Annotated in this window: 101 protein-coding genes and 1 riboswitch (1 of these 102 running past the window's edge); of the genes, 38 read left to right on the top strand and 63 right to left on the bottom strand. The window is 63.6% G+C overall.

Annotated elements, in window-relative coordinates; genetic code table 11:
* The 8 genes from HPY64_02565 to HPY64_02530 all read right to left on the bottom strand — a co-directional run.
* Positions 1-652, bottom strand: partial view of a molybdopterin-dependent oxidoreductase gene (locus tag HPY64_02565; GenBank protein NPV66012.1) — the beginning only. The gene continues 953 nt to the left of window position 1, outside the view; 652 of the gene's 1605 nt are visible here — the first part of the coding sequence; its start codon is at positions 650-652; its stop codon lies beyond the left edge, outside the window.
* 48 nt (positions 653-700) lie between these two features.
* The gene (locus HPY64_02560) at positions 701-1159 is read right to left on the bottom strand and encodes a molybdopterin-dependent oxidoreductase (protein NPV66011.1); all 459 of its coding nucleotides are present in this window, start codon (positions 1157-1159) and stop codon (positions 701-703) included.
* Between the two features lie 200 nt (positions 1160-1359).
* Complete coding sequence (locus HPY64_02555) at positions 1360-2193, bottom strand: carbohydrate ABC transporter permease (GenBank protein NPV66010.1); 834 nt, start codon at positions 2191-2193, stop codon at positions 1360-1362.
* Positions 2193-3143, bottom strand: coding sequence for a sugar ABC transporter permease (locus HPY64_02550; GenBank protein ID NPV66009.1), 951 nt, complete (start codon positions 3141-3143; stop codon positions 2193-2195). The genes HPY64_02555 and HPY64_02550 overlap by 1 nt, the downstream gene beginning before the upstream one ends.
* Before the next feature lie 83 nt (positions 3144-3226).
* Complete coding sequence (locus tag HPY64_02545) at positions 3227-4516, bottom strand: carbohydrate ABC transporter substrate-binding protein (GenBank protein NPV66008.1); 1290 nt, start codon at positions 4514-4516, stop codon at positions 3227-3229.
* 120 nt (positions 4517-4636) lie between these two features.
* A complete protein-coding gene (locus HPY64_02540) occupies positions 4637-5398 on the bottom strand; it encodes a cytoplasmic protein (GenBank protein ID NPV66007.1) in 762 nt (253 codons plus the stop codon).
* A 46-nt stretch (positions 5399-5444) separates the two neighbouring features.
* The gene (locus HPY64_02535; GenBank protein ID NPV66006.1) at positions 5445-6407 is read right to left on the bottom strand and encodes an ROK family protein; all 963 of its coding nucleotides are present in this window, start codon (positions 6405-6407) and stop codon (positions 5445-5447) included.
* A 65-nt stretch (positions 6408-6472) separates the two neighbouring features.
* Positions 6473-7264 carry a GntR family transcriptional regulator gene (locus HPY64_02530; GenBank protein NPV66005.1) on the bottom strand — a complete coding sequence of 264 codons (792 nt, stop codon included), beginning with the start codon at positions 7262-7264 and terminating at the stop codon, positions 6473-6475.
* A 392-nt stretch (positions 7265-7656) separates the two neighbouring features.
* Between HPY64_02530 and HPY64_02525 the strand changes: the two genes are divergently transcribed.
* The 8 genes from HPY64_02525 (at position 7657) to HPY64_02490 (ending at position 15315) form a co-directional block, all read left to right on the top strand.
* Positions 7657-8802, top strand: a complete 1146-nt coding sequence (locus tag HPY64_02525) for an aminopeptidase P family protein (GenBank protein ID NPV66004.1) — start codon at positions 7657-7659, stop codon at positions 8800-8802.
* Positions 8803-8813: 11 nt separating this feature from the next.
* Positions 8814-9224 carry a RidA family protein gene (locus tag HPY64_02520; GenBank protein ID NPV66003.1) on the top strand — a complete coding sequence of 137 codons (411 nt, stop codon included), beginning with the start codon at positions 8814-8816 and terminating at the stop codon, positions 9222-9224.
* Positions 9221-10225: an LLM class flavin-dependent oxidoreductase gene (locus tag HPY64_02515; protein NPV66002.1), complete on the top strand. Its 1005-nt coding sequence runs from the start codon at positions 9221-9223 to the stop codon at positions 10223-10225. The genes HPY64_02520 and HPY64_02515 overlap by 4 nt, the downstream gene beginning before the upstream one ends.
* Positions 10222-10539 carry a TIGR04076 family protein gene (locus tag HPY64_02510; GenBank protein ID NPV66001.1) on the top strand — a complete coding sequence of 106 codons (318 nt, stop codon included), beginning with the start codon at positions 10222-10224 and terminating at the stop codon, positions 10537-10539. Before HPY64_02515 ends, HPY64_02510 begins: the two co-directional genes overlap by 4 nt.
* Positions 10539-11543, top strand: a complete 1005-nt coding sequence (locus HPY64_02505) for an LLM class flavin-dependent oxidoreductase (protein ID NPV66000.1) — start codon at positions 10539-10541, stop codon at positions 11541-11543. Before HPY64_02510 ends, HPY64_02505 begins: the two co-directional genes overlap by 1 nt.
* A gap of 156 nt (positions 11544-11699) precedes the next feature.
* Entirely contained in the window at positions 11700-13274 is a 1575-nt protein-coding gene (locus HPY64_02500) for an ABC transporter substrate-binding protein (protein ID NPV65999.1), read from the top strand.
* Positions 13275-13446: 172 nt separating this feature from the next.
* The gene (locus tag HPY64_02495) at positions 13447-14463 is read left to right on the top strand and encodes an ABC transporter permease (protein ID NPV65998.1); all 1017 of its coding nucleotides are present in this window, start codon (positions 13447-13449) and stop codon (positions 14461-14463) included.
* A gap of 12 nt (positions 14464-14475) precedes the next feature.
* A complete protein-coding gene (locus tag HPY64_02490) occupies positions 14476-15315 on the top strand; it encodes an ABC transporter permease (GenBank protein ID NPV65997.1) in 840 nt (279 codons plus the stop codon).
* Positions 15316-15385: 70 nt separating this feature from the next.
* Here HPY64_02490 and HPY64_02485 read toward each other — a convergent pair whose 3' ends face one another.
* Both HPY64_02485 and HPY64_02480 read right to left on the bottom strand, forming a co-directional pair.
* Entirely contained in the window at positions 15386-16612 is a 1227-nt protein-coding gene (locus tag HPY64_02485; GenBank protein ID NPV65996.1) for a DegT/DnrJ/EryC1/StrS family aminotransferase, read from the bottom strand.
* Positions 16613-16647: 35 nt separating this feature from the next.
* Complete coding sequence (locus HPY64_02480; GenBank protein NPV65995.1) at positions 16648-17631, bottom strand: D-glycerate dehydrogenase; 984 nt, start codon at positions 17629-17631, stop codon at positions 16648-16650.
* Positions 17632-17810: 179 nt separating this feature from the next.
* On the opposite strand from HPY64_02480, the gene hpnK reads away from it, so the two are divergent.
* Positions 17811-18629: a hopanoid biosynthesis-associated protein HpnK gene (hpnK, locus tag HPY64_02475; GenBank protein NPV65994.1), complete on the top strand. Its 819-nt coding sequence runs from the start codon at positions 17811-17813 to the stop codon at positions 18627-18629.
* On the opposite strand, the gene HPY64_02470 is transcribed toward hpnK, so the two are convergent.
* Together HPY64_02470 and HPY64_02465 are read right to left on the bottom strand one after the other, a co-directional pair.
* Entirely contained in the window at positions 18614-19804 is a 1191-nt protein-coding gene (locus tag HPY64_02470) for a glycosyltransferase (protein NPV65993.1), read from the bottom strand. The genes hpnK and HPY64_02470 overlap by 16 nt on opposite strands.
* Complete coding sequence (locus HPY64_02465) at positions 19801-20475, bottom strand: hypothetical protein (GenBank protein NPV65992.1); 675 nt, start codon at positions 20473-20475, stop codon at positions 19801-19803. Before HPY64_02465 ends, HPY64_02470 begins: the two co-directional genes overlap by 4 nt.
* 193 nt (positions 20476-20668) lie before the next feature.
* On the opposite strand from HPY64_02465, the gene HPY64_02460 reads away from it, so the two are divergent.
* Positions 20669-21226: a DUF4256 domain-containing protein gene (locus HPY64_02460; protein NPV65991.1), complete on the top strand. Its 558-nt coding sequence runs from the start codon at positions 20669-20671 to the stop codon at positions 21224-21226.
* Between the two features lie 184 nt (positions 21227-21410).
* Here the strand turns inward: HPY64_02460 and HPY64_02455 are convergent, their stop codons facing one another.
* The 6 genes from HPY64_02455 to HPY64_02430 all read right to left on the bottom strand — a co-directional run bounded on the left by HPY64_02455 (position 21411) and on the right by HPY64_02430 (position 27450).
* The gene (locus HPY64_02455; GenBank protein NPV65990.1) at positions 21411-22388 is read right to left on the bottom strand and encodes a phosphoglycerate dehydrogenase; all 978 of its coding nucleotides are present in this window, start codon (positions 22386-22388) and stop codon (positions 21411-21413) included.
* Positions 22389-22433: 45 nt separating this feature from the next.
* Entirely contained in the window at positions 22434-23000 is a 567-nt protein-coding gene (locus HPY64_02450) for a glucose-6-phosphate isomerase (protein ID NPV65989.1), read from the bottom strand.
* Between the two features lie 74 nt (positions 23001-23074).
* A complete protein-coding gene (locus tag HPY64_02445; GenBank protein ID NPV65988.1) occupies positions 23075-23935 on the bottom strand; it encodes a carbohydrate ABC transporter permease in 861 nt (286 codons plus the stop codon).
* A gap of 15 nt (positions 23936-23950) precedes the next feature.
* Positions 23951-24955: a sugar ABC transporter permease gene (locus tag HPY64_02440; protein NPV65987.1), complete on the bottom strand. Its 1005-nt coding sequence runs from the start codon at positions 24953-24955 to the stop codon at positions 23951-23953.
* Between the two features lie 125 nt (positions 24956-25080).
* On the bottom strand, positions 25081-26550 hold the full coding sequence (locus HPY64_02435) for an extracellular solute-binding protein (protein ID NPV65986.1): 1470 nt from the start codon (positions 26548-26550) through the stop codon (positions 25081-25083).
* A gap of 123 nt (positions 26551-26673) precedes the next feature.
* The gene (locus HPY64_02430; GenBank protein NPV65985.1) at positions 26674-27450 is read right to left on the bottom strand and encodes a GntR family transcriptional regulator; all 777 of its coding nucleotides are present in this window, start codon (positions 27448-27450) and stop codon (positions 26674-26676) included.
* Positions 27451-27803: 353 nt separating this feature from the next.
* On the opposite strand from HPY64_02430, the gene HPY64_02425 reads away from it, so the two are divergent.
* The 4 genes from HPY64_02425 (at position 27804) to HPY64_02410 (ending at position 31499) form a co-directional block, all read left to right on the top strand.
* A complete protein-coding gene (locus HPY64_02425; protein ID NPV65984.1) occupies positions 27804-28808 on the top strand; it encodes an aldo/keto reductase in 1005 nt (334 codons plus the stop codon).
* Between the two features lie 20 nt (positions 28809-28828).
* The gene (gene xylB / locus HPY64_02420; GenBank protein NPV65983.1) at positions 28829-30364 is read left to right on the top strand and encodes a xylulokinase; all 1536 of its coding nucleotides are present in this window, start codon (positions 28829-28831) and stop codon (positions 30362-30364) included.
* Between the two features lie 14 nt (positions 30365-30378).
* On the top strand, positions 30379-31056 hold the full coding sequence (locus HPY64_02415; GenBank protein NPV65982.1) for a bifunctional 4-hydroxy-2-oxoglutarate aldolase/2-dehydro-3-deoxy-phosphogluconate aldolase: 678 nt from the start codon (positions 30379-30381) through the stop codon (positions 31054-31056).
* A gap of 155 nt (positions 31057-31211) precedes the next feature.
* Positions 31212-31499 (top strand): hypothetical protein, encoded by a 288-nt coding sequence (locus tag HPY64_02410; GenBank protein NPV65981.1) that lies wholly within the window; start codon positions 31212-31214, stop codon positions 31497-31499.
* A 47-nt stretch (positions 31500-31546) separates the two neighbouring features.
* On the opposite strand, the gene HPY64_02405 is transcribed toward HPY64_02410, so the two are convergent.
* A complete protein-coding gene (locus HPY64_02405) occupies positions 31547-31966 on the bottom strand; it encodes an RbsD or FucU transport (GenBank protein ID NPV65980.1) in 420 nt (139 codons plus the stop codon).
* Positions 31967-32109: 143 nt separating this feature from the next.
* On the opposite strand from HPY64_02405, the gene HPY64_02400 reads away from it, so the two are divergent.
* Together HPY64_02400 and HPY64_02395 are read left to right on the top strand one after the other, a co-directional pair.
* Positions 32110-32778, top strand: a complete 669-nt coding sequence (locus tag HPY64_02400) for a fructose-6-phosphate aldolase (protein NPV65979.1) — start codon at positions 32110-32112, stop codon at positions 32776-32778.
* Positions 32779-32851: 73 nt separating this feature from the next.
* Positions 32852-34504 carry a fucose isomerase gene (locus HPY64_02395; GenBank protein NPV65978.1) on the top strand — a complete coding sequence of 551 codons (1653 nt, stop codon included), beginning with the start codon at positions 32852-32854 and terminating at the stop codon, positions 34502-34504.
* A gap of 128 nt (positions 34505-34632) precedes the next feature.
* On the opposite strand, the gene HPY64_02390 is transcribed toward HPY64_02395, so the two are convergent.
* Together HPY64_02390 and HPY64_02385 are read right to left on the bottom strand one after the other, a co-directional pair.
* A complete protein-coding gene (locus tag HPY64_02390; GenBank protein NPV65977.1) occupies positions 34633-35649 on the bottom strand; it encodes a zinc-dependent alcohol dehydrogenase family protein in 1017 nt (338 codons plus the stop codon).
* 35 nt (positions 35650-35684) lie between these two features.
* Positions 35685-36716, bottom strand: a complete 1032-nt coding sequence (locus tag HPY64_02385; protein ID NPV65976.1) for a sugar kinase — start codon at positions 36714-36716, stop codon at positions 35685-35687.
* A gap of 197 nt (positions 36717-36913) precedes the next feature.
* Here HPY64_02385 and HPY64_02380 point away from each other — a divergent pair, with 197 nt between their 5' ends.
* On the top strand, positions 36914-38014 hold the full coding sequence (locus tag HPY64_02380) for a GntR family transcriptional regulator (protein NPV65975.1): 1101 nt from the start codon (positions 36914-36916) through the stop codon (positions 38012-38014).
* A gap of 30 nt (positions 38015-38044) precedes the next feature.
* Positions 38045-40450, top strand: a complete 2406-nt coding sequence (locus tag HPY64_02375; protein ID NPV65974.1) for a DUF4968 domain-containing protein — start codon at positions 38045-38047, stop codon at positions 40448-40450.
* Between the two features lie 97 nt (positions 40451-40547).
* On the opposite strand, the gene HPY64_02370 is transcribed toward HPY64_02375, so the two are convergent.
* The 5 genes from HPY64_02370 to HPY64_02350 all read right to left on the bottom strand — a co-directional run bounded on the left by HPY64_02370 (position 40548) and on the right by HPY64_02350 (position 47776).
* Positions 40548-41396, bottom strand: a complete 849-nt coding sequence (locus HPY64_02370; protein NPV65973.1) for a carbohydrate ABC transporter permease — start codon at positions 41394-41396, stop codon at positions 40548-40550.
* A gap of 12 nt (positions 41397-41408) precedes the next feature.
* A complete protein-coding gene (locus HPY64_02365) occupies positions 41409-42335 on the bottom strand; it encodes a sugar ABC transporter permease (GenBank protein NPV65972.1) in 927 nt (308 codons plus the stop codon).
* Between the two features lie 99 nt (positions 42336-42434).
* On the bottom strand, positions 42435-43697 hold the full coding sequence (locus HPY64_02360; GenBank protein ID NPV65971.1) for an extracellular solute-binding protein: 1263 nt from the start codon (positions 43695-43697) through the stop codon (positions 42435-42437).
* 90 nt (positions 43698-43787) lie between these two features.
* Positions 43788-46565: a hypothetical protein gene (locus HPY64_02355; protein ID NPV65970.1), complete on the bottom strand. Its 2778-nt coding sequence runs from the start codon at positions 46563-46565 to the stop codon at positions 43788-43790.
* Positions 46566-46621: 56 nt separating this feature from the next.
* A complete protein-coding gene (locus HPY64_02350) occupies positions 46622-47776 on the bottom strand; it encodes a hypothetical protein (protein NPV65969.1) in 1155 nt (384 codons plus the stop codon).
* Positions 47777-48015: 239 nt separating this feature from the next.
* On the opposite strand from HPY64_02350, the gene HPY64_02345 reads away from it, so the two are divergent.
* Positions 48016-49230, top strand: coding sequence for a DUF455 family protein (locus tag HPY64_02345; GenBank protein NPV65968.1), 1215 nt, complete (start codon positions 48016-48018; stop codon positions 49228-49230).
* Positions 49231-49253: 23 nt separating this feature from the next.
* On the opposite strand, the gene HPY64_02340 is transcribed toward HPY64_02345, so the two are convergent.
* Positions 49254-50393, bottom strand: a complete 1140-nt coding sequence (locus HPY64_02340; protein NPV65967.1) for a hypothetical protein — start codon at positions 50391-50393, stop codon at positions 49254-49256.
* Between the two features lie 61 nt (positions 50394-50454).
* On the opposite strand from HPY64_02340, the gene HPY64_02335 reads away from it, so the two are divergent.
* The 6 genes from HPY64_02335 (at position 50455) to HPY64_02310 (ending at position 61316) form a co-directional block, all read left to right on the top strand.
* On the top strand, positions 50455-51141 hold the full coding sequence (locus HPY64_02335) for a D-lyxose/D-mannose family sugar isomerase (GenBank protein ID NPV65966.1): 687 nt from the start codon (positions 50455-50457) through the stop codon (positions 51139-51141).
* 231 nt (positions 51142-51372) lie between these two features.
* Positions 51373-52968: a hypothetical protein gene (locus HPY64_02330; protein ID NPV65965.1), complete on the top strand. Its 1596-nt coding sequence runs from the start codon at positions 51373-51375 to the stop codon at positions 52966-52968.
* 48 nt (positions 52969-53016) lie between these two features.
* Positions 53017-55704, top strand: a complete 2688-nt coding sequence (locus HPY64_02325) for a hypothetical protein (GenBank protein NPV65964.1) — start codon at positions 53017-53019, stop codon at positions 55702-55704.
* A gap of 11 nt (positions 55705-55715) precedes the next feature.
* Entirely contained in the window at positions 55716-57812 is a 2097-nt protein-coding gene (locus HPY64_02320; GenBank protein NPV65963.1) for a hypothetical protein, read from the top strand.
* Positions 57809-58972 (top strand): hypothetical protein, encoded by a 1164-nt coding sequence (locus HPY64_02315; protein ID NPV65962.1) that lies wholly within the window; start codon positions 57809-57811, stop codon positions 58970-58972. Before HPY64_02320 ends, HPY64_02315 begins: the two co-directional genes overlap by 4 nt.
* A 13-nt stretch (positions 58973-58985) precedes the next feature.
* A complete protein-coding gene (locus HPY64_02310) occupies positions 58986-61316 on the top strand; it encodes a glycoside hydrolase family 65 protein (protein NPV65961.1) in 2331 nt (776 codons plus the stop codon).
* On the opposite strand, the gene HPY64_02305 is transcribed toward HPY64_02310, so the two are convergent.
* Positions 61313-62431, bottom strand: coding sequence for a Gfo/Idh/MocA family oxidoreductase (locus HPY64_02305; GenBank protein NPV65960.1), 1119 nt, complete (start codon positions 62429-62431; stop codon positions 61313-61315). The two genes, HPY64_02310 and HPY64_02305, sit on opposite strands and share 4 nt — an antisense overlap.
* A gap of 122 nt (positions 62432-62553) precedes the next feature.
* Positions 62554-63654 carry a DUF2961 domain-containing protein gene (locus tag HPY64_02300; GenBank protein NPV65959.1) on the bottom strand — a complete coding sequence of 367 codons (1101 nt, stop codon included), beginning with the start codon at positions 63652-63654 and terminating at the stop codon, positions 62554-62556.
* A 207-nt stretch (positions 63655-63861) separates the two neighbouring features.
* On the opposite strand from HPY64_02300, the gene HPY64_02295 reads away from it, so the two are divergent.
* Both HPY64_02295 and HPY64_02290 read left to right on the top strand, forming a co-directional pair.
* Complete coding sequence (locus HPY64_02295) at positions 63862-65322, top strand: alpha-N-arabinofuranosidase (GenBank protein ID NPV65958.1); 1461 nt, start codon at positions 63862-63864, stop codon at positions 65320-65322.
* Between the two features lie 171 nt (positions 65323-65493).
* Positions 65494-65898 (top strand): YkgJ family cysteine cluster protein, encoded by a 405-nt coding sequence (locus HPY64_02290; GenBank protein ID NPV65957.1) that lies wholly within the window; start codon positions 65494-65496, stop codon positions 65896-65898.
* 95 nt (positions 65899-65993) lie between these two features.
* Here HPY64_02290 and iolG read toward each other — a convergent pair whose 3' ends face one another.
* The 8 genes from iolG to nagA form a co-directional block, all read right to left on the bottom strand.
* Positions 65994-67004 carry an inositol 2-dehydrogenase gene (iolG, locus tag HPY64_02285; GenBank protein ID NPV65956.1) on the bottom strand — a complete coding sequence of 337 codons (1011 nt, stop codon included), beginning with the start codon at positions 67002-67004 and terminating at the stop codon, positions 65994-65996.
* Positions 67005-67067: 63 nt separating this feature from the next.
* A complete protein-coding gene (locus HPY64_02280) occupies positions 67068-67979 on the bottom strand; it encodes a TIM barrel protein (protein ID NPV65955.1) in 912 nt (303 codons plus the stop codon).
* A gap of 29 nt (positions 67980-68008) precedes the next feature.
* Complete coding sequence (gene iolD / locus HPY64_02275) at positions 68009-69874, bottom strand: 3D-(3,5/4)-trihydroxycyclohexane-1,2-dione acylhydrolase (decyclizing) (GenBank protein NPV65954.1); 1866 nt, start codon at positions 69872-69874, stop codon at positions 68009-68011.
* A 10-nt stretch (positions 69875-69884) separates the two neighbouring features.
* Positions 69885-70775, bottom strand: coding sequence for a 5-deoxy-glucuronate isomerase (gene iolB / locus HPY64_02270; GenBank protein NPV65953.1), 891 nt, complete (start codon positions 70773-70775; stop codon positions 69885-69887).
* 15 nt (positions 70776-70790) lie between these two features.
* Positions 70791-71774, bottom strand: a complete 984-nt coding sequence (gene iolC, locus HPY64_02265; GenBank protein NPV65952.1) for a 5-dehydro-2-deoxygluconokinase — start codon at positions 71772-71774, stop codon at positions 70791-70793.
* A gap of 53 nt (positions 71775-71827) precedes the next feature.
* On the bottom strand, positions 71828-73306 hold the full coding sequence (locus HPY64_02260) for a CoA-acylating methylmalonate-semialdehyde dehydrogenase (protein ID NPV65951.1): 1479 nt from the start codon (positions 73304-73306) through the stop codon (positions 71828-71830).
* Positions 73307-73407: 101 nt separating this feature from the next.
* On the bottom strand, positions 73408-74133 hold the full coding sequence (locus HPY64_02255) for a hypothetical protein (protein ID NPV65950.1): 726 nt from the start codon (positions 74131-74133) through the stop codon (positions 73408-73410).
* A 16-nt stretch (positions 74134-74149) separates the two neighbouring features.
* Positions 74150-75289, bottom strand: a complete 1140-nt coding sequence (nagA, locus tag HPY64_02250; protein NPV65949.1) for an N-acetylglucosamine-6-phosphate deacetylase — start codon at positions 75287-75289, stop codon at positions 74150-74152.
* Between the two features lie 304 nt (positions 75290-75593).
* Between nagA and HPY64_02245 the strand changes: the two genes are divergently transcribed.
* From HPY64_02245 to HPY64_02235, 3 genes are all read left to right on the top strand, one after another.
* Positions 75594-75902: an antibiotic biosynthesis monooxygenase gene (locus tag HPY64_02245; GenBank protein ID NPV65948.1), complete on the top strand. Its 309-nt coding sequence runs from the start codon at positions 75594-75596 to the stop codon at positions 75900-75902.
* Between the two features lie 4 nt (positions 75903-75906).
* On the top strand, positions 75907-77058 hold the full coding sequence (locus tag HPY64_02240) for an iron-containing alcohol dehydrogenase (protein NPV65947.1): 1152 nt from the start codon (positions 75907-75909) through the stop codon (positions 77056-77058).
* Positions 77059-77135: 77 nt separating this feature from the next.
* Complete coding sequence (locus tag HPY64_02235) at positions 77136-77750, top strand: hypothetical protein (protein ID NPV65946.1); 615 nt, start codon at positions 77136-77138, stop codon at positions 77748-77750.
* A 53-nt stretch (positions 77751-77803) separates the two neighbouring features.
* Here HPY64_02235 and HPY64_02230 read toward each other — a convergent pair whose 3' ends face one another.
* From HPY64_02230 to HPY64_02190, 9 genes are all read right to left on the bottom strand, one after another.
* Positions 77804-78412 (bottom strand): hypothetical protein, encoded by a 609-nt coding sequence (locus HPY64_02230; protein ID NPV65945.1) that lies wholly within the window; start codon positions 78410-78412, stop codon positions 77804-77806.
* The gene (locus tag HPY64_02225; GenBank protein ID NPV65944.1) at positions 78409-78894 is read right to left on the bottom strand and encodes a molybdopterin-dependent oxidoreductase; all 486 of its coding nucleotides are present in this window, start codon (positions 78892-78894) and stop codon (positions 78409-78411) included. The genes HPY64_02230 and HPY64_02225 overlap by 4 nt, the downstream gene beginning before the upstream one ends.
* Before the next feature lie 38 nt (positions 78895-78932).
* A complete protein-coding gene (locus HPY64_02220; GenBank protein ID NPV65943.1) occupies positions 78933-79544 on the bottom strand; it encodes a hypothetical protein in 612 nt (203 codons plus the stop codon).
* Positions 79525-81069: an ATP-binding cassette domain-containing protein gene (locus HPY64_02215; protein ID NPV65942.1), complete on the bottom strand. Its 1545-nt coding sequence runs from the start codon at positions 81067-81069 to the stop codon at positions 79525-79527. The genes HPY64_02220 and HPY64_02215 overlap by 20 nt, the downstream gene beginning before the upstream one ends.
* Before the next feature lie 54 nt (positions 81070-81123).
* Positions 81124-81315: riboswitch (molybdenum cofactor riboswitch) on the bottom strand.
* A gap of 40 nt (positions 81316-81355) precedes the next feature.
* Positions 81356-82210 carry a hypothetical protein gene (locus HPY64_02210; GenBank protein ID NPV65941.1) on the bottom strand — a complete coding sequence of 285 codons (855 nt, stop codon included), beginning with the start codon at positions 82208-82210 and terminating at the stop codon, positions 81356-81358.
* A 26-nt stretch (positions 82211-82236) separates the two neighbouring features.
* Complete coding sequence (locus HPY64_02205; GenBank protein ID NPV65940.1) at positions 82237-82959, bottom strand: hypothetical protein; 723 nt, start codon at positions 82957-82959, stop codon at positions 82237-82239.
* A gap of 337 nt (positions 82960-83296) precedes the next feature.
* Positions 83297-84304: a dimethyl sulfoxide reductase anchor subunit gene (locus tag HPY64_02200; protein NPV65939.1), complete on the bottom strand. Its 1008-nt coding sequence runs from the start codon at positions 84302-84304 to the stop codon at positions 83297-83299.
* Positions 84305-84324: 20 nt separating this feature from the next.
* The gene (locus HPY64_02195; protein NPV65938.1) at positions 84325-84915 is read right to left on the bottom strand and encodes a hypothetical protein; all 591 of its coding nucleotides are present in this window, start codon (positions 84913-84915) and stop codon (positions 84325-84327) included.
* Between the two features lie 11 nt (positions 84916-84926).
* On the bottom strand, positions 84927-87347 hold the full coding sequence (locus tag HPY64_02190; GenBank protein ID NPV65937.1) for a molybdopterin-dependent oxidoreductase: 2421 nt from the start codon (positions 87345-87347) through the stop codon (positions 84927-84929).
* Between the two features lie 519 nt (positions 87348-87866).
* Between HPY64_02190 and HPY64_02185 the strand changes: the two genes are divergently transcribed.
* The 7 genes from HPY64_02185 to HPY64_02155 all read left to right on the top strand — a co-directional run bounded on the left by HPY64_02185 (position 87867) and on the right by HPY64_02155 (position 96645).
* Complete coding sequence (locus HPY64_02185; GenBank protein NPV65936.1) at positions 87867-88718, top strand: hypothetical protein; 852 nt, start codon at positions 87867-87869, stop codon at positions 88716-88718.
* Between the two features lie 5 nt (positions 88719-88723).
* Positions 88724-90583, top strand: a complete 1860-nt coding sequence (locus HPY64_02180) for a carboxypeptidase regulatory-like domain-containing protein (protein NPV65935.1) — start codon at positions 88724-88726, stop codon at positions 90581-90583.
* Between the two features lie 26 nt (positions 90584-90609).
* Positions 90610-92154, top strand: coding sequence for a GAF domain-containing sensor histidine kinase (locus tag HPY64_02175; GenBank protein NPV65934.1), 1545 nt, complete (start codon positions 90610-90612; stop codon positions 92152-92154).
* Between the two features lie 84 nt (positions 92155-92238).
* Positions 92239-92925 (top strand): hypothetical protein, encoded by a 687-nt coding sequence (locus HPY64_02170; GenBank protein ID NPV65933.1) that lies wholly within the window; start codon positions 92239-92241, stop codon positions 92923-92925.
* Positions 92922-93557: a response regulator transcription factor gene (locus HPY64_02165; protein NPV65932.1), complete on the top strand. Its 636-nt coding sequence runs from the start codon at positions 92922-92924 to the stop codon at positions 93555-93557. Before HPY64_02170 ends, HPY64_02165 begins: the two co-directional genes overlap by 4 nt.
* A 12-nt stretch (positions 93558-93569) precedes the next feature.
* Entirely contained in the window at positions 93570-94646 is a 1077-nt protein-coding gene (locus HPY64_02160) for a 4Fe-4S binding protein (GenBank protein NPV65931.1), read from the top strand.
* Positions 94647-94809: 163 nt separating this feature from the next.
* Positions 94810-96645, top strand: a complete 1836-nt coding sequence (locus HPY64_02155; protein NPV65930.1) for a beta-galactosidase — start codon at positions 94810-94812, stop codon at positions 96643-96645.
* Between the two features lie 76 nt (positions 96646-96721).
* Here the strand turns inward: HPY64_02155 and HPY64_02150 are convergent, their stop codons facing one another.
* From HPY64_02150 to HPY64_02140, 3 genes are all read right to left on the bottom strand, one after another.
* Positions 96722-98977 (bottom strand): SpoIIE family protein phosphatase, encoded by a 2256-nt coding sequence (locus HPY64_02150; protein ID NPV65929.1) that lies wholly within the window; start codon positions 98975-98977, stop codon positions 96722-96724.
* Positions 98978-99061: 84 nt separating this feature from the next.
* Entirely contained in the window at positions 99062-100135 is a 1074-nt protein-coding gene (locus HPY64_02145; protein ID NPV65928.1) for a hypothetical protein, read from the bottom strand.
* Between the two features lie 70 nt (positions 100136-100205).
* Positions 100206-100682 (bottom strand): transcriptional repressor, encoded by a 477-nt coding sequence (locus HPY64_02140; protein ID NPV65927.1) that lies wholly within the window; start codon positions 100680-100682, stop codon positions 100206-100208.
* Between the two features lie 114 nt (positions 100683-100796).
* Between HPY64_02140 and HPY64_02135 the strand changes: the two genes are divergently transcribed.
* Positions 100797-101939, top strand: coding sequence for a cation transporter (locus HPY64_02135; GenBank protein ID NPV65926.1), 1143 nt, complete (start codon positions 100797-100799; stop codon positions 101937-101939).
* A gap of 101 nt (positions 101940-102040) precedes the next feature.
* Here HPY64_02135 and HPY64_02130 read toward each other — a convergent pair whose 3' ends face one another.
* From HPY64_02130 to HPY64_02065, 14 genes are all read right to left on the bottom strand, one after another.
* Positions 102041-102787 carry a GlcNAc-PI de-N-acetylase gene (locus HPY64_02130; protein ID NPV65925.1) on the bottom strand — a complete coding sequence of 249 codons (747 nt, stop codon included), beginning with the start codon at positions 102785-102787 and terminating at the stop codon, positions 102041-102043.
* 48 nt (positions 102788-102835) lie between these two features.
* Positions 102836-103744 (bottom strand): ABC transporter permease, encoded by a 909-nt coding sequence (locus HPY64_02125; GenBank protein NPV65924.1) that lies wholly within the window; start codon positions 103742-103744, stop codon positions 102836-102838.
* Complete coding sequence (locus HPY64_02120) at positions 103741-104715, bottom strand: ABC transporter permease (GenBank protein ID NPV65923.1); 975 nt, start codon at positions 104713-104715, stop codon at positions 103741-103743. Before HPY64_02120 ends, HPY64_02125 begins: the two co-directional genes overlap by 4 nt.
* A gap of 22 nt (positions 104716-104737) precedes the next feature.
* Complete coding sequence (locus HPY64_02115; protein NPV65922.1) at positions 104738-106366, bottom strand: ABC transporter substrate-binding protein; 1629 nt, start codon at positions 106364-106366, stop codon at positions 104738-104740.
* Positions 106367-106765: 399 nt separating this feature from the next.
* On the bottom strand, positions 106766-107506 hold the full coding sequence (locus HPY64_02110) for an SIS domain-containing protein (GenBank protein NPV65921.1): 741 nt from the start codon (positions 107504-107506) through the stop codon (positions 106766-106768).
* 2 nt (positions 107507-107508) lie between these two features.
* Positions 107509-108519: a hypothetical protein gene (locus tag HPY64_02105; protein ID NPV65920.1), complete on the bottom strand. Its 1011-nt coding sequence runs from the start codon at positions 108517-108519 to the stop codon at positions 107509-107511.
* A gap of 8 nt (positions 108520-108527) precedes the next feature.
* Entirely contained in the window at positions 108528-109217 is a 690-nt protein-coding gene (locus tag HPY64_02100) for an N-acetylmannosamine-6-phosphate 2-epimerase (protein NPV65919.1), read from the bottom strand.
* A 55-nt stretch (positions 109218-109272) separates the two neighbouring features.
* Positions 109273-110100, bottom strand: coding sequence for a carbohydrate ABC transporter permease (locus HPY64_02095; protein NPV65918.1), 828 nt, complete (start codon positions 110098-110100; stop codon positions 109273-109275).
* A 55-nt stretch (positions 110101-110155) separates the two neighbouring features.
* Positions 110156-111034, bottom strand: a complete 879-nt coding sequence (locus HPY64_02090) for a sugar ABC transporter permease (protein NPV65917.1) — start codon at positions 111032-111034, stop codon at positions 110156-110158.
* 139 nt (positions 111035-111173) lie between these two features.
* A complete protein-coding gene (locus tag HPY64_02085) occupies positions 111174-112460 on the bottom strand; it encodes a sugar ABC transporter substrate-binding protein (protein NPV65916.1) in 1287 nt (428 codons plus the stop codon).
* A gap of 85 nt (positions 112461-112545) precedes the next feature.
* The gene (locus tag HPY64_02080; GenBank protein ID NPV65915.1) at positions 112546-113307 is read right to left on the bottom strand and encodes a GntR family transcriptional regulator; all 762 of its coding nucleotides are present in this window, start codon (positions 113305-113307) and stop codon (positions 112546-112548) included.
* Positions 113308-113455: 148 nt separating this feature from the next.
* On the bottom strand, positions 113456-113701 hold the full coding sequence (locus tag HPY64_02075) for a hypothetical protein (protein ID NPV65914.1): 246 nt from the start codon (positions 113699-113701) through the stop codon (positions 113456-113458).
* Positions 113691-114713 (bottom strand): ABC transporter ATP-binding protein, encoded by a 1023-nt coding sequence (locus tag HPY64_02070; protein NPV65913.1) that lies wholly within the window; start codon positions 114711-114713, stop codon positions 113691-113693. The genes HPY64_02075 and HPY64_02070 overlap by 11 nt, the downstream gene beginning before the upstream one ends.
* A gap of 42 nt (positions 114714-114755) precedes the next feature.
* Positions 114756-115343: ABC transporter ATP-binding protein (locus tag HPY64_02065; protein ID NPV65912.1), on the bottom strand; the 588-nt coding region annotated here is incomplete at its 5' end.

The following is a 115343-nucleotide window of genomic DNA, read 5'->3' as shown; positions in this document are numbered from 1 at the left end:
GGACGCCATAGAAGGCGGCCATCGCCGCGCGGATGCTTTCGTCGGCCACGGATTGATAGCCGGGGTAAACATTGGGCAGGCCACCGACATCGCAAGCCCCCTGGACGTTATTTTGGCCGCGCAGAGGGTTCACGCCGCCGCCAGGGATGCCAAGGTTACCGGTGAGCATGGCCAGGTTGGCTACGGCCAGGACATTCTGATGGCCGACAGTGTGCTGGGTGATGCCCATCGCGTAGAAGATAGCGGCTGGCTTGCGGCCCCCGTACAACCGCGCGGCCTGCTCCAGGTCGGCAACGGGCACACCCGTGATCTGGCTGACGCGCTCTGGGGTGTACTCCTCAACAACGGCCCGCCAGGTCTCAAAATTCTCCGTGCGGGCGGCGATGAACGCCTCATCGTGCAGACCTTCGCGTAAGATGATGTGGGCCAGGCCGTTGAGCAGGGCGATATCCGTCCCGCCTTCATGCTGGAGGAACAGGGTAGCGAACTCGGCCAGCTCGATCCGGCGGGGATCGGCGACGATCAATGCCGCGCCATGCTGGCGTACCGCCTTTTTGATCTGCAGGCTGATCACCGGGTGGTTGGCGGTGGTATTGGTGCCAATCAGCAGGATGGTCCGCGCCTGGGTGATGTCGGCGATACTGTTGGTCATCGCGCCGCTGCCGAAGGCCTGCACGAGGCCTGTTACGGTGCTGCTGTGTCAGAGGCGAGCGCAATGGTCGATGTTGTGCGTGCCGATGACCTGGCGGGCCAGCTTCTGCATCAGGTAGTTTTCTTCGTTGGTGCATTTGGCGCTGCACAGGAAGGCGATCGCGTCCGGGCCATGGGCGGCTTTGACCGCCGCCAGCCGGTTGGCGACCAGGTTCAGTGCCTCATCCCAGCTGGCGGGTCGCAATACGCCGTTGCGCCGGATGAGTGGTGTGGTCAGGCGGTCGCGGTGCCAGACGTAATCATGGCCAAAGCGGCCTTTGACGCACAGGTTGCCGTAGTTAGGGGCGGCGTCGAAAGGGGCGCTGACCCGGTAGATCACACCGTCTTTGACGTGCAACAGAATCTGGCAGCCAACACCGCAGTACTCGCACGTGGTGCGGACGACGCGATCGGGCTGAATGGCATTTGCCTGGTGGAGAGCGACGTGGTCGCTGCTGGCATGGGTCATCAGGTTCCTCCCGGCTGGTACAGCCCATCCCCGGTTACGATTCAGCGGTCGGGGGTCGCGTCCCGGCGCCCGGCCCGGTATGCCTGACCGGGGCGGGACGGCCCTATGCCTTCATTATAGGCCAGGATCAGGGGAGGCGCCGCCAGAGACCTGAAAGATCATGTCGCCGGATTGCCGGGGGAGGTGATGGTATCCCGGCGTCACTTGATGGCTCCGGCGGTCAGCCCGTCCACGAAGTTGCGGCCCACCATCCCGAACAGGATCAGCACCGGCAGCGTGGTCAGCGTGGCCCCGGCCAGCAGCAGCCCCCAGTCGACCTGATACTGGCCGATGATCCCGGCCAGGCCGACCGGCAGCGTCCGGTTGGCGTCGCTGATGATCAGCACCGAAGCCAGCATGTACTCCGTCCAGGAGGTGATGAAGGCGTAGATGGCGATGCTGGCGATGCCCGGCGCGGTCAGCGGCAGGGTGATACGCAGCATAACCCGCAGGCGGCCAGCGCCATCCAGTGCGGCGGCCTCCTCCAGTTCGTAGGGTACGGCGCGGAAGAAAGCCTGCAGCATCCACACAGCAAACGGCGCGGCGAAGGTGACATTGACGATCACCAGCGCCCACAGGCTATCGATCAGCCCGACCTGGCTCAACATGCCGTACAGGGGCACCAGCAGCAGGATACTGGGGAAGGCGTAGGTGACCAGGATGATCTTGAACAGGAACTGGCTGCCGGGGAAGCGCAGCCGGTAGATGCCATAGGCCGCCAGTGAGGCCAGCACGACCGTGATCACCATCGTCAGGGCGGCGATAATGGTGCTGTTGAGCAGGTAACGCGGGAAGGCCGACGACGCCAGCAGATGGTCATAGTGCTCCAGCGTGAACGACTGCGGGATCAGCGTCGGCACCTGGGCGATGATCTCCTGCGGCGCCTTGATCGACCCGGTGAAGATCCAGTAGAAGGGGGCGATGACCACGATCAACAGCACGGCCACGGACAGGTACACCCCCAGCGAGCGGCGCAATCCTGCCAGATCAGTCATCATCCCTGCTCCTCCTCAGCACGCGGGGCCATCAAGCGAGTGTACAGCATGGCGAAAGCCAGCAATGCCAGCCCCAGCACGACCGAAGCCGCCGCCGAGCGGCTGAGCCGGTACTTGAAGAAAGCGGTGTCGTAGATGAACACGGGCAGCGTGGTGGTGGCCGCAGATGGCCCGCCGCGAGTCAGCAGCCAGATGATGTCGAAGACATTGATCGACCATAGCATCCCGACCAGCCCCATGACGAACAGCACAGCCTGCAGGCCCGGCATGGTGATGTGCCAGAAGCGCTGCCAGGCTGACGCGCCATCCACCGAAGCCGCTTCGTACAGTTCCTCCGGGATGCTCTGCATCCCCGCCAGCAGGATCACGGCCATCAGCGGGAACCAACGCCAGGAGTTGATGAAGATGACTGAAGCGCGTGCGCTTGGCCCGGTGCCGAAGAAACCGATTGGCTGCGGCGTGATGCCCAGTGTTACCAACAGATAGTTGACAATCCCGCCGGAGGTGCCCAGCAACCAGCGCCAGATGATCACCACGACCACCGTCGGCACGATCCAGGACAGAATCACCCATACACGGGCCAGCCCCTGCCCGCGGAAGCGCTGCTTGAGGATCAGGGCGGTGAGGAAAGCAGCCAGGGTTTGCAGCACGGCGTTGGCGACCACCCACACCAGGCTGCGCCCGAAAGCTTCCCAGAAGTTATCGGAGCCGAGGACTTTACTGTAGTTCTCCAGGCCAACAAACTGGCCGCCGGTGCCGATAATCCCGACATCCAGGAAGCTCAGGCGCACCGCTGAAAGCAGCGGGTAGAGGATGGTCCCGGCCAGCCATAGAATCAGCGGGGCCACCAGCAGGTAGCCGAGCAGGGTATCCCCTGCTGGCCGACGAAAGCGCCCGGCGAGCAGGCCGGCCCTGGCTCGCCCGGTCGTGGTGGGGGTGGCGTTGGTCATGGGTATCCCTCATAGGTAAAGCCGGTGGGAAGGGAAGCCCCCTTCCCACCGGGTCAGGAAGTCCCCGCGGGGACAGCGGACGATCAGTCTTCGATCGCTTCTTCCATCAGGGCCTGGCCTTCGGCCACCGCTTCCGCCGGGTCCATATTGTCGATCACGACCTTCTGCAGGGTCTGGGCCAGCAGGTTCTGGGCCGAAATCTGGGCGATGCTGGGGAAGATGTTGCCGCCGGTGAAGCCGAACAGCATGCCGTTGCGGGAGTTCTCCAGCATGACTTCGATCTGGCTCTTGTACTTGACGACCATCGGGTCTTCCCAGTAGCTGGCAGCCTGGCTACCGCTTTCGGTGACCGGCAGGAACAGGCCCGGCTCCATGTTCAGGAAGCGGCCATAGTTCTCCGGCTCCAGCAGGAAGCGCAGGAAGGTGTAGATCGCTTCCTGCTTGGCAGGGTCATCGGTCAGGACCATGACGCCATTCACGTAGGCGATGGTGCCCGACTGCTCGACATCCGCCGCATGCGGGATGGCCATCACGCCCAGGTCTTCCGGATCGCCCTCAGCCTGGGTGTCGTAGGTGGTGATCACCGTGAACTGGAGGATGGAGGCGCAGGTACGGCTGGCAAAGCAGGCCTCGGCCTCGCCCCAGGTCCAGTTCGGGCTATCGGGCGGCGAGTACTGGTAGAGCTGCTTGTAGAAGTCGAAGGCGGCGACGGTCGCCTCATTGTTGAAGCGCAGCGTGCCATCAGGGTTGTAGATCTCCGAGGCGCCGGCGTTGATCATGAAGTCGTAGGTCGTCTGGTCGGTGTACAGATGGCGGTTAGCGGGTAGGCCGATGCCGTACTGGGTATCGGTGGTCAGGGTCTGGACGGCGGCCAGCCACTCGTCCCAGGTGGTCGGCGGCTCAACACCGGCCTCAGCAAAGACACTCTTGCGATACCACAGCGAATGGGCCATGTTCCACAGCGGCACCGCCCAGACGTGATCTTCGTAGCTATACGGCTCAATGGCCGCCGGGAAGAAGCCATGGGCCTCGTTCATCTCGGCTACGAAGTCATCGACCGGCTGCACCGCGCCCACCGCCCGGATGATCGGCGTGAAGTCCGGGATGGCAAAGAGCATATCTGGAGCATTGCCAGCGGCGACCGCAGCGGGCGCCTTGGTGTAAATCTCGCCCCAGTTCTGCGGCTCCTGGCGGACGACGATATCCGGGTGGGCGGCGTTGAATTCGTCGAGCAGTTCCTGCACGCGGGCAACACGATGCGGCGGTTGCTCCATGTGCCAGAAGACGATCTCAACCGGCCCCTGCGCGGCCACCGGGCCGATGGCGACGGTCAGAAAAACAGCGATTAGCAGCAAACGTGCGATCTTTGACATCTGCAACTTCTCCTCTTAGCAAAACCTTTCAAGAACGAACGGAGCGCGTGGTCATCGGTTATCCGCGCAACAAAAACTCAGGTCTTGGCGCTTTTCCCTCCTTTTCTCGCTGAGCAGGCTTTACGCTCCGCTGAGCCAGCGGATGGCCTGATCCCAGAATTGCTGATAGTGTGGCCAGCGAATGAAATCGCTGCCCCAGTGCGGCGCGACATCCGACGTAATAGCCAGCACGCGGCCCTTGCCGACCGTCCAGCAGGCCAGGAAGGGGTCGTCATCGTCGCCGATACGGGCCAGCAGGTCGGCGCCCTGGCGCGGGGCAGTCTTGTTGTAGCCCATGAACATGGGCATGGGATCGGTGGGGATACCGGCCAGGATCGGGTGATCGGGGCGCAGGATGCGCGGGCGTGCGCCTTCTGGCGTCTCGATCCGGTCGTCATGCATGGGCAGAATCTCCACCGGCAGGATACGGGCGACCGGCGTCCCATACCAGCGGCCCTGACCGTGATGCCCCTGGTAAGTGAAGTAGCCGCCGACATAAGCCAGCCCGCCGCCGTTTTCCACAAAGCGGACGATCTCCTTCAGGCGGTTCGGCCCCATTGGCACGGCGTTGCGGCGCGCGCCGGGGTAGAGCACCACCGTGTCGTGGCCGATGTCGCTGAGGATCAGCACGTCGTAGGCTGCCAGCGCCTCTGCCGTCTCCGGCAGATGGTAGTACGCTTCATGGGAGAGCATCCGGGTGACGGTGTGCCCGCTGCTTTCCAGCGCACTGCGCAGGTATGTCCCGGCGTCCCAGATTTGATCCAGCAGAGGGAAGACCTCGATGCCTTCCAGCCCCAGGACAGCCATGATGGCCGAGTCGCCAGCATACAGAACTTTGCTCATAACCCCTCTCCTGCGGTCGGTGACCGCTACCTGCTGCACTTCCCGCTCATGCCGCGCCCGCCCAGACCAGCGCGGCGGCGCCGATCTCGCCGGAATTGGCGCCCAGCCCGGCGGGCACAATGCGCACGGCTTCCACGTTAGAAGGCAGGGCGCGTACGGCAACCGTCTGGCGCACCGGCTCAAACAGCAGGTCGCCCGCTGCCGCTACGCCGCCGCCGATGATGATCCGCTCCGGATTGACCACATCCACGCACCAGGCCAGCACCATGCCCAGCCGTTGCCCGGCCAGGGTGATGATCTCACGAGCCAGGGCGTCGCCCCGCTGGGCTGCCTCAACCACGTCGACAGCGGTCAGCGTCTCGGGGGGGCGATCGGCCAGGATCGAAGGCCGCCCGGCGGCCAGTTGCTCCCGCGCCTGGCGGGCGATGGCCGGGCCGGAGGCCAGCGCCTCCACACAGCCGCGCTTGCCACAGCCACACAGCGGGCCGTCTGTCTCCACGATCAGGTGGCCCAGGTCAGCAGCGCCGCCGCTGACGCCGTGATACAGCTTACCTTCCAGCACCAGACCGCCGCCGATGCCCGTCCCGACGGTGACGTAGAGGATGGTCTGTGCGCCACGGCCTGCGCCGTAAAGCAGCTCGCCCAACGCAGCGGCGTTGGTATCCTTGGCGACGCTGATCGGCCCGGCCCAGGCATCGCCCAGGTGAGCCAGCAGGCGGTCGCGCAAAGGCACATTGACCCAGCGCAGATTGGACCCCATGATCACCACGCCGCGCACGTGATCGGTGGAACCGGCGGCCCCGATGCCGATCCCGACGATGCGATGGCCCGACCCGGCCTGGGCCTGTAAGGCCCGGATGCACTCCGCCATCCGTCCGATCACCGGCTCAACGCCTTCTTCCGGTCGGGTCGGCGTCCGGACTTCGGCGACGACTGTGCCCTCGCGGGTGACCAGCGCCCCGGCGATCTTGGTCCCGCCCAGGTCAATGCCCAACGCTAGCTCAGCCATATCGCAGCACTCCTCATGCTGTATGGGGTGACGCTGCCCGGCGCTGCCGGGGCGCGTCCCGTCCGCTACCCTGTGCCGGAATCGCCTGCCGGGGCCTGCACCACGCCACTGATCGCCGTCGTATCGGGGTGGCGGAGGATGGCCCGGAGCTGGTACTGGTCGCCACGGTAAACGGAATAGACGAATTCAACCGGCCGGTCATGCCGGGAGTAAGTTGTACGGCGGATGCCCAGCACCGGCGTCTGGCGGTCAATGTTCAACAGGCGGCGCTCGTGAGGCTGGGGCAGGCGGGCCTCGATGATCTGGTCCGCCCAGACCAGCACCCAGCCATATTCGCGGCGTAACACGCCATAGAGTGATTCGCGGCTAAAATCGTGCCCGTCCAGAATGCCGGGGCACATCTGATGATCGAGGTGGGTCGTTTCGATGGCTAGTGGTTTGCCATCGGCCAGACGGACGCGACTGAGGACGACAACCTCCGCCCCCGGCGCGATCTGTAGCCGCGCTGCGACTTCATCGTCAGCGGGTCGCAGTGTGGCCTCCAGCACGCGGCTGGAAGGTTCCACCCCGCGCTGGCGCATCTCTTCGGTAAAACTGCGCAGGGCATCCAGGTCCTGGTCAAACTTGGGCGGGGAAACATAGGTGCCCTTGCCGACGCGGGTGTAAGTCAGGCCCTCGCGGGCCAGCAGGAGCAGGGCCTGGCGGGCAGTCATCCGGCTGACATTGAACTGCTCGGCCAGTTCGCGCTCGGAAGGCAGCCGTGCGCCGACCGGGTAGGCGCCCGTCTGAATCTGCATCTGCAGGTAGTTCTTGATCTGGATGTAGAACGGCTCGGATGAATGCGGCTGCACGTTCACGGCGTGTCTCCCCCTGACGCGCTGCCCGGGCATTCGGACTTCTTTGGTCTATGGTGGTATATACCGCTACTTATCAGCATAGGGTAAAATCCATCTGGAGTCAATCCTGTTGGTCTGATCTGTGTCCCGGGCTGGAAAGTCAGCGAGCCGGGAGATAGGCGAAAGATGACCGCTGGCAGCACGGGCATGGTTCTGGCCGGCAGCCTGTTCTCACCCCTCTTTCGCCCGACGACTGGATCGCTGATGTTCTGTGCGTCATGACTGCGGCACAGCCGGGTTGCATCCCGGCGCGATTCGGTGACAATAAAGCGCGACCGGGCGCCCGGCTGCTGCTGGTTCATGCCGCCGGGTGTACCCGAATAGCTCGCTTACTGCTCCGGAGAGAGGTTTACATGAACTACAGCGAACGCCAGCAACGGTTTCAGGAGGCGCTTGGACACAGCGCTGATCTGGCCTTTCTGCCGGTTTCCGCCGATTTGCAGTATCTGACCGGTGTGCCCCGCGACTTCCCTAACTTCGGGGCGACGATCCACCCTGGCGCATGGCTGGAGGGGTTGTGGATGGCCCCACAGGGCGCGCCCCTGCTGGCCCTGCCGCGTATGACGGCGGAATTTGGCGGTCTGGCCGATTCCACCGGCGTTGAGCTGCGTATCCTGGGCGATCACGACGATCCGGCGGCGCTGGTGCGCGAGATTGCGGCGCGATTTGGTGTGCCGCCCGGGCCACGCATCGCCCTCGGTGACCGCGCACGGGCGGAGACCGCTTCCCGCCTGCACGCGATCTTCCCCGGCGCGACCTTTGTCTCCGCCACCGATCTGCTGCGCCCGCTGCGGGCGATCAAGAGCGAAGCAGAGATCGCCATCATGCGCCGGGCCGGGGCGATCACAGAGGCAGCTTTCGCCGATGTACTGCCCAGGCTTCGCCATGGCATCACCGAACTGGAGATCATGGCCGAGGTAGATTATCAACTGCGCCGTCATGGATCGCTGGGGCCATCCTTTACCACGGCGCTTTACAATACCGGCCCACACCACGAACTGATCTTCGGCAAGCACGAGCAAACCTGGCACCGTCCGCTCAAGCCGCCGGTGGCCATCCTGTTTGACTTCGGCGCGATCTACGAGGGTTACTGCTACGACTACGGGCGTACAGTCTACTTTGGCCAGCCGGATGAGGAAATGCAGCGTGTGCATGAACTGGTGATGGCTTCGCAGGCAGCGGGGATCGCCGCGCTGCGGGCCGGTCAGGCGACAGCGGCCCAGGCAGATGCTGCCGCGCGGCAGGTGATTGAAGAGGCCGGGTATGGCCCGAACTTCCGCCACCGGCTGGGGCATGGCATCGGCCTGGACGTGCATGAGCCGCCCTTCCTGACGGCGGGGGACGAGACCGTACTGGCGGAAGGGATGCTCTTCACGGTGGAGCCGAGTATCCTCGTCCCCTGGGGGCCGGCGGCGCGGGTGGAAGATGTTGTTATAGTCCGGCCCGGCGGCGGCGAGCCGCTGACCACCGGCTACCCATCGCTGATCGTGATCGATTGAGGGAGAGGTCCATGCAGCGCCAGAACATTGCTTCCGGCACGGTCTGGGAGGGAATCGCTGGCTACTCGCGGGCTGTACGTGTTGGCGATCTGGTGTTCGTCTCCGGTACAACGGCGACCGATGAGCAGGGGCGTCTGGTTGGGCCGGGCGATGTCTATGCTCAAACAGCTTACATCCTGAGCAAGATCGGGGCTGCGCTTGAAGCGGCGGGCGCGACGCTGGCCGATGTGGTACGGACGCGCATCTACGTCACCGATGTGACCCGCTGGGAGGAAGCGGCTCGCGCCCATGCCGAAGTCTTTGGCGCCATCCGCCCGGCCAACACGCTGATCGAGGTCAGCCGGCTGGTCGGCGACGGCTACCTGGTGGAAGTCGAAGCTGACGCGGTGATCGGGGCCAGCGGGCAGGGAGCCGACGCATGAAGTTCAGCCTGCGCTTCAACAATGATTTGCCGGTTACGGCGTATGTCCGGCTGGCGCGGGCAGCGGAGGCTGCTGGCTTTGACCAGTTCTGGGTTAGCGATGATCTGTTCCTGCGCAGTGGGGTGGTGATTCTGGCGGCTGTTGCGGCGGCGACGGAGCGGATCGAAATCGGGACGTGCATCCTCAATCCGTACACGATCCATCCCGCGGAGATCGCCATGATCGCGGCGACGCTGGACGAGCTATCCGGCGGGCGCTTCAACCTGGGCCTTTCCGCCGGGGCGGCGGACTTCCTGGCCTGGATCGGGATCGTGCCGGAAAAGCCGCGCACGGCTGTTGTGGAGACGGTCAACGCAATCAACCGCCTGCTTTCTGGCGAGCGCGTCCCCCTGGAAGGGCAGTTCCTGCGCTGGACGGAGGAGGCGTATCTGCGCTTTACCCCCCGGCGGCGTGTCCCGATCTATCTCGGCGCGCTCAGCCCCAATATGCTGCGGGCCATCGGGGAAGTGGCCGATGGCGGGTTGCCGTTGCTCTTCCCGCCGGAGCACTACGCGACGGTGCTGCCCTATATTCAGGAGGGCGCAGTGCGGGCCGGGCGCGATCTGGCCGCGCTGGATGTAGCGGCCTGCATCTGGTGCTCGGTCGCCGATGACCGGGCGGCGGCGGAAGACGCCCTGCGGGAGAAGATCGCCTACTATGGTCAGTCGCTCAGCCCGCTGATCTGGGAGCGGCTGGGGCTCACGCGGGACGACTTTGCGCCCATCGCCCAGGCGGTCATGGCGGAGCGCGACCTGGCGCGGGGTAAGGCGCTGGTCACGCCGGCCATGTTGCGCATCGGCGTAGCGGGCACGGCTGCCGCGCTGATCCCCCGCCTGGAAGGGTTGATCGCACTGGGCGCACGGCACATCAGCTTCGGGCCGCCGCTGGGGCCTGATCCGCTGGCGGCGATCGAGGTCATTGGGCGGGAAGTGCTGCCCTATCTGCGGAGGATTGCTCCATGAGCAGACTCTTCGGTCTGTACGATCTGCGGGTGACGGTGGTCGCCATCGAGGGGCGTTCGGTATGCGGGATGCAGGTTGGCGACTACTTCGAGTTGACCGAGAGCAGCAAGCTTCGCCTGCCGCCGGGCAAGCACTTTTGCATTTATGCGCTGGGCGCGGTCTTGCCCCTGCTGGCGGCCAAGCAGCGCCAGCTTGAGGCTGATGACTGGCTGGAGCGCGATACACTGGTGGCCTGCCCCGACCCGGAAGAGCGCCTGATCATGCGCATTGAGCGCATTGCTCGCCGGACACTGGACAGTGACGAGTTGACCTGATGGCCCGCGAGATCAGTATTGCCTTTCAGACGGATAAATCCCCGGCGCAGTACATCGCCCTGGCCCGGCTGGTCGACCGTTACGCCTTTGACGCGGTCAGTGTGTACTGCGATGCGCCATTTCAGCCGAGCTACGGCCCGCTGCTACTGATGGCTCCTCACCTGCGGCGGGCGCGGTTGGGACCGGCGGCAGTCTCGCCTTCGCGCATCCACCCGATCGACATTGCGGCGGAGACGGCCCTGCTGGCCGGGCTGGCGCGGGGCGGAGTCTATGTGGGTATCGCCCGCGGGGCCTGGCTGGCCGAGCATGGCATCCGCGAGCTAGAACCGCCGCTCACGGCCATCCGCGAGGCGGTGGCGGTGGTACGCTACTTGCTCGCCGGGGCGGAGGGCGGGCTTGACGGCGCCATCTTCCCGCTGGCGGCGCACGTACGCGCGCCGTACCCGCTGCCGCAGGGGCCGATCCCGATCCTGATCGGGACATGGGGCCGCCGCCTGGCGGCCCTGGCCGGAGAGATCGCCGATGAGGTCAAGGTAGGCGGCTCCGCCAACCCGGCGATGGTGCCGGTCATGCACGGCTGGATCGCTGCTGGCGAGCGGCAGGCCGGGCGTCCGGAAGGATCAGTCGGCGTGGTGATGGGGGCGGTGACGGTGGTCGACGAGGATCGGGGGCGGGCGCGGCAGGCGGCGCGCCGGGCGGCGGCGCTGTACCTGCCGGTGGTGCTGCCGCTGGACCCCACGATTCCGGCTGACCCGGAATTGATCGGGCGGCTGCAGGCGCTGGTCAACGCCGGGGAGTCTGATGCTGCCGCCGCGCTGATCTCCGACGATCTCCTGGATCGCTTCGCTTTCGCCGGGGCGCCCGCCGACCTGATCCGCCAGGCCGAGGCGCTCTTTGACGCCGGGGCGAGCCGGATCGAGTTCGGCACACCGCATGGACTCGACCCGACGACTGGCATCCACCTGCTGGGGGAGCGAGTCATCCCGGCGCTCAAGGGGAAGTAGCATAAAGCGGGGGCGGGATTAGCCAGAATGCCCCAGCATTTCTGTGGTTTTTGACCGGGAGAAACGTGCTGGCAGAATTGCGATTCGCAGTATAATTCTGCCAGTAGTGCCACTCAATAGTTGTTCATGCACCCACAAAGTAAGGAGTAGTGACCCATGCGACGCCTTTATGGACTTCTTGTAGTGGTGTCGCTCCTGAGCCTGCTGGCCTTTGGCGGCGCAGCAGCCCAGGAGGAAAAGGTACTGGTCGTTGGCCTCTCTGAGGACTACAACGGCCTGGACGTGCACCGCGCCTACGAGCCGGGCGGCTCCCTGATCCACAAGATTGTCTACGACACGCTGGTTACATTCCCGACTGATTCGGTGAGCGAAATCCTGCCCAACCTGGCCGAAAGCTGGACGATCAGCGACGATGGTCTGGTTTATACTTTCACCCTGCGGGGTGACGTGGTCTTCTCCAATGGCGACCCGCTGACTGCCGAGGATGTGGTCTTCAGCTTCAACCGCATGAAGAACCTCAAGGATAACCCGGCCTTCCTGGCGGACGGCATTGTCAGCGTCGAAGCTCCGGATGAGCGCACGGTCGTCCTGACCCTTGCTGCGCCGGACCCCGCCATCCTGGCCAAGCTGGTTTTTGACGCCTTCTCGGTGGTCAATGCCGACGTGGTTCGCGCTCAGGGTGGGACGGACGCTGAGAACGCCTCTGAGGCTGATACCGCCGAACTGTGGTTCAACGATAACTCCGCCGGGACCGGCCCGTACATGGTCGACTTCTACGAGCCGACCGTGCAAACCGTGCTGGTTCGCAATCCCAATTACTGGGGCGAGGCACCATACTTTGACCGGATCATCATCCGCAACATGCCGGAGGCTGCTACCCAGAAGCTGGCCCTGGAAGCTGGCGACATCCACATTGCCATGGACATCACCGCTGACCAGCTCCCCTCGCTGGAGGGCAACCCCAACATCTCCGTGTATTCCACCCAGAGCGACACGCTGATCTTCCTGCTGATGAACCAGGATCCAGAGATCGGCGGCCCGATGAGCGATCCGAAGGTACAGCTTGCTGTGCGCTATGCCCTGGATTACGAAGGCCTGAAGCTGCTGGGCGGTGCGGGTACCAACACGCCGGCGGCGATGGTCCCGTTGGGCTTCGCCGGGGCGCTGGACGCTTCGGAGGCGCTGCCACGCGATCTGGAGATGGCCCGCAGCCTGCTGACCGAGGCCGGTTACCCCGATGGCTTCACGGTTGACCTGCGCTACCCGGACTTCACCTACATCGGCACCCAGTTCTCCCTGGTCGCCCAGAAGGTCCAGGCGGACCTGGCCGAGGTGGGCATCACGGTGAACCTGGTGCCGGAAGAGCTGCAGGTCTCGCTGGAGGCCTACCGCGGTGGACGGCACGGTTTTGGCCTGTGGCTGTGGAACCCGGACTACTACGACACGCTGGACTATGTGGAGTTCCTGCCGGGCGGTGTGGTGGGCAAGCGCGCCAACTGGACGGACGAGAACGCCGACGCGACCATCCTGGAACTGCGCGACAAGGTTAAGGTGGAGACTGACCCGGAAGTCCGCAACCAGCTGTTCCGGGAAATCCAGCTCTACGAACAGCAGTCCGGGCCGTTCGCGCCGCTGTTCCAGCCGGGCGTGCACTTTGCCTATAATGCTACGCTCAAGGGCTTCAATTATAACGGTCAGTGGCGCGTGGACCTGTCTCTGCTGAGCTTTTAGCCCTGCTGCGTTGGCAGATGTAAGACGGTGGGGGCCGTGCCCCGGCGCGGCTCCCCCGTCTTTATATAGCGCCCTGGCGCTGTGTACACCTGAGTTGGTCAGGGGCTGGCCTTCTTCCTCGTGCTTTGTTTGCTCTGGCTCCTGGCTGCCTGCTCACATTGGTAGAACGCCTATGTCGTTATCCGCCTATTTTCTGCGACGTTTGCTGCTGGCCGTGCCGCTGGTGATCGGCATCTCGCTGGTTTCCTTCATCATCGCCAATCTGGTTCCCAGCGATCCGATGGCCGCCAACCTGGGCGAGCGCGCTGCCGCTGACCCGGAGATCGTGGCCGCCTTCCGGGCCAAGTGGGGGCTGGACGAGCCGTTTTTTGTCCAGTACTTCACGTACCTGCGCAACCTGCTCAGTGGTGATATGGGGACATCCATCCGTACGCGGCGGCCGGTGGCCGACGAACTGTTGCGCTACATGCCCGCGACGGTGGAACTGGCGACGGCGGGGATTATCGTGGCCCTGCTGGTTGGCGTCCCGCTGGGCGTGATCTCGGCGGTGTGGCGCAACCGCCCGATCGACTTTATCGCCCGGATCATCTCCCTGATCGGGGTCAGTGCGCCGGTGTTCTGGCTGGCGTTGGTGGCGCTGTTGCTGCTCTACCTGCGGTTGCGTATTCTGCCGGGGCCAGGGCGGCTGGACGCCGTGATCCCGCCGCCGCCAGCAGTGACCGGCCTGTATACGATCGACGCGCTGGTGGCCGGGCAGTGGCGCACACTGGGTAACGCCCTGGCGCACCTGATCCTGCCGGCGGTAGTGCTGGGGGCCTATTCCGCCGGGTTGATCACGCGCATCACCCGCTCGGCCATGCTGGATGTACTGTCAATGGATTACATTACAACGGCACGCAGCAAGGGTCTGCGGGAGCGGACGGTGATCCTGCGGCATGGCCTGCGCAACGCCCTGCTGCCTGTGGTGACTGTGATCGGGCTATCGTATGGCAACCTGTTGACCGGCGCGGTGCTGACGGAGACGATCTTCTCCTGGGGCGGCATCGGGCGCTTCGCCTATGATTCGGCCCGCAGCCTGGACTTCCCCTCGATCATGGGGGTGAGTATGCTGATCGCGCTGGTCTTTGTGCTCACCAACCTGATTGTGGACATGCTTTATTACATCCTCGATCCCCGGATTCGCTTATAGGAGCGGCCTGGCATGATGCGTACGCTGCGCATTCAGATCGCCCGCAACCCATTGATGGCAGTGGGGGTGGTGATCTGTCTGATCTGGTTCACGATCTCACTGGTGGCGCACCTGATTGCTCCTTACGGGCCGCTGGAGCAGAACATGGTCAACCGCCTGCACCCCCCCAGCCAGGAGAACCTGATGGGCACCGACCAGCTGGGCCGCGATGTGTTGACCCGCGTGCTGTATGGCGGGCGGATTTCCCTGCCGGCGGGGCTGCTGGTCATCATCATCTCGACGGTGATCGGGACGTTGGTCGGCGCGGTGGCCGGGTATGCGGGGGGCATGTGGGATGAGTTGCTGATGCGCGGGACAGAGATCTTCATGGCCTTCCCGACGATCATCCTGGCCATGGCCATCGCCGCCGCGTTGGGGCCGAGCGTGATCAACGCCGTGATCGCCATGGTGCTGGTCTGGTGGCCCAACTACGCCCGTATCGTGCGCAGTCTGGTGGTCAGTGTCAAATCCAACGACTATGTGGAGGCGGCCCGCGCCCTGGGAGCCTCCGACCGTCACATCCTCTTCCGGACGATCCTGCCGAACTGCCTGGCCCCGGCCATCGTCATGGCCACGCTGGACATCGGCAACGCCATCCTGCTCTTCGCCGGGCTGAGCTTTCTGGGCCTGGGTGCGGACCCTTCCACGCCGGAGTGGGGGCGCATGGTGGCCGACGGCGTCAGCAACTTCGACCAGTGGTGGCTGAGCACGTTCCCCGGCCTGGCGATCTTCACCGTGGTGATGGCTTTCAACTTCGTGGGGGATGGCCTGCGCGACCTGGCCGATCCGCGCGTGCGCAAGGCGCGGGGGTAGGACAAGCCATTCACGCGCACGAAAAGAGGCCGGGATCGCCCCGGCCTCTTTGATTCCCGTGCCCGGTACCCTACAGCAGATCGCGGGCCAGGTGCTGAATTTTGCGCACGGCCTCCACGATGCTGGCCGCGTCTTCCTCGCCGCCCAGCAGGGTGTAATGGGGCAGCCAGACCGTTTCCCAGGCGGCGCGGGCCGTGTTGGGGAAGCTCTGGTGCAGGAAGGGCGGCTCAACGTCCCGCTGATCGGGCGGCAGACGCTTGAGGTACTCACCGCTCTGGAAAAGAGCCAGTTGATGCAGGGGCGGGTAGCTGGCCTGGGTCGGGATGCCTTCCGCGTTGAGGGCCTGGATGAACCGTTCCGTTGGCGCGTTGGCGAAGGCGGCGCGATCGTAGTGGAAGATGTAGGCATAGTGCCCGTTGCGGGTGCAGCGCGGGTCAAGCGCCTGGGGGGTGATCCCTTCGATCCGGGCCAGGTGCTCGTTCAGGTAAGCGGCGGCCCGCGACCGTACAGCGGCCTGTTCATCCAGGCGAGCCAGTTGCTGGCTGAGGATCGCCGCCTGCCACTCGCTCAGGCGGTAATTGGAGCCGTAGACGAAGTGCGCGTAGAACCACTCGCCGGGCATCCGCCCGCAGTCGTGGGCAGCGCGGGCCTGGCGCTCGATGGCGTCGTCGTTGGTGATAACGATCCCGCCTTCGCCGGCGGTCATCAGTTTGCTCTGCTGGAAGCTGAACGTCCCGATGTCGCCGATCGCCCCGATCTTGCGCCCGCGCCACTCGGAGCCGTGGGCATGGGAGCTATCCTCAACCAGGTGCAGGTTGTGGCGGCGGGCGAGGGCGGTCAGACGATCCAGGTCGGCGGGATGCCCGCCCAGGTGCACGGCGATGATCGCTCTGGTGCGTTCGGTGATGGCTGCTTCTGCCAGGCCGGGGTCAAGGCAGTAGGTGCGCGGGTCGACATCCACAAAGACCGGGCGCGCCCCGGCGAACAGCACAGCGCTGGCAGTGGCCACAAACGTATAGTCTGGGACGATAACCTCGTCGCCGGGGCCGATCCCCAGGGCGGCCATAGCGACTTCCAGCGCGGCGGTGCCGTTGGTGACGGCGATACCGTGCCGGGCCTGGTGATAGGCGGCGAATTCCTGCTCAAAGCGCAGGGCGTGTGTGCCGGGCGTGCGCCACCACACGCGGCTCTCCAGCACTTCCAGCAGGGCCTGGCGCTCGCGCTCGTCGTATTGCGGCCAGACGGTGAACGGCGTGGCGCGGACGGGAGTTCCTCCCAGTAGGGCCAGCTTGCTCATTTTGGCTTCTCCTCCTGAATAACCGTAGCGCTGGATCAGCCCCGCCGGTCGAAGACTTCCGGGTTGACGGGGTGGGGCAGGCGTTCCCCGCGCAGTCCGGCCAGCAGATTTTCGGCGGCCATGACCGCCATTCGCCCCCGCGTAGCCACACTGGCGCTGGCGATGTGCGGTACGACCAGGCAGTTATCCAGCCTCAGCAGTGGAGAATCGGGCGGCAGCGGCTCTGGATCGGTCACGTCCAGAGCGGCAGCGGCGATCTGGCCGCCGGTCAGCGCATGATAGAGCGCCATGTGGTCGACAACCGGCCCGCGGGCGGTGTTGATCAGGATGGCGGTTGGCTGCATCAGGCTCAGCGCCCGTGCGTCGATCAGGTGGAACGTCTCCGGCGTGAGCGGGACGTGCAGACTGACGAAGTCGCTTTCGGCCAGCAGGGCGTCCAGCGGGCGGTATTCTGCGCCCAGGGCGGCGGCTTCTGGAACTTCGGCCCGGTCGGTGTAGAGGAGGCGCATCGCGAAGCCGCGCGCCCGACGGGCAACGGCCTGGCCGATCCGCCCCATGCCGATGATGCCCAGCGTCGCCCCATGGATGTCGCGGCCCAGCAGCAGGGTCGGCCCCCAGGTTTTCCAGCGCCCGGCGCGGGCATAGCGCTCCGCTTCCGGGATGCGCCGCGCCGCAGCCATGAGCAGGGCAAAAGCGAAGTCGGCGGTGGTTTCCGTCAGGACGCCGGGCGTATGGCCGACCGGCAGGCCGTGGGCGGTGCAGGCGGCGATGTCAATATTGTCGTAGCCGACGGCCATCTGGCTGATCACGCGCAGGCGCGGGGCGGCCTCCAGCAGGGCAGCGTCGATCCGGTCGGAGAGCAGGCAGAGCAGACCGTCAGCCTCAGCCGTCCGGCGCTGGAGGATGTCATAGGGCGGCGGCAGTTCGTCCTCCCACAGATCGATCATGCAGGCGTCGCGCAGCAGGGCCAGCCCTTCCTCAGGGATGACACGGGTGATGAAGACACGCGGTCGGGTCATGGCACTTCTTTCCGGTGACTGGTGGCGCAGGGATCGCGTCAAGGATAGCATGCTTTGCGCCGCTGGAGGAAGTGGTGTACGGCGTGGTACAGTTAGGTTAGCAGCGCTGACCACGCCTGCTCAGCGTAGTAGCGGGATCGGGGGGCGCTTCCTGGCGCTGGTCATAAAGAGAAGGAATCATGCCGCGTTTGATTGTCAACGGGGACGATTTTGGCGCTGCGCCAGCCGTCAACGCTGCCATTGCTGAGGCATTTCGGACGGGCATCCTGACCAGCGCCAGCCTGATGGTCACCGGCGAAGCGGTTGATGAAGCGGTCGCCCTGGCGCGGGAATTGCCCGGCCTGCGGGTTGGGCTGCACTTGGTGCTGCTCAGCGGGCGGTCATGCCTGCCGCCGGAGGAGGTGCCGCATCTGGTGGATACGCAGGGGTGCTTCCCGGAGAATCCGCTGGCGGCGGGGGTGCGCTGGATGTTCAGCGCGGCGGCGCGGCGCGAACTGCGGCGGGAGGTCGAGGCGCAGGTGACACGCTTTCAGGAGACAGGGCTACCGCCGGATCATCTGAACAGCCACCGTCATTTTCATGTCCATCCGCTGGTGTTTGACCTGCTGGTAGAGGCAGCCGACCGACTGGGCAGACCGCACATTCGCTTCCCGGCGGAGTCATGGCGGCTGGCGCTGGCGGCGGATCGCCGCTATGCCCGGCAGCAGATCGGCTATGCGCTGGTGTTTGGCCTGCTGGCTGCGGCCTACCGCCGTCGCAGGCGGGTTGTCTCGCCCGGCGTTGACGGGGTGTTTGGCCTGTTGCGCACCGGGACAATTGATGAGACCTACCTTATCCGGTTGTTGCAGCGCCTGCCGGAAGGTTGCTTTGAGCTTTACCTGCATCCGCGCCTGGATACTATGCAGGGTCGCCGTGAACTGGCCGCGCTATGCAGCACGCGCGTCCGGCAGGTGATCGCGGAGCGGCGGATTGTACTCACCACCTACGGCGATCGGTGAAGCATCCCCTCGCTCTCGGATACCCCTGCACGGGTCATGTATCCGTCGCGGCTGACCACGTATTCCCGCCCGGCCCAATGAACGCGGTTGCCGGTGAAGCTGAGGAACCATACCAGCATATAGAAGGCATCCTTGATTGGCATCAGCCAGGCTATCCGCCAGTATCCCCGCAGCCCGTTCAGGTTGTCGTTGAGGTAAGCCCCTTCCAGCAGACGGAAGACGACCGTCATGGCCAGCAGCCGCCAGCCAACCGCCGAAAAATCGCTGGTCGCCAGCCAGAGCGCCGCCCAGCCGGTCAGGAAACTGATGCAGCTGAATAGCCAGCCAACCGGCTGGTTCACCCGGATCGTCCGTGCCCAGCGCAGCTGGTGCCGATACAGGTCGCTCAGGCTCATCCGGGGCAGGTGATTCTGCACGATGTGGCGAGAGATGGCGATCCGGTAGCCGGCCCGGCATACCCGCAGGCCAAGCTGGTAATCGTCGGCCAGGTAGTCCGCCAGCGCCTCCAGACCGCCGACGGCTTCCAGCGTGGCGCGGCGGAGCGCGATGGTCGCACCGAGCGCGAATCGCGAACCAAACAGGTGGTGGGCCACCAGCACCGATGGGATGAAGTCTACATTGATGATCAGCGCTTCCACCGTCCCGGCCAGCGTTGAGGCTTCCGGCGTGGTGTAAAGGCAGGTTACCGCGCCGATCTGCGGATCGCGCAGGGGGGCGACAACCTGGGAGATGTAATCCGGTCCGACGCGAATGTCGGCGTCGCTCAGGATCAGGATGTCATGCCTGGCGCCGGGGTAGAGAGCCAGCAGTTCGCTGATCTTGGGGTTGGCGGTCAGTTCAGGATGGCAGACCTCCCAGCGCGCCCTGGAGTTACATGGCCCCGCCGCCAGCGCCGCCTGAGCGGTGTCCAGGGTTTCGCGGTGGGGGAGACCGATGATCATCTCATAGTCGGGGTAATGCTGCTGGCAGAAGGACAGCAGGTTGAGCCGCACCTGTTCCGTCCACTCTGTCAGCGGCTTGAGCAGGGTCACTGGCGGCTCGTAGGGCGTTGCTGGATCATCTTCCTGGCGGGTGAAGACGGCGACCTCGTACAGCAACACCAGATGATACGTGAACGAGATCACGATGATCAGGGAGAGGAGATCCAACACGGAAGTAGCGGTGAGATCGATCATGGCGTTCCGACCGTAATTGTCGTTTCACTGGCAAAGGGTACTTCAGGCGCGGTTAAAGGTGAGCCGTAACGCGCCAGCAGAGTCTGGCGGGACATCCAAAACTCGATCCGTGTGGCGCCCAGCACGCTCTTGTCACGGGCGCTGGGCGGCTGAAACGCCCAGATCACGGCCCGGTTGTAGGCGTGGTCAAGAAACCGCTTGAGCCGCCCGCCGGGGCCGGTTGGCCGGGGCAGCACGATGACATCAAAACCCAGTGCTTCCAGCAGGTCGGTCATGGACTGGCGTTCCAGCGACAGCAGGATCGACGCCTGCCCAACCACGGCTGTCAGCCCGGCAGGGGCGCGATCGGTCTGCACGTAGCGGGCCAGCTCCTCCAGCGAAAAGCGGATGCGGCGGTAGACAGCCCGCGCCCAGCGAAGATCAGGCCCGGCATCGTCCATGCGAGGGATGTGCTCGTTCCAGAGGTGGATCTCCAGGACGGGATCGCCAGCATGGACGACGACGCTATCGGATAGCCGGTGGGTGCGGTGGCTGACTCGCCGGGCCAGCCGGAGGATGCAATCGGGCGCCTGGCTGAACTCGGTGATGCCCAGGCAGTGGCGCAGCACGGCGTCGATGAACAGGATGGCGCGCCGCACAAGCGGGCTAAGCAGGTGGACAACATAAACCATAACCGGCCTCCATTTCGGTTAGCCGGATGCGGCCTTGTGGAGTCACTCCTGCTTTCATCTTAGCAGATTTACCCGGCGCTGTGTACGTTTCTGGGTCGGGGCGACTTGACTGCTGAAGTACCTTCTTGTACACTGCCTGGAACATAGATGTCATTTTCACTTATGCGCATAGGCGCATAAAGGGGTATCCTACATGGAGTTGTCAGCAGAACAGCGTCAAGAACTACTCAGGGTATTGAAAGCCCGTTTTGAGAAAAACATGAACCGCCATAAAGGTCTTGAATGGGCTAAAGTACAGGCAAAGCTGGAAGCTAATCTTGAAAAGCTACGGTCACTCAGTGAAATGGAAAGAACTGGCGGTGAACCGGATGTAGTTGGTTATGATGAAAAGACGGGCGAATACATTTTTTACGATTGTTCAGCGGAAAGTCCTAAAGGCCGCAGAAGTATCTGTTACGACCGTGAAGGACAGGAGGCCAGAGAAAAGCAGGGGGTGAAGCCAGAAGGCAACGCTATTGATATGGCAACCGCCATGGGCATTGAGCTGTTAACGGAAGAACAATATCGAGCGTTGCAGAACCTTGGAAATTTTGATACGAAAACGTCAAGCTGGCTGAAAACGCCCGCTGATATTAGAAAACTCGGCGGTGCTCTCTTTGCTGATCGCCGCTATGGCCATGTTTTCGTGTATCACAACAGTGCACCCTCTTTCTATAGTGCTAGGGGATTCCGGGGCTGGCTAAGGGTCTAAATTGTACAACTAGGCTTCTCTCCCGACAGGTGTAAGCGATAGTAGCAACAACAAAGCAGCAGTGGTCGGCTCTCTTGCAGCCAATCCGCCGCGAAAAGCCAATATCCGTTTGACGCCCCGCAAGCTCTCCCGTTCCAGCAGCGCTCTTGCACCCGGCGTGTCCACCACAACCGTCCAGGGTGGTTCAGTCGCGGCTGAAGACAGCCGGGTTAACCACGCCGTCCGGGCGTTCGCCCCGCAGCACGGCCAGCGCGTTTTCTGAAGCCATCAGCCCCATGCGCAGGGTCGTCTGAGCAGTAGCCGACCCTGCATGAGGGGAGGCGATGAAGTTGTCCAGCTTCAGCAGGGGGCTATCGCCGGGCGGCTCCTGGGCAAAGGCATCAAAGGCAGCTCCGGCCAGCCGTCCGCTGGCCAGCGCCTCGTAGAGGGCCTGCTCATCGACCAGCCCGCCGCGCGCCGTGTTGATCAGGTATGCGGACGGCTTCATGCGGGCCAGCGCTGCCGCGTCGATCAGGTTGCGTGTTTCTTCTGAAAGCGGCAGGTGCAGGCTGACGAAGTCGCTCCCGGCCAGCAGATCGTCCAGGCTACAGGCGCGGGCCGTGAAGCCAGCCATGGCCTCCAGCGGCGGGGGGAAGGGATCGTAGTAGCAGATCGCCATCCCGAAGGCATAGGCCCGCCGGGCGACATCGCGCCCGATACGCCCCAGACCGATCAGGCCCAGTGTCGCCCCGCTCAATTCCACGCCGGTCTTGCGGCCCCATTTTCCCTGGCGGACCTCCCGATCGGCGTAGGGGATATGGCGGGCAAGGGCCAGGATCAGGCCCATCGTCAGTTCGGCCACGGCCACGCTATTGGCTCCGGGGGTGACCGTCACCACAATGCCGCGGGCAGTCATGGCGGCGATGTCGATGCTATCCACCCCGACCCCATAGCGGGAGATGACGCGCAAGCGGCTCGCACCGGCGACCGACTCGGCGGTGACCTCGTCCAGGCCGAGGATCGCCGCATCAACATCCGCCAGCAGCGGGGCGATCTCGGCGGCGGTCAGCGGGCGGTCGTGCGGGCTTTCCACCAGTTCGTATCCGGCCTCGCGCAGGATATCCAGATGGCGGCCAGGGGTCTTGCGGAAGGAGCGCGCGGTGATCAGGATTTTGCCGTTCACAGTGCCGGGTGGTTCTCCTCTCCGGGCGGGATAAGCACTGGCTTTTCAGCGCCGCCAGTGCGGATTGTCCACAAAAGTCGGCTGCCCGTTGCGGTTGACCAGCAGGCGGGCGAAGCCGGTTTGCTCGATGGTGCCGTAGTCATGACCGGAATCGCCGGGCCAGGCAGCCAGAAAGGCGAAAGGCGTCGCGCCCGTGTTGACTGTACGGTGCGCCCACAGCGGCGGTACGTAAGCGATCGTCCCGCGCTGCATGGGCACGCCGCGCACCTCGCCCTCCTCAGTCTGGAGCACCAGATAGCCTTCCCCGGCCAGGCCGACATAGATTTCGGCGCGGGCGCGTTTCTCATGAAAGTGACCCTTGGTCATATGGAACTCATCGCCGATCTGACCGGGATAGATGATCGTGGTGCTGTGCAGAATCTGGCCCTCCTCTTCCGGCAGCGGGACGGCATACACCTCGTAGATCAGACGGTCGCCTTCCTCCGCCAGGATGTGCTCCACCGTCGCGCGATCGGCGAACATGGTGCGCATATTGCTCAGGGTGCGGCGGATGATCTGGGCCTGGGCAATAAGGCCCGTCTCCAGGTTAAGTTGGGAGCTGAAGGGTTCCATCAGCGCCTGAGACATGGTTTGTTGTCTGCTCCTTATCGCCAGCGAGGGCGGACGGCCCCGCGTGTTAGTATCGCCTAGCCTTTGATCGCCCCGGCCACCAGCCCGCGTGTGATGAACCGTTCCAGCAGTAAGCCAACCAGCACGACCGGCGCCACCGCTGTCAGGGTCAGGGCGGAAATGAACCACCACTGGATGCCACGGGTGTTGTTCTGGGCAGCAATGAGGACGGGCATGGTGATCGCCTGGAAGTTGGTCAGCATCAGGGCGTAGAGGAATTCGTTCCAGGAAAACACGAAGGAGAAAATCGCCACCGAAACCAGGCCGGGTGCGCTCAGGGGGAGTACGATGCGCACAAAGGCCTGCCAGCGTGTGGCGCCATCGACCAGGGCGCTTTCCTCCAGGTCGGTCGGCAGGGTGTTGAAGAAGTCCCGCATGATCCACACGGCGAAGGGGATGTTGAACATCGTGTACACGATGATCAGGCCGATGTGGGTATCCACCAGGCCGAGCGCGCTGTAAAGCATCAGGAAAGGCACGACGAATAGCGCCGGTGGTAAGAAGCGCTGGGAGATGATCCAGAAGGCGATGTCGTTGTTCTTCCAGCGTGGGATACGCCAGCTATACCGGAAGCGCGACAGGCCGTAGCCCGCCATCGAGCCGATCAGGACAGCCAGCACGGTGCTGCCGGAGGCGGCAATAAAGCTGTTCCGGAAGTGTCGGATGGTGGTTTCGCCCTGTTCGCGGAACAGGTATTGCCAGTGCTCAAGGGTCGGCTGGTAGTCGACGAAGGGGAAGTACTTGGGTCCCCGGCTGATATGCAGCGGCTGCTTCAGCGAAGTGGTGAAGAGCCAGTAGAAGGGGAAGAGGGTGATGAAACACCAGAAGATCACCACCGCATAGAGCAGGGCTGACTGCCACCATTTTCTGCGTGTCATGGCTGCCTCCCTCTTCTAGCTGCCAGCCTGCGGCGACAGGCGGCGGACAATGACCAGGAACACAGTCGCAAAGATGATGACCAGTACCAGCAACACGAAGGAGATCGCCGCAGCATAGCTGAAGTTGCCAAAGGTCAGGGCGGTCTTGAAGATGTACATGGTCAGCGATTCGGTGGCCGAGCCTGGCCCGCCGCCGGTGGCGACCACAACCACATCGATGATCTTGAAGATTTCCAGCCCGCGGATGAGGATCACCGTGGCGGAGAGTGGCAGGAGCAGAGGGAAGGTGATCTTGCGCAGAATCTGCAGGGCGTTGGCCCCGTCAACCCGCGCCGCTTCGTAGATCTCATCCGGGATGGCCTGCAGGCCGGAGAGCAGAATCAGGGTCACGAACGGAGTCCACTGCCAGCTATCGATCAGTACGATCGTCCAGGGGGCCACTGTGCCGCTGGTGAGCCAGGGCACAACAAGCGGTTTTTCCAGCCCCAGGATGGTGGAGATGGTGCGGAACAGCTGGGCCAGCGGCGACAGCGTCGAGTCGAAGAGCATCCGCCCGCTGTAGGCGGCGGCCACCGGCGTCATCATCATGGGCATCAGGAAGATCACGCGCACCACATTGCGGGCAAAGAATTCCTGGTTAAGGACCAGGGCCAGGCCAAACCCCAGCACGTACTGGATGATGACGCCCGCAAAGACGTAGAACAGGGTATTGGCGGCGGCGGTGATCAGGCGTTGGTCCTGGGGCATACGGGCGAAATTGCGCAGGGTCACTTCAAAGCCCAGGCCGGGGAGTGCAATCCCGCTGTCTGTGGCGGCGACTTCCGCCGCCGGCTGGCTGGCGGTTGCGCCGCGCTGGATGTTGGTGAAGCTGATCCCCAGTGACCAGAGCATAGGGAAGATCGATAGCAAGAGCAGCACAATGATGGCCGGCGAAAGGAACACGCGCCGCATGATGCGGTCTTCCCGCGTGCTCCCCTCACTTTGCTCGACATGAGCTGGACGGGCAGTAGTCGCTTCCAACGCGCCCTCCTTGAAAGAATAGTCGTCAATCAACAAAGAAACCTGGCACGGCAGGGTAATAAAAAGGCGCTATACCGCCTGATGGTATAGACAGTATAGCGCCTTGCCAGAACTAACGGAAAGGCTTACTCGCCGGTCCAGCCGACAGAAGCACGGTACTGAGCCAGCTGGCTGTCACGGCCATAGCGGTCGGTGATCTCGTTCCAGTGCGCAGCGACGTTGTCCAGCGCCTCCTGAGCGGAGATTTCACCTTCCACGGCGCGGGCGATCTCCACATCCAGTGTCTGCAGGTATTCCGCAGAACCACGGATGCGCAGGTCCAGCACCGCATTCGGATGGTTGATCGTGTTCAGGATAGCGTCGACGTAGTCAGCGGCGCTTTCCTCGTCAAAGCCAGCGTTGACCCACAGGTCGATGTTTTCCAGCTGGCTGTAGCGCGAGGGGTTGATGCCGGTGTCGGGCGTCACGGCCAGGACACGGACCAACTCCGGACGGGCCATGAAGGCGGCGAAGTCCAGGGCCGCTTCTTTGACGTCACTGCCAGCGGCGACGCCGATGATCCAGCCACCGAAGGCGATGAACGGCGCCTGGTTGTACTCATTCACCCATTCGCCCTTGACGTAGTCCCAGTACTGGACGCCGCCGGGCAGCGGGGCGAAGCCGGTCACGCCGCCGATCACCGACGCATTCGGGTTGATCGAGATCGGGCCAACATCACCCCAGTCGATGTTGAAGACAGAGACGCCAGCCGGGAACTGTACGCGGGTATCCGCCACGTCCCAGTTGATCATCTCCGGCGGGCCGTAGGAGCGGCTGGCCACGTACTCTTCCAGAGCGCGGACCCAGCCGGGGTTGTTGACCTGCGGGGTCATGTCGTCACAGCTGAAGAAGAAGCACGGATTACCGGGGATCTTGCCATAGCCGGCGGCATGGGAGAGGAAGACCCAGTAGCTCTGGGCGTCGCGGCGCATGGCTTCGGCCAAGCCATAGATGGGCGCAACTGTGCCCGCGGTCTCCACTTCCTTGCCGTTGAAGAACTCGGCCATGTCATAGTACTCATCCCAGCTCGCCGGCTCCTTCAGCGGATAGCCGTACTGGGCCTCAAATTCTGCCGAGTACTCTTCGTTGAAGATCAAGTCTTTGCGGTAATACAGCATGTGGGCGTCGCCGTCATATGGCAGGGCGTAGCGGGTCTCACCCCAGGCGGTGATGCGGTCGGCGTAGAGCGGGATGATGTCCTCTGGCTCCAGCTTGTCGAGGATCTCCTGGGGGATTGGTTCCAGGTAGCCGGGGGCCATGAAGTCGCCAGCCCAGTCCGCCGGGAAGATCAGCACGTCATAGTCGATCGCCCCGGTTTCGAAGGAAGCAATCATCTTCTCGTACAGCTCGCCGAACGCGAACTGCTGCAGCTCGACATTGCCGCCGGTGGCTGCTTCCCATTCCGGAGCATAGTCCTCAACCGGGCCGCCGATGGAACGGCCGGTCTGGGTGACGACCACGACCGTCTGGCCGGCGAACTGGCCGCCCTGGGCCGCGGCGGGCGCAAAGCCAACCGCCAGGGTCACAATCAGCATCAAGACCAGAAGCTTTTTCATACCTTCTCCTCCAACGGTTAAAGCAGGATAACGGGTCATTTTCCGTGACAGAGCATTTCAGTTGGCCTGGTTACCTCCTTTCTTTTCGGCTGGCCACAACTGGTGGGCCAGCACGGCACGATTTTATGATTCCGGTGGAAAGACAATCCGGCTGGGGATGGGCAGGTTAGGCGGGTGCCCGCCCAGGACCACCCGTTCCTCGCCATGCTCACGCACGCGCACCAGCTCAACCTCAAAGCGTGTGCGGTTGCCGCGGTGCAGTGCGTGATAGTACTCGACTGGTGTGCCATCCTCCAGGTAACTGACGCTGTCCAGCAGGATCAGCGGGGCTGCCCTGGGGACCTGCAGCAGTTCGGATTCATACTCATTGGCCGGGACGGCCTCAATGATGCGCCGCCCGCGCGCGATCACCAGCTGGCACTGTTGCTCCAGAAAGCCGTATAGTGACTGGTGGGTCAGGTCGGCCTGAAGCAGGCCAGGACACAGGGTATAAGGCACGTACGTCCAGACCAGCACAATCGGTTCCTCGTTGACCAGGCGCAGCCGCTCGATTTCGATCACGTCGGTCCCGACCGGAATCGCCAGATACTCTGCGATCCGGGGGCTGGCGGGGATAGTCTGTTGCTTGAGCACCCTGGAAACCGGCCGGTAGCCGTGGCTGAGCATATCCTCATAGAAACCGGTCAACCGTTGCACCAGGCCGCCGCTAATCTTCGGCTCGGCGACGAAGGTGCCTTTGCCCTTGTGACGAATGATCAGCCCTTCGTACATCAGCGCCTGCAACGCCTGACGGATCACCGTCCGGCTGACGTTGAAAACGCGGCAAAGGTCAGGCTCGCCGGGAAGCTGATGGCCGGGCTGCCAGTCCCCCTGCCGGATGCGCTCCCGGATGGCATCCATGACCTGAACGTAATAGGGGATATGACTGCTGCGGTCGATTGTGCCGCTCAATCTGTCATCCTGTTATCTTGTAATTACAGGCTTTCCTGATTATACTGTAGAAGCAAGCCCCTGTCAAACCAGCCGTGACAGGAGGCGTTTCCGATCCAGGCATGGGGTCAGAATCATCTGCCTGCCGGGGGCCTGTGATGGTACTGGCGGCGGAGCTGCCTCATGCTTAGGCAGGCGCCTCCACATGGCGTTCCGGGCGTACAGCCCCCCGGCGGCGCCAGATAGACGGCTGTGCTGCTTTCGCTCCGGCCTGATCAGTGCTTGCGCCCTTTGATCGGACAGAATCCAGCAGGAGGATGCCAATGGAGTATCGGTTCATGGGACGCACCGGCCTGAAGGTCTCCGAGCTGTGCATGGGCACACAGACCTTTGGCTGGGGTGCAGATGAGGCTGCTTCCCATGCCATGGCGGATCGTTTTGTGGAGGCTGGCGGTAACTTCTTTGACACCTCCAACATCTATAATGAGGGCCAGTCGGAGACTATCCTCGGCAGCTGGCTCAAACGGCGGGGAAACCGTTCGCAACTGGTGATTGCCACCAAGGTGTTCTTCCCGACCGGTAAAGGACCGAACGATACCGGCCTCTCCCGCAAGCATATCTTCGAACAGGTTGACATCAGCCTGCGCCGGCTGAACACGGATTATATCGACCTCTACCAGACTCACTGCTTTGACTCCTCGACCCCCCTGGATGAAACCCTGCAGGCGCTCAACGATCTGGTGCGGGCGGGCAAGGTGCGCTATATCGGGGCCTCCAATTACACCCCTGGCCAGCTGATGAAGGCGATCATGCTCAGCCAGCAGCGTGGCTGGGCGCGCTTTGACTGCATCCAGCCGGAGTACAGCCTGCTGGTGCGCAGCACAGAGTGGGAACTGCTGCCGATGTGCCAGGAGGAGGGCATCGGTGTGATTGCCTGGTCGCCGCTGGCGGGCGGCTGGCTGACCGGCAAGTATCACCGTAACGCGCCCCCGCCGCCGGATAGCCGGGTGGGTCGGGGCGACCGCTGGGATGACCTGCCTGAGCAGCGCGAGAACGAGCTGACCTGGCGCACGATCGACGTGCTGCGCGAGATCGCCCAGGAACGGGGCAAGACTCCCGCCCAGGTTGCGCTCAACTGGGTGCTACACAAACCCGGTGTGACCGCGCCCATCTTCGGCGCGCGCACCCTCGATCAGCTGGAGCAGAATCTGGGGTGCGTCGGCTGGAAGCTGACGCCGGAGGAAGTGGCCCGTCTGGACGAGGCCAGCGCCATTCCGTTGCCTTCGCCCTACAATTTCATTGCCCGTTACACGCGCCGGCGCAGCTAGCCGCCAGCGGGGGAGAACCTATGAAGCTCTACGTGCTGGCGCATGACCTGGGCACCACCGGCAACAAGGCAACGCTCTACGACCGTGAGGGCAGGCTGGTGGGCAGTGCATTTTACGCTTACGCCACTGAATACGCCCAGACCGGCTGGGCTGAGCAGAACCCGGAGGACTGGTGGCAGGCGGTATGCGCATCCACACGGGCGTTGCTGAGCCAGACCGGCGTGCGCGGAGACGAGATCGCCTGTATCACCTTCAGCGGGCAGATGATGGGCTGTGTACCGCTGGACCGCCGGGCACGTCCCCTGCGTAGCGCGATCATCTGGGCGGATGTCCGCTCGGTGGAACAGGCGGCCTGGGTGGGGGAGCGTGTCCCGTTTGAGGAGGTCTACCGCATCACCGGGCACCGCCTGAGCAGTTCTTATTCACTGACCAAAATCCTGTGGCTGCGCGACAACCAGCCGGATATTTACCGGGCTACCTACAAGTTCGTCCACGCCAAAGACTCCATGGTGGCCCGCCTGACCGGCGCTTTCGTGACCGACCCCTCTGATGCCTCCAGCATGAACCTGTACGATCTGGAGCGGGATGCCTGGTCGGCGCGTATCCTGGATGCGGTGGGGCTGAGCGAGGAGCAACTCCCGACCATCCGCCGCTCGATCGAAGTGGTGGGCGAAGTGCTGCCCGCTGTGGCGGAGGAGGTGGGTGTACCCGCCGGGACACCGGTTGTGATCGGTGGTGGGGATGGGGCCTGCGCGGCGGCAGGGGCAGGCGTGATCCGCGATGGTTCGGCCTATAACTACGTCGGCTCATCCTCCTGGATCGCCCTGACCACGCCGAAGCCGATCTACGATCCCGACTACAAGACCTTCACGTTCGGTCATGTGGTGCCGGGGATGGTCATGCCGACCGGTACAATGCAGGCCGCCGGTGCCTCTTACCAGTGGACGCGCGACCGGCTGTGCCAGCCGGAGGTGGAAGCCGCCGCCGCGCTGGGAGTCAGCCCGTACGAACTGATGAACCTGCAGGCCCAAAAGTCGCCACCGGGCGCCAACGGCCTGCTCTACCTGCCGTACCTGCTGGGCGAGCGCAGCCCGCGCTGGAATCCTCGCGCCCGCGGCGCGTTCATCGGCCTGACCGTCCGCCATACCCGCGCTGATATGATCCGTGCTGTGCTGGAAGGTGTGACCATGAACCTGCGGGTGATCCTGGACGCCTTCCGGGCGCAGGGCACGTCGATCGAGGCGATGCGCGTGATCGGGGGCGGAGCGCGTGGGCGCTTCTGGAACCAGATGATGGCCGATATCTACGGTATCCCGGTGCATCGGCTGGCGATCCTGGAGGAGGCCACATCAATGGGCGCGGCGCTGGCCGGGGGCGTCGGCGTTGGCCTGTACCCGGACTTCAGTATGATCGAGACGATGAACCGGGTGGTCGAGGTGTTCACGCCGGATCCGGCGGCGCAGGCAGTGTACGAGGAAATCTACCCGATCTTTGAGGCGGCGTACCAGGCGCTGGTGCCGGTTTATGACCGGATCGCTGAAGCTCACCTGGATTAGAAAGGACACATCCTGTGGCACGTTTTGATCGGTTGACGGTGTACAACACGGCCCTGGCCGATGGCATGGTTCCCCTCTTCTATCACGGGGATATCGAGGTTGCCAAGCAGGTGGTGGCGGCGCTGGCTGCTGGGGGTTGCCGGATGCTGGAATTCACCAACCGCGGCGACTTCGCCATCGAGGTCTTCAGTGCCCTGATCAAGCACTGCGCCAAAGCTCACCCGGAGATGATCATCGGGGTGGGGTCGGTGGAAGACGCGCCGACAGCGGCGCTGTACCTGGCGCACGGGGCCAACTTCGTCGTCGGCCCGGTCTTCAACGAAGAAGTAGCCCGGCTGTGCAACCGGCGCAAAGTGGCTTACTTCCCCGGCTGCAGCTCGCTCACCGAAGTGGCCCAGGCCGAAGAGTGGGGCGTGGAGATCGTCAAGCTGTTCCCCGGCAATACCGCCGGCGGGCCGGAGTTCGTCAAGGCGGTGCGCGCGCCGCGCCCCTGGACGCGGATCATGCCGACTGGCGGTGTCAGCCCGGACGAAGCCAACCTGCGCGGCTGGTTTGAGGCGGGTGTCGCCTGCGTGGGGATGGGCAGCCAGCTGGTGCGTAGCGACTGGATCGCCGCTGGCGATTACCAGAAAATCACGGAAGCCACCCGCGCGGCTCTGGAACTGATCCGGGCTATCCGGGCCAGGAAGTAAAGCGTTCTGGCGAGGGCCTGTTCCGGGATGGGGGCAGGCCCCCGGATGCCTGAATGCGGCCAGGGAGAAGGCGCTTGGAGCAACTCCTGACACCCGAAGTGTTCTTTTCCGGCAAGCCCCTGCCGGAAAAGCTTTTTCTGGCCATCCGGGCGGAGGTGGAGGCCCTCGGTGGGACGAGCATCCGCGTCACCAGGAGCGAGATCGCTTTCCGCCGACGGCGTGCTTTTGCCTGGGTCTGGATGCCCGACCGCTACCTGAAGGGCCGCACCGCGCCGGTGGTGCTGACCATCGCCCTGCCGTGGCGAGACTCTTCGCCGCGCTGGAAAGAGATCGTAGAGCCTGCGCCCGGGCGTTTCACCCATCACCTGGAGCTGTACGATCTCGCCGGGATTGATGAAGAGGTCCGCGGCTGGTTGCGGGCAGCCTGGGAAGCGGCGGCCTGAATCGGTGTTGTCCGCAGGCTGGGTATTCCGGCCTGGCCGGTGATCGCTCAGCCGGGCGGGACGACGCCGATGGTCAGCAGGATGTTGGCAAAGAGCCGCTGTTCGCCGGTGGCGATGACCAGGCACACATCAGGGTCGTGAGCCTTGCGGTAGAAGTCGGCCCGCTGGTTGGCTGTCAGCGCCAGACCGGGCAACAGGCGGCGGAAGTCGGCATAGATCTCCGGCTCCTGGCCGCTATCGGTGACCATCACATCTGCCGCCTCGATCGGGATCGCTCCCACCAGCACTTCCAGCACATCAGTCACGCTCAGTTTGCCGGGACACAGGTTGAGGTATACTCGACGGGCAGCGGCGTTGGCTCGCGTGCTGAAGGGGTAGTTGCCATCGGCGATCAGGATTTTGCCGCCATGACCAGAAGCGGCCAGCGCAGCAAGAATCTCCGGGTGGATCAGGCGGGAAGTGAGCATCGGGCGCTCCTTTGCGCAGGGCCGGCGGGATGCCCCCCGGTCTCATGGAACCTGCTCCCATTGTAAATCGAATCCGGTCCGGTTTGCGGGCTGATGAGGGCCGCGCCCAGCAATATTGTGGTGACGGCAGGAGGTTGAGCACTTTGGAACTGTGGATTTCCGGCACGATTGACGAAGTGGTGGCCGCGGTGGAAAGCGGCGTCGCCGCGGCGGTGGCCACCAATCCGATCATTATCGCGGACTGGACGGCGGGCGGGCGGACGCTGGAAGATGTGGTGGCGGAGACCTGCCGGCGGGTCAGCGTGCCCGTTTTCGTGCAATTGCATGGCCCGGATGTGGACGCCTACCTGCGCGAGATGGATGTGCTGCGTCGCATCTCGCCCCGCATCCTGCCCAAGCTGGTGGCCACGCCCGATGGCATCGCGGCGGCTAACCGCTTGGCGCAGGAGGGCGTCAGGCCGCTGGTCACAGCGGTGAGCAGCCTGAATCAGGCCTTTCTGGCGGCGGCGGCGGGGGCGGCGTATGTGGCCCCGTACTATGGCCGCATCGAGAGCGCCGGCCAGGATGCGGCTGGCCTGATCGAGGACATCGCCACACTCTACACCCTTCATGACATCCCCACACAGATCGTCGCCGCCAGCGTCCGCAATCCGGCCCAGGCGGAAGCCTGCCTGCTGGCCGGGGCACACGCCATTGTGGTGTTCTACGATGTCCTGCAACAGATGTTCAAGAGTGATCTGACCGACGCCTGGATCGAGGACTTTGAGCGCAGGTGGGATCGTATCCCGTTCGAAGGGCGGGTCCGGCGGTAGACTGGCCCGCAGATCGGTGGCGCTGGCTATCCCGGCGCGGGACTGCTGCCGCGGGAAGTGATAAGGAGGAGAAATGATGGCCTATGCCTTGCCACAGCTAGAGACTCCGGCGCCTGTCGGCGAAAAAGAGATCATCCTGGTTGCCAGCGGCGATCTGCGCCTCTCGGCCAACCAGATGTGCTGGCCGGCCCAGGAAGACATGGAACGGCGGGTGATCGCCGCGTTTGCGCGGGAAGGCTATACCGTGCGCCGCGGCCACCCCTACGATCCGGTTGAGAAGCATGGCTTTATCTCCAGCCAGCGGATGGGCATGGATGTCTTCAAGCACATTCACCCGGACGCACGCCTGATCGTGGCCGAATCGGTGTGGCAGTACAGCCACCATGTGCTGGCCGGGCTGCGCAGCCACCGGGGGCCAATCCTCACGGTAGCCAACTGGAGCGGTCAGTGGCCGGGGCTGGTCGGGTTGCTGAACCTGAACGGCTCGCTGACCAAGATGGGCGTCAACTACAGCACGATCTGGAGCGTTGACTTCACGGATGAGTATTTCCTCCGGGGCATCCGCCAGTGGTTGCGTGAAGGCAAGATCGATCACGATCTCAGCCATGTCCGCGATCTTGATCCCGCCCGGCTGCCGGCGGCGGAGGCGGCGCTGGGCCGCGCTCTGGCCCGTCAGATCGCCCATGATAAGGCCATCCTGGGCATCTTTGACGAAGGCTGCATGGGCATGTACAACGCTATCATCGACGATGAACTGCTCAACCCGGCTGGTCTGTACAAGGAGCGCCTGAGCCAGTCGGCGCTGGTGGCCGCCATGCGACAGGTTTCCGACGCGGAGGCGCAGGCCGTCCGTGACTGGCTGGACGCGCGGGGGATGACCTTCGTGACCGGGCCAAACGAGGAAACCGATCTCACCGACGGCCAGATTCTGGAACAGTGCAAGATGTACATCGCGGCGATGCGGATCGCCCATGACTTCGGCTGCGACGCGATCGGCATCCAGTACCAGCAGGGTCTCAAGGACATGGCCCCGGCTTCCGATCTGGCTGAAGGGCTGCTCAATAACGTCGAGCGTCCGCCGGTCTACGATCCCCGTACCGGCAAGGAACTGTACGCGGGTCGGCCCCTGCCGCACTTCAACGAGGTGGATGAAGGCGCAGCGGTCGATGCGCTGGTCACCAACCGCGTATGGACGGCAATGGGCTTTGACCCGGCGACTACCCTGCATGACGTGCGCTGGGGCGAGCACTACCGCGGCGACGGCGTGGATGACTTCGTGTGGGTCTTCATGATCTCCGGCGCGGTACCGCCTTCACATCTGGAGGGCGGCTACGCCGGGGCCAGCAGCGAGCGCCAGCCGCCGATGTACTTCCGCCTGGGCGGCGGCACGATCAAGGGCGTCAGCAAGCCCGGCGAGATCGTCTGGAGCCGGGTATATGTGATGGGCGGCGCGTTGCACGCCGACCTGGGGCGCGGGACGGCCGTCAGGTTGCCGCGTGAAGAAACAGAACGTCGCTGGCAGGCCACCACGCCGCAATGGCCGATCATGCACGCCGTGCTGCACGGGGTGAGCCGCGACCAGCTGATGGCCCGACACAAGGCCAATCACATCCAGGTCGCTTACGCGCCCTCAGCCGCCGATGCCGACCGGGCGCTGGCGGCCAAGGCGGCCATGTTTGACGCGATGGGCGTGCAGGTGCACCTGTGCGGGACGGTCAACCTGTAGCACATCCCCTTCAGAACACCGGCGCAACGGATCAGGAGCCTGCTCCCACACGGGCAGGCTCCTTGATTCCTGGCTCTTGCCGGGCCAGGGCGGACCAACCGGGCGAATACCGATCTGGCCGGACTGGCTCAGCCTGCCGGGCGGATGTGTACCTTAAGTGTTTCGCCTGCCGCAAAGCGGTGGAACACGTCAGCGAAGTCCTCCAGTGGCGCGATATCGCTGACCAGCCGCTCAACCCGGATGACGCCGTTTGCCAGCCAGTCGATGGCCGGCAGGAAGGTATAGCACAGGGCGAACGAGCCGATGATCGTCCAGTCGTTGTGGAACAGATCGTAGGGGCTGATCTGGATCCGGGCGTTCCGGGGGGTGACGCCGAACTGCAGGAAGCGCCCGCGCGGCCTGAGGTAGGCGAAGGCGCTTTCGATGACCGCCGGCACACCAGTGGCGTCGATCACGACGTCGTACCCATAAGGTGCCCGCGCCCGCAGCATCTCCGTCTGATCCTCGCCAGCGGGGATCAGGGCGTCCGCGCCCATCTCAGCGGCCAGTTGCAGCCGGGCGGGCTGCTTTTCCAGTACGGTGATGTCGGAGGCTCCGCCATGGCGCAGCGCCTGCACCAGCAGCAACCCCATCGGCCCCGCGCCAATGATCAGCACCCGATCAGCCGGGCTGACCGGCAGGCGCTTGAGGGCATGCACCACACAGGCCAGCGGCTCCACAAAAGCCGCCGCCGTGTCGTTGATGGACTCCGGCAGGCGGTAGCAGGCCCGCGCCGGGACGGCCACGTATTCAGCGAAGGCTCCATCCCGGGTGACTCCTACGCCCTGCCAGTTGCGGCAGTGGTTGGCCTGCTCGTTGCGGCAAAAGTCGCAGTGCATGCAGTACAGGTTGGGGTCAGCCGCCACGCGATCCCCGACCGCCAGGTCGCTGCCAGCTTCCTGCCCCATGGCGACCACCGTTCCCCCGAACTCGTGGCCGGGGATCAGCGGGAAGTCGGACAGGTATTCGTTGCGGTAGATGTGCACGTCTGTGCCGCAGATGCCTGCCTGGGCGACACGGATCACGACCTCATCCGGCGCAGGGGTGGGATCGGGCACGCGTGTGATGTTGATCTGCTCCGGGCCGGTGAAGACCACGGCTTTCATGCTTTTTCTCCTCGGTTCTGGGGCGGCGCGCCGCCTCAGCGGCTGACCCGCCCGGAGGCGTCACCCTTCATCAGCGTCTCAACTTCGGCTACGCTAACCAGGTTGAAGTCGCCGAAGATGGTGTGCTTGAGGCAGGAAGCGGCCACGGCGAAGTCCAGCGCTTTCTGCTTGCTCTCGTAGGTCTTGAGGCCGTAGATCAGACCGCCCATGAAACTATCGCCGCCGCCGACGCGGTCGACGATCGGGGTGATCTCATAGCCGGGCGTGGTGTAAACCTGACCGTCATGCCACAGGAGCGCGCTCCAGCGGTTATGGCTGGCCGAGATTGAGCCGCGCAGGGTGATGGCGATAGTCTGCAGGTTGGGGAAGCGAGCCTTGAGCTGCTCGCATACGCTGACGTAAGAGGCCGCTTCTACCCGGCCCGCCGTGACATCGGCATCGGGCGCTTTGATCCCGAAGACCTTGTCTGCATCTTCTTCGTTGCCGATCGCGATGTCGCACTGGCTGACCAGCTCCGGCATGACTTCGCTGGCCGTTCGTCCCCACTTCCACAGCTTCTTGCGGTAGTTGAGGTCGCAGGAGATGGTGAGTCCTCTGGCGCGGGCCGCGCTGATGGCTTCGCTCAGCGCCTCCGCTGCCCCGCGGGAGACCGCCGGGGTGATGCCCGTCCAGTGGAACCAGTCTGCATCGGCGAAGGCAGCATGCCAATCGATCATGCCCGGCTCGATGGTCGCAAAGGACGATCCGGCGCGGTCGTAGATGACCTTGCTGCCACGCTGCGCAGCGCCCATCTCCAGGAAATAGATGCCCAGCCGGTCGCCGCCGCGCACGATATGGGTTGTGCCGATGCCGTATCGGCGCAGGAAGTCCCGGCAGGCGTCGCCGATCTCGTGGGCGGGCAGGCGGGTGACGAATTCCGTGGGCAGGCCAAAGCCACTGAGCGAGGCGGCGACGTTGGCTTCGCCCCCGCCGAAGGTCACGTCAAAGCTGGAAGCCTGTACGAAACGCTGGAAGCCCGGCGGCGAGAGCCGGAGCATGATCTCCCCAAAACAAACGATCTTCTTCATTTTCTCTCCCCTCCACCAGTGATAATCGCCTAGCGCGCCACTGGTGGGACGCGCAGCGTTGATTATACCCCGGAAGGCACCGTGTAGACCTGCGGACGTCTATTTGACAGGGGCTGCAAACCGGCGGAAAATGGAATTTGTATAGACATGTCGAGGTTGCCCTCGAACATCTTTGACGGTTACAGGACGAGCCGCATATGACCCAACTGAAGCGTGACGCACGCGAGCCGCTCTACCTGCAGATCGCCGCCCTGCTCACGCAGCGCATCCTGAGTGGCGAGCTGAAGGCGGGGGATAGCCTGCCGCCGGAGCCGGAATTATGTAAAGAATTCGGCGTTGCGCGGGGAACCATCCGTCAGGCGCTGGCTGATCTGGAAGCGGACGGATACATCCGGCGCGAGCGCGGGCGGGGTACCTTTGTGCTCTGGGATGGCAAGCAGCCCCGAACCCAGGTCGATTCCACCCGCCAGATCGGTTTTGTCGTGCCTTATGTGCGTGATTCGTTTGTGTCGACGATCTTGCTAGGCGTGGAGGAAGCGGCTTCCCGGCGCGGGTTATCGGTGACCTTCAAGCATGTGGAAAACGACCCGGACCGCCAGGCCCAGGTGTTGAACGACCTGGTGGCTCATAACCTGGCCGGGGTGGTCATCTACCCGGTAGATTCGCTGCATGTGGAGCCGATCGCCAGCCTGGTGCGTTCCAGCTACCCCGTGGTGTTGATCGATCGTTACCTGCGCGGGGTGGTCACCGACTATGTCATGTCTGATCATTTCGGTGGGATGTTGCGAGCAGCGCAACATCTGTTGTATCTTGGCCATCGCCGAATCGGGTTCATCGCCTGGCGGGACCCGTCGATCAGCATCGAGCATCGCCTGGCTGGCTATCAGCGGGCGCTGACCGAGGCGGGCATCCCCCTTGATCCGGCGCTGGTGCTGGAAGTGGAAAGCTACCCGGCCATCGATCGCGAGCCGCTATGCCGCTTTCTGGAACAGGAGCCGCGCATCTCGGCGGTGCTGGCCGCTAACGATCAGACCGCGCTGGCAGTCTACGAGGCTGCCCGGCGTGTCGGTATGCGCATCCCGGAAGACCTGGCTGTGGTCGGTTTCGACAACCTGGATTTTACCTCTCACCTGGAAGTGCCCCTGACCACGGTCGCCCAGCCAGCGATCGATATTGGCCGGACGGCGGTTGAGATTCTGATAAACCGCATTCAGGGCGAGGCCATCGGGCCGCAGCAGATCATTCTGCCCACGCGCCTGATCGTCCGGCGCTCGTGTGGTGTCCATCTTCGCCGCTAACTGGCGTTTGTTCTCTGCTGAGGAGGGATGATGGTTTTCGACAACCCGCTGGTACCGTATGTCAGATTCCCGGCGGAATTACCGCCCCTGCCGATCCGCCGCCCGGATGATCCACAGGAACCGGCCTATGTTGTCCGCGCTGCGTTCAGTGCGGAGGAGGCGGCGGGCGTTGTTCTGAGCGGTCGGGCACAGACCGGCGATACCGTCCGTATCGCGGTGACTATCGTTGCGCCGGGCGTGGCCCGTGTCCTGCTGGAAGGGGCTGATTCCGCGCCGGAGCGGGTGACGCTGGCCCGCCTTCCTGCCACGCCGCCGCCGCTGGTGACGGTAACCCGGCGGCCCGGCCATGTGACGCTGACAGGGCAGGATCTGCGCGTAGAAATCGCGCTCGATCCCTTCCACATCGCGTTTTACAACGCCGATGGCCGGGCGCTGCTTTCCCAGGAATACAACGACCGTGATGTGACCGACCGCCTGACCGGCCTGCCTTTTGGTTTCAGCATGGTGGAGGGGCGGCGCGTCGCCTTCCATGATACGTTCACCGCCGAACCAGACGAGCACTTTTACGGTTTTGGGGAGAAGTTCACCGAATTCGACAAGCGCGGCCAGCGCCTGGCCATGTGGAATTACGACGCCTTCGGTGTCCACAGCGAGCGGGCTTACAAGAACGTGCCATTCTTCCTCAGCACCCGGCGTTACGGCCTGTTTGTCGATAGCGTCACGCCCATTCGCTTTGACATGGCTGCCAGCAGCCATTCGGTGTTTTCCGTGATCGTGCCGGATTCAGCGCTGGATTACTACGTCATCGCCGGTTCCGACCTCAAGACGATCATCACCCGTTACGCCGGGCTGGTCAGCCTGCCGATTCTGCCGCCTAAGTGGGCCTTTGGCCTGTGGATGTCGTCGGGCTTCAAAGCGGATAGCGCCGATGACGTGTTGCGCCGCGCCCGCGAATTGCGGGCGCGGGAAGTGCCCTGCGATGTGCTGCACCTGGATTGCTACTGGCAGCGCTTTGGCTGCTGGTCGGATATGGTCTGGGACACGGCCATGTTCCCCGACCCGGAGGGATTGCTGCGTCAGTTGCGCCAGGAAGGTTATCGGGTTTGTCTGTGGATGAATCCCTATTTAGGTATTCAGAGTGAGCGTTTTGCCGAGGCTGAAGCTAAAGGCTACCTGCTGAAGACGCGTGATGGCCGCGCCTGGGTGGGCGACCTGTGGAGCGGCGGTCATCCGCCGGTGGGAATCATCGACATGACCAACCCGGAGGCGGTGACCTGGTTCAAAGAACTACTTCGCCCTCACCTGCGGATGGGTGTGGATGTCTTCAAGACCGATTTTGGCGAGGGCGTCCCCGCTGATGTGGTGGCCTACAATGGCATGAGCGGCGAGACGCTGCACAACCTCTACCCGCTGCTCTATAACGACGCCGTGGCTGAAGTCACAGCGGAAGAGACCGGCCATGTCGGGCTGGTCTGGGGACGCAGCACGTATGCCGGTGGCCAGCGCCACGCGGCCCAATGGGGTGGCGATCCGGATTGCACCTACCCGGCGCTGGCTTCTACCCTGCGTGGTGGGTTGAGCCTGGGCCTGTGCGGGCATGCCTTCTGGAGCCACGATATCGGCGGCTTTCACAAGCAGCCGACGCCCGATCTGTATATCCGCTGGGCGCAATTCGGGCTGTTCTCCCCGCTGGCCCGCGCTCACGGGATGACCACGCGCCTGCCCTGGGACTACGGCGAACAGGTTGAGGCGATCTTCCGCCGCTATGTTGCCCTGCGCTACCGCCTGCTGCCCTATATTTACAGCTATGCGGCCCTGGCCGCGGAAACCAGCCTGCCGCTGTTGCGTCCGCTGGTGCTGGAATTCCTGGATGATCCGCTGACCTATGCGCTTGACCTGCAGTATTGCTTTGGCGCCGAACTGATGGTTGCCCCGATCTACAACCGCGAGGGGCGGCGCCCTGTGTACTTCCCCGCCGGGCGCTGGGTGGACTTCTGGATGCATGAGGTGATTGCCGGGCCAACGGTGCGTACAGTGGAAGCCCCGCTGGAAACCCTGCCGCTGTATGTGCGGGCTAACGCCCTGATCCCTACCGTGGAGCCAACGCTCTCCCTGAGTGATGAGCCGTTCCCGGTGGTCACCTTTGATGCATACCTGTTCGAATCGGCCGCCTTTGACCTGCGCGATACGGACGGGGTCACCCACCTGGAAGCGACCTTCGACGGCAGCAGGCTGCTTGTGACTCTCGACTCGCCCAAGGCCGCTGTCCTGCTGCGCGTCCTGCCGCTGGCTGGCGCGCCGCAGGTTGAGACGGTAATGGTCAACGGGCAGGCGCTGGCACGGGCTGAGAGTGTGGCAGCCGCGCCGGGTGCTGCACCGTGCTGGGCGCGTGGCGCGGACGGCGTGACCTTGTGCCTGCTGCAGAACCGCCTGTGATGATGGGTCTCCGCGCCCTGACCTGATTCCCGCCAGAACGCAGCGACCGGCCACATCCCATCTATGGCCGGTCGCTCGCTGATCGGGGGCAGAGGCGCTATTTGACTGCGCCGCGCGTCAGGCCGGAGACGATGGCCCGCTGCCCGAAGATGATCAGGATCACCACCGGGATGATCATCAACACGCTCATCGCGCTCATCCGGTCCCAGGGGCGGGAGGTGCCGATGGCCTCGCGCCCCAGCGAGATCAGGCCAACGCTGAGCGTCTTGGTGTCGTTGCGCGTGGCGAAGATCATCGGGTAGAGTAGCTCGTTCCAGGCATTGATGAAATTGATGATCAGCATCGTGGCCAGTGCCGGGCGCATGGTCGGCAGGACAATGCGGATGATCGTCTGCCACAGCGTTGCCCCGTCGATCAGGGCCGCTTCCTCGATCTCGACCGGAATCTGGTTGACGAAGGAGACCATGATCCACACCGTGAACGGCGTGACCAGGCTGGACATCAGGATGATCAACCCCAGATGGGTATTGTTCAGCCCCAGCACGTTGTACATTTCGCGGATGGGTACCAGCAGGGCGACCTGTGGCAGGGCAATGGACAGCACCAGCCCCAGGAAGACCAGATTACTGCCGGGGAACTTTAGCCGGGCCAATCCATACCCCGCCATCGCGCTGACCACCGTGGAGAGCAGCGAGCTGCCTATCGCAAAGATCAGGGAGTTGGCGTAGTACTGCCAGAATGGGATCGTCGCGATCATGTTCGGGTAATTTTCCAGCGTCAGGTTCTGTGGGAAGTAGCGCGGCGGTGTCTGGAAAATCTCGTAGCGTGGCGTGAAGGACGATACCACGATGAAGTAGAACGGGAACAGCATGATGAAGGCGAAGATCAGGAAGCCGATGTAGGTGACAATGCGCCCGCCGTGACGCCGCAAAAACTGGCCAACCATGCTATTTCCCCTTTACAGCGCGACCTGGACGCGCCGGAACGCGACCACGCCGATGATGCCGATAAGTCCTACGATGAGGAACATGACCACGCTGAGTGCTGAAGCATAGCCGTAATTCAGTGTGGCGACCTGCTGCTGGATCTGGTAGGCCAGCACGCTGGTGGCAAAGCCCGGCCCGCCGGAGGTCATGGCGTAGGGCAGGTCAAAAACGGCCAGCTGCCAGACCAGCATGAACATGCCGATGGTGACCGTCAGCGGCATGATCAGGGGCAGAGTGATGCTCCAGAACGATTGCCAGGCGTTGGCCCCGTCCACACGGGCGGCCTCATAGAGTTCCTCCGACACGCCCTGTAGCCCGGCCAGGATGGAGATGGCCACGAAGGGTGTGCTCTTCCATACGCTGACAATCAGGATGGCGATGCGCGCGCCAACCGGATCGATCAGCCAGCTGTAGTCGATTCCCAGCCGGTGCAGCAGGTCGGTGATCCAGCCGTAAGTGCCGTCGAACAGCCAGCGCCAGCCCACTGCCGCCACCACCATCGGGATGGCCCAGGGGATCAGGTTGATCGTGCGGGCCAGATTGCGCAGCCGGAAGCGGCTGTTGAGCAGCGAGGCAACCATGATCCCGAAGATCAGCTGGAACAGGGTTGAGCCAAAGACAAAGATCAGCGTGAATTCGACGCTGCTCCGCACCACGATATCCGAAGCGATCTTCTCGAAGTTGCCCAGTCCGACATACTGGCGCGGTGGAAAGGCCGGATTGTACTTCTCAAAGCTCAGGAAGATGGTCTGGACGAACGGGTAGAGGGTGGTAAACAGGCGCAGGAGGATCACCGGCGCCAGCAACAGTGCGGCTGCCACGTAGCGCCGCTGGTTAAGGCTCAGCCGCGATGTCTTGACGCGCGTAACAGCCCGCGAGTTTTCTGCGTTGGCGACCACGCCAACCTCCTTCCAGCCTGGACAAGATAGTGCAAGCCTCCCCCCTCCCGGCGGACTGAACCGGGAGGGGGGAACGGTCAACAGACGATGGAACCTACCCTAGGCGCTCAGGTCGGCCAGCAGCTGCTTGCCGAAGGCGAGCGCTTCCTGCAGGGTGGCCTGCTTGGTCAGGTACTGCAGCATCGCGTCGTCAACGGCGTACTGCGCCTCAGCAGCGCGTGGGTGGAACGGCCGTGGCTTGATCACATTGTTCTCGGCGTAGAGGCCCATGGCGTCCACGATCGGATTGCCGGTGCCGGCCATCGCGTTGAGGATGGAAGTACGCGGCATGATGAACCAGCTCTGGCCCTGGGCCAGCTTGGGGGCGACCTCATTGGAGGTGATGTACTTGATCAGCTCCTTGGCGCCATCGGGGTTAGGGGCCAGGGCCGGGACGCTGAAGCCCCAGCCACCCCACCAGCTGCCCGTCCCGGCGGGGCCAGCGGGCGGCAGGGCGATGGCGACCTTGTCCGGGCTGAACCATTCGGTGTTGCCCTCGGCCACGCTCTGGAAGAACGGCCACTGGCGCATGAACATGACCTTGTCGCTCATGTAGAGCTGGTTCTGCTGGTCGTAGTTCATGTTGAGCGCGTCGGGCGGCATGATCTTGTAGACATTGAGCATGTCATACAGGAAGTGCGCCGCGTGCGCCGTGCCAGCATCCATCTCAAAGACGTTCCCGCCCGTCTGGCTGGCCAGGTAGGCCACATAGACCCAGGTCAGGCCGCCGCGGATGATCGCGTCGGTGGTGGCCCAGACGCCATTGGCGGCATCGGTGACCTGCATACCGATCTCGGCCACTTCTTCCCAGGTCTTGGGCGGCTCGCCGAGCAGGTCCTTGCGATAGAAGAAATACCCCACGGCAAACTCGTGTGGCACGCGGTACAGCGCACCTTCAAAGCCATGCCAGATGGGGAAGGCGTCCCGCATGCCCTGGGGGAAGTCGTCCAGAGTTTCCTGCGGGATGATGTCATCGAGCGGCATCAACCAGCCCGCGCGGGCGAAGGCAACGGTGCCCTCATCCGGGTCGCTGACGACGTCCCAGGGGCTATCGCCGGCGGCGTAGGCGGTGCTGACTTCCTGCATGTGCTCCGGGCCGGAGGAAAGCCCTGGCTCCAGCTGCACGGTCAGGCCGGTGGCCGCCTCAAAGTCGGGCAGCACGGCCTTGATCGCGTCATGGGCAAAGGACTGAATCTTCAGCACGACGGTGTTCATCTGGCGACGATGGATGATCCCCGGCATGGGGAACTTGGAGGTGGCGACGGCGGCAGCGGCCAGACCGCTGGTCTTAAGAAATTCACGACGAGAAACTTTGACAGACATCTTGAAGCTCCTCCTTTTATACGGGCAAAAAGCGTTCATTCCGGGCGAAGCTCAGGTCAATTGACAGGCGTGCACCTCCTTACTCACAGGCTAACCCCGGGCAGGGCGCAGTTCGCACGTGACGATCTGGCCGCCCACCACCGGGATCAGCACAGTATGGCTGTTATCGGTTAGCTGCCAGGCATCCGGCCCCTCCGCCGGAATGACTTTGGCCTGGCGCTCCTCGTTGAGGTTCAGGCGGTAAACGGTTGCCAGCGGGCGCTGGCTGATCAGCCGGGCGGTTAGCGGGGAGTCGCCGGGGTGGTAGAAGCGCACGACCAGCCCCTCGCCGTCGGCGCTGGCCCGGATCGCGCTCACAATCAGCGGCGCGGGTTCCAGGGCCAGGAAACTGAGCGTATCCGGGTTCTGGCCGTCGCGCGGCCAGGGGATCGGCTTGACCACCTGGTTATACCAGTCCAGGTCCACGCCAATGAAGGGCATCTCCTTGAGTTCCATGCCCTCATGCGTGTCGGCGCGGGCGATGTGCAGGGGAGCTGTGTAAGCGGCGGCAAGACGGGCTACAGCCGTCCAGTCGCCGCTGTGGGGTAGGATGGCGTACTCAAAGATATGGTTGCCGGGGCACTGTGCGCCGGGCGTTGGCAGTAGCGGCCCGGCAGCGACGCGCCGGGTGCTGAGATCGTCGCGGGAAAGCCAGCCAACAGCCCGCAGCAGGGTCAGCGCGATCTGCGTCCCTTCGGCGGTACGCTCGACTTCCACCGAAGGCAAGCCGCGGTTGAGCACAGCCAGCCCGCGCCCGCTGTCGCTCAGGTCGGTGAAAGCCCGCTGATGCATAAGCGGGGTGGGGTCTTCCAGCCAGCCTTCGGAAGGCGGTAGGGCGATCTCGCGGGCGCTGACCTGGAAGGCGGCATCGACATAAGCGTGTTCTGGGCGCAGCGGTGTGGGGAAGGTGACCGTCAGTTTGTGGTCGCGGGCGGTGTTGGTGACGCGCGTCTCAATGTACAGGCCTGGCTGGTCGCGGTAGAAGGTCAACAGGGAGACAATCGGCAGGTCAACCAGCGTCTCCGAGCGGCGTTGCCGATCGGCGCTCAGCGCGGCGGGGAGGCGCAGCGTCTGGGTGACGCGGAAGCGGGCCAGCAGAGGGCTGTCCAGCACCAGCTCGATCCGGGCGGGTTGCCCGGCGGAGCTGTAGACCTCGCTGTTGGGGCACGGGCAATAGCTGTACTCATCCCCGGCATCGTCCACATCATAGAAGCGGTGCAGACCGGCGTAAACCATCCCGGTAGCCCGGTCGCGGATGGTCAGGCTGCCATCGGCAGCGATGCGGAAAGCCAGGTAAGCATTCTCCGCGCCATCAGGATCGACGCGCCAGAGGGTGCCGGGCAGGGGAGTCGTCTGGCCGCCGGGACGGGCGTAGACGGTGGTATAGCCGCAGGGCGGCGCTTCCACCCGGAAGGCGACATGCACCCGCCGCTTGCGGTTGGGCTTGAGCGTTTCCAGCCAGACGGCATCCTCGCGGCTGAGGACCTGGCAGGGGATCGGCTGGCCCTGAGCATCGTACAGGGTGAAGCGCTCCGCTGTCGGGTCGTCAAAGTCGAAGTCGATCGTTCCCTCGGCGACTTCCGTCCGTGTCCAGTTGAGCGGATTGTAGACCAGCACCGGCGTGCCCGTCTGGGCAGAGAAATCGGCGTGGCGGGCCAGCAGGCGCAGACTGTCCCGCACCAGGATATTCCCGATCTGCTCGGCCTGGTCAAAGCGGTAGAGCATTTCGTCGTGTACCTGGTCGATCCCGCTGCCGTAGATGTCATCGTGGGGGTGATTCTTGAGCAGCCAGCGCCAGGCCGTCCACAGTAGATCCTGAGTGCCAGCGGGTGGGTTGGCCCCAGCCAGGCGGGCGAAGGCGGTGAGCGGCTCGGCGTAACGCTCCAGCAGCGTTTCCACGCGGTGGTTGCGTTGCTTGAGGGTGATGCGGGTGGAATAGACGCCCTGCAGGATTTCGGCGTAGCGCCCCCAGCGGAATTCGCCGCTGAATTCGGGCAGCGGGACGCCGGAATCGCGAACATCGCGCAGATAGTCGCTCAGCGTGCCCATGCGGAAGTCAACATCTGGGAAGGCGGCGCGGGCGCGGGCGACCAGTTCCGGGATGCGCGGCTCGGCTTCGGCGTGATCGATGCCGTTCATCAGCAGGCGGGCGGGGGTGTGGCACAGCCCTTCCAGCTTCTCCAGCGCCTGCCCGACCTGCTGGAGAGCCATCTCCCAGTCGAAGGCCATCTGCGAGGTATCGCCCCAGCGGATGGGATAACCGACATTGGACAGGTTGTGGTAGCCCCAGGGCATCCAGATGCCCAGCACACGGGAGCCATCCCGGGCAACCCACTCAAATTCGGCGCCGATGTGGTCGGCTTCCGCGCCGACGCCACGCCAGAAGATCGCCGAATCGATGCCAAAGCCGCGGAAGACCTGGGGCAGCTGGGCGATGTGCCCGAAACCATCCGGGACATAACCGACCTTCATCACCCCGCCATAAGTCGCGCCCATACGGTGACCGATCATCAGGTTGCGGATGAGTGCCTCCGGACTGACCAGGTATTCGTCCGGGAGCACGTACCACGGCCCCACACTGATCCGTCCCTCCCGCGCCAGGCGCTGCAGGATATCGGCGCGCTGCGGGCGCACTTCCAGGTAGTCTTCCAGGATGGAAGTCTGGCCATCCAGCATAAAGAAGCGGTAGTCCGGGTTCTGCTCCAGCAGGTCAATCAGCCGGTCGATCAGGCGGACAAGGCGGGCGCGGAATTCCTGGAAGGTGACGTACCAGGCGCGATCCCAGTGCGTGTGAGGCACAATGGTTGCCGTGCGACGCGTGCTGCTCATGGGCATGCTTGCTCCTGGGGGCGGCGGCTCTCCGGCCGGTAAACGCGCAATAAGCCTTAATCGTGATAGCGCCCGTAAAGTTCGGCGGCTTCGGTCATGGCGTTGATGTTTTCCAGCGGCGAACCGGGCGGGATGTTGTTGCCATCCTGGACGATATAGCCCCGGTAGGGGGCCAGCTTCTCAATGGCGATACGGGTTGCTTTCCGAACCTGTTCCGGCGTGCCGCTGTGGATCAGCATCGGGTCGATGTTGCCGATCAGGACGACACGCCCGCCCATCACTTCGGCAATGCGATCCAGGTTGACCTGGTAGCCGAAGCCCTGCAACTCATGGATCGCCAGATCGTCGCGGAAGATCTCCAGCAGGTGGTCGGTCTTGCCACACATGTGCAGGGAAAGCCAGCCGTCAAAGTGGAAGCGCAGCCGCTTTTCCTCCGGCAGGACCAGGTCGCGGTACATCTCCGCGGAGAGGTTAACCGCCAGGTCATCCGTCCAGGCAAAGTCGCGGGTCGGGAGCTGTTCTTCTTCCCAGCAGAAGTCCAGGTATTCGATCAATTTGTCGGTGATGATGCGCAGCAGTTCGCGTACAAAATCAGGGCGCTCATAACAGGCGGTGAACAACTCGGTCTGGCCCATCAGATCGCCGGCTATGCCAAACGGCCCATCAGATGTGTGGGTCAGGGCAGGGTTGGCGCCGGGGTAGAACACCTCCCCGCCGAGGAAGCGGACGGGGTAACGCTCGGCGACGGCCATCATCGCCCGGCGGTAGGCGATCTGGCGGGCGTTGATGCCGCTGTGAATGAAGTCCATCGCTTCCAGGCGGGCCAGGTCTTCTTCCGTCTTGACCCAGCCCGGCCCGACCCAGGGGATGTCGTCGTCGGGGAAGATGATCTCGCAGCCCAGGCTACCGGCCTCGAAGGTGTTCTGGAAATCCGTCCAGGCACCGACCCACGCCCCGGTGATGCTGTAGGCGTCGGTGCGCACATTTTCCATCAACCACTTCTGGCCCAGAATCTGGGTGCGCAGCATGGTTTCGGGGTCGCGGTAATAGTCACGGAAGCGGACGCCCACTTTGGGAATCATGAAGCGGTGGGCGATGGCTGGGATGACCGGCACACGATCCGGCTCCTCAAAACGCTTGGTTTTGGTGACCCGCTCTTTGCGGGCAGCCAGCTCTTCCACCGACACGCCAATCTCAATCACTTCGGCCATCAGTCACTCCAGGGTGGTGCGGTCAACAGGCGGCTGCCGGATTGTCTAGACATGGCGGCGATGGGGGGCGGCGCGCCTGGCGCGTTAACGCGGATTCCCAGGCCGTTATGGAGGCCGGAAGAGCGGGTGAAAGGCGTGATTGATCCGGCAAGCCGCATAAGCTACAATCAGTATAATCACATCCCGCTAGTTTGTCTATACACATGGTGAAGATTGAAGGTTATTGGAGGAAATTGTTCATGGAGACCCAATCCCGCCTGACCATTGAGCAGAATGTCCTGGTGTTGAAGCGTTATGCCTTTCTGGAACGCAGCCTGACGCGGACACTGGCCGGCTGGCTGGCCGGCGTGCCGGAATGGGAAGCCAAGAACCAGATCGGCCTGCACATCTGGGAGAGCGCCGACGCTGCCGAAGCATTGCACGCTCGCCTGCGCGAGTTACGCGCCCACAACTTCGAGCGCGGCATCAGCGATGGGTTGCATACCCTGGCCCGCGAACTGGACTGCGCCGCGCATACCGCCGACCTGATCGCCACCGCCTACCTGGTGATCAAGAAGGCATTGCTGGCCGCCTACCGCGCCCATACCGGCCTGACCTGGGAAGCGTTCGACAATCCGACGGTCAAGATTATCCGCGAGAAGTTGATCGAGACGACGGAGAAGCAGGTCGCCTGGGCGGAGGCATTCTTCCCGGAAGTCGCGGCGCGTTACCCCGGCTGGGAAGCGTGGCAGGCGTATATCGCCGGTTTGCTGGCCGCTGACGGCGGCGTGACCGGCGCGGAACCGCGCCAGCAGCCGCCTGCTCGCCCGGCAGGGCATGCCCTGCTGCTGCCCTGGAAGGAATGTCAGCGCATGCCCGGCTGGCCGATCTTCGACCCCGATACGGATATCGAGCCGGACCGCCAGGCCGAGCCGGAAGCGCACCGCCTGTGGCGCTTCAAGCACTACCTTAATGAGATGACTGCCGCCGAGACACTGGCTTCCGTGCTGTGGATGACGCCGGAAATGCCCTGGGAATTCCACTACAACGTGGCCCGTCACCAGTGGGATGAGGTGCGCCACAGCCAGCTCGGTCAGCTACGTGTTCAGCAGCTTGGCCTGCAGGTTTCGGAGGTGCCGCAGGTTGTCCAGATTTACAACGTCATGATGACCCTGCCGGCGGTCGACCAGTATGCGCTGCTGACCACTGTGATCGAGCCGAATGGCATGCCGGAGAAGGTGGCCAACCGCGAACACTGGGAGAAGATCGCCGACGAAGTCTCCGCCGCTGCCGTCAGCTACGACTGGAGCGATGAGAATTTCCACATCCGCTGGGGGCAAAAGTGGACGCCCGTCCTGCTGCAAACTTATGGCTACAACGAGACGCCGGAGGCGATCAAAGCGCGCACTGAAGCATGGTTGCTAGAGAACACGCCGGTCAAGATGCAGAAGCGAATGGCCACGGGCGAGTATTAGATCGTGATTGCCCGCCGGTTCCGTCAGGATCGGCGGGCCTCCACCGCTTCAACCAGGGCGCGGGCCTCGGCCTCGCTGGCGGCGTTGACCATCAGAAAGACGCCGCGCGTGCCAATGGCGTCCAGCAGGGGCAGGACTTCATCCGGCTGGACGTTGATCGCCTGGATGCTCTTGCCGGCGTCCAGGATGCGCCGGTACAGGCCGTACCATTCCGGGGAGCCGCCCTGCGGCGCGCTGACCTGGGGCGTCCATTCGATGGCGTCCAGCGCCTCGATGCTCAGCAGCGCATCCAGGTGGCGGAAAGCCTGCGTGCCGTCCAGATGGTACATGCTGTAGTCCAGCCAGGCGCATTGCTCGACCAGGTAGGGGACGACGAACTCGGCGAACATCTCCGGGGAGATCATGACACAGGCGTCACATTGCACTTTGGCCGTGCGTCCTGGCCCCCAGATGCTGAAGGCGGAGAACACGTTGCCGCCCCAGGGCGTCTGGACGATCTCATACAGCGCCTGGAACGCCTGGAAGTAGGCCTGGTTGATCTCCGCCAGCCGCTCTTTGACAAACGCCGGGCGCTCGACCAGATCCAGCATCAGGCGCTGCGTCTCCCGCAGGGAGGCCAGGGTGTCCAGATTCTCGATCAGGTCGGGCATGCTGACCAGAAATCGCCCGGCGCTGATAGCGACCCCGGCCTCCGCTACAGCTTTCTGGCGCAGGAACCAGGGGTTCTGCGGGTCGAAGCGCAGGGGGGGATGGCGGTCAGGATCGGTGATGCACGGCGCGTACCAGACGGTGTCCGGGGCGAAGGATGGCTCCGCGCCGAGGAAGGTTGCCAGGTTGCCCGGGCCGATGTTGGTATCGAAGAAGGGGAAGGCATCCCCGCCGAAGTAGATGCCACGCAGGTAACGCTCGGCCAGGCGCGCCCGGCGTTCGGCGTTGAGCCAGGCGTCGCGCAGGGCGGCATCATCAGGGTAGATGGCGGTGGGGTCCAGGCCGCCCATCAGGTAGTAAAATGGGGCCTGGGGATTGCGCGTATCGCGCTCCGGGCTGGAATCGCGGGGGGCCAGAACATGCAGCACCAGGCCCTCGCGCCGCCACCAGGCCATATAATGCTCGCGGATGCGGTCCCAGTCCGCTTTCCAGAAAGTGTTTGTGCTGTCTGCCATCAGGCTTTCCAATCATCGGTGCAGCGGGCGGTACCCGCGCTCAACAGGAGGAGAAGCACGCATGAAGCGGTCTGAAATCAACACCATCATACGTGAAGCCGACGCCTTCATCAAGGCGCATGGCTTTTATCTACCGCCGTTCGCCTACTGGTCGCCAGATGACTGGCGGCGCAAAGGGCCTGAAGCCCGCGAGATTGTGGCCCGGCGGTTGGGCTGGGACATCACTGACTTTGGATTGGGCGACTACACCCACAAGGGGTTGTTCCTGTTCACTATCCGCAACGGCTCCCCGGAGAATCTCAAGACTGGTAAGGGCAAGGTGTATGCGGAGAAGTTGCTGATTGTCGGCGAGCAGCAAATCACGCCGCTGCACTTCCACTGGCTCAAGACGGAGGACATCATCAACCGCGGCGGCGGCAGACTGCTGATCCAGCTCTATAACAGCACGCCTGAGGGGGCGCTGAGAGACGACGATGTGACAGTGATGATCGACGCTGTACCGCGCACCGTCAAAGCGGGCGGCACGGTGGCCCTTGAGCCGGGCGAGAGTATCACGCTGGAGCCGTATTGCTACCACCAGTTCTGGGCGGAAGGTAACCGCGTGCTGGTGGGCGAGGTGTCTTCCGTCAACGATGACGCCACTGACAATCGCTTCTACGAGCCGATCGGTCGCTTCCCGGCGATTGAAGAAGACGAGCCACCGCTGTACCTGCTGGTCAACGACTACGAGAAGTATTACCGCGGCTAAAATGGATACCGGGCAGTCTAAGTTGTCTGGATCGGCCTGATTGTCCATCCGTTGCAGGCAGTAATCAAGGGGAGCGCTGTCTTGACCGGCGCTTGCTTCGCGTTATAGTGGATTGGCCAGGAGGCTGGACAAATTGTCCGGGTTTGTCTATTCATGCCGGGTTGACCACCAGGCGCTACCCGGCCCTGCCGACCGGGCTGGCCAGGTCGGCCCCCTAAAGGCGCGTAAACCATGCATCTCTACAGTTTTGACCTTCGCGATCCAGTTTTTGAACTGGGAGGCTGGCAGCTTTCCTTTCAGGTGATCACCCTGGAAAACCTCTACGGTCTGGACCCGGCCCACACCACCCTTGAGGCGACCGACGACGGCTGGCGGCTGGTTTGCTCCCGGCTGAGCTGGGCCGGGCAGCAGCAGCACGCGCCGGGGTCGCTGGAACTGGTCGCCAGGCGAGGGGAGGGTGATCGGCTTTTGCTGAATATCCGGGCTACCGCCCTGCACAAGATCCGGGCGGTCAAAGTGCTGATCCGCAACCTGCCTGTTCTGCGCCCGCTGGATATGCTGGATCACCCCCGCGATCTGCCTGAGGGTGGGCTGATCGACGCCTATCCCAACCCGTTGCGGCTGCCCCTGTTCTTCGGCCTGCTGCCGGATGGGACGATCATCGGCGCGCGCAACGAAGATCCCCATGCCCGCGCCAAGCGGTTCGCTGTATGCCGCGAAACCTTTGGGCCACTGGCGGGCACGTACACCGTCGAATGCCTGCATGAAGAAGATGCCCGCTGGTTCGACACCCAGATCGATGTGCCGCTGTGGGTGCTGGATCGGGACGTCGATGTGTCCGCCTTCCGGCAGGAGCAGCTGGCCTTTGACGAAGCCGAACTGGGGCTGGCACCCTGGGAAAAGCGCGGGGATGTTCCCCGCTGGGCGCGGGACATCCGCCTGTGCCTGACGATTCACCAGATGCACTGGTCAGGCTACATCTTCAACACCTACGCCCAGGCCCTGAACATCATCCGCTTTGTGGCCGAACGGATCGATGGCCGCCATGTGCTGGCTTACCTGCCGGGCTGGGAGGGCCGCTACTACTGGCAGTATGGCGATTACCGCCCGGAGCCGCTGCTGGGCGGTGGGGATGGTTTTGCCCGGCTGTGTGAAGGGGCGCGGGCGCTGGGCGTGCATGTCATGCCCATGTTCGGCGTCAACTGCGCCAATGCCTGGGCGCCGAACTTCCATACCTTCGGCCCATCTTCCTACATGAAGTCGGCCACCCGTAACACCTTCTGGGGCAACCAGCCGGACTGGGACCTCAAACGCACACACGACACCGGCTGGCAGGCCTGGCTGCATCCTGGCGCGCCCGCCTGGCAGACCGAATTGACGCGCCAGATACGGACGCTGGTTGAGCGTTTTGGCTTTGACGGTGTCTTTCTGGATTGCACTGAGGTCTGGGTCAACGACCCGGACTTTAATATGCGCGAGGGACTGCGCCAGCTCATCGCCCGGCTGCGGGCCGGGCATCCGGAACTGCTGGTGGCCGGGGAAGACTGGTATGACGGTCTGCTGGCCATCCTGCCGGTGTTCCAGCAGACGGCTACCTGGCGGCAGGTGCCGGAGTGGGTCGGGCGCTACGCCCGGCTGATCGGCCACATCTGCGACGGCGATCCGTCGCGTAACAGCACCGGCGTGCATGAAGCCGGTTGCAGCCCGTACGTCCGCCTGCCGCAGACGGAGACGTACATCCCGACGCTGACGTTTGTCGACGGCACGCTGGAAGCGGCGCAGCCGGAAATCGAAGCGGTGATCGCCCAGGCCGCGGCGGGAAGCTAGCCCGGCGCCCCGAGTACGCCGGAGACTGCATGAGGGAGATGTGGCGCGATGAGCGTGTGGCATAATACGCTGGCCGAGACCTTGCCGCTGGATGGCGAGTGGCACTTTAGCCTGGCCGGGCAACAGGGCACGATCCGGGTACCCGGCTGCTGGGAGGCGCAGGGCTACCCCCGGCGGGTTGATGGCCCGGCAATTTACGAGCGGGAGATCGTCGTTCCAGCAGCGTGGGCCGGGCGGCAGGTGCAGCTTCAGTTTGAGGCGGTCAGTTACGATATCGAGGTGACGATCAACGGCACCCCGGTCGGGAGGCATAGCGGCTCGTGGGCGCCGTTTGCCCTTGACGTGACCGCTGCGCTGCGCTTCGGCGCGGCCAACACGATCCGGCTGATCGTCTACAAGCAGGGTGAGCGCTTTCCACTGCGGGAATCGCTGGCCGGCTTCCTGCCGGATGTCGTCATGATGTTCGGTGGGGTGTGGGGATCGGCGCGGCTGGTGGCTTTCCCCGGCCCGGCGCTGAGCGACCTGCGGGTGCTGGCCGAGGTGGAGAGCGGGCGCATCCGGGTCACAGGCGCCGTCACAGGCGCGGACATAGAGGCCGGTCTGCGGGCCAGCGTCCAGGTCACCCATCCTGACGGGCGGGTAGTCGCGGTGTGGTCTGGTTCGCCGGTGGAAGGGCGGCTGAGCGCCAGCGTGGTTGTGCCGGATCCGGTGCGCTGGGAACCGGCAAATCCGGCGCGCTACACGGTGGCCCTCCGGCTGGAGGATGGGCAGGGGATGACTCTCGCTGCTGCCGAACGGCGCGTTGGCTTCCGGGCCTTGACACGACAGGGCGAGCAGCTGCTCTTCAACGGGCAGCCGATCTGCCTGCGCGGGGTGCTCAACTGGGGCTGGTACCCGGAAGTGCTGTGCCCCGCTCCGGAAGAGGCGGCCATCCGCGCTGAGTTCGCCCGCGTCCGCGCCCTGGGCTACAACCTGATCAAGCTATGCCTGTTCGTCCCATCGCGCCTGTATTTTGACCTGGCGGACGAACTGGGCATGTTCCTGTGGCTGGAACTGCCGATGTGGCTGCCGGAAGTGACGCCCCGCCTACGGGAGCAGGCCCCCCGCGAATACGCTGAGATTCTCGACGCAGTGCACCACCATCCATCGGTGATCCTGTACAGCCTGGGTTGCGAACTGGGGCATAGCGTTGACGCCGAACTGCTGGGGCGGCTGGATGGGATTGTGCGCGGTGCCACCGGGGGCGTGCTCGTCTGCGACAACAGCGGCTCCGGCGAGGCTTACGGTGGGCTGGCCTTTGACTTTGCCGATTTCAACGACTATCACTTCTACTGCGACCTGCACTACTTTGAGCCGCTGGTTGATCACTTCAGCCGGGATTGGCGGCCCCCGCGCCCCTGGATCTTTGGCGAATTCTGCGACGCCGACGACTACCGCGACCTGGGCGAGATCGCGCAGGCGTTCGGCGGGGAATTGCCCTGGTGGTTCACCGAATGGAATCCCCTACATCCCAAGACATTTGTTGGCTACCCGGCCCAGCAAGAACGCATGAAACGACTTGATCTGGAGCTGGACGACGCGGCGCTGATGCGCCTGTCGCGGCGGCAGTCGTTTGTCGTGCGCAAGACGATCCTGGAGAAGGTGCGGGCGCGAGCGGGCATGGGCGGCTACGTGGTCACCAGCATCCGTGACACGCCGTTGGCCTCCTCCTCGATGTTCGATGATCTGGGCCGCAGCAAGTATGACCCGGAAGCCTTCCGCCAGTTCAATGCGGATAGCGTTTTGCTGCTGGGGCGGGGACGGGCGCGGCGCTGGACGCATGGCGGCGACCGCCCTGCGCCTTTCGAGCCGTACAGCTTCCCTGCCGGGCAGTCCGCCGGACTGGAGATCATCCTCGCCCATGCCGGGCCGCCGTTGCCGGGCGGCCGGCTGGTCTGGGAGGTTGTCGACGCGGCAGGGAGGCATATCAGTGGCGGGGAGGCGGCGGTGAGTGGCCCGCTGACCGGCGGGCGTCCCCGTAGCATCGGGCGAGCGGTTTTTGCCGCGCCGCCGTCCGAGCGCGCTGCGACGCTGCGCCTGCAGGCGTCATTCACGCCGGAAGGCCGGCCAGCGATACGCAATAGCTGGCCACTGTGGATCTTCCCGGTTGTCAGCGCGTGGCCGGCGGGACTGGGCGTGCTCGATCCGAATGGCGCTCTGGGCGGGCTGGACGATCTGCTGGAGGTTGCCCGGCGTGTAGAGACGCCGGACGCCGGTCTGCGCGTGCTGATCACTGATGTCCTGACGGACGACGTCCTGAGCTTTGCGCGGGGTGGTGGGCGCGTCCTGCTGATCCAGCAGGGCGACCGTCCCCTGCCAGCGCGGGCCGTCCCCTTCTGGCGCGAGGGGATCGCGCTGATCGGGGATCATCCGGCGCTGGCGGCTATGCCCCACGACGGCGTGCTGGATCTGCAATTCTACGGTCTGGCGACCGATTGGGTGCTGGATACAGCGCGCCTGGCCGAAGTCCTGCCCGACGCGGCAGAAGTCCGCACGCCGCTGCGCCGCCTGGACGCCCGCCAGTTTGATGTGACGGATTACCTGCTGGAGATGCGGCTGGGCGCAGGACGGCTGGCGGCGACCACCCTGCGCTTTCAGGGCGGGCTGGGCGACCAGCCAGTCGGCCTGCGGGCACATCTGGCCGGGCGCTGGCTGCTGCTCGCTCTGCTAAAGCACCTGGCACACAGCGACGCCTGATCGGGGGAGCAATGCCACAGGTACACATCAACGCAAAGCGTGTATGGGTGGGCGAGCAACCCCATGCCCTGCTCAGCGGTGAGGTGCATTACTGGCGGATGAACCCGCGCCTTTGGCCGGAAGTCCTGCGCCGTGTGCGGGAGATGGGCCTGGAGGGTGTGGCCTCCTATGTCTGCTGGGAGCATCACGAGATCGCGCCGGGGCGCTTTGACTTCCGCGGGGAAACGGCGCCAGAACGCGACCTGACCGGCTTCCTGGAGATGGTCGCGGCGGAGGGGCTGTGGTTGTTGCTACGCCCCGGCCCCTACATCTACAGCGAATGGCGCAACGGCGGCCTGCCCGACCGCGCCGCCCGCTACCACCGGTTGCACCCGGAATACCGGGCGGCGGCCAGCGATTACATGGCGGCGGCGACGGAAGCCATCCTGCCCTATCTGGCGACGCGCGGCGGGCCGGTCATCCTGTTCCAGGCGGAAAACGAGCCGGACCCCTGGCCGCACATCTACGAGGGCCAGCTTGGGCTGGGGCAGACGCCGGGCCTGTTCCAGGACTATCTGCGGGAGCGTTATGGCGGCGATCTGGCGGCGCTCAACACCGCCTGGGAGGCCGATCTGCAGCGTTTTGAGCAGGCGCGGGCTGTTCTGCAGCCGGTCATCCCCGGGCGGGGCTACCTCAACCGCTACCTGGACTTCTGCCGTTTCCGCATGTGGTGCACCGCTGAGGCCGTCCGTTGGACCGTTGAGGGCTACCGCACCCTGGGTGTTGACGTGCCGATCCTGGTCAATACCTACACCAATTTTGGCATCCAGAACTGGCGGGAGCTGGAAGAGCTGGCCGACATTGCCGGGCCGGACCTCTACCCGGCGGATGGCTTCCGCCTGCGTCCGGAGGAATTGCGCCAGTTCCTGCATGTTCTGCGTTATACGCGGAGCTACTCGGCGCTGCCATACATCCCGGAATTCGAGGCTGGCATCTGGCACGGCGGCCTGGACTATACCGGGTCGATCACACCCGGTCATTACCTGCTGGCGGCCTGCGCCGCATTGCTGGGCGGGGCGGCTGGCTGGAACTGGTACATGCTGGCCAACCGGGATAACTGGCTGCTCAGCCCGATCAACGAGTTGGGCCGCCCACGACCGGAACTCTTTGAGGTCTTCCAGCGCATTGTCGCCCTTTTCCGGGCCATCGACCCGCCTGCGCTGGAGAAGCTGTGCGCCACGGCGGTCACCGTCGACCCGCTGCATCAGACCGCCCGCCGTCAGGCCGGGGATGGCCGCCTGATCGATGGAAGCGATCGCCTGCTGGACGCGCTGCTGGCCGCCGACATCGACTATGACTGCTGCGACGTGGAGACCGGCCAGGTCACCCGCTCGCTGCTGCTTTACGCCGGGGGCGACTGGCTGAGCGCCGCCGCGCAGGAGCGCCTGCTGGCCTATGTTGAGGGCGGCGGGACGCTGGTGTTCTTCCAGGATTTGCCTGTACGGGATGAGACGCTTTCCCCATTGAACCGGCTGGGCCTGCGCCTGCCGGAGCGCATTCTGGGGGCCGGATACCCGCAGCGACTGGCCGTTCACCTGGGGGATGGCGAGCCGGTGACGCTCAGCAGCCCGGCTTTCTTCGCCTACGGGGATGTGCCCGGCGAGCCGATCGTTGCCGAGCGCATCCCGGATGCCCCGCCTGCCGGGGATGAACTGGCCCTGCATATCAACCTGCTGGTGGGGACCTCCTACATTGTCGGTTACCGCCAGCGGCGCGGGGCGGGCAGCATCATCTGCCTGGGTCTGGCGCCGGGGCCGGAATTACTGGTGGCTCTGCACCGCTGGCTGGACGTGCCCCTGTATAGCCGGGCGCGCACGCCGGGCGTCGTCACCGCCCTGTTCCAGGCGGGCGAGACGCGGGTGGTGATTGCCCTCAACCTCAGTGATGAAGATCGAGATGCGGCGGTGTGGCTACACCCCGCGCCATTCGCCGGTGGTGCCTGGTGCGCCCATGATCTACTCGGCGGTGAGGCGCTCCTGGTTGACCCCCAAAGCCCGGAAACGCTGTTCGTGCATCTACCTGCCCGCAGTGGCACTGTCGTCAGACTGGAGAAGGAGACTCCCGCATGAGCACTATGACCCCCAAACAACGGATGCTGACCGCCCTGCAGAGGGGCGTGCCGGATCGTCTGCCGGTGACCACCCACCACGTGATGGAGTACTTCCTCAAGAAGTACATGGGCGGCATCTCCACGCAGGCGTTCTTTGACTATTTCGGCTTCGATGCCATCACCTGGGTGCTGCCCTTCAAGGCGGATACCGGCAAGGGCGATTACCTGGTCCGGCGCGACGGTGAGACCTGGGAGGATGCCTCCGTCCAGTCTGACCGCTGGCGCATCTCGGAGGAGGAAATCCCTGGCCAGCAGTACCCGACCAAGCGCTATACGATCACGACACCCAAAGGTAAGCTGACCTGCACCCTGCAGAGCAACGAGCAGACTTCCTGGCTGACCGAGTACGTTATCAAGCAGAAGTCCGACATCGACCTGATCGCCGAATACGCACCCGCGCCGCTCTGTGATGTGGACGAGGTCAACCGCGTCGCCGACGAATTCGGCGAGCGCGGGCTGGTGCGCGCTCACATCCCCTGTTTTGACGTGTACGGCCAGCCCGGCTGCTGGCAGGATTTCACCTGCATGGTCGGGACGCAGGAGGCCATTCTGTACGCCTATGACGATCCGGCCTGGGTCCATACCGTGCTCAAGGTGCTGCAGGAGCGCAAGCGGATCTTCATCCGCTCGCTGGCCGGGGCGCGCTATGACCTGCTGGAACTGGGCGGCGGCGCGGCCTCCACGACGGTGATTTCCCCGCGTATGTTCGATGAGTTTGTCGCGCCCTATGACGCGCCGCTGATCGAGGAAGCGCACCGGGTCGGCCAGCGCATCGTCTACCATACCTGTGGTGGGATGATGCCCATCCTGGAACAGATCGCAGCGATGAACCCCGACGCCATGGAGACCTTCACTCCGCCCAGCATGGGCGCCGATGTTGACCTGGCTGAGGCCAAGCGGCGCATCGGCGACCGCGTGTGCATGATCGGCGGCTTTGACCAGTTCCATTTCTTTATCGGCTGTACACCGGAGGAGACACGGGCCGAGGTTCGACGTTGCTTTGAGGCGGCGGGTGTGGGCGGTGGCTACATTCTTTCGCCTTCCGACCATTTCTTCGATGCCGATCCGGCCCTGTTGCACGCCTTTGTCGATGAAGCGCAGCGCTGCGTGTATGGCTGAGGCAATCTGAGCGATGGCTTACACGTATGACTTTGAGGATGGCTGGCGGATCCGCGACCGGGCCGGCTACAGCGCCGATGACGAGGTCAGCAAGGCAACCGTCTTCGCCCTGGCCAACGGCTACATGGGCGTGCGCGGCGCGCCGGAGGGTTTGCCGCCAACCCTGCCGGGCGTGATGGGCCACACCATCAATGGCCTGTACGACTCGCCCACCGGCGACATCCTTGACCGGGAGATGATCAACCTCCCGGCCTGGACGCCGCTGGCGCTGGAAGTCGATGGGCACCTGCTCGGCGTAGACAGTCCCCTGCTGGAGGACTATGTCCGCACGCTGGACATGCGCAGCGGGCTATTGTTGCAGCAGGCCCGCTGGCGGACTCCGGAAGGCGTAACCGTGACGCTGGAAAGCGAGCGACTGGTCAGCATGGCCCAGCTGCATCTAGGCGCCATCCGCTGGCAGCTGCAGGCTGACGCCCCCTGCACGGTGACAGTGCGTTCGGCGGTGGACGCCGATGTCAACAATCGCTTCGCCGGGACGCATTTCGCAACGGTAGATGTGCTGCCGGAAGGCATCGCCATTACCACCATTCAGGAGCGTTACCGGGCGGCCGTCCTGACCACCCTGGCGCTGGAAGGTGGCAGTGACATCCGCCGGGAGCGCACGGCGACCGACCGGCGGGTGGAGCAGGTTCGCACATTTCGCCTGGCGGCGGGCGAACCGGTGGCGCTGACCAAGCTGGTCGCCGTCTATGACAGCCGCTTTTCTGAGGGCGATCCGGTCGATCTGGCCCGCCGGGAACTGGAAACAGCCCAGGCGGCAGGCTACGCGGCCATCCGCGCCATGCACAGCGCCGCCTGGGAAGCCCTGTGGGCCTCCTCAGACGTGGTCATCGCCGGGGATGAAGGGGCGCAGATCGCCATCCGCTTTTGCCTGTTCCATCTGCTGGCCAACCTGCCGCATTCGGATCGGGTCAGCGTTTCGGCGCGGGGCCTGCAGGGTCAGGATTACTGGGGATCGATCTTCTGGGATTGCGATATCTACGTACTGCCGTTTTACATCTACACCCAGCCGGACTACGCCCGCCGCAGCCTGCTCTACCGCTACCACACGCTGGACGGCGCACGGCGCAAGGCGCAGGGCCTGGGCTTCCGGGGGGCGTACTACGCCTGGCAGAGCCAGGAGACCGGCGACGAGACCTGCGCTCTGTATGTCTTCACTGACCCGCGCACCGGCCAGAAGCTGCGTAGCTACTTCGCCGACGAGCAGATTCACATCTCTGCCGATGTGGTCTATGCCCTCTGGCAGTACGTCCGGGCGACCGGTGACCGGACATTCCTGCGCGGGTATGGGCTGGAGATCATCGGCGAGGTGGCGCGTTTCTTCGTTTCCCGTGCAATCTGGAATGAAGCGGCTGGGCGCTATGAATTGCGCACGGTGCTGGGGCCGGACGAGTACCATGAACGGGTGGACAACAACGCCTACACCAACGCCCTGGCTCAAGACTGCCTGCGCATCGCCCTGGCGGCGCTGGAGCAGACCCGCGCCGACGACCCGGCGGCTTACGCGACAGTCTGCGCCCGGTTGGGGCTGGACGCTGACGAGATCGCGCTATGGGAACGGGTGGCGGAGCGTCTGTATGTTCCGGAGCCGGACCCGCAGACCGGCGTGATCCCGCAGTTTGACGGCTACTTTGCTCTGGAAGACGCCCCGCCGGATCAGGTTCGCGCCCGGCTGGCTCACCCCGATCTGCATCCGGGCGGTCCGCACGGCCCCTTCCAGGCGACGCAGGCCATCAAGCAGGCAGATGTTGTGCTGCTGATGTACCTGTGGCGTGACCGCTACCCGGAGGCGATCAAGCGGGCCAACTGGGACTATTACGAGCCGCGCACCGCCCACGATTCCAGCCTCAGCCCGATGGCCTATGCGCTGGTCGCGGCGGACGTGGGTCGGACGGAATGGGCCTACCGCTACTTCCTACACACGGCGATGATGGACTTGCTGGGGACGGGGCCGCATTGGAATCTGGGCGTCCATACGGCGGCGATGGGCGGCGCGTGGCTGGCGATCGTGCATGGTTTCTGCCGCCTCGATCTACGCGAGGACGGCGTCTACCTGACCGGCTGGCCGGTGCTGCCCGCCGCCTGGCGAGAGGTGAGCTTCAGCTTCCTGTGGCATGGCCGCCGGGTGCGCTTTTCGACCGACGGCCAGGTGACGACGCTGATCGCGGAAGATGAGCCGGTGCCGGTGATCTACCCCGGCGGGCAGGCGGTTCTGGAACCGGGGTGGGCGTTCTTCTTGCCAGGGCGCGGCAACAGGGACAGCCAGTTCGCTGATCCCGACTAGCCCAGGCCGATCTCCGCCAGCAACGGCGCCACGGCGACCGGCCTGCCGCTGCTGGCGGAGCGCCGGGCTGCCTCCATGACGCAGACGGTCTCCAGCCCTTCGATCAGGTCGGGCGAGTGCGGCGTGCCTTCCAGCAGGGCGCGGGCGAAGGCATCGGCGTAGTTGGCAAATTCGCCGTAATGCATCCCGTGCACTTCATTGTTGAAGTAGTAGGCCCGCTTGCGGTAAAGCGGGTCTTCGATGATCTGCGTCCCGTCCGGCGCGGTGTGCAGGTAACGCATGTCGTGGTACTGAGCCAGGCTACTCCCGGCGGAGCCGTAGAGCATCAGCTCGATGGCGTTGCGGGCGGAGGGCAGCTCGTGCAGCCCGTAGTGGCCCAGCACACGCCCGATCTGTCCACTGGCGGCCTTCAGGTTGACAGTGTAGATGTCAAAGGATTGCACGCCGTACCGCGCCGCCAGGGCGCTGCGCGTCCCGTAAGCATGCACCTCAACGATCGGGCCGAGATACCAGCGGGCTAGATCGAGGGGATGGCTGACGCCCAGGAAGATCCAGTCGGTGCTGGCGACGGCCCAGGGGCTTTTAGCGTAGTACCAGTCCATGCGGTGGATATAGTGGGCGTCCACCATCTCTACCGCGCCGATCTCGCCGCGCTCGTAGGCCTGGCGCTGGCGGATGAACGGCTCGAAAAAGCGAACGCTCTGGCCGACCATCAGCCGCCGCCCCGTGCGGCGACTGGCTTCCAGCACGCGGCGGGCATCTTCCAGGCTGTTGACCAGCGGCTTGGTGCAGATCACGTCCTTGCCAGCTTCGAATGCCTGAATAATGTGCTGGCCGTGTAGCGCGTCGGGCGTATAAATAGCGACCACATCCACGTCCTGGCGGGCCAGCATGGCCGCGTAGTCGGTCGTATAGAACAGGTCGGGGGCCAGCCGCCGGGCTTCCGCCAGCTTTTCCGGGCGCAGGTCACAGCCAGCGACAGCGCGGGCATACTGCGTGCGGGGGACGGCGGCAGGGTTCTCCCCGACCGGCGGCGGCTCCGGCAGGTTAAGGGCGACGAGCAGGGTGCGCCCTTCGTGCAGGCCCAGGATGCCAATCCCGATAGTGCGGCTCATCGCTTTTCTCCTGATCAGCGCAAGGGGGCACAGCTGGCACGGATGGGGAGGCCGGAATTACAGGCACAGTTATTTTCCTGGTCGCCCCGATCCGTGCCAGGTCTGCGTGAATCCGCGCGCTACTAGATCACTTCCAGGCCATTGATATCCGGCAGGGCCGGGAACGGGGTGTGCGGTTCCGTCTGGTACCAGAAGGCGGTGGAGGCGATATCGTCCTGGAGGGGCAGGAAGCGCCCTTTGCCCTCGCGTGGGGCGCGCCAGCCCAGCGCCTGGATGGTCACGCGCAAGTCCTGCTGGAAGCGGATGGGGTCCATGATGTGCCAGCGGTACATCCCGAAGCGCTGCTGGCTCTGCATGAAGCCATCGGGCCTGATCACCTGGTGAAAGCCCAGGAAAGGTGTTGAGTAGATGCCGTATTCGCCTTTGGGCTGCTCAAAGCCCCATGCCCCGCCGAAGTAGTCCTCCGTCCCGGTGCCGCAGATCGTCGGCCACTCGTCGTCGCCGTCCAGGTAGAACTTGATCTCGCCTTCACCCCACCAGCCATTGTTGTGCGTGCCCCACGCCAGGTAGGTGCCAACGTAATGCCCCTGGCCGCGCACGCCATCCAGCAGGGTATGCACCTGCATGTAGGGCAGCGGGTTGTTGCGGCGGAACTGGGCATGGAAGTACGCCCGGTCGGCGGGCACGTCGGTCAGTGTGTAATCGATCTGGAAGAAGAAGCCCTGCACCGGGTCCGGCGAGAGGTTCTCGACCGTGATCCGGGCGCTGGCGCGGAAGGGCATCTCCCAGTAGCTGTTGAAGCCACCAGCTGGATTGACAGCTACGGGCAGGGAGTTCACATTCGCGCGCACGCCCCAACCGTTGCAGAAGAAATCGCCGATCGGCACTTCTACCGACGGCGTCGGCTCGCCGTCCCAGTAGCAGCGCAGGATCAGGTGTCGCCAGGCGGTTGGTGTGACGGTCATCCAGATGTGCTGGATGGCGCCCGGCCCGGCGATCTCGGCCAGGGTGATAGTGCTACTCCCGGCCAGGTCCAGACAGGGCGAGATCTTCCAGCCCCGGCCCAGCTCACGGGCGGCGATCGCGCCGGTGCCTTCAGTGGCCATGCCGCCCGCGCCCCTGGCGCCGGTGGGATTCTCGGCGCTGATCGAGCGGGTCTGGGCGTTTGACAGGCGGGCCAGGTTGCCCAGGCTCATGCCCAGGCCGTTGAATTCCACAGTCATCTTAATCTCCCCTCCAGACCGCCCTCCGCCGGAGGACGGTCGCCGCAGTGACCTCACACCCGCCGATTGTAGCGCCTCCGGTCAGGGTTCGAACAGGCCCGGCTGATGATTTTCTGGCCGATCTGCAGCTCCCGATGTAGCATACCCGGCGTCACGCCGTATTGCCCGGCGCCATGACCTGGTTTTCCGTGTTGCAGGGGGAAGACGATGCGCAATCGAATCTATGTCAACTTGGAAAATACGCTGGCCACCATCGATCGCAACATTTTCGGCGGGTTTGCGGAGCATATGGCCCGTTGCATCTATGGCGGAATCTATGATCCGGAGTCGCCGCTGGCCGACAAGCGGGGCCTGCGCCCGGATGTGATCGCTGCCCTGCGCCGGCTGCGCATGCCGCTGGTGCGTTATCCCGGCGGCAACTTCGCTTCCGGCTACCACTGGCGGGATGGTGTCGGCCCGGTCGACAAGCGTCCGGCCCGCCTGGACCTGGCCTGGCACAATGTCGATAGCAATCACTTTGGCACGGACGAGTTCATCCGTTTCTGCCGTCTGGTAGGGACGGAGCCGTTCCTGGTGGTCAATTGCGGCGATGGCGACATGCGCGAAGCGCGGGACTGGGTGGAGTACTGCAACGGCACCGCCGATACAGCCATCACCCGCCTGCGCCGGGAGAACGGCTTCGACGCGCCGCATAACGTCCACTACTGGGGCATTGGCAACGAGGTGGATGGTCACTGGCAGATCGGCTACAAGACGCCGCAGGAATATGCCCGCGCCTTCACTGAATTCGGCAAGGTGATGAAGTGGGTCGACCCGCAGATCAAGCTGGTGGCCTCCGCCATCTCTCACTGGGAGGGGGATGTCCTGGAGCGCATCCGCCTGCTGATCGAGCAGGCGAGCGACCTGCTGGATTACGTGGACATTCACTGGTACTTCAACAACCGGGCGGATGACTTCGCCGCCTTCATGACCGTCTCAGAGACAATCGAGGAACGGCTGGCGGGCATCGAGGGCATGATCCGGGGTGTCAAACTCGACCGGCAGATTAACCGCGAGATCGCTATTGCCGTCAGCGAGTGGAACGTGGTCTACCGCACCGACCTGAGTGAAGGCATTGAGGAAATCTACAATCTGGAAGATGCGCTGGTGGCGGCTATGCACTTCAATGCCTTCATTCGCCATGCCCGCACCGTGCGCATGGCCAACATCGCCCAGATTGTCAACATGATCGCCCCCATCCGCACGCACAGAGAGGGCCTGGTGCTGCAGACGATCTTCTATCCGTTCGAGCTGTACAGCACGCACTGCGGCGACGCGGCGCTGGATGTGTTCTGGACGGGTGAGACCTTCAGCGGGGGCGGGCACACCGGCGTGCGGGTGCTGGATGTCGCCGGCACCTACCGCGAGGCCGGGCGCGAGATGGCCCTGTTCGTGGTCAATCGCAGCCGGGACGCGGCAGCGGAGACGGCGATCAAGCTGGTGGCGGGCAGCCTGGCCGGGACGGTTGACGTGTACACCATCAACGGCGCGGACATCAAGGCGGAAAATACGTTTGAGGCGCCCGACCGGGTGGGAGTCAGCCACACCACCCTTGCCGCCGCCGGGGATACGCTGGAGATGAGCTTCCCGCCCCATTCGGTGACGGTGCTGGTCGCACAGGTGCAGTAGGTGGGGGAAAAATCGGTGTGCTGCCTGAGAAGCTTCGTGCAGCTTACACGTTCTCAGGATGGGCAGCCTTCTTATAATGGCAGGTATCTTGCAGTTGTGACGGAAGCATCAGCCATTACCGGCTGGCGTTCGTGACGGAGGATCCGCCGTTGCTGTTCTATGCCCGACAAGGTGATGCTAACCAATCCCTGCCTGACCTGTGGGGCATGCTGTGCCCATTTTCGCGTTTCGTTCTACTGGGCGGAGGCTGACGATGCGCCGGGCGGCACCGTCCCGCTGGCGCTCACTGAAGACCTTGGCCCGCTGCGCCGCTGCATGAAGGGAACCAGCGGCCGCCAGCCGCGCTGCGCCGCCCTGACCGGCCAGATCGGCAGGGCGGTAACCTGCGCGATCTACGAGCAGCGGCCATCGCCCTGCCGTGAGTTTGCTGTTGAGTGGGCTGACGGGGTGTTGCACTACGAGGAAGCCGATCTGGCGCGTTGTACCCGCGCCAGGGCGGCCTGGGGATTGCCGCCGCTGTTTGAAACGGAGACAATGCACACTCCGGACTGGCAGGGTGTGGCTTCTGCCGCCTGAAGCAGTTCGCCCCTTTTTCAAGATCGACACCGGCAGAGGGCCTGGCATGCTCTGCCGGTGTCTTTCTGCTATCGCCTGGCGGCAAATGCCGGAGGTCAGCCGATCTCGCTCAGCCGGACGGGGCGATTCTCCTCGTAGGAGAGCCGCGCCGCGCGGGCGATGGCAATCGGTACGCGCCCATCGCGCCCGGTGACGACCGGCGGGCGGTCGTTGACTACCGTGTCAATGAAGGCCTGAATCTCCCGCACGTAGCTTTCTGTATAGCGCTCCATGAAGAAGTTAAGCGGCAGATCGCGGCAGATGGCTTCCGCAGTGCTGAAGGTGACCTGATTGGGGAACAGGTTGCCGGTGGTGATCCCGCCCTTGCTGCCCAGTACATCGACGCGCTGATCGTAACCGTACACGGCGCGGCGGCTGTTGTCGATGGTGGCGATGGCGCCATTGGCGAAGGTGAGCACGATCACCGCGGTGTCTACGTCGCCTGCCGCACCGATGGCCGGGTCGACGCGCACCGCGGCGCGGGTGTAGACTTCTTCAACCTCGCTGCCCACCAGGAAGCGGGCCATGTCGAAGTCGTGGATCGTCATGTCGACGAACATACCGCCGGAGACGCGGACGTAGGCGATGGGCGGCGGAGCTGGATCGCGGCTGATGATGTGCAGCAGGTGCACGTCGCCGATTGCGCCGCTGGCGATGGCCTCCCGCACGCGGGCGAAGGTCGGGTCAAAGCGGCGGTTGAAGCCCACGAAGAACTTGACGCCCGCTTTTTCCACCGCCGCCAGGGCGCTATCTACCACCGCCAGGTCGAGGTCGATCGGCTTTTCGGTGAAGATATGTTTGCCGGCGGCGGCAGCATCGATGATGATCCGGGCGTGGGTATCGGTGGAAGAGCAAACGAGCACGGCGTCGATCTCTGGCCGGGCCAGGACCTCGCGGTAGTCGGTCGTAGCGACAGGGATATTCAGCCGGGCGGCCAGTCCCTGGGCCGCCTCGCTGGCAACATCCGCCACCGCCAGCACCCGCGCCTCCGGGATGCGGTAGGCGATGTTTTCCGCGTGGACTTTGCCGATGCGTCCGGCGCCGATGACGCCAATATTGATGGTCATACGTACCTCGTTCCAGAAATCGGGCGGGCCGCGCCCCGCTGCACGGCCCGGAAACGCAAAGGGTTACAGGCCGATGCTGCGCAGGTAATCGCGGTTACGCTGGGCGCTGGCCCGGGGCGATCCCAGCGAGGGCAGGACATCCTGCTCAACGACGATCCAGCCACTGTAGCCGTGCGCCTTCAGATCAGCCAGCACTGCCGGGAAGTCTACCGCGCCTTTGCCCAGCTCACAGAAGATGCCATGCCGCACGGCCTCGAAGTAGTCCCAGCCTTCCGCCCGTCCCTGCGCGGCCACCTGCGGGTCGAAGTCCTTGAAGTGCACGTGCCAGATGCGGTCGCGGTAGTGGCGCAACATCGCCAGCGGATCGCCGCCGCCGAACATGGCGTGGCCGGTATCCAGCACCAGCCCGACCAGTTGCGGATCGGTCATAGTCATCAGCCGGTCGATCTCGGAAGGGGTTTCGATGTAGCCGGCGCAGTGGTGATGGAAGACGGTGCGCAGGCCGGTCACCCGCTGGACGGCCGCCGCGATGCGCTCCACGCCATCGGCGAAGGTCTCCCATTCCGGTTCGGTCAGGCCGTGAATGGGGGAAATCCGCCCGGCGTTCTTGGTGCGGACGGGGACGGTCCCGTTGGCGTCGGCCAGGACGATGAAGCACTCTTCCCCTGCTGCCTCGCGCAGCAGGCGGGCAGTGCGCACGGCTACCCCTTCGCCAGTGGCGTGAGTAGTCCGATCCTTGAGCGCCACAGGCACAAATGCCGCCATCAGGGTCAGGCCGCGCCGGTCCAGTTCGGCCCGCAGGGCGGCGGGGTCAGTGGGCATAAAGCCCCAGTCGCCCAGTTCGGTGCCAACGTAGCCGGTGGCGGCAATTTCGTCCAGGACCTGCGCGTAGCCTGCCGCCTGGCCTTCCAGGCCAAATTCCAGCACACCCCAGGAACAGGGCGCGTTAGCAACGCGAATGTTTGGTTCGCTCATGCCTCTCCTCTTCTCCTTGTTGCGGGTTATCACAGGTAGTGGCGCTGCTGACGCTTGCGCACCTCATATTCGTGGCGGGCGGCCTGTACGTCGGGATTTTCCGAGACTTCCGCCACGGCCACATCCCACCAGGATTCGTAGCTGCCCACACGCTGGCGGCGGTCGGTTTCCACAACGATGCATACCGGGCGGTCAGTGATCTGCTGAGCCTGGCGCACAGCGTCGGCCAGGGTGTCCCGGCTGTTGGCGCGGAACACGCGCGCACCCAGGCTTTCCGCGTTGGCGGCGTAATCGATCGGCAGCACCTCGCCGTCCAGATGACCGGAGGCGGTGCGGTAACGGTACTTGGTGCCGAAGCCGTCGCTGCCCACGCTCTTGGAAAGCCCACCAATGCTGGCGAAGCCGTGATTATCCAGCAGTACGATCTTGACGGCGATGCCTTCCTGCACGGCAGTGACGATTTCAGTGGGCATCATCAGGTAGGAGCCGTCGCCGACCATCACCCAGACATCGCGCTCCGGCGCGGCCATCTTGACCCCGATCCCGCCCGGAATCTCGTAGCCCATGCAGGAATAGCCGTATTCCAGGTGGTAGCCTTTGGGGTCGCGGGTGCGCCAGAGCTTGTGCAGGTCGCCGGGCAGGCTGCCCGCCGCGCAAAGCACCACGTCCTGCGGGCGGGTGAGCCTGTTGAGCACACCGATCACCTCCCCCTGGCTGAGCAGCGGGCCGTGCTCCAGGTTGTAGATGCGCTCGACTTCGGCGTCCCAGGCAGTATTGTAGTCGGCGCAGCGTCCCCGGTAGGCCGGATCGACCGCCCAGCCTTCCAGCAGACCGAGCAGTTCTTCCAGCGTTGCGCGGGCGTCGCCGACCAGGGGGATGGCGCTGTGCTTCCCGGCGTCAAACTCGGCCACGTTGATGTTGATAAAGCGCAGGTCCGGGTTCTGGAACTGGGTCTTGGAGGCGGTGGTGAAATCGGTGTAGCGCGTGCCAATGCCGATGATCAGGTCAGCCTCGCGGGCGATCAGGTTCGCACCACGGGTGCCAGTCGCGCCGATCGCGCCCAGGCAGGATGGATGGTTGTAGGGCAGGGCGCCCTTGCCAGCCTGTGTTTCCCCGACGGGGATGCCGGTTGCTTCTACAAAGCGGCGCAGCATGGCCGTCGCATCACTGTAGTGGACTCCGCCTCCGGCGATGATCAGCGGCTGGCGGCTGGCGCGGATCCATTCAGCGGCCTGCTGCAGCAGAGCGGCGTCGGGACGATTGCGCGGGATGTGCCAGACCCGCCGCCGGAAGAATACTTCCGGGTAATCATAGGCCATCGTCTGCACATCCTGCGGCAGGGCCAGCGTCACCGCGCCAGTATCCGCCGGGGAGGTCAGCACACGCATGGCCTCCGGCAGGGCGGTCAGGAGTTGCTCCGGGCGGGTCAGGCGGTCCCAGTAGCGGGAGACCGGCTTGAAGCAGTCGTTAACCGAGATGTCCTGCGAATGCTCCCATTCGAGCTGCTGGAGCACGGGAGCCTGCAGACGCCCGGCGAAGATGTCGCCGGGCAGCAGCAGCACCGGGATGCGGTTGACGGTGGCGGTCGCCGCGCCGGTGATCATGTTGGTCGCGCCGGGGCCAATGGACGACGTGCAGGCGAAGGTCTGCAGGCGGTTTTTCATCTTGGCGTAGGCCACGGCCAGGTGAACCATCGCCTGTTCGTTGCGGGTCTGGTAGTAGCGGAAGGTAGCCGCGTATTGCTGCAGGGCCTGGCCAATCCCGGCTACGTTGCCGTGGCCGAAGATTCCCCATGCTCCGGCGAAAAACGGGTTTTCCACCCCGTCGCGCTCGACGAACTGATTCTGCAGGAACGCAATGAGCGCCTGCGCCATGGTCAATCGTCTGGTGGTCATCTCCCCCCCCTTACAGCTGCACCGGCTCCATGTCGTGATCCACCACTGGCAGGCGCGGATCGATCGCCGTCCAGGTGCTTTTGATCCAGGCATAGGCCGGATCGTCAGTGGCGGCCAGCGACTGGGCCGACCCGGCCAGGAAGTTAAGGTAGTACGTGGTATAGCCGTGGGCGCTGACGACCGGATGGTAGCCTTCCGGGACGAGCACGCAATCGTGCTGCCGGGCCAGCATCAGCGCGTCGATGGAGCGATCGTCGTTATAGACGCGCTGGTAGGCGTAGCCTTCAGGCCGGTCGATCTTGTAGAAGTAGATTTCCTCCAGGTCAGCCTCCAACAGGTTCCCATGCCCATCCTCGCGGTGGACGTCATGCTTGTGCGGCGGATAGCTGGACCAGTTACCGCCCGGCGTGTAGACCTCGCAGGCCACGATGCGGTGACAGTCAAAACCCGGCGGGATGATGCTGTTGATCTGGCGGGAGGCATTGCCGCCGCCGCGCAGTTCGATCGTGCTGTCAACAGGCGTGACCAGCCGGGCGGGATGATCCTGGTCGGTGGGCACCCAGCAGCTGGCCACCTCGAAGCCGTCAGTCAGTGCCTCGATCTCAAAGTCGGTGCGGCGGGGCAGGTAGAGGGCATAAGGCATGCCGCTGAAGACGTTCGGGCGGCGGCCAATCTTGAGAAAATCGCCCCGGCTGGTGCGGATGTGGCACACACCGCCCAGGATGACATGGGCGTATTCGTGCTCACCGGTGGTGGCGGCCCAGCGCTCGCCGTGATTCAGGCGGCGAGCGGCCATGTTCAGGTAGTGCCAGCCGGCGCGTTCCGGCGTGACTTCGGCAAAGATACCTGTGCTGCCGTTGTCTGTGGCGCGGATGAGGAGCGTTTCAGCTGTGTAGTTCATGATTTGCTGTCCTTTTCACTCCAGACCGCCATAGGGCCGGACGAACGCTTCGACCTCGGCCATAGTGGGCATGAAGTTGGCGCAGCCGTGCTTGGTGACGACGATCGCGCCGCAGGCGTTGCCCAGCCGGGCGGCGCGGTACCAGCTCCAGCCCTTGACATAGCCGTACAGAAAACCGGCGGCGAAGGCATCGCCGGCCCCCAGAATGTTGTAGACCTCGACCGGGAAGCCCGGCACATCGATGACTTCGCCGCTGGCCAGGTGAAGGCGGACGCCGTGCGCCCCGCGCTTCTGGATCAGGGCCTGCGGGCCGCGACTGAGCAGCGTGGCGATGGCATGCTCGACATCGCCAGCTACCCGCGTGTCCGAAAGCGACTGGGTTGGCCTGACCTGGGTGGGGTCGCTCAGCATCGCCGCATTGATCTCATCCTCAGTACCAATGGCAGTATCCACCAGCGGCAGCAGGGCGCGGATCATCACGCCGAAGGCGCGTACATCATGCCACTGGTCGGGGCGGAAGTCGATGTCCAGAACGACTTTTGCGCCGTGCTCGCGGGCCAGCTCCGCGGCAAAAAAGGTGGCGCTGCGGGCAGGTTCCTTGGTCAGGTTAGTCCCGGCGATCTGCACGACCCTGGCCTGCCCGATTGGGGCGGCCAGTACATCGTCGATTGTGATCTCGGTGTCGGCGCAGTTGTCGCGGTAAAAGACCAGCGGAAAGCGATCCGGCGGCTGGATGCCAAGCAACACGGCGGCGCTGCGCCGACCGGGCTTACGCACGATGTAGCGGGTATCGATGCCTTCTTTGTTCAGGAAATGGAGGATGAAGTCGCCGACCAGGTCCTGGCCCAGGCCGGTCAGCAGGGCGGTCTTCAACCCCAGGCGGTTGGCCCCCACACTGATGTTGGTGGGGGAGCCACCGACATAGGCCGCGAAGCTGGTGATCTGCTCGAACGGCACGCCGATGTCGTTGGAGTACAGGTCAATCCCGCTGCGGCCAATGCTCAGGAGATCGTAGGCTTTGTCCAAGGCGTTTTCCCTTATGTGCACATGGATTAGAAGCGGCGGCTCCAGTCCCGCGGCCAGCGCTCGATCACGACCTTAGTTTGCGTGTAGAATTCGACGCCGTGCCAGGCCTGGCCGTGCAGGTCCCCAAAGAAGCTTTCCCCCCAGCCGCTGAAGGGGAAGAAGGCCATCGGTGCGGCCACGCCGATGTTGATGCCGATATTGCCGGCGTTGGCCTCGTAACGGAACCGGCGGGCGCTGGCGCCATCGCTGGTGAAGATACAGGCCATATTGCCATAGCGGCGGTTGTTGACCAGCTCGATGGCTTCGTCCAGCGTCTGGACATGCATCAGGCTCAGGACGGGGCCGAAGATCTCGGTATGAGCGATCTCGCTATCCGGCGGTACGTCATCCAGAACCGTAGGGAAGATGAAATAGCCGTCCTCATAGCCGTTGACTCGCTTACCCCGCCCATCCACGAGCACGCTGGCGCCTTCCTGAGCGCCTTTTGCAATCAGGCCCTCAATGCGTTCTTTGCTCTGCGCGGTGATGACCGGCCCCATCTCCACACCCGGATCCAGCCCGTAGCCGACCACGCGGGTGGCAGCAGCTTCGGCGATGGCTTCGGTGAAGGTGTTCCTGGCTCCGCCAACGGTGATGGCCACGGACGCCGCCAGGCAACGCTGCCCGGCGCAGCCAAAGGCTGAATCAGCCATGATGCGCGTGGTGGTGACCATGTCGGCATCCGGCATAATCACGACCGGGTTCTTGGCCCCACCCTGGCACTGGGCACGCTTACCATTTTCCGCGGCCCGGCGGTAGATGTAACGGGCGACCGGCGTGGAGCCGACGAAGCTGATCGCCCGGATTGCCGGGTGATCCAGGATGGCGTCGACGGTTTCTTTGCTGCCATTGACCAGCTGCAGCACGCCCGGCGGGAAGCCCGCCTGAGCGATCAGTTCAAACAGGCGCTGGCTGGCCATCGGGACGCGCTCGCTGGGCTTGAGGATGAAGCAGTTGCCGGTAGCGACGGCGTAAGGCAGGAACCACAGCGGGATCATGGCCGGGAAGTTGAAGGGGGTGATGGCCGCCACAACGCCCAGCGGCTGCCGAATCATGTGCTCGTCGATGCCGCGGGCGATGTCCTCGTTGTTGTAGCCCTGCATCAGGCTGGGGATGCCACAGGCAACCTCGATGTTCTCGATGCCACGCCGGATTTCGCCCACGCTCTCGGCGTAGGTCTTGCCGCATTCGTTGGTCACGATGCGGGCCAGCTCGTCGAGGTGCTCTTCTAGCAAGAATTTGAGCTTGAAAAGGAACTGAATCCGGTCTGGGGCAGGGGTACGCCGCCACTCCTGAAAGGCCTTCAGGGCAGCCTGGGCCGCCGCATCAACTTCGACAGCCGGTGATAGCGGGACATGAGTGAGCGTCTGAGCGGTGGCCGGGTTGGTGACGGGTAGCACGGTAGACGAACCGGAGTTGTGCCACTGGCCGTTGATGTAATTACGCAGGACAGGTTGTTGAGACATAGCAGTTTCTCACTGGTGAGCAGGGTAAAAGGTGAACCATTGAGAGGCGTTGGAGCGGGTTGGGTGTATTGTCCGCACTTTACCCGACTGACGAATCCGCGTCAAGCCGCGCCCGACGGATCGGGCGGCCAGCGCACGCTTTCCACGAACACCGCCCGGCATGGCGTCGAACAGACTCCGGCAATGTTCAGCGGAAAGGCGATCAGCGTCCCTTCCAGGGTATCGGCCTGATCCAGGTTGACCAGCGGCGCCAGCAAGAGCATCCCCCGCTTGTAAAGGGGAGCGAGCAGGCTGCCCACCTCATCCTGGATGTCCGCGTCAACCCGATCAGCCCACCGGCATTCCATCACCGGTGTGTCCAACCCCAGGATACTGAAAGGTTGTTCTAAGAACCAGGCGAGGGTGGAGCGGGCAAAGGCCGGCGCCTGAGTCACGTATTCCGGCTGGTTCCAGCGCCGCCCCCAGCCGGTGTCGATCAGCAGCGCCTCGCCCTCCCGGATGCCCGGATCGCAGCGGCGCAGGTCGTCTACGCGGATGAGCGTGTAGGGTTTGGCGGGGGGCAGGCGCAGGATACGCGCCGGACGGATGAAAGCTTCCACGCTGATCTGATCGATGGTTGGGCCGCCTGCGATGAGATGGGCGGAAGTCTCCAGGTAGCTGCCGGTCAGGGTGGAAAGCTGCAGGGCGTGCGCATCGAAGCCGTGCGCGGCAATGGAAGCTACCGGTTTGATCTCCACAGGCGGCAGGACAGCCCCGCCCAGGTCAAGCTGGTTGTAATCCCACATCCCGCTGGTGATCTTCCCTGAAAGATCGATCAGGCGTGCCATTGGTCTCTACCTTTCCTCACTCTGGCGTCGCTTCCGCGCGCCGGTACACGATTTCACCCCCGACGATGGTCAGCGTGATCTGCCCCTGTTCATCCATGACTGTCAGATCGGCGTCAAAGCCGGGGGCGATCTGGCCCTTGCGGAGCAAACCCAGGACGCGGGCGGGCGTTGTGCTGGCCATCGCTGCCGCTTCTGCCAGCGAGCAGCCGGTGATCGCCCGCATGTTGCGGATGGCCGCATCCATGCTCAACACGGCTCCGGCCAGGGTGACGCCGTCGGCCAACCGGGCGCTGACGCCGTCCGTGGTGACGCGCTGCGTGCCGAGCTGGTAGGTCCCCGGCGCCATGCCCAGGGCGGCGATGGTATCCGTCACCAGCGTGATCCCGTTGACGCCCTTCAGCCTGTAGGCCAGCCGCACCATTTCCGGGTGGGCGTGGATGCCATCCACGATCAGGCCGACGGGTACCTGGCTGGCCAGCAGCGCACCGACCAACCCCGGCTCGCGGTGGTGGATGCCGCGCATAGCATTGAAGAGGTGCGTGCCGTAGTTGATCCCGGCGGCGAAGCCGGCCATCGCCTGCTCGTAGGTGGCATCGGAGTGTCCGGCAGAGGCCACGACACCGTTCCGCCGCAACTCAGCCACCAGTTCCAGCGCACCCGGCAATTCCGGGGCCAGTGTCATCAGGCGGACAAAACCGTTGAGCATCCGGCGCAGTTCGTCCACATTCGGCTGACGCAACAATTCCGGGCGGTTGGTGGCCTTGCGGGCTTCGTTCAGGAAAGGGCCTTCCAGGTGCAGGCCGAGCACCTTTGCGCCGCGTGCTTTCTGACTGGCGGCGGTGATGCGCTCCAGCCAGGCGGGGTACTGATCCAGCGGGGCGGCGACGATTGTCGGCAGGAAACCGGTCACGCCGGTAGCGGGCAGCCGCGCCGCTACTTCGATCACGGACTCTGGCTCGCCCATGAAATCGTGGCCGTAGGCGCCGTTGATCTGGAGGTCGATGAAGCCGGGCAGGAGGATACCATCGATGGTGAGGGCCGGTGTGGCCTGCGGTGGGCCGGGGTGAATGGCCGCGATCTGACCGCCTTCGAGGATCACTTCACCTTCGGTGAGGACTCCGTTAGCTGCCAGCAATGGCCCGTACAGCCTCAGCATGGTGCTCCTCCTCCGGGAATAGCCGAGCGGGATCGGAATCGTTAGCCTCCGATCCGGACACGATTATAGGCCATCAATTGCCGCGTTCCCAACTGTACCGGGTATTCATGCCTTGTGTAGCGACGCCTGCTCCCCTACAATACCGGTGGATCGGTTAACCGGAAGCTAATGGCATTTCCCGGCGGCCGGTCGGGCTGGCAGCAGAGGCCGCTTGAGAGAAGTTGTGGCCCGCTCTGACTACGGTGGTTGCGCCTGATTCGCCGACCTGCGCCGCAGGCCGGCAGTGACCAGGAGAGGAAACCCAATGCACATCGTTCACGTGAATATCCACGTCAAGCCAGATGCGATCGAGGACTTCAAAGCCGTGGCCGTCGAGAACGCCAGGCACAGTATCCAGGAGCCGGGTATTGTCCGGTTCGATGTCATCCAGCAGAAGGATGACCCCACCCGCTTTGTACTGGTAGAGGTCTACCGTACCGAGGAAGATGTTGCCCGGCATCGGGAAACTGCCCACTACCTGAAGTGGCGGGAGGCTGTGCCGGACCTGCTGGCCGAGCCGCGTTATAGCGTCGTATACCACAACGTCCATCCTGACGACGCGGGCTGGGAATAGGCTGATGCGCTTCGAATTCGCCACCGCCACGCGTATCCTCTTTGGGCCGGGAACCCTCCGGGAGGCGGCCCCGCTGGCCGCCGAACTGGGTCAGCGACCGCTGGTGGTGATCGGCCTCGCCGTCGAGCACGCCGAACCCCTGCTGGATGACCTGGCGGCGCATAGTCTGGCGGCGACACTGTTCCGGGTTGAAGGGGAGCCGACGACGATCCTGGTGCAGCAGGGTTGCGCTGCTGCCCGCGCCAACGACTGCGATCTGGTGATTGGCTTTGGTGGGGGTAGCGCCCTGGACACAGCCAAAGCCATCGCCGCCCTGCTGACCAACGACGGCGATGTGCTCGATTACCTGGAGGTGATCGGGGGCGGGCGTCCGTTGACTCGCCCTGCTGCACCATGCATCGCCATCCCGACCACAGCGGGCACCGGCGCGGAGGTCACCCGTAACGCGGTGTTGCTCTCCCCGGAGCATCGGGTCAAGGTCAGCCTGCGCAGCCCGCTGATGCTGCCGCGGCTGGCCATCGTTGACCCGGAACTGACCTACAGCCTGCCTCCGGAGGTCACCGCCAGCACCGGTCTGGACGCGCTGACCCAGCTAGTAGAACCATTCGTTTCTCACCGGGCCAACCCGCTGACGGATGCGCTGTGCCGGGAAGGGCTGGGGCGCGCCGCCCGTTCGCTGCGCCGGGCAGTTCAGGCGCCTGATCCCGCCGCCCGCGAGGACATGGCGCTGGCCAGCCTGTTCGGCGGGCTGGCTCTGGCCAACGCCGCGCTGGGGGCCGTACATGGTTTCGCTGGCGTGCTGGGCGGCATGTTTGACGCGCCGCACGGGGCCATCTGTGCCCGCTTGCTCCCCTTCGTGATGGAGGCCAATGTCCGCGCCCTGCAGACTCGCGATCCGGGCAACCCGGCTCTGCGGCGCTATGACGAGGCCGCTCACCTGCTGACCGGCTGGTTGACCGCTACCGCCGCTGATGGCGTGGCCTGGGTGCATGACCTGTGCCGCGACCTGGATGTCCCGCCGCTATCTGACTATGGGCTGACCGAGGCCGACTTCCCGGCGGTGGTGGAAGGCGCCAACCGCGCCAGTTCGATGAAGGGCAATCCGATCGCGCTGACGACGGAGGAACTGACGGCCATCCTGGCGCAGGCATTGTAGCGTCGGGGGGACGTTCTCTGGGCTGCCGCACGGGCATGTTCCTGGCGCATTCCCGACAGATGAGTGAGGATGGCGTCGTGCACCCTGATCGTGACTGGCTGGACGGGTTATTTCGCCCACCGGCGGCCATCACCCTGCTCAGCGGGCCATCCGGCAGCGGCAAGACGCTGCTGTGCCTGCGGGCCGTTGCGGCTGCTCGCGCCGCCGGCCTGATCGTGCGCGGTGTGCTGACACCGGGACATTACGCGGCGGATGGCGCACGCGTCGGCATTGATCTGCTTGATCCAGCAACGGGTCAGCGCTGGCCGCTGGCCGTCCGCCATGAGCAAGATGCGGGCGCTTCTCTCGATGCGGGCGCATCTTCTGATGCGGGCGCATCTCTCGATGCGGGCGCTTCTCTCGAGGCGCCGGGATCAGTGATAACCATTCACTGGCGGTTTGCGCCGGATGTGCTGGCCCGCGGGGCGGCGCTGCTGGTGGCCAGCGGAGCGTGTGACCTGCTGGTGATCGACGAGATCGGGCCGCTGGAGCTACAGCGCAATCAGGGCTGGGTCGTTGCGCTGGATGTGTTACGGGCGGCGGCCTACCGGCGGGCGCTGGTGGTGATCCGGCCCGGCCTGCTGGAGGCTTTGCTGGCGCGGCTGGCCCCGCTGCCGGCGCATGTGATCGTGTTGCCGGGGCCGCAGCACTGAAAAGAAGCGCAACACCGGCGGGATTAAGCGATCCCGCCGGTGCGTACAGCCGCTCAGTTGTCGTAGGGAAAGGCGCGCGCTTGCGCCGCCATCAGCACGTCCTCAGCGTAGCGTAGCGCCCCGCTGATCACCGTCACGATCAACAGTTGTAACCCGCGCCAGCGCTGCCGCCGGAAGCCACCGCGCAACCGGAAGGCGGCATAGGCCGTGACGAAGCGCCGCTGCAACGTGGGCAGGGCATGGAAGCCCACACCGATGGCAAAACCGATGTCCCGTATCCCTGCTCGTTCCAGCATCCGGGCCATTTGCATCACGGATACTCGCTGGCTTAGAACGCTGACACCCAGGAAGATGGTTGTGGCCCGGCAGGCCATCTGCAGTCCCAGAATCAGGCCGGAGCGCGAGTAGGGGATGCCCAGCAGGTGGCTGTCCGGCTGCCCGACCCACAGGGCGCCGGGCAGAATCAGCATGAGGATCAGCAACAGCCAGCGCCAACTCAGGATCGGGCGCAGCGCCGCCGGGGCCAAGCGCAGGGTCAGGCCGAGCGCGGCCAGCAGGCTGGCCAGTGCCCACCAGCCGCTGCCAGTGACCGCCACGATCATCGCGGTGGTCATGGCCAGCACAGTTGGGCCGGGACGAAGGCGTGGGGTAGCAGTGGTCATCCCTGTACGTTTACCTCGATTCGATTGACCATCCGTGGCTGCATCGTGCCTCCCTCGTTCGGAATGACCATGCGCAGCGGCGCTTCGTCGTCGTTGAGGCTGCTGCCACCCTTGCGGGCGTAGGCCAGCACGGCATCTTCCCGGCTGAACAGCTCTGGCGGGTAGGTGCTGCTGAAGCCGTCGGTTGCGACCACCTGCACGGTGGCGATGGCCTCCAGGCTAAAGCCGGCCTCGGTTAGCAGATCGCCCAGCCGTACGCCGACAAACTGGCCGTCCGCTGATTCGACCTCGGTCACCGGCAGGGCCTGAAGCTGTTCCAGCGTGAAGGTACGTTCGGTTTCGCCGCCGGTGATGGTCAGGATGACGCCGGGCACGGAGGCTTCCTGCGGCGGGGTGGGTGAGGCTTGCCCGGCAGGACCGCAGGCGGCAAGCAGCAGCGCCGCAAAGAGGATCAAAGCTACTGGCAGATGTCTGGTATGCATACAAGATGCTCCTTGTCGTCGAAAAAAAACAGTCCGGTTCAGGCGGACGCAGCAGGATCGTTCAGCGAGGCAGCCTGGCGGCGGCGGATTTGCTGTCCGACCTGCCAGCCCAGCCAACCGGCCAGCAAGCCGCCGACCACGTGAATGCCCAGCAGGATCGCCACAACGGCCCAGGCCAGGTCCGGGCTAAGACCCAGCGTCCGCGCCCCGTTCTCAATCGTGCTTGTCCAGATGGTCAGGATGCCCTGCCCGGCCAGGATGCCCCAGGTCAGAAAGGGGTGGAAGAAGTTCCAGGAGATGGCTACCGCTCCTGCCAGCAGAAACGCCCTTCGGCTGACTGTTCTATGCAGGCTAAGCACTACTTCGGCCAGCAATGCTTCGATCAGGATGGCGAGCATCGGATTGATCACAAACTGGCCCAGGCTGAACATCTTAAGCACGGCGGTGACGATACCCATCGCCAGCGTCGCCCCGCGCCGGGGCACGAACAGGCGACCAATCAGCAGAATCATCACGCCAATCCCACCCAGAATGATGCCCTTGAACGGGATGTTGGCCAGGTGAATCACCGATCCCAGCGTTGTCTCAACAACCCCCCACAGGGCGCCGAACGTGCCGATCAGGACCAGTTCACGCAGGCTGAAACGCATGTGCAATCTCTCCTTCTTTCTGGTGGATGGGCCGCCCGTCTGCCACGATGCGGCCTTCCTGCAGCAACACCAGGCGGTGGGCGTAACGGTGTACGAGCTTGTAGTCGTGGGTGATCATCAGGACGGCTGTTCCCTGCGCGTTGAGGTCAGTGACGAAGGCCATCAGTTGCTCCAGGTGTCGCCAGTCCTGACCGAGCGTAGGTTCGTCCAGGATCAGCAGGGCGGGTTGCAGGGCCAGTACCGCGGCCAGCGCCAGGCGTTGCTGTTGCCCGGCGGACAGGGCGTGGACGGGCCGCCGCCGCAGCGCGGTCAGGTCGCAGCGTTCCAGCGTGCGGGCGTGGATATCCGGCACGAAGCAGCCAAAGTTGTGCGGGCCGAAGGCGACCTCTTCGTCCACCGTGTCGCAAAAGAGCTGGTCCAGCGGATTCTGGAAGAGCAGCCCGACATCCAGCCCCATCCGCACCCGCTGGTGGCCATTGAAGATGACCCGCCCACGCCGGGGGGACTTGAGGCCCGCGGCAACCAGCGCCAGGGTGCTCTTGCCCGCGCCGTTATCCCCGGCCAGGGCGACAAACTCACCCGGCCAGAGGATGAGGTTTACATCCTTCAGGACGGTGTGCTGGCGGTAACCGGCCTCGATCCCTTCCAGGATCAGCAGCGGCTGGCTGCCGGGGGGATGAACACCGTCAGGCTCCAGCAGGGTTCGCCAGTCAGCTACCGGCTGAGGGGCCGGGCGGCGCATCCCCAGCCGCCGCAACAGGGCCGTATCTTGCAGGATGTCTGCTGCCGGACCGTCAGCGGCGAGGCGCCCTTCATCCAGCAGCACAACCCGCGTCGCCAGGTGAGCTACCTCGCCCAGCCGATGCTCGATCAACAGGATGGTTGTGCCTTCCTGCTCGTGCAGATGCCTGAGCAATCGAACGACCTGCCGGGTAGCCTGGACATCCAGGCTGGAAGTCGGCTCATCCAGGATGAGGACGCGCGACCCCATGGTCAGGACGGCGCCAATGGCAACGCGCTGGATTTCCCCGCCGGAGAGGGTGTCCAGCCGGCGCGGCAGCAGTGGAGTCAGATCGAGGGCATCGGCGGCCCAGGACACCCGGGCGTGGATAGCCTGCTCATCCAGCCCCAGGTTACGCGGGCCGCAGGCCAGTTCTTCGGCCACGGTCAGGTTGAAGAGCTGGGCACGCGGGTTCTGGAAGACGATGCCGATTTGCTGGGCGACCTGTGCAGGCGGCAGACGCAAGGCATCGCCGCCGCAAATCCCAATTGCCCCGGTGACGGATACGCCTTCCTGGCTACGCAACAGGCCAGTCAGAGCGCGGGCGAGCGTGCTCTTGCCGCTGCCGGAAGGGCCGCTGATCAGCACGAATTCACCGGTCTCAACGCGCAGGCTGATTTCCTTCAGCACCGGCAGACCACGCAGCGTTACATTCAGGTTATCGACGTGAATTGCGCCGGGTCTGACAGCGCCATTGATCCGGGCGGTGATGGGTGGTGAAGAGATGGCAGGTAAGGTGTTCATAAAAAATGCCAGCCGGAGAACCTGCCAGCTGGCAGACTCACTGTCCTGGTAGACAGCGAGTGGTCATTTCTCCTTTCCAAACTCGGGAGGCATGGGCGTTTCCACCCATACCCTCCTGTCCGGAATCCGGACAGTCCTTGCAGGTCGGTCTGCCGCCATAGCGCGGGTGGGGCGCGCCTTAGGGGCCGCAACACGCGTGAATCACGCTGTTGCAAACCATCGACAGACTCGGAGAGTGTATTCAGTTATTAAAGTCATACCATCCGGCCAGTAACCGGGACGCCTGTCAGGGCGAGGTTGCTCCTGTGGTGCTGCCCAGCGTATGCAATTTGCCGTGACAGTTGACACAGACGGCCAGTGGCACAGTCATCATATGGCCCGCATTTGCCAGGTAAAGTCCCCAGGAATCCATCGCCGTAAGCATGTGACAGTCGGTGCAGCCAGCAACAGGCTCATCGCCGCCCATGTGCACGTTGTCAGTCGAGATCGGCGCCGGATGGCAATCTGTGCAGCCACTGTCAACGTGCATGTGGGCGCTGACGGTAGGCACCGGTTGCATGTGGCAGCTCCCACACAGAGCGGTCAGGTCAGGGTTAACCAGTCCGCCGGTATGGGCGTCATGACAGGCCATGCAGCTCACCTCGCGCGGACCATTATGCGCGCTTGCCTGCCATTCGCCAAAGGTCCGGGCGTGATCGCCGCCGTGACATCCAGCGCAGGACAGTGAAGATTCCGGGATGCTCATCTCGACATGCTCGCGGACAGTCGGGTCATACGTTTCCCCGATCGGCCTATGGCAGGCGGTGCAGGTCACACCCTGGTAGAGGATATCATCCTCTTCGCTCTGGCGGGTGGCATGACAGGCCAGACACTTCGACGCCCGGCGCTGCCGCTCCCAGATCGTCTGAAACCGTTCACCACGGAACGCCTCCACGTTATGGGCGGACTCGGCCCAGTGCGCATACGCGTTTTCATGGCAGCGGCCACAGTAACGGGGAGAACGCGGGCGCGTCCCCTGCTGAGCCAGTAATCCATCGGTGGGCAACAGCAGAATGACCAGCACTGCCAGCAGCGCCAGCCTGTTCCACAAACCATGCCAGCCCGGCGACGCGCACCGGTGGCCCGACACTAAGACGGTCAAAGGGTCATGCTCCTGATGGCAGGGGCCTATTTCGCTTCCAGGCTAACGATGTCCTGAACCCAGTTTTTGCTGGGGAAGCCGGGCATGACCAGGCGCAGGCCGCCTTCATCCTGCCTGATGATCAGGCAATCGGCGCAGGTTTTCGCTGCGGCCAGATCGATCTCGGCGGTGAAGTCGTCCGCAGCGGTGGCAACCAGCGTGGCCGCGCCATCTTCCACGCCAGCGGCTTCCAGAAAGGCAGCCAGACTGACACCGGTGTATTCTGCTTCCGGATCGTCTTCCTTCGGCCCGGCAGCGGTGACAGTCTGCATTCCAAGCGCTTCGATCTCTGCCCAGGTCCACTCACGGGCTTCAGCAAACAGGCCGGTGAGCGTCAGTGTTTCGGTTACCTCGCTACCTCCAGCGCCGCCAGCTGCTTCCGCCAGGGTGGTTAGCTCACGAATCTGAGCGCGAAGCTGGTCAATTTTGGCCTGCACTGACGCCCCTTCAGAACCGGATGCCTGCTGCAGGTGCTGCTCCTCCAGGGTGAGTTCTTCCTGAAGGGCTTCGACAGTGGCATAAAGCTCTGGGGCAGACAGCGCGGCAAGGTCAACCGTTGGCTCCGGCGTTCTGGTGGGAGCCGGAGTGTTCGTTGGTGCTGGTGTGTCGGTGGGCTGCGGGGTGCTGGTTGGGGTTGCGCCACCGCCGCAGGCTGTCAGCAGCAAGATCAGGAACAGAACTGCGAATGGAAACCCGTGGTGCCTGTGCATAGTCTGGGATACTCCCTGTACAATGAGTCGTCTTGTGGCATGCCCGGATCGGTTGCCGAACAGTGTTTGCCGTGACCAATCGGCGGGCCTGCCAACGACTAACGTGAACGCTCCAGCTCATGATGGCGTCAAGCAACAGGATGGGTGACTGCTGTAACGGGGTATAGCTTGCCTGACGCGTCCGGCAAATGTGATGGTGACCGGTTCAGAAGATCTTCATTCTAAATCACATTGTAACCATTGCAGATGTTCGCTACAACAACAGAGTAAGGCGGCGAAGTGGGAATCCCCGCCGCGCCGCCTTATCTCGTTGCGCTTCAGCGCGGTCAGGTGGAGCTTAAGGTCCGCCTACCAGCAATACCGCGTTTCGTGCGTAGAACAGGTAGCGGCCGATGAACGCTGCCACCAGCACGCAGACAAAGGCTCCCACCACCAGCAGGTACAGCAACGATCGACGCTTCCCCTCAGCTGTAGCGACGTACCAGGCGAAACCACTCAGGATTCCCGCCCCAGTGAACGTCAGGAACAGGTACAGGAAGAACCACGTGGCGAACTCTGTATTCAGCATCATGAGGATGCTGCTGGTCAGACGGTCGCCCATGGTGCCCAGGTACACCAGGTAGATCGGGGTGCTCACAAACAGCACGCCGATTGCGGCGATGGCAGCGAAGGCCATCCCCTTGATTGAGTCCCGGAGCAGGCCAAGCTGGATCTGTAGAGTCTCTTTGTCCGCCTTGCTGCGCCGTTCCAGCCACAAGGTGTTACCGACAAAGCCAACACCGAGGGCCAATGCTCCCAGCATGACCATATCGGTGAAGAAGATGATCACCGTGTGGAAGTGGGCCCAGCCGGTCTGCCGGACGGCCAGGCGCGGGTCATAGTAGATCATCGCCGCGCTCAGGACGAACAGCAGGCCGAAGATGGCCGCGATCCAGGCCAGCACGATGCGGATTGTGGGCAAGGCTTTGCGCAAACCGGGCGAGAGGGGAAGTTCCTCATCGCGCTTGAACAGCGTCAGAGCCTGCAGAATAGCAAACGCACCGCCAACAACCAGAAATGCTCCGTAAGCGGCAACTTCACGTGCCAACCAGGAGGTATCCAGGTTGCTGAGCATGTTGAACACGCGCTCCGGGTTGCCGACATGGCCAAAAACAGCGGCCATGCCAATCACCAGGATCGGGCCTAGCGCCAGCAAAGCCCGTGTGCTCAACAGGTCTGCTTGCTGCAGGCCGGCCTTGCGCACGGCGTAGAAGTGAGCCACACCAAGGGCCAGGAAAGCGCCAACGGACATCTGACCCAACACATTGAAAATGATCAGCGACCACTCGTTGTTGGGGTGCAGCATAGGTCAGATCTCTTCCTGGTTCAGAATAGCCCCGGCAAGCACGCTAACCTGCTTGTGTGGCGTGTACAGGGCATTGGGGCCGAAGTCCTGCGGCTCCGCCAGAGGCGCCACCGGGAACACCGCCTCAGGATGGCGAGCCTTGAGTTCCTCAATATCCCCCCATTCCATCGCTCGCATCGGGCAGGCCTCGACACAGGCCGGTGCACCGCCCGCATCGACGATGTCCTTGCAGAAGTCGCACTTGTCACCACCCCGCGGTCCTCGTAGAAGATCGGGGCGCCCCACAGGCAGGCCCACTCGCAGTAGTGGCAGCCGATGCACTGGTCGACATTGATCTTGACGATGCCGTTTTCGTCCTTGCTGATCGCCGCCGTTGGGCAGACGGGCAGACAGGGCGGGTTGGAGCAGTGGTGACAGGCCGTCGGTACAAAGTAGGCGAAGATGTTTGGCTGCCAGGCGTTGCCGACCTTCGTCCACTCCCCGCCGCCGTACTCGATCACCCGGCGCCAGTTGAAGCCCACCTCGTTGTTGGCCCGGTCTTTGCAGGCCATCTGGCATGCCTTGCAGCCGATGCAGGCGTTAAGGTCTACGTAGAAACCATACTGAGCCATGATTTTACCTCCTAGGCTTTCTCGACCTGCACCATGATGGTCTGCTGGGTGTTCCCGAATGCGTATGGCGAGGGGCGCTCACTGGTGAGCACGTTGACGCAACCGCGCCGGTCAACGCCGTTTGCATCTGGCGTATACCAGCCGCCCTGCGGAACATTCACCACGCCGGGCATGATGCGCGGAGTCACGCGGGCCGGAAGCAGCATGGAGCCACGGTTGTTGAAGACTCGCACCAGATCGCCATCTTTGATCCCACGCGCTTCCGCGTCGATCGGGTTCATAAACACGCGCTGCGGGAAGGCTTCCTCCATCCAGTCAATGTTGTCGAAGGTGGAGTGGATGCGGTGCATGTAGTGGTGACCGATGGCCTGCAGCGGGTATTCCTCAGCTTCTGGCCCGAAGGGGCTTTCCCATTCCTGGATGTACTTGGGGATGGGCGGCACTTCCTCGGGCTTATTGACGGCAGCCATGGCAGTCGAGAAGATCTCAATCAGGCCGGAAGGCGTGCTGAGCGGTTTGGCGGCCGGATCGGCGATGAAATCAGCGAAGGCCACCGGCGGATTCTCCGTGTACGGGACGGTCATGGATCCACGCGCCTCAAACGATTCGCGGTTGCCGTAGATGTTCCCGTATTCGTTGACAAGCTGATCGACCCACTGGTTGTACCAGTCAAGCTCGGTCTTGCCGCCCTCGGTGAACTCATCGTAGATGCCCAGTCGCTCGGCGATCATTGCACAGATGGCGTAGTCGCTCTTGGTGCCATACAGCGGCTCGATCACCTGTGGCATCAGGATACGGGAGGGACTGTACTTCCAGTTGCTGGCCATGCCCCAGGTTTCCCAGAAGGTGCAGGCCGGCAGCACGATATCGGAGTAACGGGCCGAGGGGGTCAGGAAGTGCTCATGACTGACAATGAATTCGGCCAACGATTCATCCTTGAGGATTTCGATGGTGCGGTTGACATTGCCGTGCTGGTTGACGATGCAGTTGCCCGCTGGATTGTAGAGGAACTTGATGCTGTTGGGCAGCGTTTCCTCGCCGTCAGCCAGGCCACGCACGCCGTCCGCACGTCCCATCTCCTTACCACGCAGGATCGCATCAGTGAACAGGAAGCTGGGGATCGAATAGGGTACCGGGTTGGCTACACTGGGGAAGCCGGCGCCGGGTGTGCCTTCCGCGCTGATGGCGAAGGCGATACCGGAGGCCCAGCCGCCGGAGATGCCGATATTGCCAGTCAGGACGGGTAGCACACAGCCCATGCGTACAACCTGCTCACCATAGGCACGGCGCTGGATGCCGTAGCCCTGGTAGAGCATGGCAGGCTTGGTAGTGGCGTACTCACGCCCGATGCGGGCAATAGTCGCCGCTGGGACGCCGGTGATGGCTTCGGCCCATTCAGGAGTCTTGGGAGTGCCATCGCTTTCGCCCAGGATATAAGCCTTGAACGACTCGGCGTTCTCATAGCCTTCAGGCATGTGTTGCGCGTCGTAGCCCAGGGCATAGCGGTTGACGAAGTCCTCATCGACCAGGCCTTCGGTGATCATCACGTAGGCCATGGCTGCCATCATGGCCGCATCGGTGCCGGGGCGGATCGGGATCCACTCATCGGCCAGGCCGACAGCGCTCATGCTGTGGCGCGGATCGATCAGAATAGTCTTGGCGCCAGCCTGACGGGCCATCTTGACGAAATACATTGTGTTGGTCCCGTCGATCATCTCGGCCGGGTTCCAACCCCACATCAGGATCAGCCTGGTATTGAGCCAGTCAAGGCGGCTCTGGCCGGTATTCTGGGTACCGTAGACTGTCGGTGTGGCGACCTGGACGCAGGCCCATGAATAGTTGTTGTAATAACCAAGCGTGCCACCGAACAGATTCAGCATCCGCCCAACGGGCGCGGCCCCGCAGATATTGGTATAAGCACCGGTGGAGTAGTGGCTGTAGATAGCGGAGTTGCCGTACTGCTCCTTGATGCGGATCAGGTTTTCAGCAACGGTATCAATTGCCTCTTCCCAGCTGATTTCCTCGAATAGACCGGAGCCACGTGGCCCTTTCCGGCGCAGCGGCGAGCGCAGCCGGTCCGGGGCGTAGACACGACGGCGGTAAGACCGTCCGCGCACACAGGCGCGCAGTTGCGGATCCATGGGATCGTCGGGACGGTCGGTATCGGATGTTACGCGGACGACCACGCCGTCCTTGACGTGCGCCTTCAAGACACAACGACCACCGCAATTGTGTGCGCAACCGGTTGGGATGATCTTTGTCTCAGCCTGCGCCAGGGCTGTGCTGAGCGGGTAGATGCCATCGAGCAGATCAACCTTGCTGGCCAGCATCGCCGTTGCACCAACCGCCGTTGACCATTTGAGGAAGGACCGGCGATTCAGGGTTGCGCTGTTCAACTGGGTGAGCAGGTCTGTTCTTTCGTTTTTGCTCATGGAACTGCCTTTCTGACTTGTCGATCTGGCGTGAATCCCGGCAATCGAACAGCGAGAATCACAAATTTACGTCCGATGGTGTTCTCCTTTCCCCTCGCGGTTGCCGAACGTTGTGTGTAACAGTGAATTGAATCCGGACTTGTGGTGATCAATTTGACTTTAACCAACACGACTGGCTTTGTCTGTCAGTCATAACCCGTGTTTTTTGTAAGAAAAAATCTGATCTTGGGTGGTTAATGAGCAATCCTGTGACACAGTGCTCAGAGGACTGAGGGAAACCCGGCCGCAGAAACTGATCTTGTGCCAGGTAATTGCTGACACAAGACGTCATAAAGAGGTGAGCAGCGTCAGTATAATGGTTGTAGTAGCGCAACGTGCAATTGACGAGGCAAGGTCGGCATGCGGCTTCTGGCGCAGATGCTGATGGGGATTGGAATAGGCCTACTGGGGGCGGTTGGCCTTCTCCTTGCTGCCGGACTCGCTCCAATTGACGTCCAGGCACAGGGGGGGGCAGCTACAGTGACGCCTTCATCTGGCAGTGATATTGCCAGCCCTGCCCAGGTAGCCGCGGCTTTTGCTGCCTGGGAACGGTCTGGCCATGCGGCGACCTATGACAACGGCCTGGGCGCGGATACGACCTGCGCACGCTGCAAATCCCCCCTGAACTGGGACCCGGAACATCCCGCCGCCGAGGCGGCGCTCGATTGCGCTGCCTGTAAGCGCATCCCAGGGGAAGCACGCCCGGTGCTCGCGGGCGGCGAGCCGGTGGCGGAGGCAGACTGGCATCATATTGGTTGCCCCATCTGCCATGAACCGGTGGGCGATTCCTACCGGATCACCCCGATGTTCTGGAACCAGGCCCTCGGCGCTTATGAGCCGGTTGAGACCACCGACGCGCTATGCGCCCACTGCCATGAGGGGCAGCACGGCTTTCAGGTAGTTGAGGAAATGAGCGCTGATCAGGCTCATCCCGGCTGGGGATGCCTGGCATGTCACGATCCCCATGGCGGGGAGAACATCGCTTGTGAGGATTGCCATGATCCCTTGCAAGGAACCGCCGTTGAGGTCCATGCCGACCATTACCCGCAGGTTCACTGTTCGGCCTGCCACGACCGGGGCGGCCTGAACCTGTGGCGCGACCGCGATCCGGCCTCGAACTTCTACGGCCAGGTGATCACAGTTCGCTTTGCCCATACACTTACCTCCTGGCCATCTCATAACTTGCAAACCAAGGTTGCCTGTGGTACCTGCCACCACGCCAGGGATGCAACCCGACCACCGCTGGCACAGGAGGTGGCCTGCGACAATCCCGCCTGCCATCCACAGGGGGCGGTGATGGCTTGGTGCCCGTATTTCACGGATCTGCGGTGACAGCCATGACACCACTACGATCCCTGCTGTTGATGTTGGTGAGTCTGTTAGGTGTGGCGCTGTTGACCAGTGGAACCGCCGCGCAGGGGCCATCGGGAAGCCTGGAGGTTCTACTAGCTTCCCCGGGCCAGGGGGAGACATTCTATGCTGCTCCCACCGGCGTACTGACCAGCGTGCCTATCTCCGGTCGGGTGATCAGCTATGACGCGCCGGTTGACTTGACGAGTGTTGAGTTGACACTGACGTTCATCGATGAGACTGGCGCGGCAGTTGAGAGCCGTGTTCCTGTTGGTGCGGATGGCTACTTTCATATCTGGGCGACGATCAACCCCCATAATTCGCTGCCGACCATCGAAATTCATGAGGCCGATTTGTGTCTGACCTGCCACAATTTTGGCCAGATAGCAGTGCCGGGCGGCACAGTGCAACTACTCGTTCACGCCCGGACGCCCGATGGATTGACCGGCAGCGCTGTTCGCCAGATCAGGCTAGATCGCGGGGTTTTCCGGACCCTGATGGTGCAGGTAGAGGGGTTGCCAGAGGATGTGCAGGGGGCGCAGGTCGTGGCCAGCACAACCATCTATGAGTGGCGGCCACGCTCCTTTTATGCCAGTGTCCTGGATGGCCGGGCGATGGTGAACATTGAAGGGCTATCCTATGCCGACCTGACTTACCAGGTTTCGCTGACGCCGGTGGTTGCCGGTGATACACGTTACGAAGCCGAACCGCAGACTGTAGTGCTGCCTGCTGGTGTATCTGTACTGTCGCCGGTGACGCTGACCGCCCGGCCTGTGCGCGGGGCGGTCAGCGGTTGGGTTGTGGATGGTGTTTCCGGGGCGGGCGCCAGCGCAACCATTCTGGCTGTTGATCTGTTGACCGGCGCCGCCCGGCGTACTATGACCGCTGAGGATGGCGCTTTCCGGCTGGACGATCTGGCGGTCAGCGAGTATGCATTGCTGGCACGGAGTAGCAAGGGTTTTCATCTGCCTGTGCGGTGCGACCTGCGACAGGCACCTTTGCAGGAGGCGCTTATCCATCTGACACGCGGTGGGACGGCAACCCTACAGGGAACCGTCACGCTGGACAACCAACCGCTGCCTTTTGCGCAGGCGACGATTCCTGGCCTGGCAACGGCCCAGGCAGATCCACTTAGCGGCACATTTGAGCTGGCAGCGGTGCCGGCAGAGGGCATGGTGACGGTGGAGATCGCTGCTGCGGGGTGCTATGGCCGGCGGCTGGAGGTGCAAGCGGGTGACCTGGGATCGGTAGCGCTCACTCTCCGCCCAGATACAACGGTGATCACGCGCGGTGGCTCCCGGTTATACCTGCCGGAGGCTACTCTGGCGACGCATCATGATGACGAGATTACTTTGCAGCAGGGCGTGTTGTGGGTGAGCGGAGAAACGGGCGCGGCGACGCAGGATTTTGTCGTGCGCATCGGCGATTACCGGCTGCTTGGCACAGGCGCAAGCTTCGCCGTCGAGGCGGTGGTTGGGGCGCTCCCTCGCTTGTATGTGAGCCGGGGCATCGTGACCGCTGTCCATCGGAATGGGGAGCCGGTTAGTATTTCTGCTGGGCAAGCGCTGATTTTGAGCGGCGGAGCGGCCCGTCCGGTGGTTCTGGCGCCGGGAGCTGGGGCGCTCCTGCGGGCGATCGGGGGCAGCGTGGCCCGTTTTGAGCTGGAACCACCAGTCATGGATCGGCTGGTGACGATCGCTTGGCAGGTTGCCAGGGGTATCGCGCAGCTTCTGATGCTGGGGGCCTATGCTATTACATTTATCGGTATGCCGGTGTTGTTGATCGGGGGCGCAGCTATCTGGTTGCGTGGTCGCCACCATCACCGCCATCACCCGACGGACAGCTAGAAGGGGCACGAGCAGCCATGCAGGAGATGACAACCAAGCGCCTTATCCTGCCAGCGCGCCGCCAGGTGGTTCACCTGTGGCTGGAAGCGCTCTGCGCCAGGAATCCCATCTGGGAGCGGGAGGCATTCGAGCGCTCAGCCCTGCACGCGCTGGCCGACTTCTATTGCTTTCTGGATGAGAAATGTAGACCGGGTCTGTTTCGTCTGGACGATCTGCTTGCCACCAGCACTGCGCCGGAGAAGCTGGCTTTTCTCGATGTAGCGCGCATTTTTCTGACTCTGCGGGCGGCTTTTCGCAGGGCCCTGCTGACCTATGAAACTGAGACACAGCTGACGCTCCTGGAGTCGCTGGACGACTGGAGCGAAGCAGTGATCAAGCCCTACTCAGAGACCCGTAGCCAGCAGCTGCTTCAGCAGAAGGGCGAGATCGTCCAGCGCATGGCTGAACTGAACCTGCTCAATCACTGTGCAACCGCCCTCAGTGCAACCCTGGATCCGGTCTCGGTGTATCAGGCCTCGGCGCACCTGGCGCGCCTGCTGACCAACGCCGACTTGTGCATTGTCTTCCAGAAGGTGGATGATTATCTGTGGCCACAGGCCTCTGCCGGGGATCTCCGGTATTCCTGCAAACCTATCCGGATCAGCAACCCACAACTTCTGGATTTGATGCTGGTCGACCAGGAGCACAAGGATGTGTCCATCCAGGTTGTGCGGCGCATTCTGGGCATGCCGACAGCCCAGGCTATCGCCAGCACGCCGCTGCGTGTGGGCGATCACGTGGTCGGCAGTCTGGTCAGTGTCTATAACCAGGCGCAGACGATTACCCTGCATCAACTGCGACTGCAAGAGATCTTTGCCAGCCACGCCGCGCAGGCTATCGACAATGCCCAGTTGTATGAACGACTGGCGAATCTCACAGCCGCTCAGGAGAGGCAGCGCATTGCCTGCGAGATGCACGACACAATGTTGCAGACCCTGGTTTCTCTGAATATCACCCTGCAGGTTGCCCTGGGGCATGTGCACCATGAACGCTGGCTACAAGCGCGGGCCGTGATCGAGGAGGCGCGGCAGCTCGGTAGGCTGGCGATGCAGGAAGGCCGGGAGACTCTCAACAGGTTGCGTAGCGAGGGCAGCAGTAGAGAAGATCTGATCGGTTGTCTTCAGCCGGAATTGACCCTGTTTAGCGAACTGTCAGGCGTTACGCCGCACTTGATTGTGGATGACGAAGGCGAGGCCCTGTTGGTTTCCAAGGAGGTAGGGCATCATCTGCGCCGTCTGGTGGGCGAGGCGCTGACCAACATCTATCGCCATGCTTGCGCGACAGAAGTCACAGTAGTGGTTGGCAGGCATGATCAGGAGTTGTGGCTGGACATTCGCGATAACGGGGTTGGCTTCGTGCCAGACTCGGTGGATCAGAGCAGTTCTTTTGGCCTGACCGGTATGCGCGAGCGCGCCCGGTTCATTGATGGACAGTTGGAAGTGCAAAGCGTGGTGGGGCAGGGGACGGTTATCCACATTCGAGTCCCCTGCCGTCATGTTGCGCTGCCGGAAAATCAGACTTTTGCTGACTGACATGCGGCACTTTTCTGTCACAGGCAAGGTCTTAATCATCGTATAGTATACGTGGGCATATTCCTAAGATAAAGCAGGTGGCCGATGCCAAAGGAACATCTGGGAGAGGATGGCGAGCGCCTGTCGCTGTTGCTGACACAGGCATTGGCGGCGCGCGAAGAAGAACGGCGCTGTATCACGCGGCGATTGCAGGAAGATATCGGGCAATTGCTGGTGGCCCTGGCGGTGCAATTGCGCCTGGCCGAAGGTCTCTGTGAAGATGATCAGGAGTGTAGTTGTAGCTCTCACATTTCAAGCGCCCGGAGTCTGGTCAGCGATGCCCTGCATGAGCTTGAGCGCCTGACGCGCACATTGTTTCCGCCCGCGCTGGAAAACCAGGGTCTTGGCGCAGCGCTGGAGGTGTACGTCAAAGACTACGCCCGGAGTGCCAATATTCAGGTGGTGCTGGAAGTGGAGATCCTGCCAATCCGTCCCGTGCCGGAGATCGAGCTGGCGCTCTTTCGTATCACCCAGGAGGCCCTGGAAAATGTGCAGCGCCATGCGTATGCCACCGCAGCGCAAGTGACTGTCTGGGAGGAGCAGGGGCAATTATACCTGACGGTTGAGGATAACGGGGTTGGTTATTCGCCGGAGGCGCTCAACGGCTGGGGGTTCCTGCGGATGGCCCATCGGGCTGAGGCGCTGGGCGGCTACTGTGAGTTCAACCCTACCCCAGGCGCGGGAGCGTCCGTAAAAGTGGTTGTTCCCCTCAAGGCCAGGAGTCCGGCATGATCCGGGTTGTGATTGTTGATGACCATGCGGTGCTCCGCAGCGGCCTGCGCCTGTTGATCGAAAGCGAGCCGGATCTTCAAGTCGTAGGGGAAGCCAGTGATGGCGTGACCGCACGACGCGCTATCGAGGTTCTCCAGCCGGATGTGGTCCTGATGGATATCACTCTGCCGGATGTGGATGGGACCACAATCATCCGGGAGATGAGACAGCGCGAAGATTGCCGATCGCAGTTTCTGGTGCTGACCATGCACACCGAAGAGGAGTGGCTCCGCCCAGCGCTGGATGCTGGCGCGGCGGGCTACGTAGTGAAGTCGGTCGCCGACGATGAATTGCTGAATGCCATTCGCATGGTGCACAGCGGACATTCCTTCCTGCGGGCGGAAGCTATCTCGGTCCTGATGGATGATAGCGGGGCCGTCGAGGGAGTGCATGATAAGCTCTCTGAACGCGAGATGGAGGTGCTTGGGCTGGTAGCGCATGGCTATACCAATGCTGAGATTGGCGAGCGACTACATCTTAGCCCCAAGACGGTCGACACTTACCGCCGACGGGTCATGACCAAATTGAACCTTGATACCCGCGCTGACCTGGTCGATTATGCTCTGCGACACGGGTTGCTCAAGCCCCGCTGAGAAACTACTATTATGACACCATCCCTGGCTCAGTTAGCCAATGCCATCGGTGCGCTGGGTGATCCTTCCCCAGAGCTCGATCCTGAGCGCTGTCTGAACGTGATTCACCGGCAGGCCGGCCAGTGCCAGTTTTGCGCCGATTCCTGCCCGGTCGCCGCAATCACTCTAAATCCCGTGCCGGAATTCAATGCCGGGGTCTGTTTGGCCTGCGGGGCATGCGTCGCTGCCTGCCCTTCCGCTGCATTGCAGGGGAAGCGCTCAGCCCTGGAACTGTGGCGGGAGACACGCAAGGCTACCGTAGACGGGACTGCTACGCTGGTCTGCCGGGCAGTTGGTGGCGGTCCGTACGCTGCTGTGCGTCTCCCCTGTGTGGGCGCGTTGCCGCCGGAGTTCCTGATCAGCCTGGTGCTGGAAGGCGTTTCACACCTGATCCTCCATACGGCGAATTGCGCGGCCTGCCCGCTGGGCAGGTGCATTGCTCAAACCCGGCGCGCGATCGATCTGGCGGCGGATTTTCTGAGCCAGCTGGGCATGGCGCTGGACGTGACGCTGACGACCGAAGTGCCGCCTGCCGCGCAAGCCGCGCCATCAGCCCTGTCGCGTCGACGCTTCTTTGCCTCGATTCTGCAACCGACTGGCACGCTGAGCGTCCCCGATCACCTGGATACTTTTCTCGATCTGGGCGTCGGCTGGCGGCGGGCACTGCTGCTGGATGGCCTGACTTATGCAGCCGTCAACCCGGTGAGGGAGGCAGTCATCCCTGCGGAAACTGGCTGCTGGGGTGTGGTGGAGGTCAGCTCGCAATGCATTGGCTGCCAGATGTGCGCCCAATTCTGTCCGTCCGGTGCACTGGCGACGACCAGGGCTGAAGATGAAGTCACGCTCTGGTTCAATCCTGCCCGTTGCACGGCCTGTGGCTTGTGCACGCGAGTGTGCTTTAAGCATGCCATCGTCCTCGCGGAAACAGTCGATCTGGCTGGCCTGGTCAACGGGCAATTCGCTCCGCTGTGGCGCGGGCGGCCGTTGAGTAACCCCCTCAGTTCAACAGCGAACAAAGCCCGCCGTCGACCTGTCCAACCGGCGAGTTAGCACACAGGTGTTTGCCTCTGCCCGGCAGAGGCTGTTCGATGATTCTTCTTCCTTGCTTTTGTGCTGGAGCTATGCCATAAACAATCCTGCGTGCAGCCGGAGGGCGCCATAGCCGCCCGGATAGTGTGGCCTTTGAGGCAATCATTTGAGGGAAGAGACCTGTATGACTGTTCCACGTCCTGAATATCCGCGTCCGCAGTTTGTCCGGCCAGATTGGCTGTGCCTGAATGGCGAATGGCAATTCGAGATCGATGCTGGCGACAGCGGGCTGGAACGCGGCATGCTGGAACGCGAGTTGAGTGACCGCATCCTGGTGCCGTTCTGCCCGGAATCCCCCCTCTCCGGGATCGGTCACCTGGACTTCATGGACGCGGTCTGGTACCGCCGCCAGGTGACCATTCCGCCGGAATGGGCCGGACGGCGGGTGTTGTTGCATTTTCAGGCGGTCGATTATGATGCGACCGTCTGGGTGAATGGCTACGAGGTCGGGCGTCACCGCGGCGGCTTTGCGCCGTTCAGTTGCGACCTGAGCCGGGTGGCGCAGCCCGGCGAGACGATCACGATCGTCGTCCGCGCCCGCGATGATCATCACTCGCCCAAGCCACGCGGCAAGCAAATCCACCGCCACTACGGCCCGCGCGGGGCGCACTACCTCCGCACCACTGGCATCTGGCAGACGGTCTGGCTGGAGCCAGTGCCGGAGATCGCCCTCAAGCGCCCGCGCATCACGCCCGATGTGGCCAATAGCCTGTTCCGGCTGGAACTGCCGATCACCGGCAACCGGCCCGGACTGCGCGCTCGCGCTGTCCTCAGGGATGCAGCCGGAGTCGTCAGCAGCGCCGAGGTCCCGGCGGATTCCGACCTGGCTCCCCAGCTCTACCTGCCGGTTCCGCCGGAGCGTCGCCGTCTGTGGTCGGTCGGCGATCCGCATCTGTACGATCTGGAACTCGCGCTGGTGGACGCTGACGGGCGTGCCGTCGACCAGGCGCAGAGCTATGCCGGTCTGCGCGGGATCGCCATCGACGGCAAGGCGATCAAGATCAACGGCCAGGTGGTTTTCCAGCGGCTGGTGCTGGATCAGGGCTACTACCCGGATGGCATCCTGACCGCGCCCAGCGACGAGGCCCTGATTCGCGATATCGAGCTGAGCATGGCTGCCGGGTTCAACGGCGCACGCCTCCACCAGAAGGTGTTTGAGGAACGCTTCCTGTACCATGCTGACCGGCTGGGCTATATCGTCTGGGGCGAATTCCCCGACTGGGGTTGCTCCGGCTATGGCCCGCACGAAGATCACCAGCAGCCGGGCGCGACGTACATCACCCAGTGGCTGGAGGTGATCGAGCGCGACTATTCGCATCCGTGCATCGTTGGCTGGTGCCCGCTCAACGAGACCTACCAGACTCTGACCGACCGGATCACAGTGCTCGATGATGTCACCCGTGGGATGTTCCTGGCAGCCAAGGCGCTGGACACGACTCGCCCCGTGCTGGACGCTTCCGGTTACTCGCACCGCGTGCCGGAGGCGGATGTCTACGACAACCACGACTATACCCAGGATGTGGCCCGCTTTGCCGAGCGTCATGCCCGGACGGGGGAGGGACTGCCTTTCTACAATTCGCCAGATTACGAGTATGTCGCCTGGGACGGTCTGTCGCCCTTCCCTGGCAAGCAGTGGTCGATCGCCTATCGTGGCCAGCCATTCTTTGTCAGCGAATTCGGCGGTACCTGGTGGAATCCTGAGGCGGCGCAGGGCGATTCGTGGGGCTATGGCGAGCGACCGCGCAGCCTGGAGGAGTTCTACGCTCGCTTTGAGGGGCTGTGCAGCGCCCTGCTGGATAACCCGGCCATGTTCGGCTACTGCTACACCCAGCTCACCGATGTTTACCAGGAGCAGAACGGGATTTACACTTTTGACCGCCGGGCCAAGTTTGACCTGGAGCGCATCCGCCGTATCCAGACCCGCCAGGCGGCCATTGAGAAGCTGTATTCCGGGGGCTAGAGTTCCCCCCAGATGACGTAACATGCCAGCGGGGGGCCGGCTGATGGCTCCCCGTTTGGCTTTCCGGCGGGCGCGGCTAGGCGCTCACGCCCAGGATCAGCATGGTCATATCGTCGAACTGCTCAACGTCGCCCTGGTAAGCGGCCAGGTGGTCGAAGACGGCCCGGCACAGGGCGTCAGGGGGCAGGGCACTGTAAGCCTGCAGCAGGTTTTTGAGCCGGTCACGATCGTACAGGCGACCATCTGCCGCCTGCACATCGATCAGGCCGTCAGTATAAAGCACCAGCCTGTCGCCGGGACGCAGATCGATCTGCTCTTCTGAGAGCGCCAGGCGGTTTCCTTCCAGCAGGCCCAGGGCCAGACCGCTTCCCTGCAGTTCAACGGCCTGCGCACCTCGCAGCAGCAACGGCCGGTCATGCCCGGCCCGGCTATAGGTCAGGCGACCGGTGGCCTGCTCCACCACGCCGTAGAAGATCGTGACGAACATGTCCGGTTCGCCAAGCTCCAGCAGCAGGCGGTTGACAGCGGTCAGCACTGCGGTGGGGGAGGCCGTGCGCCGGGCTTCTGCCAGCAACAGGCTGCGCGTCAGGGCCATGAACAGCGCCGCTGGCATCCCCTTGCCGGAGACATCCGCGATGGCCAGGGCAAAGTGGTTGTCGTCCAGCCGGATCACGTCGTAAAAGTCACCGCCCACCTGGCGGGCTGGCTCGCTACCGGCGGCGAAGCTGTAGCCGGGGATACGCGGGAAGGTGCGCGGCAACATGCTCTGCTGCACCTGGCGGGCCAGCGCCAGTTCGTGTTCCAGGCGTTCCTTTTTGGCCAGCTCGATCTGGGCCGCCTCAAGCTGGGTGATCTTCGACTGGAGCGCCTCGATCAGACCGGCCCGCTGGATGGCCAGGGCGGCCTGGTTGGCAAAGGCATGAACCAGGGCGATCTCGCCCGGTGTGAAGCGCCCTTTGAAGGTCGAATGCACGATCATCAGGCCGACCGGTTGATCCTGCGCTGCCAGCGGGATGCGCAACCCGACCCGCAGACGTGCTCCCTCCAGATCGGGATGGCGCGGGGGGATGCCCGGCGGCCAGGTGTGGAAGGGGGTCGGCGTCGCCCCGCTGAATTCAGCCGGATCAAGGCTGATCTGCCGGCCGACGTGATCCGGTTGCCAGCCGCTGACGGCCAGCACCTCCGCCTGGTTGCCTGGCAGTAGCAGATAGAGGATGGTCCGGTCGGCCCCGCACAGATCGCGCACACAGGCGCAAACACGGTGGCCCAGCCCGGCCAGTGAGGTCGAGCCAAGCAGGCTGTGGCTGATGCCCTGCAGCGTGATCAGGGCTTTGGTGCGCTCCTCCAGGACGCGGTTGGCGCTTTCCAGCTGGGCCAGCTTTTGCTGCAACCGGGTATTAAGGTCGGCCAGCGCGGTTTCGCTGGCGGTGAGCAGGTGGTAGGTGTGCAGCAACTGGCCGTGCTCAAAGCGCAGGGCATCGGCCAGGGACAGATGGCCGAGCGCGGCCAGCTGCACGGCATACTGCTCCATCGCCAGCAGGTTGCCCTCCTGCGCATGATGGATGTCAAAGAGCAGAACATCGCCGTAGCGCCCTGTGCCGCCGCAACGATCGCAACTGCCGGGCACGTAAAACAGCATGCTTTCGCCGGGCGTGGGCGGCGCATCGGGGGAGTGCTCTGCCAGCGCCGCGCGCCCCAACGCCTCGTAGTCCGGGCAAAGCTGACGCAGGATTTCCTGCTGGCGGGCTGTCGGTAGCACTGGCTGTCGGCAGACCGGGCAGAGCGCCGGGAGACGCTCCACCGTGACCGTCCAGCGCAGGTGATTGAGGTAACTCTCGTCCGCGCCAAGCGCCGTCAGTTGCCCGGCGATCTGACTGCCGCGAAAGATCGTGTCCAGCTGGGAGAACACCAGCGCGCCCTGGGCAGCGGCTTCCAGTGCGGGAAGGGCGGTTTGCTCGCACAGACGGTCGATGACCAGCAGGTCAGGACGCCCGACGGCCAGCGTCCTGGCGATGACATCGGCGTGCGTGTTGGGGGCCGTGACCGGCAGGACGCGCACCCGCCCACGCATGTCGGGGGGCAGCCGTCCCAGCAGTTCTTCTTCAGCCACGACCACACAGGTCGCTTCCGGGCGGGTGGTTAACACTTCGCGTACCAGGATGCGAAAGATGGTGGAGCGGCCGCTGGGCAGTACGCCCTGCTGCCTGGCGCCGGTGGCCAGCGGGCGCGGGTCCAGCCCGGCGACAACCACGCAGCCGGTGCGCTCGGCAGCGATCTGCCCCACCAGCCTGTCTACCGCCGCCAGGTGGAAGAAAGCCTCAAGCGTGAGCAACTGTGTTCCCCCTCCTGACCAGTTTGTGCGCGGGATGGTCACCTGTTAGTGTGGCGACGGCCGGACAGCCGCCGGGGACAGCGGTCAGCGGTAAGCGCCGTACTCGCGGATGGTCTCGTAAACGGCCAGCAGGTTTTCTACCGGCGTCTCTTCCAGGATGTAATCGTGGCTGGGGCTGGCGACGTAACCGCCGCCGGGCATCATGATCTCCAGGACGCGGCGGGTTTCGGCGCGGGCCTGGTCAGGCGTGCCCTCGATCAGCAGTTGCGTGTTGATCGCACCTATCAGGGTGATCGCGCCGCCGAACTCTCGCTTGAGCACGGCGGGGTCCATTCCCCGGCAGTTGGGTTGCAGGGCCTGCAGGCCGTCCAAACCCGCCTCGATCATGGCCGGGATCAGAGGGGCGAAGCCGCCGCAGCAATGCAGCAGCACCTTGAGGTTGTAGCGATGGCCGAGGTCGATCAGACGCTTGAGGTGAGGCAGGACAAAGCGCCGGAATTGCGCCTCGCCGATCTGGGGGCCGCGCTGCGTGCCGAAGTCGTTGCCGATGAAGAAGATGTCGATGATATCCGCCGCCGCTTCAAAGACGCGCCGGCTGACCTCGGCATAGAAATCCACGCAATGTGCCAGCACAGCATCGACAATCGCCGGCGCGTCATACATCTTCAGCAGCAGGTTTTCCATGCCCAGCAGGTCGATGGCGTCATGCCAGAAGGGCGCCCATTCTCCGCCCATGATGGCGTACTGCCCGCCGTACTGCAGCGCTTCCGCCCGGATGTGGGAGACATCCATCCAGTCCGGGTCGGGCCAGGCATAAGCGTCGATCTCGGCGGTGGATGTGGCCGCCGCCAGGGGATGGCTCATCGGCTGACCGCCTTCGTAGCCGTGACGCAGAATGCCAAAGGGCGAGCGGTAAGTTGCGCCGGGGGGCAGGTTGGTGTAGGGCGCGGCGTGATCGGGGCCAGCATAGACTGCCAGGACGCGCCGGAAGTCGTCGCCGACATAGCGGTGAAGACTTTCGTCATCCGGCAGGTTCAGGTAACGCCGCGCCTTGGCAGCAAAGGCAGGCGAAGTTCCCAGCCAGGCCGGTACATGATCCGGCTCGGTATGGTTGAAGGCTGCCAGCACCCGTTCCCGTGAAGTCATTGGCGGAGTCATACCCGGCTCCTTGTGCAAATGGCGATGGCACGCTGTTACGGCAAAGCGACCGCGCCTGTCTCAGCAGGCGCTATTCTACTCCCTGATCGGCGGCGTGGAGTGGATCAGTATCTGCCCGGCCCTCCACCTGGCAGGCGGCGCACAGTCCGTACAACACCAGATGATCCATGCGCACGGCGAAGCCGTACTCCCTGGCAATCGCCTGGAACGCCCCCCGCAGGATCGTGTCCTCGACCTCCATCTCCCGCCCGCAAGCCTGGCAGACCAGATGGTGATGCGGCGCGGCATGGGCGATCTCATATACGGTTTCGCCGGAAGCCAGTTCCGCCGAGACGACCAGTCCCAGCGCTACAAACACGTCCAGCGCGCGGTAGACGGTTGACCGGTCGATCGACCGATCCCTGGCCCGCACTCGCGCGTAGACCTCGCCCAGCGTGGTATGCCCGCCGCCTTCACATACAGCGTCCAGGATGGTCAGCCGCTGTGGCGTCACTCGCAGCCCGTGCGCCCGCATGATCTCAACGTAGTCAATCCGCTGGTGGGTCATTCCATGCCCTGATGCGATTATCGCAGTTTTTTGCAATAACGCTTTCGCCTGCTCTGCAGTGCCTATAATGTACCATACACTTCTCCCGGGTGGGGCGGTGGATTGGAGGGTAATATGCACGACAGCGCACCGGCGACAGAGCTGACGCAGGCAGAATCAGCGGCAGTGGAGTCCCATGAGCATGTTCATGGTCATGATGGCGATCACCATCATGATCATGACCACCATCATGACCATGCTCATGGCCATCATCATGATGATGGCCATGAGCACGCCCATGACCATCATCACGACGATAGCCTGTGGGGATTGATCGCCGGGGCGCTGCATCTGCCCGGCCATGCCCATTCACATGCCCGGCCTGCTTACAGCGATCCGCTCTATACCAACGAACTGGGCATCCGCACAATCAAGCTGGCGCTGGCCGCCCTGGGCCTGACGACGGTCCTGCAATTGTTGATCTACCTGGCCAGCGGCAGCGTGGCCCTGCTGGCCGATACCGTCCATAATCTAGGGGATGCGCTCAATTCCGTCCCGCTGTGGATCGCCTTCGTGCTGGCCCGCCGGGCCGCCAACCGCCGCTATACCTACGGCTATGGCCGGGCGGAGGACATCGCCGGGCTACTGATCGTCGTCTCGATCGCCTTCAGCGCCGGGTACATCCTGTGGGAATCGATCCAGAAGTTCATCCATCCTGAGCCGCTGGAGAACCTGGGCTGGGTGGCCGCGGCGGCACTGATCGGCTTCCTGGGCAATGAGTTTGTGGCGCTGCTGCAAATCCAGATCGGGCGGCGGATCGGCTCTGAGGCGATGATCACCGATGGCCGCCATGCCCGCGCTGATGGCCTGACCTCGCTGGCTGTGTTGATTGCCGTGGCCGGCACGTGGCTGGGCTACCCGATTGTTGACCCAATTATCGGCCTGCTGATTGGCCTGGCGATTGTCTTCATCACCCGCGACGCCGTGATTGCCATGTGGTACCGGCTGATGGACGCGGTAGACCCGGCGCTGGTGGACAAAGCCGAAGAAGCGATCCGCCGCGATGCCGATGTCCAGGCGGTCGAAGCGTTGCGGATGCGCTGGATAGGCCATGCGCTCCACCTGGAAGCCACCATCGCCCTGCCGCCGCAACTCACCACCGCCGTTGCCGCCGCCATCACCGACCGCATCCGTCATGAGTTGTTGCACGCGATTCCCAATCTGGCGGAGGTGCGGCTGGTAGTTACACCGAGCAATGGGGGCGTGCCGGGCGCTTGAGCCAGCAGCGTTGCCGGTTTCACCCCCCCAAAAAAGACTCAGCGTCGGCACTGCTGGCCGACGCTGTTGTCTTCTGTGCGGGCTGAGGTAGCCTGCGGCTCTTACCCCAGCAGCCGGTCCAGCACGAAAGGCCCTTCCCGCCGGTAGGCTTCGCCCATCACCGCGCCGGAGTGACCGGCCAGCCCGTTGACCAGCGCCAGCGCCAGGTCGAACTGACGGTGCAGCGCCAGGCCCAGGGCGACTCTGTCCTGACGGATGGCGTCATAGTCCGGCACGACCAGGCGCAGCAATTCCGGCGCAGCCTGCGCCTCGATCATGTCCGCGCTGAAGGCCATCTGGGAGCCGAGTGCGGCCAGTGCCTGCTGCTTGCGGGCAAATGTCCGGCTGATCTCAATCACGCAATTGGGATGTTCCGGGGTCATGTAGTAGATCGTCCGCACCAGATGGGGCGGGTGGCCGCCGCAGGCGTCGATCTGCCAGTCGCGCCCGGCCAGGGCGAAGGATTCAGTATAGAGCAGGGCGATCTGACGCCGGTCGGGGTCCAGATCGTGCTGGGCGTGTTCCGGGTCCTGGGTGATCACGATATCCGGGCGGATACGGCGCACCAGCTCTACGATCCTGATCTTCCAGGGGACATCCAGAGTCCAGTTTCCCAGCGGGAAGTCCAGGAATTCGACCTCCCTGATTCCTAGGATAGCCGCCGCTTCCCGCACCTGGGGGCGGCTTTCCGGGCGGGAGAGCAGCACAGCAGCATGGACTTCATCGCCAGCGTCGACGTGCAGGGCCAGCGCCCCGCCGCACTCCACGATCTCTAGGCCGAAGCTGGCCAGCATCAATACACGGGTCATAGTCTTTCCCTTTCGTCAGACGCACGACAGGCACGGTATAGCCAGGGTTCAACGGTTGTGGCGCAGGCGCGGGTTGATGACCTGCTCCAGGGCAAAGCCGATCAGGGCGAAGCCCAGCGAAGCCAGGGCGATCAGCAATCCCGGCGGCAGCACCCACCACAGCCAGGCCGGGGTCAGGAAGGCCCCGCGCACCTGCGCCCAGTACAGCACTGTCCCCCAGCTTTTCTGGGTCGGATCGCCCAGTCCCAGGAAGCTCAGCGCCGCCTCCAGCAGGATCGCGGCGTTGGTGGCCTGTACGAACTGTCCGGTGGCCAGCAGGAGCACTTGTGGCAGGATGTGATGGTAGAGGATGTGGCGATGGGTGGCGCCGATGCCCTGCGCTGCCAGGATGTAATCCTGGTGCACAATGGTCAGCACCTGGGAACGGATGATCCGCGCCGTGCCCGCCCAGCTCAACAGGCCGATGATGATGACCGTGTTCCACAGGCTGCGCCCCAGGTAGGCGGCCAGCATGATCAGCAGCGGCAGGAAGGGCAGCACCAGCACGATATCGGTCAGGCGCATCAGGATACTACCCAGCCGCCGGTAGTACCCGGCCAGCACGCCGATAGCCGTCCCAATCGTGATGGTCACCAGCGCGGCGGTCACGCCTACCGTGAGCGAGATGCGCGTGCCGTAGATCAGTTCGCTGAGGATATCCTGGCCGATGTCATTAGTGCCCAGCAGATGTTCCGCACTGGGCCGGGCGAAGGGGCGCCCGACGCGCTCAGCAGGGCTGTAAGGGCTGAGCACATCAGCGAAGACTGCCGTCAGAACCAGGCCGATGATCAGCAGCGTGCCGATGGCGGCGGCGATATGGCTGGTTGTCAGGCGGAAGTGCCGGATCGCTGGGCGGGCCAGCAGCCGGACAGCCCCGGCGGTGCGCTGCTGTGATAGCGGGGGCACGGTTGCACTCATGCGGCCTTTGTCCGGGGGTCAAGTAAAGGATACAGGAAGTCCGCCAGCAGGTTAGCCAGCAGGACGGCTACGGTGAACAGCAGGAACGCGGCCTGCATCACGGGGTAGTCGCGCCCGCTGACCGCCTCGAAGATCAGGCGGCCCAGGCCGGGGTAGGAGAATACGGTCTCAATCACTGCCGCGCCACCAAAAGCGTAACCCAGCCGCAGCGTCAGCACGGTCACCACCGGCGCCAGGGCGTTCGGGATGACATGGGCGAAGAGGATGCGCCGTTCGCTAAGCCCTTTGGCGCGGGCTGTGCGGATGAAGTCTTCGCCCAGCACGCCCAGCATGGTATAGCGCATGGTCAGGTAGATGTCGGGCACGCTGATCACCGAGAGGGTGATCACCGGTAGAATGGCGTGCCGCAGCACATCAACTACGTGCGTCCAGCCGCTGTAGCCGGAGGCTGGCGTGACCGCGCCGAATGACGGCAATAACCCCAGTTGCACCGCCACCACCGCGATCAACAGCATCCCCAGCCAGAAGGAAGGCAGCGAGTTGACCACGATCATCGTCCACAGCAGGCCCAGGTCAATCGCCCTGGCCCGCCGCCAGGCCGAGATCGCCCCGGTGGTGATCCCCACCACCGCCGAGAGCAGTAAGGCCGCGCCGGAAAGCAGCAGTGTCCAGGGTAGCCGTTCCAGCAGCAGGTCGACGATGGGGCGCTTCTGGCGGTAGGAATAGCCCAGGTCGCCCTGCAGCAGGTCGCCCCAGTAGCGCAGATACTGCTCGCCGAGGGGCCGGTCGAGGCCGGCCCCTTCAATGATCTGCGCCCGCTCTTCCGGTTTCAGCAGCCCGACATCCACCCCCGCCAGCAGGGCCAGCGGATTGCCGGGCATCAGCCGCGGGAGGAAGAAGTTGAGCGTAATGGCCACGACCAGCACGATCAGGTACTGGACGGCGCGGCCTCCGCGAGCCTGGCTGAGCATCGGCAGACTCCGGTTTCAGCGGTTACGGGCGGGCTGCTTCCGGCAGCAGCGAAAGCTTGTGGAAGATGCCCTGGCCGTTCATAAAGGCCCAGTCGTCATAAACTGAAGCGCGGTAAGCGTACGCTCCATCCGGGTACAGCAGCAGCACAAACGGCAGCTGGTCAGCAATGATGAGCTGCAATTCGTCCAGCAACTGCTTTTGCACGGCAGGGTCGGTTTCGCTGTTCAGTTGCGCTGAGAGCGCATCCGCCCGTTCGTTGACAAAGCCCGTCAGGTTGAGCGAGCCGAGCGCCGGATCGGAGTGAATCAGTTGCGAGATGCGGATCGGGTCAGCCTGGACAGGGGCTGACCAGCCCCACACGGCCATGTCGTAGTCGCGGCCCTGGGTCACATCAAAGCCGGGCCAGACAGCTTCTTCCCAGGTGCCCTGTTCCACCGCGGCAACCTGAGCGTCCATCCCCACCTGCAGCAGCATTTCGTGCACCAGTTCCGCGATACGCAGGCGCAGCGAATCGCCGCCGTTGACGAGCAGCTCAAACGTCAGCGGCTCGCCATCCAGTTCGCGGATGCCGTCGCCGTCGCTATCTACGATGCCCGCTTCATCCAACAGGCTGCGGGCGGCTTCCGGATCGTAGGCCGTGACCACCTCCGGGTTGAAGTAGGGCGATGCCGGGTGAATCCAGCCGGCGCTGCCCACCGTTGCCGCGCCCAGGTAGATCGTGTCCACCAGGTCCTGCCGGTCTACCGCCAGTGAAATCGCCTTGCGCACTTCCAGGCGGTTGAAAGGTGCCCGCCCCAGGTCGTAGTTGAGCATCTGGGTGGTGAAGAGTGGCCCCTGGGCGATGGTGACGCCTTCCTGCGCTTTTAGCAGGTCGATCTGTTCCGGGGCGACAGAACGCACCAGCATGTCAACTTCACCGGCGCGGAAGGCGGCCAAACTGCCGGCATCGTCGGCAAACTGTACAACGACCAGCTCTTTCACCAGCGGAGCACCAGCAAAGTAGTCCTCATTGGCGACAAAGCGGTAGAACTGCCCAGCCTGGTATTCCGCCAGTTTGTACGGGCCGGTGCCGATGTTCACCCCGCCAAAGTCGTGCTCTGCGGGCGTTTCCACCGCCGCCCAGATGTGCTCCGGCAGGATCGGGACATCGGCTAGCGTACCCAGCGCCAGCGAAGGGCTGGGCGCGCTCAGGGTGAGCGTGACCTGGGCGTCGCCGGTGACTTCGATGGTGCTCAGTGGGCGCAGGTCGCGGGCGAAGCGCCCGGCTTCAGGGTGAGCGCGGAAGTAATCGTAGGTGAATTTGACATCAGCAGCGGTGAACGGTTCGCCATCGTGCCAGGTGACATCCGTCCGCAGGTCGATGGTGACTGTCAGGCCGTCTTCGCTCACTTCAGCACCGGTTGCCAGCCAGGGTTGCGGCACACCATCCAGATCGAGCTGGTAAAGCGTATCGTACTGGAGCAGCAGCAGGTTCCAGCCGGGGTAACCGGTAACATAGGTATAGGGGGTCAGGGTTGACTCATCGCCGAGGATGCCGATACGCAACCGTTCGACAGGCGCGCCCTGGGCCGCAGCGGTTGCGGCCAGGAGCAGCGTGAGGGCGAGGACGAGGCTTACCGCCAGGATACGCTGGGTGGCTTTCCTCAACATGCGCCTTCTCCTTATTTAGAACAAGAACAACTTTCGGTCAGACAGTGATGGGGCAGATTATTACACAGGCTATCCAAACTGCAACGACTCTGTGACCTCCTTTTGTGGGTATCACCGGGTTTTCCAGCAGACCGCAGCAGTCGGTCGCTGGGGCTTGATCCGCTGTCACCCTGGCAGTCGGGGAAGGGACAGGTAACATTATAGGCATATAGCAAATAGACGGAACGTTACTGCAAAAAACTGCAATAATACTGCTGAAGGGTAAAGCAGCCTGCTGCAGGAGCGACCAGACCGGGCCACGGATCGCTGATGATCCCCCGCTGCGCAGGATGGCGCAGGGGGAGGGCGGCGGGAGACAGGCGGGCGATCGTGGCTTCCAGCGATCGCCCGCCCGGCGTGTCAGCTGGTGGCCTTTTTACGCGGGAAATGAGTCAGGCGCGGCCAGTACTTATCACACAGGGCTTGGTTGTGCGTATCACCTTCCGGCACATTGGCGCTGATCAGCACCGGGGGTGTGATGCCCGTCGCCATCAGATTGAGCGCCGTCTGGGCCACGATCGCGTTCAACATGCTCACGCTGATCAGGGTGGAAGTCGGGGCCACGCGCCACTCCACGCCCGGCAGGGGCACGGCGGCGTCGCCACGTATGCCCATTGTATCCAGCACGACATCGGCCAGTTCGTACAGCTTCTGGCCGGAAGAGTCGCGTGATGGCGTGTTCCGCGAGTGTTCCAGGTTAGTCACGGCGATCACCGTCGCCCCTGCCTGTTTGCCGTAGCGGGCTACCGCGATCGGCACCGGATTGATCCCGGAGTTAGAGATCACAAAGAGCAGGTCACCTGGCTCGATGTTGTAGCCTGCCATGAATAGCTCGGCGTAGCCTTCCAGCCGTTCAGCCAGGCCGTTAGTCGGCTCCTCGATCAGCATAACGGGGGCCAGTCCGCCAGCCCGCCAGTACAGTTCCCCGGCGATGTAACGTGAGTGGCCGCTACCGAAGGCGTAGGCCAGGCGGTCGGCCCGGATCGCCTTCGCCCACAACTCCGCGACGCGGGCCATTTGCGGCTTTTGTGCCGCCAGTACGCTGTGCAACTGCTCGGTGATGATGCTGTAGTACTGTTCGATGCCGTCTGTGGCAGTCATACTCAATCCTTTTCCAGGGTGAATTTCTCACCGGAAGCGCCTACTGCCAGCCGCTCCCGGGTCCGTTCCAGTGCAGCGAGGATATGTTCATCGATCATGATACCCCCTTCCCGGAGCGCCAGGATAGCGGCGCCGATGGCCGGGATGAAACGGGGTGGGGTGAGGTAAGCCTGCGGGTTAGTCTGGTGGACACGCGCCAGCAGCGGATCCGTGACCAGGTGGCCAGACTTGAACACGCCGCCGATGGGTGCTACCGGGACAGGCGTGGCGGTCATCTCCAGGCGGGTCAACACGGCGGCTACCGCCCGGCCCAGCTCGTTTCCGGCGTTGGCCAGGATGCGAATGGCTACCGTGTCGCCCCGGGATGCTGCCCGGCCAACCATACTGGCTGCCCGGGCCAGTTGATCGCGGCTCAGGGCGCCGCTGTAGATTTTGTAGTGGAGTTCCCGCAACGTCTGGCACTCAAAACCGGCCAGGATCAGGTCGGTCAGCAGGGTTTGCGGCCCGCGGCCGTCTGCCGCCTGGTAGATGGCCTGAATGCCCCGCTGGGCGATCTCGTAGCCGCTGCCCTCATCCCCGGCGAAATAACCCATGCCGCCGGCCAGCGCCTCCGCGCCGCTGGCGTTGCGTCCGTAAGCTACCGAGCCTGTCCCGGAGATGACGATCACGCCGACCATTTCCGGGATGGCCCCGGCCAGTGCCGTGACGGTGTCGCTCTTGAGCACCAGCCGGGCGGCGCGGTACACGCTGGTGGCGACCTCCAGGCTACCGCTACCAGTCAAGCCGAGGTAAGCACAGGCCAGTTCATCAGTCACGCCCGCTGCAGCCATGACCTGCTCGTAGCCTTCGCGCAGGGCGCGGTACTGACGCTCCAGCCCGCCTGGTTCGTGGATGTGGTTGCAGGGGCCGCTCAGAGCGGAGGCCAGGATTTCGCCATCCTGGTTGACCAGGACGGTCAGCGTGGAGGTCTGGCCGCCATCGACGCCGAGGAAGTATCGGGGACGCCGGTTCATTGCAATGCTCATCGTTTTGTTTGCGGGATAGCCTCGACGAACCGGCGGGTGATCAGCTGCGGCTCGGTGATGGCCCGCCCGACAACCACGGCAAACGCCCCGCGCTCAAAAGCCGCCCGCATGTCGTCCGGCGTATTGTAGCGACCCTCGGCAATGACCGGACGGCCCGCTTCGCGGACCAGATCGGAGATCAGGTCCAGGTCCGGGCCGGTGAGTTTGGGGCTGTAGGGTGTGTAGCCGGAGAGTGTCGAGGCGACGATATCCGCCCCCGCCTGAACGGCGCCCAGCCCTTCCTCCAGCGTGGAGATGTCGGCCATCACCAGTACGCCCCGGTCGTGAATGGCGGTAATCACTTCGGCCAGGCTGCGGCCATCCGGACGGGGAGCAGGGCTGCCATCCAGGGCGACAATGTCCGCGCCGGCCTCGATCACAGCCAGCGCTGCTTCCAGCGTAGGGGTGATGTAGATCTGGTAATCCGGGTGGCGTTGCTTGAAGATGCCGATGATCGGCACGTCAACCAGCGCACGCACGGCGGCGATATCCGCCGGGCCGTTAACGCGGATACCGACCGCGCCGCCCAGCACGGCGGCCTGGGCGATCGGCCCGGCGAACTGCGGCCCGCTCAGAGGTGGGGCGGACTGGCAGGAGACAATCAGGCCATGCTCCAGTTTGCTAAGGATCAGATTCGGGTCCGCCATAGATGGTTTCTCTCACTTTCACGTGGCAGCAAACCGCTTCATACGAGGCGGCAGTTTAGCCTTTGATTCCGGAAAGGGCCATCGATTCGATGAACCGGTTCTGCAAGACAAAGAACAGAATCAGCACCGGCAGCATCGACAGGAACGACACGGCCATCAGCTGCGGATAGTTGGTGCTGTAGGCGCTTTCAAAGGAGGCCAGACCCAGGGGCAGGGTGCGGTAGGCATCCTGGCTGGCGACCAGGAGTGGATACAGGAAGCTATTCCAGTTCCACATGAAGGCGAAAATAGCCAGTGACACCAGCGCTGACTGGCTGATTGGCAGGACGACGTTCCAGAAGATGCGGAACTCGCTGGCGCCATCGATGCGCGCTGCTTCCATCAGTTCATCGGGCATGGCGATCATGTGCTGGCGCATCATGAAGATGCCAAAAGCGCTACCCCCCGCCGGGATGATCAGACCGATATAGGAGTTTAGCCAACCCAAGTCTTTGACCAGCACAAAGAGGGGCACGATCATCGCTTCCAGGGGGATCATGAAAGTAGCCAGGATGAAACCAAATAGCAGATCACGACCCGGATACGTGAACTTGGCGAAGCTGTAGCCGGCCAGGGCGGAGGTCAGGACGTTGAGAATGGTCACGATAGTGGCTACAAAAGCGCTGTTGAACATCCAGCGCAGGAACGGTTTTTCCTGCAAGGGCTGGATGTAGTTCTCAAAGTGCAACTGCTCCGGGATCCAGCGGATAGGCAGGTCAAAGACCTCGGAGGGCAGTTTGAATGATGTGGAGAGCATGTAGAACAGCGGGATCATCAGGACAAACGCCTGTAGCACAATCGCCAGAAAGAGAACGTTGCGAATGATCTTGCGTCGGTCGTGCATGGGTGCTTCCCTTTTTTGTTCGCGAAGGGCGGCGCATTTAACCAGATCGGGCGGTTTATTCTGTCTTGGTGCCGTACAGCCTGGTCTGGGTGAAGGTCAGAATGAGGATGATGATGAACAGGACGACCGCCATTGCCGAGGCGCGTCCCATGCGGTTGAAGGCGAAGGCTGTCTGGTAAATGATCAGAGCCATCACCCGCGTGGCTCCCGCGGGACCGCCCTGGGTCATCACGAACGGGGGGATGAAGATCTTCAGGCCGTTGATAATAGCGACAACAATGCTCAGCACGATCGTTGGCCGCAGCATGGGGACGGTGATGTAGCGAAAGCGCTGCCAGGCGGAAGCGCCGTCGATCATACTGGCTTCATAGTACACGCCGGGAATATTCTGCAGCCCGGCAAGGAAGATGACCATGTAGAACCCGGTCTCCTTCCAGATACTGGGGATGATGATCGCCCATTGGGCGCTTTCCCGTTCCAGCAGCCAGTTAAACGGCGTGATTCCGATCTGGCTGAGAGCGACATTGATCAGGCCCTGCAGGTGAAAGAGCAGTTTCCAGATTACCGCCACGATCACCCACGAGATCACGACAGGGATGAAATTGACCATGCGCAGAGTGCCACGGAGTGGAATACGTGAATTCAGGGCTAGCGCCAGGATCAGCGCCAGGATCAGCGTCGGGATATAGGTGAAGACGGCGTACTTAAAGGTGAAACCGACGGAATCGAGGAAGATCGGAGTAGTCAGGATGGTCTGGTAATTCTCCAGCCCGATGAACTGGGGCGGCTGGGCTAGATTGTATTCTGTGAAGCTGAAGTAAAACGTTTGCAGGATCGGATAGGCGGCGAAAACCACAAAAAGCAGCGCCGCCGGTAGAGCAAACAGAAACCCCCACAGGTTAGTTGTGGTGCGATAGTTCCAGGTGAAATGCATGATGGGCCAGCCTTACTCCACAATCCCGGCTGGAGAACATTAGCGTGCCGGGAACACCTGATCCCAGAGTACCACACAAGCCGGGCTGGCGGAGGCGCGAAGCCTCTGCCAACCCGGTCAGTGTGCTGTGAGCTACCGTTTACTGGACAATGAAGTCCAGTTCAGCCTTCAGGTTGTCAAGCGTCGTCTGGATGTCTGCATCGTTGAACAGGATGTCTTCCAGGGCCACACGCAGGGCTTCGTGGGTTTCGTTGGCATTGGGGTAGAGCTGGAAGAACTCACCAGGTTCAAGCGCTTTCATCCACGACTCGGCATAGGGGAATTCAGCCGCTTCTGGCAGTTGATCCATGTTGGCGTTGGCCTGCAGGAAGTTCACTTCCAGCAGCCAGCGGCCCGGATGGGAGGCCAGGAAGGCGATGAACTTCCAGGCTTCTTCCTGCACCTGGCTATCGGCGTTGACGCCCCAGTAGTAAGCGTTCACTTTCGTCTTGGGGTTCTCAGGATCATACTGAGGCAGAGGAACCAGCTTGGTGTTCTCCCAGCGTTCAGGATTGCCCTGCCGGACCAGTTCCATACCCCAAGGCTGGATGAACGTCATCGAGACGGTGCCGTCAATGTAGTCCTGCAGCGGAACGGTGGACTCACGGGCGGAGAGGGCGGGGTTGGCGGCTTTGTACTTGAAGATCATGTCCCGCCAGATCTGAGCAGCGGCCACACACTCCGGAGCGTTGATCGTGCTCTCGGTGCCTTCTTCATTGTAGTAGGTGCAGCCCGTTTGCTTGGCCAACGTCTGGAACTGGTTGGAATACCAGCCGGCATGCAGGTAGACCAGATCGAAGCCACGGTGAGTCTGGTTGCCGTTGGCGTCAAACTGGCTCAGGCTGCCGGCGACTTCGCCCAGTTCATCCCAGGTGGTCGGGGCCCAATCTTCTGGGTAACCGGCAGCGACCAGATCGGGGACGTAAATGGCCAGCAGGTCGGTGTTAAACTCGCTGGGGATGCCATAGTACTTGCCGTCGACCATCGCGCCTTTGAGACCGGCGGGCACGTACTGGGCCAGCAGTTCATCCATCGAGGCATAGCCCATCGCAGCGTAGTCAACCTCATCCACCAGCCCGTTGGGGATGTAGTCGGAGACCAGCTGCGAGTTGCCCATGTTGATGATGTCCGGGCCAACACCGGTGGTCATGGAGACGATCATCTTCTCAAAGAACTGGTTGTTGGGAATGACTTCGTATTCGATAGTGACGTTGGGATGCAGCTCCATGTACTCGGCGATCAGCGCTTCGTTGAGTGCTACCATCGGCGGATGGGTATGGAACCAGAAGACCAGCTTGACTGGCTCGTCCCCCTGTGCGGCGACCAGCGACCCCGTGAGCAGGGCGCTCACGAGTAGCACGGCGAACAAATTGCGGCGAAGGTTCATGTCTTTCCTCCTGATGAACTAAAAACGTCTCTTAGGCGTGTCTCCTGGTGAGACAGCCAACATCCACATGCTCCCCTTGCTATGTTCAGTTGTAAGGGGAGAATGTGTTTGTCAACCTGATCTTCAGCCGTACCAATCCGGAGCGGTGCACAGCCTGCACGAATTGCACTGGCGTGTCGTCCGCGGCGAATGTGGTACGCTCCGCCAGTAACACCGGTGAGCCGGGCAGAACGCCGATCAACTCGGCGGTAGCCCGATCAACGCTGATCGCTTCGACAAACTGAATGCCATGTGGTAGCCGGATGCCATATTGTTCAACCATCACCTTCGAGATCGAGGCCGGGTTAGCGGCAATATGGGCGGCAAAACCAGGAAAACGTCCGGCAGGCAGATAGGTCGTATCGACCCCCAACGGTACCTCTCCAGCATACTGGACCCGGACAATGCGGTACACCGCCGTGCTGACCGGTAGATCGAGAGCACGGGCGACTGTTGGATCGGCAGGGATGACCTCCGCGCTGATCAATCGCGCGCTTGGCTCGATGCCTTGCCGCCTCATCTCATCAGACCAGCCGACAACATGCTCCAGGTCCAGCACAACCGGCGTCTTGCGGGCTACGAATGACCCCTTGCCCGGCACTGTCTGGATCCAACCTTCGTGGATCAGGGCATCCAGAGCCTGGCGGACGGTCATGCGGCTGACGCGCGCCTGGCGGGCGATGGCGGCAATAGAGGGAATTTGCTGGCCCGGCAGCAACGCGTTGTTCTGAATGGCTTCTACCACCAGCCGCCTGATCTGCAGATAGAGCTGTTCCGACCGGTGTGGGTCGACGCCGGAGAAGTCCATGACAACCGTACTAGATCGGTCTATACCATTGCTATCCTGATGGTATACCGGATTGCCCGCTTGTCAAGCTGATACAGGCAAAAATGCCAGCTGCAGGCTCCTTGGCAAATGGTTCTGGCGGTGTGTGTAATACTTGACCGGCAGATTGTCAGGGCAGTTTGGTGTCATCTCCCGGCGGAGGGGGACGGCGGGCGGCCAGCCGGGCCAGCCAGCCGGCGAAATCGGCTCGCAGCGCAATGATCACCGCCACGATGATCGCCAGGCCGATCGCGGCGCTGCACACGCTGAGCACAAATCCGGCGCTGCCCGGCGGCTGCAGGAAGATCATCACCAGTCCACAGACGGTTACCCACATGCCCAGTCGCAGAAAACCCTGCAGAGCATCACGAACCATGGAGTCGCAATTCCTGGCCCCGGGTCAGCGGTGTGCAGGCGGCATACTGGCTGCCATCGGGGACCTTCTCCAGCGCGGGCAGTCCCGTATCGCATACCCCTTCGACGAAAAACGGGCAGCGCGGGTGAAACGCGCAGCCGGACGGAATCTCCAGCAGGCTGGGGATGTCCTCGCTGCGCAGGACCATGCGCTGCTTGCTGCGGGTGATCTCCGGGTCGGCTTCCGGGATGGCGGAAATCAGGGCGCGGGTGTAGGGGTGGGCCGGGCGGCTGATGATGTCCGGTGTCGGACCGATCTCCACGATGCGGCCCAGGTACATCACGGCGATCCGCCCCTTCCAGGCGAAGTACTTGGCCAGCGCCAGATCGTGGGTGATGAAGACGATGGCGATGCCGTATTCGTCGCGCAGGCGGTGGAGCATCTTGAGCAGACTGATGCGGATGCTGACATCGACCATGCTCACTGCCTCGTCCGCCACGATCAAGCGCGGGTTAACCGTCAGCGCGCGGGCCACACTGACGCGCTGGCGCTGCCCGCCGCTCAGCTGGTGGGGATACTTGTTGACGATATCTCCGGGCGGAGTCAGGTCGACCAGGGTAAGCAGTTCCCAGATGCGCCGCCGTACACCGCCGCGCCCTTCGGCCATCCGGTGGCGTTGCAGCGGGAACGCCAGAATCTGGCCCACGGTATGGGCCGGATTCAGCGATGCAAAAGGGTCCTGATGGATGATCTGCAGGGCGCGGCGGTATTCCGCCCGATCCCGACCCCGCAGCGTGTTGACCGGACGCCCCCGGTACCGGACTTGGCCGGAGGACGGCTCCAGCAAGCCGACCATGATCCGCCCGGTAGTGGTTTTGCCGCAGCCGCTTTCCCCGACCAGGCAAAGGATTTCGTTTTCGGCTACAGCCAGGTTGATGTTCTGCAGCACCTGGACGCGCGTGCGCCCCTGGCGGAAGAAACGGTTCACATTCTGCAATTCGATCAGGGGTTGGCTGGAACCATTATCGCCCATAGCAAATGCTTTCCCGATTCAGGCGGGCAGGTTTCCCTGCCCTCAGCGTACCGGCTGGCTGTGGGCCAGCACGCGCGCCGATTCGAAACAGGCCACACGGTGCCCCGGCGCTGCTTCCACCAGGGGCGGCGGTTCACGCCGGCACCGTTCCGTGACAAACGGGCAGCGGGGATGGAACTTGCAGCCCGGCGGCGGCTCGATCAGGTCGGGCGGGCTGCCGGGGATGCTGACCAGTTCCTGGGCGCCCACGCTGAGCTTGGGCACCGCTTCCAGCAGGCCAAGCGTGTAGGCGTGGCGGGGGCGGTAGAACAGCTCTTCCACCGGGCCGATCTCAACGATTTCCCCGGCGTACATCGTGGCGACGGTGTCTGCCATCTCGGCGGCAATGGAGAGATCGTGGCTGATAAAGATGATGCTGAAACCCATCGCCGCCCGTAATTCGCGTAGCACTTCCAAGATGGTGCGCTGGGTCAGGATGTCCACTGCGGTCGTGGGTTCATCCAGGATGACCACCTGCGGGTTGAGCAGAACACCCAGCGCCAGCAGCACGCGTTGGCGCATCCCGCCGCTCAATTCGTGCGGGTAGGCGTTGAAAACTCGGTCAGGATCCAGTCGGACCCGGCGGAACAG

Source organism: Anaerolineae bacterium (genome assembly GCA_013178165.1).
Taxonomy (GTDB): Bacteria; Chloroflexota; Anaerolineae; order Aggregatilineales; family Ch27; genus Ch27.
This window is presented reverse-complemented; position numbering and strand designations above follow the sequence as displayed.

Coding starts and splice junctions, on each gene's coding strand:
- HPY64_02560 (NPV66011.1), bottom strand. CDS start 1,159: ATGACCCATGCCAGCAGCGACCACGTCGCTCTCCACCAGGCAAATGCC.
- HPY64_02555 (NPV66010.1), bottom strand. CDS start 2,193: ATGACTGATCTGGCAGGATTGCGCCGCTCGCTGGGGGTGTACCTGTCC.
- HPY64_02550 (NPV66009.1), bottom strand. CDS start 3,143: ATGACCAACGCCACCCCCACCACGACCGGGCGAGCCAGGGCCGGCCTG.
- HPY64_02545 (NPV66008.1), bottom strand. CDS start 4,516: ATGTCAAAGATCGCACGTTTGCTGCTAATCGCTGTTTTTCTGACCGTC.
- HPY64_02540 (NPV66007.1), bottom strand. CDS start 5,398: ATGAGCAAAGTTCTGTATGCTGGCGACTCGGCCATCATGGCTGTCCTG.
- HPY64_02535 (NPV66006.1), bottom strand. CDS start 6,407: ATGGCTGAGCTAGCGTTGGGCATTGACCTGGGCGGGACCAAGATCGCC.
- HPY64_02525 (NPV66004.1), top strand. CDS start 7,657: ATGAACTACAGCGAACGCCAGCAACGGTTTCAGGAGGCGCTTGGACAC.
- HPY64_02520 (NPV66003.1), top strand. CDS start 8,814: ATGCAGCGCCAGAACATTGCTTCCGGCACGGTCTGGGAGGGAATCGCT.
- HPY64_02515 (NPV66002.1), top strand. CDS start 9,221: ATGAAGTTCAGCCTGCGCTTCAACAATGATTTGCCGGTTACGGCGTAT.
- HPY64_02510 (NPV66001.1), top strand. CDS start 10,222: ATGAGCAGACTCTTCGGTCTGTACGATCTGCGGGTGACGGTGGTCGCC.
- HPY64_02505 (NPV66000.1), top strand. CDS start 10,539: ATGGCCCGCGAGATCAGTATTGCCTTTCAGACGGATAAATCCCCGGCG.
- HPY64_02500 (NPV65999.1), top strand. CDS start 11,700: ATGCGACGCCTTTATGGACTTCTTGTAGTGGTGTCGCTCCTGAGCCTG.
- HPY64_02495 (NPV65998.1), top strand. CDS start 13,447: ATGTCGTTATCCGCCTATTTTCTGCGACGTTTGCTGCTGGCCGTGCCG.
- HPY64_02490 (NPV65997.1), top strand. CDS start 14,476: ATGATGCGTACGCTGCGCATTCAGATCGCCCGCAACCCATTGATGGCA.
- HPY64_02485 (NPV65996.1), bottom strand. CDS start 16,612: ATGAGCAAGCTGGCCCTACTGGGAGGAACTCCCGTCCGCGCCACGCCG.
- HPY64_02480 (NPV65995.1), bottom strand. CDS start 17,631: ATGACCCGACCGCGTGTCTTCATCACCCGTGTCATCCCTGAGGAAGGG.
- hpnK (NPV65994.1), top strand. CDS start 17,811: ATGCCGCGTTTGATTGTCAACGGGGACGATTTTGGCGCTGCGCCAGCC.
- HPY64_02470 (NPV65993.1), bottom strand. CDS start 19,804: ATGATCGATCTCACCGCTACTTCCGTGTTGGATCTCCTCTCCCTGATC.
- HPY64_02465 (NPV65992.1), bottom strand. CDS start 20,475: ATGGTTTATGTTGTCCACCTGCTTAGCCCGCTTGTGCGGCGCGCCATC.
- HPY64_02460 (NPV65991.1), top strand. CDS start 20,669: ATGGAGTTGTCAGCAGAACAGCGTCAAGAACTACTCAGGGTATTGAAA.
- HPY64_02450 (NPV65989.1), bottom strand. CDS start 23,000: ATGGAACCCTTCAGCTCCCAACTTAACCTGGAGACGGGCCTTATTGCC.
- HPY64_02445 (NPV65988.1), bottom strand. CDS start 23,935: ATGACACGCAGAAAATGGTGGCAGTCAGCCCTGCTCTATGCGGTGGTG.
- HPY64_02435 (NPV65986.1), bottom strand. CDS start 26,550: ATGAAAAAGCTTCTGGTCTTGATGCTGATTGTGACCCTGGCGGTTGGC.
- HPY64_02430 (NPV65985.1), bottom strand. CDS start 27,450: ATGGATGCCATCCGGGAGCGCATCCGGCAGGGGGACTGGCAGCCCGGC.
- HPY64_02425 (NPV65984.1), top strand. CDS start 27,804: ATGGAGTATCGGTTCATGGGACGCACCGGCCTGAAGGTCTCCGAGCTG.
- xylB (NPV65983.1), top strand. CDS start 28,829: ATGAAGCTCTACGTGCTGGCGCATGACCTGGGCACCACCGGCAACAAG.
- HPY64_02405 (NPV65980.1), bottom strand. CDS start 31,966: ATGCTCACTTCCCGCCTGATCCACCCGGAGATTCTTGCTGCGCTGGCC.
- HPY64_02395 (NPV65978.1), top strand. CDS start 32,852: ATGATGGCCTATGCCTTGCCACAGCTAGAGACTCCGGCGCCTGTCGGC.
- HPY64_02390 (NPV65977.1), bottom strand. CDS start 35,649: ATGAAAGCCGTGGTCTTCACCGGCCCGGAGCAGATCAACATCACACGC.
- HPY64_02385 (NPV65976.1), bottom strand. CDS start 36,716: ATGAAGAAGATCGTTTGTTTTGGGGAGATCATGCTCCGGCTCTCGCCG.
- HPY64_02380 (NPV65975.1), top strand. CDS start 36,914: ATGACCCAACTGAAGCGTGACGCACGCGAGCCGCTCTACCTGCAGATC.
- HPY64_02375 (NPV65974.1), top strand. CDS start 38,045: ATGGTTTTCGACAACCCGCTGGTACCGTATGTCAGATTCCCGGCGGAA.
- HPY64_02370 (NPV65973.1), bottom strand. CDS start 41,396: ATGGTTGGCCAGTTTTTGCGGCGTCACGGCGGGCGCATTGTCACCTAC.
- HPY64_02360 (NPV65971.1), bottom strand. CDS start 43,697: ATGTCTGTCAAAGTTTCTCGTCGTGAATTTCTTAAGACCAGCGGTCTG.
- HPY64_02355 (NPV65970.1), bottom strand. CDS start 46,565: ATGAGCAGCACGCGTCGCACGGCAACCATTGTGCCTCACACGCACTGG.
- HPY64_02350 (NPV65969.1), bottom strand. CDS start 47,776: ATGGCCGAAGTGATTGAGATTGGCGTGTCGGTGGAAGAGCTGGCTGCC.
- HPY64_02345 (NPV65968.1), top strand. CDS start 48,016: ATGGAGACCCAATCCCGCCTGACCATTGAGCAGAATGTCCTGGTGTTG.
- HPY64_02340 (NPV65967.1), bottom strand. CDS start 50,393: ATGGCAGACAGCACAAACACTTTCTGGAAAGCGGACTGGGACCGCATC.
- HPY64_02335 (NPV65966.1), top strand. CDS start 50,455: ATGAAGCGGTCTGAAATCAACACCATCATACGTGAAGCCGACGCCTTC.
- HPY64_02330 (NPV65965.1), top strand. CDS start 51,373: ATGCATCTCTACAGTTTTGACCTTCGCGATCCAGTTTTTGAACTGGGA.
- HPY64_02325 (NPV65964.1), top strand. CDS start 53,017: ATGAGCGTGTGGCATAATACGCTGGCCGAGACCTTGCCGCTGGATGGC.
- HPY64_02320 (NPV65963.1), top strand. CDS start 55,716: ATGCCACAGGTACACATCAACGCAAAGCGTGTATGGGTGGGCGAGCAA.
- HPY64_02315 (NPV65962.1), top strand. CDS start 57,809: ATGAGCACTATGACCCCCAAACAACGGATGCTGACCGCCCTGCAGAGG.
- HPY64_02310 (NPV65961.1), top strand. CDS start 58,986: ATGGCTTACACGTATGACTTTGAGGATGGCTGGCGGATCCGCGACCGG.
- HPY64_02305 (NPV65960.1), bottom strand. CDS start 62,431: ATGAGCCGCACTATCGGGATTGGCATCCTGGGCCTGCACGAAGGGCGC.
- HPY64_02300 (NPV65959.1), bottom strand. CDS start 63,654: ATGACTGTGGAATTCAACGGCCTGGGCATGAGCCTGGGCAACCTGGCC.
- HPY64_02295 (NPV65958.1), top strand. CDS start 63,862: ATGCGCAATCGAATCTATGTCAACTTGGAAAATACGCTGGCCACCATC.
- iolG (NPV65956.1), bottom strand. CDS start 67,004: ATGACCATCAATATTGGCGTCATCGGCGCCGGACGCATCGGCAAAGTC.
- HPY64_02280 (NPV65955.1), bottom strand. CDS start 67,979: ATGAGCGAACCAAACATTCGCGTTGCTAACGCGCCCTGTTCCTGGGGT.
- iolD (NPV65954.1), bottom strand. CDS start 69,874: ATGACCACCAGACGATTGACCATGGCGCAGGCGCTCATTGCGTTCCTG.
- iolB (NPV65953.1), bottom strand. CDS start 70,775: ATGAACTACACAGCTGAAACGCTCCTCATCCGCGCCACAGACAACGGC.
- HPY64_02260 (NPV65951.1), bottom strand. CDS start 73,306: ATGTCTCAACAACCTGTCCTGCGTAATTACATCAACGGCCAGTGGCAC.
- HPY64_02255 (NPV65950.1), bottom strand. CDS start 74,133: ATGGCACGCCTGATCGATCTTTCAGGGAAGATCACCAGCGGGATGTGG.
- nagA (NPV65949.1), bottom strand. CDS start 75,289: ATGCTGAGGCTGTACGGGCCATTGCTGGCAGCTAACGGAGTCCTCACC.
- HPY64_02245 (NPV65948.1), top strand. CDS start 75,594: ATGCACATCGTTCACGTGAATATCCACGTCAAGCCAGATGCGATCGAG.
- HPY64_02240 (NPV65947.1), top strand. CDS start 75,907: ATGCGCTTCGAATTCGCCACCGCCACGCGTATCCTCTTTGGGCCGGGA.
- HPY64_02230 (NPV65945.1), bottom strand. CDS start 78,412: ATGACCACTGCTACCCCACGCCTTCGTCCCGGCCCAACTGTGCTGGCC.
- HPY64_02225 (NPV65944.1), bottom strand. CDS start 78,894: ATGCATACCAGACATCTGCCAGTAGCTTTGATCCTCTTTGCGGCGCTG.
- HPY64_02220 (NPV65943.1), bottom strand. CDS start 79,544: ATGCGTTTCAGCCTGCGTGAACTGGTCCTGATCGGCACGTTCGGCGCC.
- HPY64_02215 (NPV65942.1), bottom strand. CDS start 81,069: ATGAACACCTTACCTGCCATCTCTTCACCACCCATCACCGCCCGGATC.
- HPY64_02205 (NPV65940.1), bottom strand. CDS start 82,959: ATGCACAGGCACCACGGGTTTCCATTCGCAGTTCTGTTCCTGATCTTG.
- HPY64_02200 (NPV65939.1), bottom strand. CDS start 84,304: ATGCTGCACCCCAACAACGAGTGGTCGCTGATCATTTTCAATGTGTTG.
- HPY64_02195 (NPV65938.1), bottom strand. CDS start 84,915: ATGGCTCAGTATGGTTTCTACGTAGACCTTAACGCCTGCATCGGCTGC.
- HPY64_02190 (NPV65937.1), bottom strand. CDS start 87,347: ATGAGCAAAAACGAAAGAACAGACCTGCTCACCCAGTTGAACAGCGCA.
- HPY64_02180 (NPV65935.1), top strand. CDS start 88,724: ATGACACCACTACGATCCCTGCTGTTGATGTTGGTGAGTCTGTTAGGT.
- HPY64_02175 (NPV65934.1), top strand. CDS start 90,610: ATGACAACCAAGCGCCTTATCCTGCCAGCGCGCCGCCAGGTGGTTCAC.
- HPY64_02170 (NPV65933.1), top strand. CDS start 92,239: ATGCCAAAGGAACATCTGGGAGAGGATGGCGAGCGCCTGTCGCTGTTG.
- HPY64_02165 (NPV65932.1), top strand. CDS start 92,922: ATGATCCGGGTTGTGATTGTTGATGACCATGCGGTGCTCCGCAGCGGC.
- HPY64_02160 (NPV65931.1), top strand. CDS start 93,570: ATGACACCATCCCTGGCTCAGTTAGCCAATGCCATCGGTGCGCTGGGT.
- HPY64_02155 (NPV65930.1), top strand. CDS start 94,810: ATGACTGTTCCACGTCCTGAATATCCGCGTCCGCAGTTTGTCCGGCCA.
- HPY64_02145 (NPV65928.1), bottom strand. CDS start 100,135: ATGACTCCGCCAATGACTTCACGGGAACGGGTGCTGGCAGCCTTCAAC.
- HPY64_02140 (NPV65927.1), bottom strand. CDS start 100,682: ATGACCCACCAGCGGATTGACTACGTTGAGATCATGCGGGCGCACGGG.
- HPY64_02135 (NPV65926.1), top strand. CDS start 100,797: ATGCACGACAGCGCACCGGCGACAGAGCTGACGCAGGCAGAATCAGCG.
- HPY64_02130 (NPV65925.1), bottom strand. CDS start 102,787: ATGACCCGTGTATTGATGCTGGCCAGCTTCGGCCTAGAGATCGTGGAG.
- HPY64_02125 (NPV65924.1), bottom strand. CDS start 103,744: ATGAGTGCAACCGTGCCCCCGCTATCACAGCAGCGCACCGCCGGGGCT.
- HPY64_02120 (NPV65923.1), bottom strand. CDS start 104,715: ATGCTCAGCCAGGCTCGCGGAGGCCGCGCCGTCCAGTACCTGATCGTG.
- HPY64_02115 (NPV65922.1), bottom strand. CDS start 106,366: ATGTTGAGGAAAGCCACCCAGCGTATCCTGGCGGTAAGCCTCGTCCTC.
- HPY64_02110 (NPV65921.1), bottom strand. CDS start 107,506: ATGACTGCCACAGACGGCATCGAACAGTACTACAGCATCATCACCGAG.
- HPY64_02105 (NPV65920.1), bottom strand. CDS start 108,519: ATGAACCGGCGTCCCCGATACTTCCTCGGCGTCGATGGCGGCCAGACC.
- HPY64_02100 (NPV65919.1), bottom strand. CDS start 109,217: ATGGCGGACCCGAATCTGATCCTTAGCAAACTGGAGCATGGCCTGATT.
- HPY64_02095 (NPV65918.1), bottom strand. CDS start 110,100: ATGCACGACCGACGCAAGATCATTCGCAACGTTCTCTTTCTGGCGATT.
- HPY64_02090 (NPV65917.1), bottom strand. CDS start 111,034: ATGCATTTCACCTGGAACTATCGCACCACAACTAACCTGTGGGGGTTT.
- HPY64_02085 (NPV65916.1), bottom strand. CDS start 112,460: ATGAACCTTCGCCGCAATTTGTTCGCCGTGCTACTCGTGAGCGCCCTG.
- HPY64_02080 (NPV65915.1), bottom strand. CDS start 113,307: ATGGACTTCTCCGGCGTCGACCCACACCGGTCGGAACAGCTCTATCTG.
- HPY64_02075 (NPV65914.1), bottom strand. CDS start 113,701: ATGGTTCGTGATGCTCTGCAGGGTTTTCTGCGACTGGGCATGTGGGTA.
- HPY64_02070 (NPV65913.1), bottom strand. CDS start 114,713: ATGGGCGATAATGGTTCCAGCCAACCCCTGATCGAATTGCAGAATGTG.